Below are 84746 nucleotides of genomic sequence, written 5' to 3' on the forward strand. Positions count from 1 at the left end.
TTGAGGCGGTCGGTGACGATGTCGCCCATCTTTTCCGCGTAGAAACGGCGGTTATGGGTGGTGACGTAGCCACGTTCCTGGATGGTGGAGATGATCGCCGCGTAGGTGGACGGACGGCCGATGCCGCGCTTTTCCAGCTCCTTGACCAGGCTGGCTTCGGAGAAGCGCGCCGGCGGCTTGGTGAAGTGCTGGCTCGGGTCGAGCTTGAGCAGCTTCATGGCGTCGCCCTGGTTCATTTCCGGCAGGACGTCGTCCTCGCCCGGCTTGCTCTGCTGCGGCAGCACCTTGGTATAGCCGTCGAACTTGAGGATGCGGCCCTTGGCGCGCAGCTCGAAGTCACCGGCAGCGGCGCTGACGGTGGTGGACAGGTACTCGGCCGGCGGCATCTGGCAGGCCACGAACTGGCGCCAGATGAGGTCGTACAGACGCTCGGCGTCGCGCTCCATGCCCGACAGCTGGGTCGGACGCAGGTTGACGTCGGAAGGACGAATCGCTTCGTGCGCTTCCTGGGCGCCTTCCTTGCTGGAGTAGAAATTCGGCTTGGCCGGCAGGTACTTCTTGCCGAACTCGCTGTCGATGAAGCCGCGCACCATGTCGATGGCGTCGGCCGACAGGTTGGTCGAGTCGGTACGCATGTAGGTGATGTAGCCGGCCTCGTAGAGACGCTGTGCCATCATCATGGTCTTCTTCACGCCGAAGCCCAGGCGGTTGCTCGCGGCCTGCTGCAGGGTGGAGGTGATGAAGGGCGCCGAGGGCTTGCTGGAAGTCGGCTTGTCCTCGCGCTTGGCGATGCTGTAGCTGGAGGCCTTGAGTTTCTCCAGCGCGGCATTGGCCTGGGCTTCGTTCAGCGGCTTGAAGGCTTCGCCCTTCTCGCGCACCACTTCGAAGCGGACCTTGTCGTTCTTCGGGGTGGCGAGGTCGGCGTGGACTTCCCAGTACTCTTCCGGGACGAAGGCGCGGATTTCGCGCTCACGCTCGACCACCAGCTTCACCGCTACCGACTGCACGCGGCCGGCAGACAGGCCGCGGGCGATCTTTGCCCACAGCAGCGGCGAGACCATGTAGCCCACCACGCGGTCGAGGAAGCGGCGAGCCTGCTGGGCATTCACGCGGTTGATATCCAGCTCGCCGGGCTGGGAGAAGGCCTCCTGGATGGCCTTCTTGGTGATTTCGTTGAAGACCACGCGCTTGTAGCGCGAGTCGTCGCCGCCGATGGCCTCGCGCAGGTGCCAGGCAATGGCCTCCCCTTCGCGGTCCAAGTCGGTTGCGAGATAGATGGTGTCGGCGTCCTTGGCCAGGCGGCGCAGTTCCTCGATCACCTTTTCCTTGCCCGGCAGGATCTCGTACTTGGCCTTCCAGCCGTGCTCCGGATCAACGCCCATGCGGGTGAAGAGCTGGCGCTTGGCCTTCTCCTTCGGCGACAGGGCCGGCGCTTCGGCGGCAGCCTTGCGTCCTTTGGCCGCAGGCTCCTTGGCAGCGGAAGAGCCGCTGGTGGGCAGGTCGCGGATGTGGCCGATGCTCGACTTCACCACGTACTGGTTGCCCAGGTACTTGTTGATGGTCTTGGCCTTGGCCGGTGATTCCACGATGACCAGCGATTTACCCATGGATCGGAAGATTCCTGCGTCGAAAAGATGAATTTATAAGGAGGGAGGAGCTAGGAGCGGCACCGCTATATATAGTGGCGGTCGCGCCAAGGTCAAGCTTGGGTTTCGCCGGACGGGCCAGTCAGAAGCCCCAGCGGATCCTCTTCGGCGCTCACCAGGGCGAAGCGCGGGACCTTCTCGCCATTCACGTCCACCGCCTCGGTGAACATGCTCAGCGGGCGCACCCAGAGGCCGAATTCGCCGTACAGCGCCTGGTAGATCACCAGCTCTTCCTCGGTTTCCGAATGCCGGGCGACGCCGAGCACACGGTACTGCTGTCCCTTGTAATGTCGATACAGTCCGGGCTGCAAGTGCATGTCGGTTCCCCTCGGCCGGCCAAAAGGCGGCGATTGTGCTCATTGCGCGGCCGCCGGGCAATCCCCGCCCGACAAAAACGAAAGCCGGGGCACAAGGCCCCGGCTCTCCCATCGACGAAAGCTTAGACGCGTTCGAAGACGGTGGTGATGCCCTGGCCCAGGCCCACGCACATGGTGGACACGCCCAGGGTACCGCCGTTCTGTTTCATCACGTTCAGCAGGGTGCCGGAGATACGCGCACCGGAGCAGCCGAACGGGTGACCCAGGGCGATGGCGCCGCCGTGCAGGTTGACCTTCTCTTCCATCTTGTCGAGCAGCTTGAGGTCCTTGAGCACCGGCAGGGCCTGTGCAGCGAAGGCTTCGTTGAGCTCGAAGAAGTCGATGTCGTTGATGGTCAGGCCGGCGCGCTTGAGCGCCTTGTTGGTCGACGGAACCGGGCCGTAGCCCATGATCGCCGGATCAACGCCCGCCACTGCCATGGCGCGAACCACGGCCATCGGCTGCACGCCGAGGTCCTGGGCGCGCTGGGCGCTCATGACGATCATGCAGGAAGCGCCGTCGGTGATCTGCGAGGAAGTACCCGCCGTCACGGTGCCGCCCTTCGGGTTGAAGGCTGGCTTCAGGGCCGCCAGGCTTTCCAGGGTGGTTTCCGGACGGATGGTTTCGTCGAAGTCGAAGACCTTCAGGAAGCCATTCTCGTCGTAGCCTTCCATCGGGATGATTTCGTCTTTGAATTTGCCTTCCTGGGTCGCTTTCCAGGCCAGCTGGTGCGAACGCACGCCGAACTTGTCCTGCGCCTCGCGGGTGATGCCGTGCATCTTGCCCAGCATTTCGGCGGTCAGGCCCATCATGCCCGACGCCTTGGCGGCGTAGAGGGACATGTGCGGGTTCGGATCGACGCCGTGCATCATGCCGACGTGGCCCATGTGCTCCACGCCGCCGATGACGAAGACGTCACCGTTGCCGGTCTGGATCGCCTGCACGGCGGTGTGCAGGGCGCTCATGGACGAGCCGCACAGGCGGCTGACGGTCTGGCCGGCGCTGGTGTGCGGGATCTGGGTCATCAGCGACGCCATGCGCGCGATGTTCCAGCCCTGCTCCAGGGTCTGGTTCACGCAGCCCCAGATCACGTCCTCGACTTCTGCCGGGTCGATCTTCGGGTTGCGTGCCAGCACGCTGCTGATCAGGTGCGCGGACATGTTCTCCGCGCGGGTGTTGCGGTGCATGCCACCCTTCGAACGGCCCATCGGGGTGCGGCCGAAGTCGACAATGACGGCGTCTCTCGGATTCAGGCTCATAAATTCACTCTCGCTCTATTCGTTGCGCACTCAACCGAAGAACTTCTGGCCGTTCTTGGCCATTTCACGCAGCTTCGCGGTCGGGTGGTACAGCGCACCCAGGTCGGCGTACTTGTCGGCCAGTGCGACGAATTCGGCCACACCGATGGAGTCGATGTAACGCAGGGCACCGCCACGGAAGGGAGGGAAGCCGATGCCGTAGATCAGGCCCATGTCGGCCTCGGCAGCGGTCTCGACGATGCCGTCTTCCAGGCAGCGCACGGTTTCCAGGCACAGCGGGATCATCATGTAGTTGACGATGTCCTCGTCGGTCAGCTCGCGCTGCTCGGTGACGATGGACTTCAGCAGCTCATAAGCCTGCGGATCGGAGACTTTCTTCGGCTTGCCGCGCTTGTCGGTCTCGTAGGCGTAGAAGCCCTTGCCGTTCTTCTGGCCCAGGCGGTTGGCCTCGTACATCACGTCGACGGCGGTCTTGCCTTCCACCGCCATGCGGTCCGGGAAGCCTTCAGCCATCACGTCACGGCCGTGGTGGCCGGTGTCGATGCCGACCACGTCGGACAGGTAGGCCGGGCCCATGGGCCAGCCGAACTTCTCCATGATCTTGTCGATGCGCACGAAGTCCACACCGAAGCCCAGCAGCTTGGAGAAGCCGCCGAAATACGGGAACAGCACGCGGTTGACCAGGAAGCCGGGGCAGTCATTCACCACGATGGGGTTCTTGCCCATCTTCTTGGCGTAGGCCACGGTGGTGGCGACGGCGACGTCGCTGGACTTCTCGCCACGGATGACTTCCACCAGCGGCATCATGTGCACCGGGTTGAAGAAGTGCATGCCGACGAAGTTCTGCGGACGCTTGAGCGCCTTGGCCAGCAGGTTGATGGAGATGGTGGAGGTGTTGGATGCGAGGACCGCATCTTCCTTCACGACGCCTTCAACTTCTGCCAGAACGATCTGCTTGACCTTCGGATTCTCGACCACGGCCTCGACGACGATGTCGACGTTGCCGAAGTCGCCGTAGGACATGGTCGGGCGAATGGCGTTCAGCGCCTCGGCCATCTTGGCCGGGGTCATGCGGCCTTTTTCGACGCGCTTGCCCAGCAGCTTCGCGGCTTCGTTCAGACCCATCTGGATACCCTCTTCGCGGATATCCTTCATCAGGATCGGAGTGCCCTTGGAAGCGGACTGGTAGGCGATGCCGCCACCCATGATGCCGGCGCCCAGTACGGCGGCCAGTTTCACGTCCTTGGCGATTTCGTCGTACTGCTTGGCCTTCTTCTTCAGGTCCTGGTCGTTGAGGAACAGGCCGATCAGGCTCTGCGCAACCGAGGTCTTGGCCAGTTTCACGAAGCCCTGGGCTTCGATTTCCAGCGCCTTGTCACGACCGAAGTTGGCGGCTTTCTGGATCGACTTGATGGCTTCGACCGGTGCCGGGTAGTTCGGGCCAGCCTGGCCGGCTACGAAGCCCTTGGCAGTTTCGAAGGCCATCATCTGCTCGATGGCGTTCAGCTTGAGCTTTTCCAGCTTCGGCTGACGACGGGCCTTGTGGTCCAGCTCGCCGGCGATGGCGCGCTTGACCAGGTCGATAGCGGCGTCCTGGAGTTTTTCCGGTGCCACGACGGCATCGACGGCGCCGACTTTCAGCGCGTCTTCAGCCTTGTTTTCCTTGCCCGAGGCAATCCACTCGACGGCGTTGTCGCAGCCGATCAGGCGCGGCAGGCGAACGGTGCCGCCGAAGCCCGGGTAGATGCCCAGCTTCACTTCCGGCAGGCCGACCTTGGCGGTGGCGCTCATGACACGGAAGTCGGCAGCCAGGCACATTTCCAGACCGCCGCCCAGGGCGATGCCGTTGATCGCGGCCACGGTCGGAACGTTCAGGTCTTCGAAGTCGCTGAAGATCTTGTTGGCTTCGAGGTTGCCCGCCAGCAGCTCTTCATCGGGCAGCTTGAAGTTGTCGACGAACTCGGTGATGTCGGCGCCGACGATAAATACGCCTTTGCCGCTGGTCACGATCACGCCCTTGACGGACGCATCGGCCTTGATGGTATCGACTGCTTGGCGCAGTTCATTCAGGGTGAGTCGGTTGAACTTGTTGACGGACTCGCCCTTGAGGTCGAAATTCAGCTCGACGATGCCGCTCTCAAGAGCCTTAACCGTGATGGCTTTACCTTGGTAAATCATCAACTGATCTCCACGCTAGGGAAGCTTGAAATCACACGTCGGACACCGTGTATCGGGACCGTTCGGCAGCGCCGAGGATAGTCCCAAAGCTGGCGGCACACCCGCCGACGCGATAGCCGGGGCGTTATGATTGGATCCTTCGCGCGTGGCAAACGATCGATTCATACGCCCGTTTGATTTGGGTGCGCCCACCTTCTAGCAAAAGCCAATGCTTGTCAATCGGCGAGACGTAACAGTCGCAATGCGGCCGGGGCGTCTGGGGCGGAGCATTCAGCGCAGCCCTGATGCCCTATTCATCATGCCTATCGTGACACTTGCCACCTGGCACCGACGTCCCGGCAGCCACTGTTCAAACCCCATGGCCCGCGCTAGAGTCGGGCGCAATGGCGATCTGCCTTCTGCCAACGCCGGCGGACGCCTGGAACCTGGATACAAAACAACAAGAAGCCCATGGCTCCAAGGAGTTGGAACGATGCCCAGCCGTCCGCTTGTGCGTCTGCTGTCTGCGCTCGCGCTCACCACCCTGCCCCTCTTCGCTGCCGCCGACGCCGCCAGCGACCTGCTCAACGTCCACCAGACGCGCCTCGCCGCCCAGCGCAGCCTCGGCGATTTCTTCATGTTCAACGCGATGGAAGGCGACCAGAAGTACGCCAAGATGGTCGAGGCCTCGTCGCAGAACGCAAGCGACGCCCTGGGCAAGCTCGGGGAAATGCCCGGCAACGAATCGAAGAAGCTCAAGGCCGAATTGCAGGACGAGTGGAAGGCCTACGCCGGCCAGCTGAAGGCCCTCACCGGCGCGCTGGACAAGAGGGGCTATACCGACCTGCAACCGGTAGCCGATCTCGCCGCACAGAACCGCGAGCTGCTGGAGACCGCCGAGCAGCTCTATACGAAGATTCAGGAGGAAAGCGGCAGCAAGGTACCGCCACTGACCCAGCAGACCCGCGAGCAGAGCCTGCTGATGCAGGACATCGCGGTGGACTATGCCTCGCGCAACGCCTCGGTGGGCGCCAGCTTCTTCGGTGGCGGCGAAGAACGCCCGCTGGACGACCTGGCCAACCGTTTCGCGATCAACCTGGTGAAGCTGCAACAGGCGCCGCAAACCACGCCGGAGATCGGCCAGGAGTTGCGCGGCGTGGCGATCAAGTGGCGTTACATCGAGAAGTCGTTGCAGAACTACAACCAGAACAGCGTGCCCTTCCTGATCAACAAGTACTCCGACCGCATCATCGAGGACCTGGAGAAAGTCTCCGGCCTCTACGCGGCGCAGCAGAGCTGATCGCTTCAGGCATGCTGTTTAAGGAAGGTGGCGACCCGTTCGAGGTCGCTGCTGTCGCCCCGCTCACCCCAGTACAACGCCAGGAACTGGGGCGTCGCCTCGACCATGTAGACGTCCCTGGGCAGGCTGGCCAGTGCCTGCGCCAGTTCGGCCGGGGCGCTCGCCTCGCGCCAGCGGTCCAGCCAGACGCCGGGCGCGCTCTGCCAGTAGCACCAGACATCGCGATTCCTGCCGCGGGCGCGGTGGTATTGCGCGCACTGCCGCGGCGGCTGTCGCTCCAGCCAGTGCGGCCACTCCTGCTGCGCCATCTGCATCGCCAGGCCCAGGCGCCGCGCCTGCAGGCGCAGGTCCATCTGCCCGCGCTGGCCGCGCGAGGGGATCAGCCAGGTCAGCGGGCTGAGCACCAGTGCGATGAGAAGAATTACCATCCAGGTGGTCATATCGGTTATACCGGTCAACAGGTCAAGCACGGCCATTAGGGCCATACTGATTAATAACGAGTCCCCCGGAGGAGACGTTCATGCCCTACCAACACATTCTGGTCGCCGTCGACCTAACCGAGGAATGCGATCCGGTGATGAAACGGGCGGTCGCGCTGGCCAAGGCCAACGATGCCCGGCTCTCGGCGGTGCATGTGGTCGAACCCATGGCGATGGCCTTCGGCGGCGACGTGCCGATGGACCTGTCGATGCTGCAACAACAGCAGTTCGACCAGGCCAAGGAGCGCCTGCACCAGTTCACCCTGACCTACGCCGAAATCACCAGCTCCCAGTGCCACCTGGTCTACGGCCAACCCCGCCAGGAAATCCACCGACTCGCCGACGAGCAGGACTGCGACCTGATCGTCGTCGGCAGCCATGGCCGCCACGGCCTCGCCCTGCTGCTGGGCTCGACCGCCAACGATGTGCTGCACGGCGCGCCCTGCGACGTTCTTGCCGTGCGCCTGCAGAAAACCAGCTGAGACAGCTTCAGCAAACGGCGGGCCCTGCGGGGCCCGCTTCGTTTCAGGCGCCGAGCATGTCCCCGCTCATCAACAGCGGCCGCACCTTCTGCAACTGCGCCTCCAGCGAATAGCTCATGCTCGACGCCATGGAGAAGAAGCTGAGGAAGGCCTTCAGGTTCGAGTCGCCCTCGCAGGTCTCGTGAATCCGCTGCCAGAACGCCTGGTTCACCAGCTGCAACTGCTGGAATTGTTTCACCAGCCCCTTCAGCTCCCAGTCCGCATGCCGTCCCTCGCGGAAATTGAAATACTGCCGCATCAGGTACAGCGACACCGCGCGCAGGATGAATTCCTGGTTGCTGGCGAACGGCAGGTGCTGCTGCGCCATGGGCTTGAGCTTGCCCAGCAGCGGGCAGGCGCTGGTGGCCATGATCACCCCCAGCAGTGCGCGCAGGCCCTCTTCCAGGCCGACCTGCTTGGTGTACTCGCGCTCCGGCGTGCGGACTTGCACCGCCACCTTCTTGAACGCCGGCAACCCACGGAAATCCTCGATCACCCGGTGCAGATCCACCGCCGCCGGGCAATGGCTGTGCTGCGCCGGGTTCAGCGGGCAGTTGCTGCAGCGGTTGTTCTCAAGACGCGTCCAGCGCGGGGTCTTGGCAGCTATCTGCGGGTCGTACTGACGCTCCAGCTCGATGCGGTATCTGAACTCGTGCTCATCATCCAGGGTGATGCGGTACTCAATTGCCATTCGGCCATCCCTTAGAACCTATTCAAAATCTGCTGCGCGTCGGCATCACGGCGTTAAAAAAGGCTCGGAAGCTGCTTGCAGCTAACGCACTTTAGTGTGGCCCTGAAAGGGCGAGCGGAGCGAGTCATGCTCATTTACAGCACGTAAACTCCGCTTCCTCGCCTGTTTTTGCCTTGTTCTGCTCTAGCTCGCAAGATTCTGAACAGGCTCTGACAGTCTTTGATCAGCGATACGCACGGGCACACCGCTGGACCGAACGGATCACTCTTCCAGTTCGGCCCAACGCTCGATCAGCCGGTCCAGTTCTTCCTGCAGGGTACCCAGGCGCGCCAGGGCGGCCTGGGCTTCGTCCTGCGGTCGCTGGTAGAAGTCCGGCGACGCGGTTTCTGCCTGCAACGCGGCCAGCTCGCCTTCCAGGGCGTCGATCTGCCCGGGGATGGCCTCCAGTTCGCGTTGCAGCTTGTAGCTCAGTTTTTTCTTCGGCGCGGCGTCTGCCGGTGCGCTCACCGGCGCCGGCTGCTCGACCACGGGGGCGGCGGCAGGCTTGTCGCCCTTCTCCTCCCCCACGCCCAGCAACTTCGGCGAGCCGCCCTGGCGCAGCCAGTCCTGGTAGCCACCGACGAATTCGCGCACGCGCCCTTCACCCTCGAACACCAGGGTGCTGGTCACCACGTTGTCGAGGAAGGCCCGGTCGTGGCTGACCATCAGCACGGTGCCATCGAAGGTCAGCAGTACCTCTTCCAGCAGTTCCAGGGTTTCCACGTCCAGGTCGTTGGTCGGCTCGTCCAGCACCAGCAGGTTGGCCGGCTTGCTGAACAGTTTGGCCAGCAACAGGCGTGCCCGCTCGCCGCCGGAGAGCGCCTTCACCGGGGTACGGGCGCGCTGGGGGGAGAACAGGAAGTCGCCCAGGTAGCTGAGCACGTGGCGGTTCTGGCCGTTGATGGTGATGAACTCGCGACCTTCGGCGATGTTGTCGATGACGGTCTTTTCCGGCTCCAGCTGGTGACGCAGCTGGTCGAAATAAGCCACTTCCAGGCGGGTGCCTTCCTTGACGCTGCCCGACGTCGGCTGCAGGTCGCCCAGCAGCAGCTTGAGCAGCGTGGTCTTGCCGGTACCGTTGGCGCCCAGCAGGCCGATACGATCGCCGCGCTGCAGCACCAGGGAAAAGTCACGGATCAAGGCAGGGCCGCCCGGGTGGGCGAAGCCGGCGTTCTCGACGACGATCACCTGCTTGCCAGACTTTTCCGCCGTCTCCAGCTGGAAGCTGGCCTTGCCCTGGCGCTCGCGGCGCTCGGCGCGCTCGTTGCGCATGGCCTTGAGCGCGCGCACTCGGCCTTCGTTACGGGTGCGGCGCGCCTTGATGCCCTGGCGGATCCACACTTCTTCCTGGGCCAGGCGCTTGTCGAACAGCGCGTTGGCCGCCTCTTCCGCCGCCAGTTCCTGCTCTTTATGCACGAGGAAACTGGCGTAGTCGCCATTCCAGTCGATCAGGTGGCCGCGGTCCAGTTCGAGAATGCGGGTGGCCACGGCCTGCAGGAAGGCGCGGTCGTGGGTGATGAACAGCACGGCACCGGGGAAGTCCGCCAGGGCGTTTTCCAGCCAGGCGATGGCGCCGATGTCCAGGTGGTTGGTCGGCTCGTCCAGCAGCAGCAGGTCGGGCTCGGCGACCAGCGCCTGGGCCAGCAGCACGCGGCGGCGCCAGCCACCGGAGAGCTCGGCGAGGGTCTTGTCGGCCGGCAGTTGCAGGCGGCTCAGCGTGGTGTCCACCAGCTGGCCGAGGCGCCAGCCGTCGCGGGCTTCCAGCTCCTGCTGGACGCGGGCGAGCTTGGCCAGGTCCTCCTCGGTCTCGATGTGCATGCTCAGGTGGTGGTAGCGGGCCAGCAGCTCGCCCACTTCGGCCAGGCCTTCGGCGACCACGTCATAGACGGTGCGTTCGTCGGCGCGCGGCAGTTCCTGCGGCAGCTCGCCGATCTTCAGCGCCGGGGCGCGCCAGATGTCGCCGTCGTCGGGCTTCTGCTCGCCCTTGACCAGCTTGAGCATGCTCGACTTGCCGGTGCCGTTGCGGCCAATGACGCACACCCGCTCACCCCGGGCGATCTGCCAGGACACCTTATCCAGCAGCGGAGTGGTGCCAAAGGCAAGGGACACGTCGGTGAACTTGAGCAGGGTCATTGGGTATCTCCACAAACAGGGCGCGCAGTTTAAGGGAAAGCGCGCAAAAGTCAGAGGGTCGCACACAATCTCGCGCAGCGAGACAGGCGTCCGCCTTTGCGCCCTGCGTCCGTGGCGGCGCTTTCACCGCCTGCGCGCAACAGGCTAAGCTAGGTGGCAGCGGGCGCGCGCCATCCAGCGCCCACCGATCATCTTCCCGGAAGAGCCATGCGCGGTCGCCTTTTTTCCCTGTTTTCCTGCCTGATCCTCAGCCTGTCCGCTTCGACAGTTAACGCAGCGTCCCTGCCCCAGCAGCGCCAGATGTACGACGAGGCGCAGAAGGCCTTGGCGCGCGGCGACAGCGGCCCCTATTTCGCTTATCAATCGGCCCTGGCCGATTATCCGCTGCAGCCCTACCTCGCCTACGACGAACTGACCAACCGCCTGAAAAGCGCCAGCAACGCCGAGATCGAGCGCTTCATCGAGCAGCACGGCGACCTGCCGCAGATCAACTGGCTGAAACTGCGCTGGATGCGCCAGCTGGCCGATCGCGGCGACTGGAACACCTTCGTGCGCTATTACGACCCGAAGATGAACTTCACCGAGCTGGACTGCCTCTACGGCCAGTACCAGCTCGGCCACGGCAACAAGGCCGATGGCTACGCCACCGCCGAGAGGCTCTGGCTGGTGGGCAAGCCGCAGCCTGATGCCTGCGACACCACCTTCGCCCTGTGGCAGGCCGACGGCCAGCTCACCGAGGAGAAGGTCTGGAAGCGCCTGAAGCTGGCCGCCGAAAAGGGCAACTACAGCCTTGCCACGGTGCTTTCCAAGCGCCTGCCGACCCTGGGCAGCCAGGGCGCGCTGATGGTCAACGTCGCACAGAACCCGTCGCAACTGAGCCAGACCACGCGCTTCAGTGCCCGGGACCACGCCACCGCCGACGTCGTCGGCCTGGGCCTGCGTCGCCTCGCCAAGCAGGACCCGGAAAAGGCCATCAGCCTGCTGGACTACTACAGCTCGGTGCTGCCCTTCTCCAGCGACGAGCAGGTGTCCATTGCCCGCGAGATCGGCCTGAGCCTGGCGCGCCGCTACGACCCGCGCGCCCTGCCGATGATGGTCAAGTACGACCCGCAGCTGCGCGACGACACCGTCACCGAATGGCGTCTGCGCCTGCTGCTGCGCCTGGGCCGCTGGCAGGAGGCCTACGACCTGACCCGCGCCCTGCCGCCGTCGCTGGCCGAGACCAACCGCTGGAAGTACTGGCAGGCGCGCTCCCTGCAACTGGCGCAGCCGCAGAACAAGCAGGCCGTCAGCCTGTACCAGCCGGTGGCCGGCGAGCGCGACTTCTACGGCTTCCTCGCCGCCGACCGGATCAACGCCCCCTACCAGTTGAACAACCGGCCGGTAGCGCCGGATGCGGGCACGATGCAGCGCGTGCGCAACGCACCGAGTACCCGCCGCGCCCTGGAGTTCTACGCCCGCGGCGAAATCATCAACGCCCGCCGCGAGTGGTACCACGCCGCCCGCCACCTGAGCCACGACGAGCTGCTGGCCCAGGCGAAGATCGCCTACGACATGCAGTGGTACTTCCCGGCGATCCGCGCGATCAGCCAGGCGAAGTACTGGGACGATCTCGACATCCGCTTCCCCATGGCCTACCGCAACACCCTGGTGCGCGAGGCACGCAACCGCGGCCTGCATTCGAGCTGGGTATTCGCCATCACCCGCCAGGAAAGCGCCTTCATGTCCGATGCGCGTTCCGGCGTCGGCGCCACCGGCCTGATGCAACTGATGCCCGGCACCGCCAAGGAAACCTCGAAGAAATTCGGCATCCCCCTGGCTTCGCCGCAGCAACTGATCGTGCCGGACGTGAACATCCAGCTGGGCGCTGCGTACCTGAGCCAGGTGCACGGCCAGTTCAACGGCAACCGCGTGCTTGCCACCGCCGCTTACAACGCCGGCCCCGGCCGCGTGCGCCAGTGGCTGAAGGACGCGCGCCACCTGGCGTTCGACGTCTGGGTCGAGACCATTCCGTTCGACGAGACCCGCGCCTACGTGCAGAACGTGCTGTCCTACGCGGTGATCTACGGGCAGAAGCTCAACGCACCGCAGCCCATCGTCGACTGGCACGAACGCTTCTTCGACGAACTCTGACCATCCCCGCCCGGCACCTGCCGGGCGGTTTTCATCCCCTAAAGGAAAAGGAAATTCCCATGCGCCAGCCCCTTCTCTCCCTCACCGTCCTGGCTGCCGGCCTGCTCAGCGCAGGCCATGCCCTCGCCGCCTGCGAGAAGCCGCGCAATGCCTTCGACAGCGTGTACTGCCTGAGCACCGAATACGCCCAGGTGGACCGCGAGCTGAACAATGAATTCGGCACCCTGCGCAAGATGCTCAACGACGGCCAGAAGGCCGCGCTGAAGAAGAGCCAGATCGCCTGGATCAAGGACCGCGACGCCCAGTGCAGCTACGAGCGCGACGGCGGCTACTTCGTCAACCTGCAATGCGCGGTGGACAAGACCAACGAACGCCTGGCCGTGCTGCGTGAGCGTGAGCGCGAGTGCCAGAGCACCGGTTGCGTCGACGCCAAGCTGTAACGCCCTGGAGCTACCTGTGGGCGCGAGGGGGACGCCATCGTTATTGCTCGCGAACGCTGTTCGCCTGACGCATTGGCCTCAGGCGGGTTCGCGAGCAAGCTCGCTCCTACAGGGAATCCCCAGCGCGGCGCAGCGCCCGGCTGCGCCCTACTCCAGGACTTCCACGTCCATGCCCACGCGCAGCGCGCCGCCGTTCAGGGCAATCAGGTTCTGCCCGAACAGGGCCTCGCCATTGACGTTGCGGTAGTCCAGCAGGGTCGCCAGCGGTTCACGGGCGGCATCGCGCTCGCCGGTGTGCGGGTCGATGGTAGTGAGGATGCAGCGCGAGCACGGCTTGGCCACCTTGAAGGTAACCTCGCCGATGCGGATGCGCTTCCAGCCGTCTTCAGCGAAGGGCTCGGCGCCCGTCACCACCAGGTTCGGGCGGAAGCGCAGCATCTCCAGCGGACGGCCAACCCGAGCCGAGAGGTCGTCCAGCGATCCCTGGCCGATCAGCAGCAGCGGGAAACCATCGGCGAAGTGCACCTGCTCGCCAGGTTCGGCGTACGCGGTATCCACCTGCCGGGCGCGCTGCTCGGGCATCTGCACCAGGCGCACGTCGCGGCCGAGGAAGGTGCTCAGCCACTGGGCAGCCGCCTCGCCGGCGTCCGGCACCTGCAGCGTGTCGCGCCAGATCAGCACGCCGCGCAGGTTGTCGTCACGGCCGGGCACGTTCACCAGCAGGTCCTCCATGCCGGGCGCACGCAGACGCAGGGCGGCGAAATCGTCCTGCCAGCGCGCCTCGATGCGGCCCATCTGCGGCAGCAGGCGCTGCGTGAGGAAGCGGCCGTTGGACGCCTCCACCACCAGCCAGCGTCGATCCCCTTCCAGGCCCAGCGCGTCCAGGCGGACGGACTCCAGCGGCTCGTAAGCGGTGGATTTGACCGGGTAGCGGTAGAGCGCGCTCAGGCTGTACATGGGAAGCTTCCTTTCATGCAGGCGAAAGCGACCTTATACGGCGTGGGACGGGCGACTAGCAATGGGCATTGCGGTGGCGAGCATGGGGCGCCCAGACAGACGCCTGCCACTGACGGAGCAGGAAGAAGGGACTTCGCGGAGAAGCTCCGCTCCTACGGTGATACTCCAGCGCTCGGGCCGCCCTCACCCTAACCCTCTCCCAGAGGGAGAGGGGACCGTTTGGTGCAAGTGCAACCACAGCGTCAGCCGGCACAATCTTCTCCCTCTCCTTCTGGAAGAGGGCTGGGGTGAGGGGGAAGCGTCGGCACAAACCTGCCGGAAAGAAGCCCATTGCCCCTATAAGAGCGGGCGGCTGTTCCCTGTAGGAGCGAGCTTGCTCGCGAACCGCTTGATGCCTGTGGGTCCCGCGGAATGCGTTCGCGAGTAAGCTCGCTCCTACGAAGAGCCGGGTTGGATCAGGCCGGGACTTTCTGCAACCGCCGACGCACCACTTCCACCAGTTGGTCCGGCTGGAACTTGGAGAGGAAGTCGTCGCAACCGACCTTCTTCACCATGGCATCGTTGAAGCTGCCCGACAGCGAGGTGTGCAGCACCACGTAGAGTTCGCGCAGGCGCGGGTCGTTGCGGATCTCGGTGGTCAGCCGGTAGCCGTCCATTTCCGGCATCTCAGCGTCGGTGAAGACCATCAGCAACTTCTCGTCCATGTCATTGCCTTCGTCCGCCCAGCGCTTGAGCTGGTTGAGCGCACGCAGGCCATCGGTGGCCACGTGCAGGCGCAGGCCGAGCTGGGTCAGGGTGTCGCGCAGCTGGGAGATGGCGACGCTGGAGTCGTCCACCACCAGCACTTCGCGGCCACGGGTCTGGCTGAGCAGCGCGTCGTCCAGGCGGTCGCTGGAAACGCGGGTGTTCATCGGCACGATCTCGGCCAGCACCTTCTCCACGTCGATGATCTCCACCAGGCGGTCGTCCACCTTGGTGATGGCCGTCAGGTAGTGCTGACGGCCGGCGCCACCGGGCGGCGGCTGGATCGACTCCCAGTTGAGGTTGAGGATGCGCTCCACCCCACCCACGAGGAAGGCCTGCACCGAGCGGTTGTACTCGGTGACGATGATGGTGCTGTTGGCATCGGGGGTCAGCGCGCGCATGCCGATGGCGCGCGACAGGTCGATGACCGGCAGCGTCTGGCCGCGCAGGTTGATCACCCCGCAGATCATCGGGTGGCGCTGCGGGATCAGGGTCAGGCGCGGCAGCTGCAGCACTTCCTGCACCTTGAACACGTTGATCGCGAATTGCTGCCGCCCGGCCAGGCGGAAGACCAGGATTTCCAGGCGGTTCTCGCCTACCAGTTGGGTGCGTTGATCGACAGTGTCGAGAATACCGGCCATGCCTGCTCCAGATTCGGAATGAGTCGTGCGGGAACGCTATCGGCTGAATCCTGAGGAACAAGATACTGGCCGTGCGCCATCATGCACGACTTGCCCGGTCCGGGCCAGACCGATCAGCCCTCCGGCAGGCCGAGCCGCCCAGTGGACGAGAGCAACGGCGAATCCGCCGGCAGGTGCATGGAGAGGGCCGCCGGGCGCACTTCGAAGCGCAGCTTGTTGCCTTCCAGCGGTTCGCCGTCGAGGTTCACGTCCAGCCCCTCGCGGGCCTCCACCTCGACCCAGGGCAGGCGCGCGCGAATGAACACGTCCTGGGTGCCGAGCCCGCCGCCGAGCAACGCGCCGAGGGTGCCGACCATGTCCTGGGGCGTGGGCAGGATGCTCACATCGAGCAACCCATCATCCGCCGTGGCCTGCGGACAGAGCACGTGGCCGCCACCCGCCTGCCGGCCATTGCCGATGCCCAGGGCGAGGAATTCACCTTCCCAGCTGAAATCCGGCCCGGTGAAGCGCCCCTGCGCCGCATGCACCTCGGAAAACCGCGTCAGCCCGGTAAGCAGGTACGCCGCGCCGCCGAGCAGCTTCTTCAGCTCTTCCGGGGTATTGGCCGTGACCTTCGAGCCGAAGCCGCCGGTGGCCATGTTGAGGAACATCTGCCCGTCCACTTCGCCCAGGTCGATGGGCCGCGCCGGCAGTTCCAGCAGCGCCAGCGCGGCGGCCGGCTCCAGCGGCACGCCGGCGGCGCGGGCGAAGTCGTTGGCGGTGCCCAGCGGCAGGATCGCCAGGCTGGCCGCGCCACCGGCCTGGGCCAGGGCCTCGGCCACGTCCCGCACGGTGCCGTCGCCGCCACCGGCAATCAGCGTGGTGTAGCCCGCCGCCAGGCCCTCTTCCACCAGCCGCCGGGCGTCGCCGCCCTCCCAGGTCACCCTGACATCCAGCGTCTGCCCTGCTTCACGCGCGGCCTGCACGGCGGCACGCACCTCGTCGTTGGCGGCTTGCTTGCCATGCAGGATCAGCAGGGCCTTGGGTGGGGTCATGGTGGGTTTCCTCCCGGTGAGTCCGTTGGTTATGACTCAGACTAGCGCGAGGAAATTTCCTCCATGTTGATTTGCCCCTCAGGCCGGGTAGCCGGTGATCTCGCGGATGCTCTGGTACAGCGGCTTGAGCTGGCGGTACATGCGTTGGTAGACCTCGCTGTACAACCGCTCGTAGGTGCGCTGCGCCTCGGGGCGTGGGTGGAAGACGTCGCCCACGCGGGTCATGGCGGCGATGGCGGTGCTGAAGTCGGGGTAGAACCCCAACCCCACCGCGCAATCGATGGCCGCGCCCAGGCCGGACGCCTCGTAGACATGCGGGCGCTCCGCCGGCAGGCCGAAGATGTCGGCGGTGAGCTGCATCGCCGCGTCGCTCTGGGAACCGCCGCCAGCCACGCGCAGGCGCTGGATGCGCGTGCCGGAGCGCTTCTCGATGCGCTCCTTGCCCTGGCGCAGCGCATAGGCCAGGCCTTCGAGGATGGCGCGGTAGAGGTGCGCGCGGGTGTGCACGTCGCCGAAACCGATGATCGAGCCTTTCGCCTCCAGCCCCGGTTCGCGGATGCCGGGCGTCCAGTAGGGCTGCAGCATCAGGCCCATGGAGCCGGCGGGCACGCTGTTGACCAGCTCGTCGAACAGCTTCTCCGGCTCGATGCCCAACTCCTGGGCGCGCTGCATCTCGCGCAGGCCGAACTCGCGCTTGAACCAGCTGACCATCCAGAAGCCGCGGTAGATCATGACTTCGGTGTTGAAGTGATCGGGAATCGCCGCCGGGTACGGCGGGATCAGCGGGATGGTCTCCAGGTAGCGCGAGCGGGTGGTGTTGATGGTCGCGGTGGTGCCATAGGACAGGCACGCCACGCTCGGGTCGATGGCACCGGCGCCGAGCACTTCGCAGGCCTTGTCCGCGCCCGCGGCGATCAGCGGCAGTCCTTCGGGAATGCCGGTCAGGCGGCTGGCCTGGGCGGTGATCTCGCCCAGCGTCTCGCCGGGCTTGAACAGCGCCGGCAGTTGATCGTGGCGGACCTCCAGCGCCTGCCACTTCCAATCGCGCGGTGCGGCCCAGCGCAACTTCTTGTAGTCGAACGGCAGGTAGGCGACGCTGCAGGCCACCGAGTCCACGTAGCGCCCGCACAGGCGCTGGGTGAGGAAGCCGGAGAGCAGCAGCACCTTGTGGGTGCGCTGGTGGATGTCCGGCTGCTGCTGGGCCACCCAGTTCACCTCGGCCTGGGTACGGAAGTAGTCCACAGCGCCCTGCGCGCCCACCAGCTTGAACAGCCAGCCCCAGGGCCCCTTGATCGACTCGCCCAGTTCGGCGCGGCGCTGGTCCAGCCAGATGATGGCCGGGCGCAAGGCCTGGCCGGCTTCGTCGACGTGGATCACGGTGCCTCGCTGGGTGGTCAGCGACACGCCCCGGATACGGCTGCGATCGATATCGACGCTGGCCCACAGGCGCTGGCAGGCCTCGCCCAGTTGCGCCCAGTAATAGTCCGGGTGCTGCTCGGCCCAGCCGGGCTGCGACGAAAAATAGGCTTCCAGCTCGACCTTGCCCTTGCCCACCAGGTTGCCCTGGAGATCGAAGAGCAGCGCGCGCACGCTCTGGGTGCCGTTGTCGATGGCCAGCAGGTAATTGTTGTTATCCATTCTGCTTTCTCGCTTCTAGAAGCTCAGGGCTTGCCGCTCCGCGCTTCCCGCTCAGGCGGGCAGGCTGTAGCAGCGGCGCCACAAGGCCAGGTAGTCCTGTTCTTCGCGTTTCCAGCGCGCGTCGTCCCAGCCCAGGCGTGGCTGGCACAGCGCGCGAATCCGCGGCAATTCATGGGCGCCGCCGTCGGCCAGCAGCAGGCCGATGCGGGTGCGGCGCAACAGCAGGTCGTCCAGGTGCAGCACCAGTTCACCCTCCGCGGCCCAGGCCAGTTCGGCCCAGAGCGAATCGGTGTGGCCGATGCACTCGCAGCCCACGGTCCGCAGCACCCGCGCCAACTCCGGCAGCGCGCGGCCATGGCGACCGCGCAGACGGGCCTGCTGGCAGGGCGTGAGCCCGGGAAGGTCGACGTGGTCGACGGGCGCGAAGACCGCCGCATCGGCTGCGTCCGGCGACCGCTCCAGCATCGGCGCGCAGGCGGCGAGCACTTCCAGCGCCAGCAGGCGGAAGGTGGTGAGCTTGCCGCCGGCCAGGGTCACGCAGCCGGGCTCGACCCACAGCGCATGCTCGCGCTTCTCGTCCGACGGCTTGAGCGAGGGCGCGCCGTCGCTGACCACCGGACGCACGCCGGCCCAGGTGGAGCGCACGTCCGCCGCGCTGATTTGCGCGCTGGGAAACTGCTGCGCGCAGGCGGCCAGCAGGTAATCCACTTCATCGCGGCTGATGGCGGCGTCGTCGTCCAGCGTGTCACGGTGATCGAGGTCGGTGGTGCCGACCACGGTCGCGCCTTCCCACGGGAAGACGAACACCGGGCGCTTGTCCTGCCCGTGCATGAAGCTGAAGGCGTGGGCGACCGGCAGGCGCCACGCCGGAATCAACAGGTGGCTGCCGCGCAGCGGGCGGATGTGCTCGCTGCCGTGCTTGTGCCGCAAGGCATCGGCCCAGGCGCCGGTGGCCAGGGCCACGGCACGGGCGCGGAAGGCGAAACGCGCGCCGCTCTCGCCGTCCTCGGCCACCAGCCCCTGCACACGGCCGTCGCGGCGATCCAGTTCGATCACCTTCAGGCCGTTCAGCGCTTCGCCGCCCTCGGCCCGCGCCTCGCTCAATACGCGCATCACCAGGCGCGCATCGTCGGTCACGGCATCCTCGAAACGGGTGCCGCCCAGCAGGCGATCTTCCCTCAAGCCCGGCGCCAGGTAGCGCAGCGCTTCCAGGCGATAGAACCTGTGGTTGCGCCGCCCCGCCAACGCGTCGTACAGCGACAGCAGCGTGCCGAACACGCGCGGGCCGGGGAAGCCGCCCCGGTAGTGCGGCATGATGAAGCTCAGCGGATCGACCAGCCCCGGCGCCTCGCCGAGCAGGCGCTGGCGCTCGCGCACCGAGTCGCGGGTCAGGCCGAACTGGCCCTTGGCGATGTAGCGCAGGCCGCCGTGGACCATCTTCGAGGAACGGCTGGACGTGCCCCAGGCGAAGTCGCGCTGCTCCACCAGCAGGCAGCGCCAGCCACGCCGCGCGGCCTCGCGCAGGATGCCGGCGCCGGTGATGCCGCCGCCCACCACGATCAGGTCCCAGTCGCGCGCCGCCAGCTCCGGCAACGCCTCGGCGCGCCATGCCGCATTCCAGGCCATGGATTCAGTCCTGCAGCAGGGTGCCGGGGTTCAACCGGCCGGACGGGTCGAAATGCCCGGCCAGCGCCTTGATCGCGGCCATGCCCAGCGGGCCTTTCTCCACCGGCAGGTAGGGCGCGTGGTCCTTGCCAACGCCGTGCTGGTGACTGATGGTGCCGCGGTTGCTGGCGATGGTCTGGCTGGCGGCATGCTTGAGCTTGCGCCAGCGCTCGTATGTCTGGGCATAACTGGCGGCCGGGCGGAACACGTAGGTGGTGTAGATGCTCGAGCCTTCGCCATAGACATGGGACAGGTGGGTGAACACGTGCACGCGCTCGCCCTCGGCGGCCAGGCCGTCGCGCAGGCTGGCTTCGATGCGGTTGAGCAGGTTGTCGACGTTGGACCAGTCGGTGGCGGTTTCCAGGGTGTCGACGACGTAGCCGTTCTCCCACAGCGCCTCGCGCAGGTAGGGGAAGCGGAAGCGGTTCTGCGCCCACTTCTTGCCCAGCAGCGTGCCGGTGAACACGCCGCCAAAGCCTTTGAGAATGCGCCGCGCGGCGCGCAGCGAGGTCGCGTTCTGCGCACGGTCGCCGGTGACGCCGAAGGTCAGCATGCACTTGCCCTCGGCGGCACCGCGCAGCTTCAGGTAGCGCTCCAGCCAGGCGATCTGCCCGGGATGGCCGGCCAGCGCCAGCTGGGTGGTGGTTTCCACGGCGTTGGACAGGCGCAGCATGGACAGCGGCACACGCGCCTGCACCAGGGTGCGGATGCCTTCCAGCGCCTGCTCCCAGGACGGCAGGAACACCGCGTAGAAACGTTCGTCCTCGGCGATGCGCGTCACCCGCACCTTCACTGACGAGAGAATGCCGAAGCGGCCTTCAGAGCCCATCACCACTTCGCGCAGATCGGGGCCGGCAGAAGAGGCCGGGAAGGTCGGGATCTCCAGGCTGCCGGCGAAGGTTTCCAGGGTGCCGCCGGCGAACAGCTGCTCGATGCGCCCGTAGCGCAGCGACTGCTGGCCGCTGGAGCGACTGGCGACCCAGCCGCCGAGGGTGGACAGCTCCCACGATTGCGGGAAGTGGCCGAGGGTGTAGCCACGGGCGCGCAGTTGGCTTTCCACCTGGGGGCCGTTGGCGCCGGGGCCGAAGGTGGCGATCAGGCTCTGCTCGTCCAGCGCCAGCAAGCGGTTCATGTGCTCCAGGGATACGGTGAGCACCGCCTTGTCCGACTCCGGCGGATTGATGTGCCCGGCCACCGAGGTGCCGCCGCCGTAGGGAATCACCAGGCAATCCCAGAGTTCGGCGAACTTCAGCAGCTCGCGAATCTGCTCGGCGGTCTGCGGGTAGGCCACGCCATCGGGGAACACGCCGAACTCGCCTTCGCGCATCGCCAGCCAGTCTGGCAGGCTCTGGCCGCGTGCGTGCAGCAGGCGGTCGCGGGCGTCGCGCACCACCAGCGGATGCTCGGGCAGGCGCGACGCCGGCACCTTGGCCAGCACCTGCTCCAGCGTGGCGTCCGGCAGGGTCCGGCCAGGGCCGACCAGCTCGGCGAGAAAACCGCGTCCGTTGTCGGGCAGTTCCACTACCGTCGTTTCTTCTCCCCAGCCGTTCCAGCGTCGCATGCCCGCTCCTTTTTATCAGGGTCTGTCTTGGCTATTTCGGTGCCGCTTGATGGCTGCCTATACTAGCCAGCCGCCCTGCCCTGTCACTGTCGAATCAAGACAGGCGCAGTTGCCGATCGAGACACCAGAACAAGAACTCACGCCATGCATTCCCTCGGCTATACCTCCGTCCCCGCCCTGCTGAAATACCTGCGCCACGCCGAGTCCCTCGGCATGGACCTGGACGCCGCCCTCCAGGCGGCGGGCCTGGAACGCTCGCAGCTGAGCGATAACAGCCAGCGCCTGCCCAGCGAAGCCCACGAGCGCCTGCTTGAGCACCTGAGCACGCACTCCGGCGATGCGCTGTTCGGCCTGCATGCGGCGCGCTTCGTGCAGCCGGGTTCCTGGAGCGTGCTGGGCTACATCACCATGAACTGCGCCAACCTGGGCGAAGCCATGGGCCGGATCATTCCCTACGAGAAGCTGGTCGGCGACATGGGCGTGAGCCGCCTGGAGCCGGGCGAGGACCACATCAAGCTGATCTGGAACTGCCGCCACGAGGCCGCGCCGATCCGCCGGCACATGGTGGAGAACGTGCTGGCGTCCTGGCTGCTGTACGCCCGCTGGATCGCCGATACCCAGGGCTCGCCGCAGGAGGTCTGGTTCGAACATGCGCAGCCCGACGGCACCGACATCGCCGAGTACGAGCACCTGTTCGGCTGCCCGGTGCGCTTCGAACAACCCTTCAGCGCCCTGCTGGTGCCGCTGCACCTGTTGAGCTACCCGCTGCGCCAGGCCGACGCCAACCTGCTGCGCACCCTGGAAGAACACGCCCTGGCGCTGATGGCCGAACTGGACGACGACGAGCCGCTGCCGCTGCGGGTGAAGAACGCCCTGCGCCTGCTGCTCAAGGACGGCCTGCCGCGCAAGGAACGCGTCGCCGAGCGCTTCGAGATGACCGTGCGCACCTTGCAGCGTCACCTGCAGCAGGCCGGGACCAGCTACCAGCAGATCCTCGACGAACTGCGCCAGGAACTGGCTGAACATTATCTGGTGCACAGCGACCTGCCGATCCAGGACATCGCCCAGTACCTGGGCTTCACCGAGTCGCGCTCGTTCCACCGCAGCTTCAAGGGCTGGACCGACCAGACACCCGGCGAGTACCGCCAGCAGCACAAGAAAACGCCGGTCTGAGACCGGCGTTTTTAGCATCCAGCAAAATCTAGAAAAATCCGAAAACCCTAGAAAACAAAGGCATTACGGCCTACCATTGGTCTCATAACGTCTAGCAAAGACTAGCTGAATCCACCGCCAAAGTGTGGGTCAAGGTGTGGGTTTACCGAAGAGGCAAGGGTATGGGTAAGCTGACGAGCAAGACTGTCGAGTCATTGGCAAGAGCCTCAGTCGCGGGAAAGACCAATGACGGTGATGGGCTCTACTTCCAGGTAGCCAAAGGCGGCTCCTCAAGCTGGATCTTCCGATACAAGCTGAATGGGAAAAGTCGCGAGATGGGGCTTGGCCCCTTCCCCACAGTTTCCCTCAGCCAAGCGCGACTGCTTGCAGGGGAGCAGCGAAAAAATCTCGTCAGTGGTGCCGACCCTCTCGCTAAACGCGATGCCGAAAAGGAGGCGAAACGCGAAGCCGAGCGTGCATCTGCTGCGCAACGCACCACATTCGAAGAGCTTGCAGCCGAGCATCTGAAAGCTCACGGAGAAAACTGGTCGGAGAAATGGCGCACGGGTTGGCTTCGTAAGCTTGAGCTCCATGCCTTCCCTGTCTTAGGCAAGCTCTCCGCGGATGCCGTACAGACCGAGCACGTACTGAAGGTCCTGCGCCCCATCTGGGCATCTAAAACCCGTACTGCAGATGAGATACGCGGCCAGATCGAGCAAATCCTCGATGCCGCGAAAGCGCACGGACTACGTCAGGGAGATAACCCCGCTCGCTGGCGCGGGCACCTTGAAAATCTCCTCAGCAAAGCTGAAAAGAAAAAGGCACGACAGCGGCAGCACTTTCCCGCCATGCACTGGCGTGATCTGCCGGAACTGATAGCCAAGCTCCAGCAGGACTCCAGCCGAGATGCATTAGCTGCTCGCCTGTTGATTATCACGGGCGCAAGATCGCACATGGTGCGACTCGCCCAGTGGAGCGAGTTCGATCTCGAAGAGGGAATATGGACGCTTCCTGCCGAACGCATGAAGATGAAAAAAGCCTTTCTCGTTCCCCTACCTGCGCCGGCCATAGAACTGCTTCAGACGGTGAAGCATACTGACTCGCCGTTCCTCTTCCCCGGGCACGGTAAAAGCGGGGTCATGCACACTAACGCGATCCGCAACCTGCTCCATCGGTTAGGACATGCTGACATCACACGTCACGGATTCCGCTCAACCTTCCGAGATTGGGCAAGTGAATGCACACACTACCCACGAGAAGTTTGCGAGTTTGCTTTAGCACACGATGAGCGAGACCAAACCGAAGCGGCCTACTCGCGCTCGGATTTTCTGGAGAGACGCCGGGCATTGATGAGCGACTGGGCGGCATATTGCATTGCCACAAACGCAACGAGCGACAGTTACTAGGCCTAACGCGCACCAACCACATTAAGTCCATTAATTACAGAGCCCCAACGAGCAGGCCAAAGGGGGGCCTCTCTCACCACCAGTCGGTACTGCAATCCCTTATCGAGCTAAGTAAGCTCGCCGCCCATGACGGCCTTTCATTGCGGCGACGCCTAACAGCTTGGCGCCAGTGCTCCGCCTGCACGCCAGAAGCACCGATGACCGGGCAGACTACATCCGCCACAATCCCAAACTGTTTTCGCGACCTGAATCAACCCGTTCGGACACCAAATGACTCTCTACTGCGATCTACACAGGTAGGACCCGCCCTCGGTGCATACTGTACGTTCCTGGCAACCATGAAGACTGGGCTGGGGATGCAGCGTCTAAGGTCGTGGATAGCCGTCTGTCCTTCCACTGGTAACGCAAATGCCCACGCCAGCAACTCAAAGTTGATAGGCTTTCGTGACCCTAATATTGGAGTTACGCCGTTGGCGAACTGGACCTTATCTGTGAACGGCAAACTCGCTGGCCCGATGGATACCGAAAAGGCGAAGTTGATTGCCAGGGAATCACCAGGCTCCTGGTGCTGGCGGTCTGGCATGTCTGACTGGGAGTTGGTCCACCTTGTGCCTGAAATCCGCCCGGCGAAACGTGACGGTACCCCGCTACCCGCCCCGGCAGCTGAGATGATCTCGGCGAAGCCGTTGTCGTTTCCGGCCGGAGTGGCGCTTGTCCCTACCTATTCCCCTCCTGCATCCGCCCCTGAGCCAACGCCGCCCCCTTCAGTTGCATCCAGCACCGTGGTTCAGGAGTTACCTGGCGGAGGCATGTCCCAAGGCTATGGATCGAATAAGCGTACCGATGGGATCGACTATAAGGTGCACGGAAGCGACCTGCAGTTTGTAGAGGTGGAGCTGGACGAGGGCGAGAGTGCAGTCGCGGAGGCCGGGGCCTTGATGTTCAAGTCTCCCAGCGTCGAGATGACAACGATTTTTGGGGATGGCAGCGATTCGGACAGCGGATTCGTGGGCAAGCTTTTCAGCGCCGGGAAGAGGCTCATCACTGGTGAGGGAATGTTCACCACAGTCTTCACTCAGAAGCGGCCCGGCAAGGGCGTCGTTGCCTTCGCTGCGCCCTTCCCCGGCACAATCCTCGCTCTGGATCTTAAAGCCTTCGGCGGGCGCCTTATCTGCCAGAAGGACAGCTTCCTGGCCGGCTCCAAGGGCGTCTCTATCGGCTTGCACTTCCAGAAGAAGATCCTCACAGGCTTGTTCGGCGGCGAAGGGTTCTGTCTGCAGAAGTTGGAAGGGGATGGTGTGGTGTTCGTCCACATGGGCGGAACCTTACGCAAGATCGAGCTCGCTCCTGGGGAGCAGTTGGACATCGACACGGGCTGTCTTGCTGCTATGACTGCCAGCGTCGACTTTGACATTCGGCCTGCAGGTGGGATCAAAAGCATGCTTTTTGGCGGCGAGGGTATGTTCCTCGGCACTCTTCGCGGGCCGGGAACTGTTTGGATACAGTCACTCCCCTTTAGCCGGCTCGCGAGTCGGTTCCTGGCTGCAGCCCCCAATGGTGGCGGACAGCGCCAAGGTTAAGGCTTCGATGCGGGGAGATTCGCTAGCATCCCAACTCCCGAATATGCCGAGGGCCGGATCTCCCGGCCCTCTTTTCGAAGTTGTCAGCGAAATCAGGATGTTAGCCTTCTGTGCCCCGTGAATCTCATGTCTGACGATGAAGAAATCCTCCGCGGTACCCAAGTACCGCCAATCCCAACTCGACGACAATCGGACCCTTGCCGAGCAAGCCGCGTCATCTAGAGCCAAGCCTGCACGCGAGCCAGCCGCGAGGCCCACTGCCGGACGGGATTCGAAGGTAGTACCGATTCGGCACGCGCCGGCCAAACGGCCTGCCAGCTTCTGGGGAGAAGTACCAGGCTTGAATTCGGAGACGCTGATCGTATTGTTTTGTTGCCTAGGTGCCGGTCTCGTATTTGGGGTCTCGCTCGGCGCCTGGCTGTTTGTCACCGGGGTTACTCTCTGGTGATGCAGAGTTGACCTTTCTCTGATCGCGTAACTCCCGCATTGCGGTTACTGCTACGTCGAAGGCCTGCAGAGCCTGCTTGATGATCTCGGCAACCTGCTCCTCCTGTACCTCACTCAGTTTGCTTTGGTCGGCGCCGTCGCCGATCCAGGCAATGATCTTCTGCTGGCGCTGATCACGGACGGCTTGATCCGGGATCTTCTGTTCGAGGAACGTCAGCCAGTCCAGTTCTCGCTTCTCGTCTCCGTTGCACCGACCACACGCCAAGACGTGGTTGTGCACGCCGTTCTTGCCTCCCAAGGCCGCAGAGATGATGTGGTCGACCTGCCCGTCACGAGCTTCCTTGCTCACCTCGACATCGCAGTAGGCGCAGCGGTTGCTGAAGTGCTTCCAAAGCATCGCAAGTTCATCGGCTGTGGGGTATGGATCGATGATGGCCATCAAGGAGCGACGGATCTGGTTCCTCGCAATCGAGGGGCTGTGTTTGGCCATGGTTTACCCTGCTGCATCACTTACTGGAAATACGCCGAGCAGCACCTGAGCACACCGTGTAGCCGGAGCGCTCAGGACTTTCCGGTCTTAGACGTACTGCTTACTGCCCTTCCGGTCCAGTGGACGTCCCTTGAAGACGTGGGGGCCATCCATAGTCAGATCCAACTGCCCCCCCTTCCAACTGAGCCAGGGAGTGGCTTCACTCCCAGAGCGGGAGGTTGCTCCGCTTGGGCTGATGGTGATCTCGTCCCCGTCAACGACCACAGTACCCAGCACGTAGGTGTAAACCAGGCTGCTGAAGAACCCACCCTTCTTGAATTCGAAGGCACACTCCACGACCTGGTCGCCGTACTCCATTCTCATACGTGGTTTCAGAGAGGAGATGGAAACAGCTCCGTTGTCGACGGCCGAGTAGACGCTGCAAACCAGCGCCACCTTCCCGCCCATGAGCTTGGAGATGGCTGGGTTGATTTCGACTGTCTCGATCCCCGGAGCCGATGCACTCGCGCTTACAACGTCGCCGGTGTGCAGCACATAGGGGTCAGAAGCGAAAGCCCCGCTCTTGTCGGGGGCCTGGATGATGGACATGCGCCCGTCTGGACGAAGGATGCCAATGCGTAGATCTAGGTCGTCGTTGTCGCGGCCGTCACCGTTGTCGATCCAGGTTGCGGAGACCTTGATTGCTTTCGGCGCAGACGGGCCTTTCTCAAGAGACACCTTGTGCGTCGCACCAGGCTTCTCAAGGGTGATTACGGTCTTCGTCAGTTTGACGGGAGAGGCCGGCGGCTGGGCCGCGGCCGGAGGAGGAGCATCATCTACTTCAACTCCGTACATACCGCATAGCCCGGCGAGGCCAGAAGCGAATCCCTGCCAAACCGAGCGCGCTTTCGCCTGTCCGCCCCGCACATAGAGCTCAAGCACGATGATGCCGGTTTCCTGATCGAAAGCACCTGGGATAAGGTCCAGTACCTGATCTCCAGCGATCACGCGTGCCCGTAGATCACGGACTGCTGCAAAGCCGCCCACGGGCCCGTCTTGTGTCAGGGTGATTGCGATCTTAGTGACACCGGTTGGCAGACAGTTCAGGTCGAAGCTGATCGCATGCTTCACCTGCCCAGAATCCCTTGCAGGTTCGATGAACGATGCAGCAGAGGATGGGTGCACCGGTGCATTGAAGAAGACCATCCCTTCGTCGTTCTGGACTTTTCCAGCTTCAGTCACAAGGAAAGCTGTGAGATTCACATCAAGGCCGTCCCCGTCCTTGTGGGTGACCTCTACCTTACCCTGGGTATGAGTGAGTGCAGTGTTTTCGCCGGGTTTGAGTTGTTGCGTCATGTCTTGCCATTTCCTTGGGTTTATACAGAGGCGTCCTGCGCCTGTTCTGGAAAGATTCGGATGCCGATGGAATCTGAATCTCGTGGCTGAAGTGTAACGGCCGATTCGGCGAATTTACGTCTGTTGGGGCCAGGGATTCCAGACCAGGTGTTTCGGCCGGGTGATGCGCTACCGCCCGTTATCATTCCCGGCTTCAATCATGAACCCACCGAATTTCCTGGAAATTCAGATCAGGCTCGAAGTCCACGGAGAACGGTCCATGAAGCACCACCAAGCTGTGTTCCACATGCAAGGGAACGACGTCGGCCACCTCAGCGCCACGGGCTTGGATTGGTTGAGTGAAGTTGGCCGAGTTCATGGCACCACCCACGTACACAGCCACGTCTTCCCTCAGCTTGGGAGCATGATGTCTGCATGGCGCGGCGAAGACCTGGTGGCCTATTTCATCCGGGTCGGGGAATCTGCAGGACGTGTTGATCTTCACTGCGTGCAGATCGCTGGTGATATGGCCCACGGGATGGACCTACAGCTTCACCAATCCCCTGACGATGCTCTGTCCTCGGGCCTGGCGTGGATGCTGGAGATCAGCGATACCCTGCCCTGCCTCGCTCTTGATGGGATGGAAAATGAAGCCGGAGACCTCGTCAGGTTATGCTGGGATCGTGAGGGAAGGCTGGTCGGCTACTTCGCTACGCTCCAGGACCCTCTTGGCTGGACTTACCTTACCCAACGGGTCATTCAGCAAGCCATTGATGTTCCAGCCGCTGCCGCATAGGTTCTGGCACGTGCATCCAGGAGCTATGGTCGAAGCCTCACCACCTTTCAGGTCACACCTATGAGCGCTGCAGCACATGCACTGGACCACCGCAAAAGCCGTATCAGCCAAATCGCCGCCAAGATTGTGGAATCGCGAGTTGCCCGTGGAGAGATTAATCCGGGCTGTCACGCGGCGATGGATGCCGCCTGCCACGAGGCGGTGCTCGACGCGAAACAGCTGTATGACGCCGCGGTTGAGTTCGTGAGCTGATCAGAGGAAGCCCGCGGACTACCGATGGCTTCCATCCCGAATCGCTGGCGTTGGCGGTTTAATTGCAGTTCCGCGGCGGGACAGAGTCGAAGTCTTTGAGCTTCGCCCATCCGAAGATCTTGCCTGCCGCCTGATCAGGTTCAGGCAAATCGTAATCTGGCGTCGTAACCAGCTGGATGTACCCGTTCGCCTCTGCCCCAACCGTGAACGAACTGAAGGTCTTCAGTAAGGAATTAGTGCCTTCGCCATCTGGCTGGCTGAGGATGACGATCTGCTGTTTGAACTGCAGGTTGCCGTCAGGCCCGACGGTGTTCTTGGGGTACACGCACTGACCGATATTGCTTGCGGCAAAAGCCATGCTCGATCCGAGAGTAGACAGTGCCAGGGCCAGAATCAGCTTCTTCATTGATCGTTCCTTGATGATGAATGTTGGTGCCTCCAAGGTTATCATTCAGGTGGCACATTGGGGTTGAGTTGCCATCATCGGAACGGATCAGTGGTGCCCTGGAACATCGGCTCAGCTTCAATAATCTCGGCTGTCCATTTTCCCACTCTCGGTCTGCTCATGATGGATTTTGATGACCACGACATTCCTGACGCAGCCTTCACAGAGGACGAATTGGAGGCAGGCGTTCAGCATCTCGTCCGCGGCGCAAAGATGCCCTCTGCGTCATGGGCTTCATCTGAGCCGACATCTTTCCAGGTACCCAACATGTCCTGGCACAGGTATCACGGAGCAGCCAGAGATGACCGGTACCGCACCTACAGACTGGGCATCACTGAGAAATGTGACTTCGACGAAGACCTCTTTCTCACAGAGTTTGACCTCAGCCTCCGCTTGGGCGGCTTTGGGGAGATCCGGTACCTGGTTGAGCTTTTTTACACCAAGTCCGGTATTTCCCCTGATTTTGGGTGGAGCTTCCTCACTGAGGTGTTGACCCTGACACCAGAGCAGCGGAAGCAATTGCAGCTCAATCTGAAAGTGCAGCTGGATCTGCACTACGAACGTCGTCAGATGATCGAGCAGGTGGAGTGGGAGTCGAGAGTCTCCGTCCTCCGAGAGGCGCGAGCCCTTCTCGCTGAGCAGATACACCTCGATGAAACCTAACTTCTCAATGCTAACTTAGGATTGCTGGGCCTGATGCACGACTCCCATTTCGATGACCTTCTTCTCCAGGTGGAGCACTACAGCCGCTACCCGAACCTGTTGCCGTGGGTTGGAAGCGGGTACCGCGCGTCCCCACTGAAACTGCTGATCCTTGGGGAGAGCCATTACCTTCTGGAGGAAGTGACCTATCACCATGACCCAGAGGCCTGGTACGCGGGGTCTATCTGCCGGCGGATAACTCTGTCGCGTGGATGCTAACCCGTGGGGTCGTTGCGAAAGGCTTGGAGACCAACTGGAAGGGCAAATCCAAGACCATCTTCCGCCGCCTTTCGGTTTCCCTCGCCGAAGCCGGGTTCTCGAACGGTGCTGCTCCCTTCTCCAGATTGGCCTACATGAACTACTTCCAGAGGCCCGCTGAGGTAACCGGTAAGTCGATCCGCGTTTCGGACCTGCACCGAATGGTGAGCGCACAGGTACTGGAGGAAGTTGCTCAGGTCTTTCAGCCTCACGCAATTTTGTTCTGCACCAAGCTTGCCTGGAATGCTGCCGCTTCGCAGGAACTCATCACGTCACTCAGGGTTGCTGGCCGGGTCGTTGACCACACTCCCCACCCTGCCTCGCCATGGTGGTACAGGACTGCCCGTAAGCTCCAGGGACGCAGCGGGCATGATGTTTTCCTCGAGATACTTCGGGAAGCATCCCAACAAGGGGGATAGGGCCGGCATGAGCACTACCTGCCCAGTGGTGAGGCGCGGGATTATCCCCGCGCAGCGATACCCCAGACCTGCATAACATCGGATGCCCGCTCCCTGAGAAGCTCTGCCGCCCCCGCACATGCGTCCTCAAGCGTCATTGGGCCAGAGGTGATGGAGAAGGCCGCGGCGATACCAACCTCTCGCAGTCGCTGGTAACCCTTCCCGAGTGTCCCGGCGATCGCCACAGTGGGCACGCCGGCGGCAGATGCCACGGCGGCCACACCGGCCGGCGTTTTCCCATGCAGCGTCTGCTCGTCGAGCTTGCCCTCCCCCGTGATCACCAAGTCTGCTCCTTGAACGGCCTGACTTAACCCGGAAAGGTCCGCAACCAGCTGCACGCCTGGGAGGAACTCTGCGCTCAGGAACGCTCGTGCCGCGAACCCGATGCCACCTGCAGCGCCAGCGCCCGGAAAATCACGTACGTCCTTCCCGAGTAATTCAGCAGTCAGATCGGCATAGGCACCCAATGCCTTGTCCAGCAGTAGGACCTGGTCTGGAGAGGCACCTTTCTGGGGGCCGAAGACGTGGGATGCACCCTTGGGGCCTGTCAGGGGGTTGTCGACATCGCAGGCAACATCAAAGCGGATTTTGTGTAGCCTTTTGTCCATCGGGCTCAGATCGATCTGCCCCAACGATTGCAGCGCCAGGCCACCCTCCTCGATCTCCTCTCCGGAGGCGCTCAGGAATCTGGCACCAAGCGCTCGCAGCATTCCGGTACCGCCATCGTTGGTTGCGCTACCGCCGAAGCCCATGATGATTCGCTGCGCCCCTGCGTCCAGGGCCTGCAGAACCAGCTGGCCGGTGCCGTAGGTTGAGGCACTAGTTGCATCTCGCTGGGCCGCGGGCACCAGATGAAGACCGCTCGCCGCGGCCATCTCAATCACTGCGGTCTTGGTTTCCTGCAGCCAGCCCCAAGTAGCACTGACTTCGGCCCCGAGCGGACCACGGACCGTGTTGGTCCGGCGTTCTCCGCCAGTAGCTGCCAGTACCGCGTCGACCGTGCCCTCACCGCCATCGGCCATTGGAACGCAGACGATTTCTGCATCAGGGATGGCGTCACGGACGCCGGCGGCGATGGCTTCGGCAACCAGTTCCGCCGACAGGCTCTCTTTGAAGGAATCAGGCGCGATCACGACTTTCATGCGGGTCTCCTTGGGCTACATGCCCTTTCTTGTTGGGGAGATTCTTCCGCTGAAAGTCGAAGTCGAGTATGTGGGAAGTACGAAAATGGAGAGGTGCTTTTGTGCGTTTGCACAAAGGAGTTGGAATACCCTACACCTTGGCCAGGGTCATGCTGAGGTACAGTTCTGCCGCTCCTTTCGGGGAGGAAAGATCGATGCCGGTGATCTCCGAGACGCGCTGCAGTCGGTACCGGAGCGTGTTCCGGTGGATATTTAGGGCATCCGCACAGGCCTGGACGTCGCCGCCGTGGTCGAACCACGCTTGCAGGGTTTTGCTCAGCTGGTTGTTGGATTCATCGTTCTGCAGAGCCTCGTATGGCTTGGCCAGCTCTCTGAACCCGGCTTCTGAACGGAATCTCCATGCCGCGACCGGAATTCTGTGAGCGGTCAACTGAAGCCACCGATCGCCAGGCAGCTTCTCCTGGGCGTAGGCAGCGAGATCGGAGAGCTGCAGCACCTCCTTGTGAAGGTGTCGTGCCTCGATCGTGGGATTTCCAACCATGATCCTGGCGGTCTTTCTGCCGGCGGTGTCCAGCTGCTCCAATAGGGCGGGCTGAACCGGGCGCGGAGTGCACCACACAAGGCTGGTCTCGTGCAGGCTGACGCACCAGGTGTCATGCCCCTGCCTGTTGAGCCATTGCTTCGTCTGCTCAAGCTCATCCGGTGCACTCAAATCGAAAATTACGGCGGTGCGGGCGAGGTCCGGTTTCAAACCCAGCCGATGTGCCTCCGCCAGTACCCGCAGGGATGGGCGGCCTTTGAGAAGGAGGCTGGCAAGCACACCCTCCCTCCTCTCCTGAATCCAGATCCGGTGCTTCTGATCGCTCCGCTGTGCGACCAGCATCTCTGCGGTCATCTTGACCAGCTCGGCATGGACCCTGACGTCATCAGGCGCTCCAGAAACGCCGATGACGCCAATTACCTGGTCATCCAGGCAGAGAGGTAGGTTCACCCCTTCCTGCACGCCCCTGAGCGAGCTAGCAGCTGCACTGTCGATCTCAACGGCCCGGCTATTTGCCAACACCAGCTGCGCGCCCTCATGGCGCGTGTAGAGCCGCTCAGCCTCCCCCGTGCCGATGATCAGGCCTTGGCTGTCCATCACGTTCACGTTGCATCTCAGGACGCTCATCGCCCGGTCAGCTATTTCCTGTGCAAGTTGATGGTCAAGATCGAACATGGGGTTAGCCCACTGGAGTTTCGGGCCAGTGTACCGAGGGTGAGGGTTGTCACCACCCCCTAGAGCGATTTTCACCAGCCCCCGGATGATCGAGCGCTCACGAAATTCCGGTCCCGGCAGGTGACGGCCGCAATGGCCGATGACGATTCTCTTCTCCTCTGCCACCCATTCGAGATGGATGCGCAAAGTCGTAACCCAAGAGCCTGTCCAGCCGTTCTTCAGGTGCTTAACCGCTCCGTCGGAAGCACCAGAGGCACTGTAGAGGAGGCCACTAGCTGCTAGGGCCTGAAAGCAGCCCGGGACTCCGGGCTGCAGCAGGTGGATCAGTTCGTATCGATTTCGTACGAGCGGCTCACGAAGATCGAGGCGAACAGGGTTTTGCCTTCACTGAACTTGTATTCCTCCTCGAACTTGCCGTCGTCGACGAGCTTCTGAGCGATTGCGCATTCGCTATCGCTGTGCCCTTTCGCCTTGGCACCGAAGTCGCTCTGCCAGGTGGACAGACCAACCTCTTGGCAGAATGCATCGAACTTGGCTTTGGCTGCCTTGGCCTGGAATGCGCCGAAGGCATCCTTCAGCGGGCTGAAGCCCTTGTAGGTCACCGAGTAGTTCTCCGCCTTGGCTTTCCGCGCAAACCCGCTGGCTGCGTCGGCGAGGACGGAGAGGCCTGTGGAGTTGCTATACGCAGACACAACGAAGCTGCTCAGTGCGTTCTTCAGCAGGTCCTGTACGTCGTCAAGCTCGGGGAGCGAGGCAAAATCAGCCTGGCGGACGATCTGGCCAACCTCGCTGCCGTCGTTCCGATGGGTCACCACGAACTTCATGGAGCCCTCACCGTCGTCTGAGCGTTTGATGGTGAAGTCGAGATCGACCTTGGTGCCGAAGTCCCCGGTTGCCCCCACGATGAACGCCCCGGTAACCGGGCTGCGCACGGCCATGTTGGTGCCCCAGGAATAGGGCAGCTTCACCTCGCTGCTCGCACTGTCAGCTGCTTCCCATTCGTTGTCAGCGGTCAGGTCACCAACCAGAACAACTTCGGCGCCTTTACGCGAGATGAAGGGGTTGGCCATCTCCATTCCCAGCAATTGGACGTGGATCTCGCCGTCTTTGCTGTCGCCGGAGTGGCTTATCTTCAGCTCGTCAGCCTTCATGTAGATGCCGCCGGCGTTGCGGCCGGCAGTGGAGGTAACCTGGTATTTGGCCCATCCCAGCATGCCTTCATCGCTTGAACGGCCGCTTGCCGACTCGAAGAGCCCGCGCAGGCCTTGCAGGAACTGCTCAGCTCCGTTGGTTTGGGCGGCAGCAAGACGAATTTCGGGGTTCTTGACGGTCAGGTTGCCGGAGAAGACCGAGTACGAGACATCCCCCTCAGAGAGCACATCCTGGAGGAAGTACCGCTCCTTGAAGCTGTCGTAGTAGCTCAGCGCAGACTTCTTGCCCGAGCTGGAGATCATTGCGGTCACGCCGCCGACCACCACCACCGCCGCTGCGATGGAAGCGATCAGGATGTGCTTCTTGTTCATCGATTTAGTCATGGTGATGCCTTATTGAATCTGGGCGGAAGCGTTCTTCCAGGCCTGGATGAAGGACTGCGATGATTCCGGGGTCCAACTGAAATCAATACCGGAATCGGCACCGAATTCACGGGCCAGAACCGCGCCGAAGGAAACCTTGTCCGCGCAGTGGTCCTGCTTGCACGCCTCGGGAGCAAACGGCAGGTTGCCACGGAAGGTTGGGATGGCGCGGCCGTCGTCGAATGGCAGGAAGGGCGTGACGTTCGCAACCGGCACCACGTACCACTCCTTCTCGAACTCCTGATTCGAGATCAGGCGGCCTTTGGCAGGGAAATCGATGTCGTAGAAGTCGCCGGACTTGCCAGTGACGTGGACCATCATCAGGTCGGTACGCTTGGAGGAGTTCGGGTCCTGTAGCGCCAGCGGCGAGCCAAAGCTAACTTGGATGCCTGCCATTTTCGCGAGGGCTTCGGTTTCCCGGCCTTCGTAGTCCTTCATGCCTGCCTTGAGCTGCTCGTAGCGGGCCAGAACTCGGGTATGGAGTTCGGCCATTTGTTCCTGGCGGCGACGCTCTTCACGCAGGCGTTGCTGTTCGCGCTGCATGGCCCAGTTGGAGCCTTCCTTGACGTCGAAGTAGAACTGACCGCGATTCTCCCCGAGGCGACTGCGAACAATCTTGCCCTTGTCATCACCCCAGCCGGATGCCGGGTACAGATCGCTGAGGGTCTTCGCCACGTAGAAGTTCTGCACCTCCACGGTCGAGGGCGAGGTCGCCTTGATCAGTTGGAAGACCTCTGTCGCCGCTTTTTTGTACTCCACGGCATCAAGGGCAAACGACTCATCAGGGGTCGTCACAACGTAGTAAGGCTCGCTATTGAACGGCCCGAGGACGCGGTAACTGCCACGTTGGAATGCCAGATAGACCTTCATCTGCCGGTCAGGGACTTCGCCGACCAAAAACAGCGCCTGATCGGCGTTCACACTCAGGAATGAGAGTGCTTTGCCTTTCACGGCCTCTTCCAGTCCCTTGTTGAACATCAGACCGCTTGGATGGACGAAGATCTTCTGCCACGAATCGCCACGGTAACTTCCTGGGATCTTCCATGTCAGCTTGTCGAAGGAGCCCTGAGCGAATCCCGAGGCAGGGCAAGGCATGGCCGGGGCCGAGCCGAACGCCAGGCCAACTTCACCCTCTACTGCATTCTTGCTCATCACCCATTTGCAGCCGGCGTCGTCTGCGACCTCGACCAATTGGGGATGACCAACCACGATCGCACGACCAAAGTCGGAAGTCGGAGATGCAGATACTGCTGTGGGGGCGGCAGGTGCCGGGGCAGGTGCGGCCGGAGTTTCTGCCTTGGTTTCAGCGACTGCAGGCTGGCTGGGCATACGTGCTTCGGCCTTGGTTGCCGGAGCAGGCGAAGGTTGCGCCGGCGCGGAGGTAACAGCCGGCAGTGCTGCCGGTTGTGCCGGCGTTTGAACAGTTTCTGCGGCAACGGTGGGAGCTGGGGCTGTTTCGGGTGCCGGTGACGGAGTTGGCGCAGCCACCGGAGTAGCAGGTGCTGAACTCGGCGCCTGGACGGGAGACGGTGCTGGATCTGTATGACCAACGGCGAGAGTCACAAGACCCAGGTTGGATGCAGTACCCGAGCCGCTGGCATACAGATTGCCGCTGGCATCAACAGCTTTCCAGGTCACCTTTGCCGTCGGGCAGTCTTTGCCGAGTACGAACGGCAGCTTGGAGACCAAGCCGGCCAACAGCTCCTTGTTATCCCAGGCAGGACGACTGATGGTCATTTCCAGATCGGGCTTGCACCAGTTGCTTGCGTCTCCCGGTACTTCAACTTTGATGTTGTCTTTCTTCGAGTAGGCCAGCTCGTGGGCAAGTGCTTGTTGCGACGCGAGGCCGCCGCAAGCACTGATCACTGCCAGCGCGATTGCGCGCTTTTTCATGGTTGTCCTTAGATCAGTTCCCAGGTGCCGTTCGCTTGTTTGCAGAAGGTGTTCTGCTGCTCGGACTGGCCCTTATCCGATTTGAGGCTCACGGTCACCGGGCGGCACGAGGTCTCGACCGCGACTTGCTCGGTCGGTAGGGACTGGATGGAGTCCAGATCGAACGCCTTGGTTTCCTTGTTCGCGGAGACGTTCATTTCGTCCAGGTTCACGGCGGGGGAACTGGCCTTCGCCACAACCTGAGACTTTGGTTGGACGTAGTCTTTGTGAACGTAACCAACGGTCACGCCTTTACGGCCAACCAGAATCCAGTCGCCGGTGGAGCCGACGGCGGTGAATTCGGTATTGGTGGGAAGACCACCGACCTTGTCGGCTTTCTGATTGGGTGCGGCGCGGACATTCAGGCTAGCCGTGCTGACGTACTGTTCGTTGATCAGCTTCATGCTGGGCACGGCCTGGATCTTCGGTGCGCGCTTCACCTCAACGGGCTTGGTCTGGGTGAACTCCTTGCCGGGAGTGATCTGTGCGGTGGCACCGGAGTGGTCGGAGGCCCAGGTTACCGGCTGAGCTGAAGCGGTGACAGGCTGGCTCAATACTTCCTGGGTACGCAAAGCGAGTGCTTGCTGATCCCTTTCATCCAGCATGTTGCCGATGCGGTTGCCGATGTACCCGCCGATGCCGGCAGCGATCAGCGTCGCAGCAATTTTGCCATTGCCTTTGCCCATGGTTGCGCCGACGGCTGCACCAGCCAGGCCGCCAATGATGGTGCCGGCCTGCTCCTTGTTGATGCCCATTTCGGCACAGCCTGTAGCTGAGGCTGCGATGGCTACTGCCAGAATCGATGCGACGAACTTCTTACGCACGATGGATCACTCCCGTGTGGTGGTATTACTCTGCTTTCAGCAGAGGTTTGGTCAGGTTGTAGAGAATGGCCTCAGCTGACATCGCCCAATGGAAGATGCCGGCCATGATCGTTGGGCCTTTCTCGATACTTCTGAATGCCGTCCGGTACCCGTCCGACTTGATGATTGCGTTCCCCGAGAACAGGGGAACCGCGATGATGAGGAGGACAGCTGTGGCTCGAACCATGCGGCGGCGCCCTTGCACCAGCCCGCCGCGTTCAGCTGCGGAAATCACCAGCCCTACGATGTTGAGCGCACCCATGAACAGCCCGCTTATCAGCGACCAGGGAACGAACCACATGTGCTTCAGGACGGTGATGCCTTGCTCACCCTGGATATCGGTGTGGGCGACATCAAAGGCCATGTTGGCGGCGATGCCCGGCAGATATCTGTCGAACTGAGCTCGGCTGGCGAGAACGTCCATATCCTTCACGTAGAGAGGGCCTAGCGCTTCCTTCGCCATGTAGCGGACTTCTGGGGTATTGGAGATTCTTTCTCTGGATCGCAGGCCGGGTTTGATCGATAGGGCAAGATCACGGACGGTTGGTTTGTATCCCAACGCGTCATTGGGCTTGGGCCATGCGATGGGTTTCCACTCGTAGCCAGGAACGCGGGTAGCTCGGAACGCCTCCAGCTTTGCGTACTCCCTGATTACGTCTTCTGTGACTGGGACCACCTCTTCCTGGAGGCGCTCGTACAGCGAATCCGCATTCCTGCGCGTGTAACCGCGGAACACCACCGCCGCGAAGCCTTGGAAGTTGCGATCAATCTGCTCCACATAGGAGCCCTGCAAACTCATCAGGACGCCGATATTGGCGAGGAATGCTTTGCCTTCACCCGCATTTCTGTATGTGCTGTAGGGGACGCCGGGGATTTGCAGAGAGTCGTAGAGCAGGCCCTTTTTCGTGACGTAGGCGTACAGGCTGTATACCCGAAGGGTCGACGGGAATTTCTCAGCAATCAGGTCGGGAGCTTCGCCCTGAACCACCCATGTGATCGGGCCTACAAGCAAGGTGCTTGCGACGATTGACCAGGCAATGTACTGCGTGCCGCCCCACCGGCGGTGCGCCCAAATGCATACCCGCCAGCCGAACAGACAAACGCTCACCGCGGCCAGGATCTGGCTGTAAATCTCTAGGGATTGGAGCTGCTTGAGGGGGACATCGGCGCCGGCCAGATTCAGGAGTTCGGCGTTGAAAATGAGGCCGCAGATCAGACAGATCGCGTTGAGAACAACGAGAGCAACGAGAAGCATCCAACGGGTCCTTGTCAGAAATCGGAACCAGCAGCCAAAAAACCTTCGATCCAGGAGGAGGCCACTATCTTGCTAGTGGCATTTTGCCTGCTTGTTCGAAAGCTTGCTACCAATAATTGACGCCAGAAAATCTGCGACCTCCCGACATTCTCCAAGCCTAACGATGGGGTTCTGATCTTCAAGTGAAGACACACCCACGATTTCCCGGTGTGCTTTCACTGGCTTTTTTGAGCGTTCGAAAGGGGGCTTTCGCGCACTTTGCTGGAGCACCCCCCTTGGCATTTACGAAAGCGCGGTTAGGGGCTGCGAGCGCTCCCCTTCAGTTTGGTGCGCCACTTGCGACCGGCCGCGCTAATATCTCGGCCAGCACCTGGTGCGCGTTCGTTCAATCAAGGAAGCCTTAGATGCAGCAGATCACCCAAGGACAACGAATGCCGTTGTCGAACCTCATCCAGGGTCATGCCCTGTCGGTGTCGGTACAGCTCCAAATCGGGTCCCCAAACTCCGTGGACGTTTCGTGCTTCGGCCTGGATTCCCGTGGGCATCTGAGCGACGACCGCTACATGACCTTTTACAACCAGCCGACGTCACCCTGCTCCAGCGTACGGCAGACCGCCCCGGGCGAGTTTGCGCTGCAACTCAGCACACTCCCCTCCTCCATTGATCGCCTGGTGTTCACCGCCGCCATTGATGGCCCGGGGTCGATGCGCGAGATCCAATCCAGCTCCTTCTCGATCAAGGATGCCTCTGGACAGATAGTTGCGACGTGTTCTTTCAGCGGCAGTACCTTTGCCGGCGAGAAGGCGATCATGCTGGCGGACATCTACCGTAAGGACGGACAGTGGCGGCTTGCATCGAATCTGCAGGGGTTCAACGAAGGCCTTGCCGCCCTCGTCAAGCACTTCGGCGGAGAGGTGAGTGACCCTGCGCCTGCGCCCGCTCCAGCCCCCTCGATGGTTCAGGCGACCATCTCACTGGAAAAGAAAATCGAGGCGGCCGCACCACAGCTGATCAGCTTGGCGAAGAAGGCGACGATCTCGCTTGAAAAAGCCAATCTCACGAATGTGAAGGCTCGCGTTGCTCTGGTGCTGGACGCCTCCGGCTCCATGAACGGCCAGTATTCCAAGGGGCGTGTGCAGGAGGTCGTCAACCGGCTAGTGCCTCTGGCAGTACATTTCGATGACGACGGTTCGATCGACTGCTGGGCATTCGGGGCCAAGCCGCAGCGCCTATCCAACATCACCCTCAGCAACTTCCACAACTTCATCAACACGGACAACTACGGTTGGCGTGACTGGGACGTCGGTTCGCGCGTGAACGATGAGCCCAAGGTGATGGAGGCCGTAATCGATTTCTACACCAGGTCCGGCGATCGCTCTCCTGTGTACGTGCTCTTCATCAGTGATGGCGGGGTGCACGAGAACCGCAAGATCACCAAGCTAATGACCGATGCAGCCAAGCTGCCTCTGCACTGGAATTTCGTAGGTCTGGGCGGACGCGGCTACGGCATCCTTGAAAAGCTGGATGACATGGGAGGCAGAGTCGTTGACAACTGCAGCTTCTTCGCCCTGGATGATCTGCACGAGATCACCGAGGAGAAGCTCTACGACAAGCTGATGGAAGAGTTCCCGAGCTGGCTCAAGGAAGCCAAATCCAAGGGCATCATCAGCTGATCAGCAAACCCCGATGGCGATCCTTTTCGCCATCGGGCCACCGGCACTATCCTCAGATCCCGTATCGCTGCTTCCCACCTGAAGTGATGCAGTAACGGCCGCCGCGGGGGCCATAGCAGACATTCCCGCCGGCACACGAGCATCCACCACCCATACCGCTTCGATACCCATTCCCCTCCGACTCAGCCCTGCGCCATTCCCGGGCGCGTTCGCGAACTGCTTGCTTACCGACAGCCTCTGCACGCTGTAGCTGATCAGCGAACTGCTGCGCGTATGGCTCGGCCACGATCTTCTGCAGGTCGCTAAGTCTGGCCTTTGATGTACGCACCAGCTGTGGGGTCTGTTCTCGCATCTGGCTTTGGCTCCGGATGGCGGACTCTGCGGCTAGGCGCAGGTAAATATCAGTTGGGGCGGTTTCGATCACCACCCGCAGAGCCTGTGTCCGGAAGTCGAAGGGCGGGGGGACATCGATGACCTTAAGGATGCTATCCCCGACCGTCTGCGCCTCCTGGAGAGCGGGGCCAAGGGCCTCAAGATCCGAAATTGACTTCCGTACCTTTTCGTCGGACGTTTCCATGCCTTCGCTGACGATATTCAGGTAGCTGGCAGACGCCTGCTGGTAATCGTCTACACGTTTCTCAACCATGGCCTTTAGGGTCCACACCGAGTTGATGAATCCCTGAGTGGTTCTTCCGTCGATGTATGCCACGTATGTATGCCCATCGCGCCCGGTAGATACAAGCGACCAAGGCTGATATCCCGGATTCTGGTATTGCAGAGGCAAATTCAACAGTTCAGAGCCAGGAGAATTCCGCGCCACTTGTCTCCTCACGTACGTCTCGCAGAGCTTCACCAGTCCCGAGGCCTGACTGCACTTGTAGTTCTGGTCGTCTGCAGAGCACTGCAGCCTTGGAGTGCTGGGTGAACAGAAGGACCGGTATTCTTGCCTGCTCTGGCAGCCTGACGTGAGGGAGATTACAACGAACAGACCCACGATTCCGGCCCACATGCCGGCACTATTACGCTTCAAAACTAATCCCCAACTGAAAACCTGAGTGGCCATCCGCGCTTCTAGTGAGCACCTTTGGACCGTAGATAATTGGCCACGCTGACACTCCCTATTGCCTGGGCGGCGCGCAGCGGCGTATCGCCGTCCTTGTTCGTCACCTGCAGGCTGGCCCCTTTCTCTACCAGTATTTGCACCACATCCAGGTGCCCGTTGTAAGCGGCCATGATCAACGCAGTGTCGCCTCCTGGCTCGGTACGAACGTCGATCCGGACCTTCTTCGCCAAGAGAGACTTAACGCATGCACCTGCCCCTTTCTGAGCAGCCAGGCTCAAGGGGGTAAACCCGAACTTGATCGAACGAGGATCTGCGCTCGCGCCAGCGGCCAGCAGCACGTCCAGAACATCGCACTGGCCCGCGGCCGCTGCAGCGTCGATCGCCGGACTTCCAGGAATGCCAAGGGCCGGCACCCCTTTGTCCTTCATGTTCACATCAAACCCGGATGCGATGTACTGGCGAACGGTTTCCAGATCGCCGGCACCGGCCGCCTTCTTGAACGCCTCAACCGTCCTAGAACCTTCATCTGCGATAGCGGCCTTCTGCGGCACCTCCTGGGGGCTTTCGCTTGCGGTAGGGGCTGGGTCACCTCCACATCGCTCCAGACCCTCCTGAGTGAGCTGTAGGAGCTTCTGCGGTTCATAGAGTGTCTTGCCATCGATCCAGCCGCGGCTCGCTGATGCAGCTCGGGCAGACCCATTAAGCGCAATGGTCCCTGTGTTGGTGGTGACCGTTACCAGCTTCACCTGCTGAGGCCCTGAACCAATCACCTCACAGGTGGGTTGTTCTGTGGCCCTGGCAGAGCCGACTGCGAGGCAAAATACCGAGGCTGCAACCGGCATGACGAGTTTAGATTTCCGCATCAGCACACTCCTCAACCAAGTGCCGCCATGTCTAGGGGTTCGATCTCAGTGAAGCGGGAGGAGCGATCCAGTTTTACCACTGCGCCGAACGATGTCAGAGCAGCCCCCGGATCGACAATTGCCAGCCTGGTATGGTCTATGGTTTCCCACTGATCACGGGATACCAGTGCCGAGATTACGTACTGATCCTCGACCCGGCCGGTCGCTGCGCTGGTTCGCTGGATGTAGCCGGACACGAGGCAGTTTTGAATGCCAGGAAGCAGGGCGAAGACCTCTCCCACTACGCGGAAAATGGTCCCGTAGCAGAGCGTCACGAAGTCCCGGCGCGTTTGGGCTTCGGATCTGTTTTTGAACGTCAGTTTGCCGTTGCCCTTTGCCTCAGCTGTCCTGCAGGGCACGTCGCCTTCGTCGGGGAGGTCCACGTCCACCGCAATGCCGGTGACGTCGTGAGAGAACTGGTACTCGACCAGGGTCTCTTTCGGCCAGGCAATTCCAGAGAGCACATAGTCGAGAGCACGCTCCATGTGGGCGCTGAACCCTTTTGCTGCCAGGCGGATTGCCTTCTCGATCTCCGCTCGGGCTTGTTCGTGAGCGTCACGGGCAGACTTCCATTCAGCGAGATCCTGCTGATACTGGGCCTCGCGCTCTTGGGCTTCCCGTTCCATCTTGGGGCCGCGCAGCATCATCTTGTCGAGGAGGCCCGGAGAGTCTGCAACAGGTCGCCTCGGTTCATCTTGAGCAAAGGGAGGCGGCAGCGCTGGCAGCGATCCCGGATGAGGGGTATCCATGTGGACGCCCAGACACTCTTCAAGCGCCTGGTTCACTTTGGTTGCGGCCGTCTCCAAAAGATCCTGGATGTCCTCGGCCTTTTCTTGCTTCACCCGCTTTACGATCGCGTCAGGGAGGGCGTTGTCGTCGAGGTCGGTGATGATCAGCGATCCATCATCATCGACCTTTACCTTGATGGGCCCGTCATAGCCAGGTGCTTCTGGAGTGGGTTGAGCTGTGGAGCGTCTGCTTGGACGGTCGAGGCGCTCCCGATAGGAAAGGCCTGTACCGGGCAGACCAGCGTTTAGGTAAGTGCCTCGCTTGCCCATCGTGAGACTCAGGCCGCGTGGCCCGACTGACGTGCTGATGCCAGATCCACTGATGTTCAAGCGAACGCCAGGGACGATCGTGATCCGTTTGCTGAATCGGAATCCCATGTTTCCCTCCGAGACTCTCTGGGAGTTGGGGCCTGACCAGGTGCAGGCCTATGTCCATGTGTCGTCTATGCACGGCCAGCGAGGTAGTCGTCAATGTGGCTGAAGCGGCGATTGCGACACATCCAAGCGGTGAAGAATGTGAACAGTGCGCCGGCGGCAATTGCCCAACCTCGGCGTCGACGGCGATCAGCCTTGGTGTTTCCACCGAGCAGCAGCAGCGCTATCAGGAAGATGAAAAGGGTGAACAGCGCAATCTTCGCGTAGAGCGCGAGAATGAAGTACGGGGAAAAACCGTTGCTTCGGTAGGTCTGGATCAGAATCTGCAGTGACATGAGCGCAAACACGGCCAACGCGGACCACCCTGCAACTGCCTCCGATAGCTCCAGCCATCTGGCGAGGAAGTAGGTTCCAAGCGCCAGCACAGGGGTCAAAGTGGTCCAAAGGGCGTCGGTGTAGTCGGTGTAAATGTCTAAGTTCTCCCGCGAGTGAAGCCAAATGCACACCAGCAAGAGAGCGACCATTGCGACCAGCCCAATCTTGAATGGCCTCATGTCCTGACTCGGATGTGTAGTGCCCTGATCGGCCGGATCGTTAGTGAGAGCCGTTGACACCTGGGCTCCAAGATTGGGAGCACTGGGCGTGCCGCGGTTGATGTCGAATTCTTCTGCTGTGGCCGGGGAGTTGGCCTTTGGAGTCGGCTGCGCAGCTGTAGGCCTGGGCGATGAGGGTTTTACCACTTGCGCGGGTACTGGTTCAGCTCCCCAATGGGTAAGCGTTCGAAGTTGCTCGGTCATGGCCACCGAGACACAGGTCGTCGTGGTGCAGGCATTGCGCTGCTTCAACCACGACTTTTGGGACCGACGGACTTCCGCCTTTTGCTCTTCCGGCAGCCGGTCGACTGCTTTGACATACGCGGAGTTTACGTCTTCATCGGCTCGTCGCAGCGCGGGTGATGAGCAGATGGTCGATTCTGCGAAGTTCTGTGCCTTGGCACAGTCGAAGCTGGTTGCTTCGGCGGTGGAGATGCTTGTTGCGATCCAAGCGGAAAGGACAGCAATACCCTTCATCATGCGGCGCATGTTGGACTTCCATGAATACGTGGTCGTGTCGTCGGAACGGTTCATTCCCTTGCTGCAGATGTGAAAAAGCCCCAGCCGGAGCCGGGGCTTTTCAACGTGCAGGCCTTAGCCGATGCTCACGCCGTGAGCTTCTGCCAGAGGCTTCAGGCCGCCGGCGAAGCCTTGGCCGATCGCCTTGAACTTGAATTCGTCGTTGTGACGGTACAGTTCGCCGAAGATCATCGCAGTTTCGGTGGAGGCGTCTTCGGACAAGTCGTAGCGCGCGATTTCTTTGCCGTCAGCCTTGTTCAGAACGCGGATGTAGGCGTTCGAAACCTGGCCGAAGGACTGCTTGCGGGCGTCGGCATCGTGGATGGTGACGGCGAAGACCAGCTTCTTCACGTCAGCGGCCAGACCGGTGAGCTTGACGTTGACCTGCTCGTCATCGCCGTCGCCCTGGCCGGAACGGTTGTCGCCCAGGTGCTCGATGGAACCGTCAGCGCTCTTCTTGTTGTTGTAGAAGATGAAGCTGGCGTCGTTCAGCACTTTGCCGCTCTCGCCGGTGACGAATACGGACGCATCGAGGTCGAACTCGGTGCCGTCAGTTACGCGCGGGTCCCAGCCCAGGCCGACGATAACTTCGCTCAGGCCCGGTGCTTCCTTGGAGAGGCTGACGTTGCTGCCTTTGGTCAAAGACACTGCCATGGTGAAATTCCTTGTTCAGAAGTGGTGTGGATTAGAAGTTCATGCCGTAGCCGTTGGCTACAGCGCGCAGACCGCCGGCATAGCCCTGGCCAACAGCGCGGAACTTCCACTCGCCGTTGTTGCGGTACAGCTCAGCGAAGATCATCGCAGTTTCGGTGGAAGCGTCTTCGGCCAGATCGTAGCGAACGATCTCGGAGCCGTTGGCTTCGTTGACGATGCGGATGAACGAATTGCTGACCTGGCCGAAGTTCTGCTTGCGACCTTCGGCGTCGTGGATGGTGACGGTGAAGGCGATCTTGTCGACGTCAGCCGGAACACGGCTCAGGTCGACTTTCAGCACTTCGTCGTCACCATCGCCGGCACCGGTACGGTTGTCACCGGTGTGCTCCACGGAGCCGTCAGCACTTTTCAGTTGGTTGTAGAAAATGAAGTCGGCTTCGCTACGGATCTTGCCGGTCGCGCCCAGCAGGAATGCGCTTGCGTCCAGGTCGAATTCTGCGCCATCAGTCGCGCGCGGGTCCCAGCCCAGGCCAACCAGAATCTTGGTGAGGCCGGGGGCTTCCTTGGACAGGGAAAGGTTGCCGCCTTTTTGGAGAGACAGTGCCATGCGTAAAGCTCCTTTTGGTTGCTACTGATTACGGGTTTTCTGCCGGCGTTCCTTCCTTTTCGGGGAAGAGAACGCTTGCCACGATACCGACTGCCAGAACCGCCAGCACGATGATCAGGCTGGTATTCGGCGAGATGCTGATGCCGTGGTGGAACAGGTGGTCGGTCGCGTTCAGGCCGAGTTTTGCGGCGATGAAGAACAGCAGCACGACCACCGCTTTCTCGAGGTGCACCAAGTAGCGCTTAAGTGCCTCGAGGACGAAATACAGGGTACGCAGGCCGAGGATGGCGAACAGCATGGCCGAATAAACGATCAGAGGTTCCCGGCTGACTGCGATGACGGCCGGAACAGAGTCGAAGGCGAACAGTACATCGGACACCTCAACAACGACCAGGCAGAGGAACAGCGGAGTGGCGAAGATGCCGCCCTTGGCCGCCAACGACATGCCCTTGTTTTCGGTCTTCTGGATTTCTACTTCAAGCTTTTTACGGCTCACGAAGAAGTTGTGCCCGTACAGCTTCGGCCAGACTGGGAACAGCTTCTTGGCGAAGCGATACGCCAGGTGCTGGGAATAGTCCTCCTCCTCGTCATCATCGTCGCCGCCTTTCAGCATCATCACGGCAGTCCAGGCGACGATGAGCGCGAAGATGATTTCGACCCAGGGGCCGAATGCGAGCAGGCCGGTACCGATGGCCACGAAGACGCCGCGGAAGACGATGGCACCGATAATGCCCCAGTAGAGCACGCGGTGACGCAGCCCATCCGGGACCTTAAACCAAGCGAAGATGGCCATAAACACAAACAAGTTGTCGACAGAAAGCACCTTCTCCAAGGCATAACCGGTGACGAACAAGCTGGCTACTTCTGCACCGTGCTGGACGTACAGAAAACCGGCGAACGCCAGGGAGATAGCCACCCAGAACACCGACCAGATCGAGGCGCGGGCCAGAGTGATCGGCTTGTCATCGCGGTGGGTGACCATGTCCAGCAGCAGGGCGGCGAGCGCCAGGCCGACGAATACCGCCATGGTCAGCGGAGGGAAGCCAATGTGAGTCGATTCCACGTTTCTGTACCTTAGAGTTCGAAATCGGCCGGGTTCAGACCCAGCTCCAGGCAGATCAGGCGGCAGGCTGCCTTTTCTTTTTCATCGAAGTTGCCATCGGATGCGCCGATGGCGCAGCAGACGCGAACCAGCAGGCGTGCTTCGCCGTCCTTGCCTTTGATCTTGCTGATGGCTTTCAGGGCTTCGGCCTGGCCGATCTGGAAGTCGAACTCGAACTTCGAGCAGGCATCGGAGAAGACTTTGATGACGTCGGTCAGGTTGAAGACCTTGAGTTCCGGAGAGGTATTGATGAAGCCAGTCATCTTCATCTTCTCTTCGGACTTGATCTCGCCATCGGCTGCGGAGATCAATGCGCAACCGTTGGCCACAGCCTCCATGAAGGTCCGATTTTTGAACTTACTGACCTCGGTGGTCAGCGTTTCGCGGGCTTTAGCCGCGTTGGTTTTCAGCCATTCGAGCATTCGGTTTTTCCCCTCAAATGGCGGGGCTATGGGCCCCGCCGTAATGTTTATTACTTGGAGCCGGCGGTCCAGCGCATACCCCAGCCGTAGGCGATGTCCATGTCCTTGTGCCCACGGTGGAAGTCGACACGGCGGGTGACCTTAACGGCGCCGCCCACGTTTTCAAGCATGGCAATGGCGCACATACCTTGGCGGCCGCCTTCTTCGTTCAAGCGCACTTCGATCTCGGGTTGGCCGGGGATGAAGATCGTCACAACACCGTCGGTGGCCTTCCAGTTCGGAGCGCCCTCGTAGATGTATGCGAAGACCAGGACGCGTTTTATTTCACCCCATTGCCGGCCGTTGATGTGAAGCCACTCACCACCTGCTACGGAGCCGGTGCGGTCGTCGCCCATGAGCTGGATGTAAGGTTCGTGATTCAGGTCGCCGAAGGCTTCACCTAGAGCCTGCACGACGCCCTTGTAGCCGTCCTGCAGTTCGAACAGGCAGCCGACGTCGAGGTCAACTGACTTGTTCTTGCCGAAGATGCCACCGAGCACGCCGCCGTTATTCCCCTGATTCCAGTTCAGGTTCACCTTGATTTCACCGAAGCCTGCAGCAGGCTTTTCCAGGCTGATGCTGGACCGACTCTTATCGAGAGTGACCTTGCTCAGGCTGATGGTGGACTTCGGTGGTACCGGAGCCGGCGCGGGGGGAGGAGTAGGCACAGACGCGGGTGCTGCAGCCGGAGTCGGGACAGGAGCAGGTGCGGCAATGTCGACGCCGAAATGCTTGGCCAGAGGTTCCAGTCCACCAGCGAAGCCCTGCCCGACACAACGGAGCTTCCAGGCACCTTGGCGCAGGTAGAACTCGCCGAGGATCAGTGCGGTTTCGTTCATTCCGCGAGTCGGGATTTGAGCTTCGATCCCGCCAGTTACCGCAAGAGCTAGCGTGCTTACGCGGTCAAACGACGCCTTGTTTTCGTAGATCGTTGCAGTGAGCGCGACCTTCTCAACGGCCGGGTCAATACGGCTGAGGTCGAGGGTGAAGGACGCGTTTCCTGCAGAGTTACCGCTCTGCTGCACTGCGCCGCCGAGAATATTCGGCTGGCCGTAGAAGCACATATCCCCGTCGCCACGCACCTTGCCGGTGGCAGTGAGAGCGAATGCAGAAATGTCGATATCAGCGCCCGGAATCGGGGTGTAGTTGATGTCGACGCGCACTTGGCCGGTGGCTACCGGCGCATTACCGCCAGGAACCAGAGTGGTCATGCACGCACCGCCTGAACGGCCAGGTTCACGAGATCATCGACGGTGCGACCACTGGTGGTCTGACCGATAGCCTTGAAGGTCCAGCCGTTGGCGCCCTTGCTCAGGCTGGCCATTACGATGCCCGTGTGGTTGCCTTTCTCGGACAGGTTGAAGCGTACGATTTCTTTGTTGTTCGCCTCGTTCAGAATGCGGCAATACGCATTCTCGACCTTCGAGAAGTTCTGGCCGGTGAAGGAGTTCACCGTGAACACTAGGTGCTGAGCTTGAGAAGGAAGGCGCTGCAGGTCGACGTAGATGGTTTCGTCGTCGCCGTCGCCTTCGCCAGTACGGTTGTCACCGGAGTGCTTGATCGAGCCATCCTGCGATTGCAGTTGGCGGAACCAGACGAGATCGAGCGGCTCATAGTTGCCGTCCAGGATGATGCAGGAGGCATCGAGATCGATCTCGTTATTGCCGCCACCGACCAGTTTGGCCAGGAATCCCTTGGCTTTTTCGGGGTCCCAGCCCAGGCCCATGCTGATTTTGCTCAGACCAGTACCAGCCTCTTTCTCCAGAGAGATGCTCTGATTTTTGCTCAGGGTGAGTGCCATGATTACGCTCCTTGTTGATCTTCATTGTTCGGTTGGGATTGGGAGGCAACAGCGCCCTCCTTTCTCCCGACTTGCTTGAAAGGTGCGCGGCTTCGCCGCCAGGTAGGGTGGAAATGCCGCCAGTGAGGATCTTGGGCAGCAGCAAGCAATTCGTGATCTCCGCGGGTATCGCCCCATGCGCGAAGGCGATACTCCGTCAGCGGGCCATATACCGCTTCCAGTCGGCGGACCTTGTTCTCACACCGGCAGTTGTCCCCGAGGACTCTTCCGGTAAGCAGGCCGTCTTGAACTTCCAACTCGGTGCCAATCAGCTTGATCCCCAGCCGACTTGCGAACGGTCGGAGGACCAGTGCCGGCGAGGCAGAGCAGAGAGTCACTTCTGCACCAGAGGCCAGTTCTTCGGCGACAGATCGTAACCCTGAAGGGCGCATGAGCCGCGGCCAAATGAGGTGGCAGAATTCCTCTGCTTTCTGGCCTACCCATTTGGCTTCTACTCCTGTCAGGAATGTGCTGATCAGGCGTGCCTTGAGCTCGTCCCGGGTCATTCCTTTTGCGATGTATCTCAGGCTGGGAATCACCAGCTTGAAGATCCGCCGCAGGAACTCTCCACGTCCGAAAGCGAAGCGCAGGAACGGCACGAAACTGTCGTGCCGCGTCAGGGTGCCGTCGAAGTCGAATACCGACAGCACCTTCGCTCCCGTGGGGCCTGCCTCAAGCATCTCTAGGCTCACCCGTTCACCTCCGCCAGTCGGAAGCCAGGCTCGCCCACGCTGATCTCCGCAGGCTTCACCCCGAGGCACTTGGCACGCTCCAGGATGTTGCTCGCCCACTTGAAGTGAGTCGCTGGCTCGCACATTGCGTTGTTGTGCTTGAAGACCGCAGGTGCACCCTGGTTGACGATGAGTTTCGCCGTATTCAGATCCTCGATGCTGACGCGCAGTGCATCCTGGATCATCGAGATTTGGGTCGGATGGATAGCGGTTTTACCGACGAGGCCGTGGGAGATATCCAGTTCCAGCTCTTCCTGCAGCAGCTCAGGCGTAGCCAGTTGCTCAAAGACCGGGGCAGTCAGGGCAAAACCCTGAGCTCCCATGACGCCTGTGAGCATCGGAATGACGTAGCTCATCGGGGTGTCATAGAGCGTCTTGCTGGGGTTGCGTCTCAGGCCCAGGCAGCCCATCAGGTCGTTGCCACCGATACGCAACGCAATGATGCGTTCATTGAGTGTTGCCTTCAGCGCCTCTCCCAGTTCCACCATTGCACCGGGGTTATAGGCATCAGGAGTTTCAAGGGTTGGCATCAGCAGCAGATCAGGATTGCTGACGGCCTTCTCCCAAGCTCCGAGGCTTTTCAGCGTCAGTTTCGGGACCACAAAGCCATCAACATTCTTCATCAGCGGCCAGTCGTTCAGGACTGCAGCCATTCCCGAGTCCCGGGGGCGGACGAAGAGCAGTGGTCCGCACTCCGGGCGGCCTCCATGAGCATCGATCTGCATCAGCAGCTTTTGCAGGTTGGCCAGAGCACTCGCGACATCGATTTCGGCAACAGCGTCCTCAAGGCACACAACGAGAGAGCGCAGCTCAGGCAGCTTCGTGCCAAAGACGATCTCGAGGATGTCATCTCGGGTCGCTGGCATGTACAGGGTCGCCCCCAGGGCGAACGGCGAAATCACTTTCATCAGTTCGCACTCCGGATGATGGTCACTGCACGATAAGGTCCAAGCTCTTCGCCGACTTCTTCCACGGAGACGCCCGCCCGCTCGGTCAGGTGCATCAGAAGCTGAACGTCACTATCGGAGCGATCGCGCACGAGCACATGGTCAGGCACACGCCGAAGAACGGCGCGGGTCGCCTCGGCGATACCTGGCTTCACGCGGTTCATGTTGGTGATGCCGAATCGACTTGCCAGGCCATCCACAACCGCCACAGCAGCCTCTTGGAGGCGTAGGCTTTCGTCTGCAGACCATGGCGTTGCAGGCTCAACGGCGATCAGAGCACGACGCTGGTCCTCAATCTGCTCGATGAACTCGCGGGTGACGTCGTGCTCGTGTAGATGGTCGTAAACGACACAGCCGTGTAACCCCCCTTCCGCAGGCCAGATGGACCGCGAAACCAGGCCGGAAACAGTCGCCCCCAGAATCCCTGAAGGGATTACCCAGTCTTCGGCGGACGCTGCCAGCCAAGCACGACCGCACGGGTCGGCAAGTACAACGAGGCGCGGGTCTTCAGGGAAGCGTTCATCGTTGCCCAGCGTACGTTTGAGCTCTCCAGAAATGGCTCCCTTACCTGTCCAACCGTCGACGAAGACGATGTTCTCGGCGCCGTGACGGGTGATGATTGATTCCAGAGCGACTGTATCGATGCCGCGGTCTCGGATGATGCTGACGCCATAGTGGTGGGCATCTCGGCCCATCTCCACCAGCGACCGGCGCAGAAGAACCCCCAGAGGCAGTCCAGCTCGAACGAAGGAGACTAGCGCGATGCTCGGCCCGGAGCATGCAGCATTGAGCGCCAGCGCTAAAGCTTGGACGTCGGTGGCCATTCGTTTGCCGTTCTGGACCAGGGCACGAGCGTATAGGTTCTTATGAACCTCAGTCGGCGCGTGCTCCATGCTGATCATCTCGGAATAGTGTTTCCGATTGCTCTGGATCAGCCGCTCCTTCTCCTGGACATCGGTGACTTCCATTTGCATGGGCTGCAGCAGGAAGTGCACGTCGTCCGGTGCGTAGCTGCCGCTACCGACCGTAGCCAGAGAGGTGATGGACTCACTCATGGATCAGCCCCTCCACCGCTTTGGCCAACTGGCTGCGTGCTGGGGTTGCCCACATGTGGCAGAGGTCCATGAAGCCGAGATCTGTGATGCTGTCGCCAAAGCCCAGCACAGGGCGCTCACCGTTAAGCTCGATATCGCGGCGAAGCAGCTCTTGAACCGCCAGGCGCTTTGCAAGCCCATTGGGCAAGAAGGCCAGGTTGTTGCCGTTGCCATGAATGTGCATGCCATTCAGCAAGCCGCGTGCTTGAACAGCCGCGAGCACCTGAGTGAGAACCTCGTCGGTGCCCTCGTTGTATTTGGTCACGACGTAATGGCGGAGACCCTCCTCTTCTACCACCCAGCCGCGAAGTGAGAATCCAAGCTCTTCACCGATCTGCAGGGTGGCTTCGCTCAGCGCTGGAAGACGATCCTGGAATGTCCAAAGCGATTCAGCCATCTGACCGTGCCAGTCGTGGTCCACAGAACCGTCCGGCTTCAGAATCACACCGCCATGAGAGCAGACGGCTCCCTGACTGAAAGGCAGCTTCACGCGGCTGTACGCCTCGACGCTGCGGGCGGTAACCGGCACTACGTCTGCAGTCGCCAGCAGCCAGTTGATGAAGGACTCTTGCACCGGGTTCATGTAGCCATTTGGCTGTCCATGCACATCTAGTGTTGCGGGTTTACGCGGCATACCTTCAGGCATTTTGCGAGCGGTCTGGAACAGGGTGTCGTCGAGGTCGACGAGCACCATCGGGCGATTACTGCTCATCAACAATCACCTCCGCCCCCAGAGCATCGATGAGCTCGGCGGGGAGCGCCTGCGCCGGCGTTTCGGAGCACAACAGAACCCGGTCGTACTGCCCAGGCTTTACGTTGTAGATAAAATTCGGAATGCCGAGGCCGTAGTTGTCCGAGAAGTACAGCGCGTGCTCGATCGAATGCCCGATGGCAATGGGGGAGCGCGTTGTGGAGCTGAAACGGACATCCGCACCTGCACGCTCCAGGCGCTCGGCCAGGAGGAAGGGCCGCCAGACGAATTCACTGGTGCCGATCACGATGACTTTCTCGCCCGGCTTTACCTGCAGGTCAGGCGCGAGGGTGTCATCTACATGCTGTACACCCAGGCGGCCCCAGTCATTACGGGGAGAAATCGGCCATTCACCGATAGAGACAGCCCCGACATCGGGCATTTCAGGTAACGGCGCCGCCGGGTCTTCGTGGAACTTGTACGAGCCTTGCAGCAGCGAGACGGATGACGCCGAATCACCGATTGATTTGGTCACAGCTCCTGCGGACCAGTCGGTGAGGACACAGGTCACCACACGCTCGATCTTACTCAGGCCAGCATCCACTAGCGCTCTGTGCAGATTCACGAAGGTTTTCCCGGTGGAGGCCTCATCGTCAACCAGTATCAGGGAACGGGCCTGGAGCATCATTTCCCGAAGTGCGGGGTCCACCGGCATGTGGATCAGGTGAGCGCTGGCGTGGCTGTGTTCCTCTTCGAAGCGAGTAAACAGCTCGGTGCCTAGCGGATGGCGGGTGCTCACCAGGTACATGGTGTCCGGGCGAGTTGCGCTAAAGGCGCGGTGAACACCTGCGCCGAGACCTACCGCGGTTTCGGCCATTCCAATAACCAACACCGGGCCCGGGAGATCTGTCGGGATTTCTGCAGCCAGGCTTTCAAAACTGGCTGCCATGACGGACGGTCGAACAGGAATATGCCGGCCCAGGACTTTGGACACGAACAGGAAGGCGCGCTTGGGGTTGCGACGTTCCGCAAAGCCAAACAGAGCATCCGGAGGCAGGACTGCATCGTCGACTTTGACTTCGAGCTCCCCACGCTTCAGTTGAGCGCGGATGGAGACGGGTACTGCTTGGCTTTCCATATCTGCTTCCTTGGTTGGCGCGAGGGGGGTGACCCTAACGCCTGCTCCCTGTGTTTCAAGTCAAAACCGGTCTATGGATTTCTCGCCTCAATTCGCCATAGGGATTGCTGTGCATCACGGGAGATCTGGGACGTAGTGAAGGCCTGGCCAGTAGGGGGATTTCTGAGCGCTTGCACTTGGCAGGCATCCAGGAACGCGAGGGACAGACCGGCCTTCACCGCAAAGTTCATGTTCTGCGCGTCGGGTACGGTTGAGGTCACCATTCCCACTACTGCGCCTGATGTATCGAAAAGCGGACTGCCGCTCGAACCGGGCTGAATCGGGGCGGTGAACTGCAAAAGGCTGGCGTCATTGTGAAGACCGAATAGGGCGGATACGCCACCTTGGGTGACGTGCACTCCACCGCCAGCCAGGCCGGCCATGGGGAATCCCATCGCAACGACCTGTTCTCCCAAGTCGCAGCCCATGCCGTCACGGAAGGTCACCTGCTTGAACGCCGGCGCACCGTGAACCCGCAGTAATGCCAAGTCGTTCCTGCGGTCGACAACAACCGGTTCAGCACGGTGTCGACCGTCAAAGGATGCAATGTGGATTTCCTGCATGTCCTCGATGACATGTGCGCAAGTGAGGATGTGCGTTGGGGAGACGGCAAACCCCGTTCCAGTTGCGCTGCTAGAGCGGCTGCAGTCAGGAGAGCTGGAGCGACGATGTGGATGTGCATCGTCGATATTCAGGCCAATTCGGCGTCCAAGGGCGGCCAAGCCGTACGCAGAGCCCTCCGCTAGGGCCCGGAATTTCCACTGCTGATTGCGGCAATAGAATTCGCCGATGACGATCGCTGCTTCGCCGTTGTCAGAAAGATCGAGGCTGTACTCAATCTGACCGTCGACTTGCAGTCGGAGGCTTCGCAGTTCGCGAACGGGACCAATGGCCGAAAAGGCGTAGACAACGACCAGAACACGGTCGGCTCCAGCTGGCAAAGCAGACAGATTCAGCTTGCAGCCAACCTTCTCTTGGCTGCCATTCCACTCCATCCAGCTCTGATCAACCTGGAAGAGCGCCGCATCTCCTTTCGGCTGACGCTTGTCATCAACCGGAAGAAGAGCAACTGCAGCATATTCCCCGAAGGCCGTGGTATTCGCACACTCCAGCGTCCAGGAGCACTGCGGTGCTCCTATCGCGGTGTTTGCGCCTGGCGCCAGCACCATCATCCCTGCATCGCTCCCTGAATCGTGATCCTTACAAAGCAAGGCAAAATAGTATCAAACTTAAGGTTTGATTAAATATCAGGCTTTGTCGGTATCGCAATCGTGATGGCCTTCACTCTGACATTCGGTCGCCACTCACTCTCTGGCGCCGGCAGACCCAGGCGTGTTGTAGCGAAGATGCCAGGAAGGTTGATGCCGGTATGTTGGGTGTAGCCAATACCACCGGAATAGCGGGGATTGATTTCCAGAAGGTGGGGGATGCCATTGGAGTCATCCTTAGTCTGGACGTTGACCAATCCGTCGCACTTGAAATGGCGGGCTGCACGAAGCGCCAGCTCTACTGCGGCGGTGTCTCTCTCAAAGGTCTGATGAAGGCCTTGCTTGCGGCGTCCCACATATGCGATCGGCTCGCCACCTTTGCACACCATGTCGATCGAACATTCGCTTCCTGCGAAGTAAGGCATGACCAAGAGCGGTGCCCGCTCAGAAGAAGCGCAATAGGCTTGCAGGTAGGTCTCGAAATTGATTTCCCTGCTGTCCGGGTTGGCAAAGCAACGGAACGGGTCCGCTCCCTCTTTGAACCGCCAGAAGCCTTGTCCGTAAATGCCCACCGCGGGCTTAACGCACACCTCTCCATGTGCACTGAGCTCTCTGTACGCGTCCGCCAACTGCTGGGAGTTGGTGGCAGTGATGGCGGGCACGCAGGCCAGATGTGCCAATTCGGCTTCGGCGGTGAAGTTGGTCTTGTTGTCTACCAGATGGAAGGTATCCATCGACAATCCGCCAGTGACCAGATCCAGACCCGCATCAACGAAACGCTGCCGTTGAGCCTCAAAGACGCTGCCTACCCGGCCAGCAAGGATCACCTTGATACCGTTGGTGACTGCGGTATCCAGTACCCAGCCGATGCGCTCTTGGTTGTCCGTCGGCTCGGTGAAGCTGACATCAGCGTTGGCGGTTATCTCCGGCCTGTCCTGGCGATGGGAAGCGCAGATCTTGATATGTGCTGGAAGGGCTTTCCGTGCACCAAGGATTATGTCGCGCTGGCTGGACTGCCCTTCAAGAAACCAGATCAAAATAAAGCCCTCAGGAGCCTAGGCATCGAGTGCCACAAGTGGATGGATGATGAAGGGGGAGATAACAGCCGAGACATACCGACCAACCAGCGCCAAGAATTCTACTGGAGCTTTTGCTCAATTTTCGCCGATTGATGAAGCACTTTGCCACCAAATATGCCAAAGCCGTATCACACTGCCCAGATCGGGCATCAGAAATTGCTCGATCATGGAAAAAATACTCTGGCCCCAGTCGCATCTGTCCTCGAGCAGCGGGGTCGAACCTTCGTTGGCCTGCTATGCGATGGGTGATTGGATACGAGCTTCATCGCATCCGCAATGATGCTTTCTATAGCAGTCTTAGTGGCCAAGCTGGCTTTCGCGCTTACTCGCGTCAAGCCAGAGAGGATAGGGCCTCAATCATCTCCGGCAGCGCCTCTGTCATGACTACAATTACGGCAGATCTCGACTTCGCATCCAATTTCAGACTGAATCGCAGCTTTCGCCATCAGATTCAGGCTCGTTTTATAGAAGAGCGAATCCCGATGCGCTTTTGGCAGAAATTTAAAAGTGCATTAAATCCTGAACTGAAGAACTCTATAAGCTCGACTAGGCGCGCACCTCTACATCTGGCATGACCCAGCGCTATTTGAAAGCATCACTCCGAGCATGCTGCTCTTCTTTTGTCCACTTTGAAAACCAAGGGGAGCTCTTCTACGAAACCATGCACTTCTCGCTGAGAGTAATAGCTAGCTCGTTGTCGGCGACCTTCCAGCAGTCGAGGGATTCGTGGACCGGACTCAGGAATACGGTGGTCTTAAGTCGAGTTTCCAGAGAGCCGCCACGTCGACCTTGAATCGCTTTGCTGCAGCTAAGGCGGCCTAGCCCCTTGGGGCAATGGATGTGTAACGACAAAACAAACCGTTTGCGCACTGCCCCTTAGCCACTCAAGCGCTCCACGCGCGAACAACAGCTGAGTCTCGGTCTTCCCTAGCCCAAAAATCTCCGATTCGAACTCCGCTCTCTGGCTCTGGCTCTGGCTCTGGCTCTGGCTCTGGCTCTGGCTCTGGCTCTGGCTCTGGCTCTGGCTCTGGCTCTGGCTCTGGCTCTGGCTCTGGCCTCAGATGTTCGCGTGCGCCCTCCCGACTGCCCGGTGGCCTAGATGCGCGATCACGAACTGTACCGGATACACCCAATTAAGCTGTCGCATCGCTCCGCCGACACGGAGACCATAACTGCTGGTGCACGCATCGCTAACCGCAAGGCCAGGAGTCTGCGAGCCGTGTAGTTAATCAGGACCCGAGCCCCGGCGCTGGACGATGCAAGTGACGCCAGAGCAAGCGCACAGCCCCCTGCGCAATCACTCCGTTCAGCAGCTCCTAATCGGGTCTATGCATGGTAACTTTGGCGGCGCCGAGAAGTAATAGCCATTTGCCTGTCTCAGGAGTATCGGTCTGCTTGCCGCTGGAGAATACCCAAGGAACGGGGACGCTTGCTCGTATCCAGGCTCATGGCCACTCACGAGGCTCCATCCCTAGAGTGGAATGGTCCAGGAATTTATCAGGATCGATATACACGCGTTGGTACGAGCCTCGACAGTTGCATCGCACTACCGGACTGGCCACCGCGATGTGGGTCGTCCATCCAGGAATGCATAGGGGTCTTCATGACAAACATCCGTCATGGTTCTACAGCGGCTTTCGCCGCCCTGCTGTTGTCGGGTTGCACCAGCATCACCCAGAACAATATCTCCAGTTGGTACCAACTGCGCGAAAGTGATCCGCCCACCTACGCCGTGGGGATAGCAGGCTTCGATGGAAAACTCGAAGACCCACATGGCCAGCGTCTGACGCTTCGATTCCGAGATGCGGCAACCAAGACCCATGCGGTAGAAATCACGATCAGGAACGGCTTCAAGAACGATGGAACCTTTGTTCTGCCGCTGACGCCTCGTGGCTACGAGCTGTACCAGTTCGAACTGCAGTATTTCAGCCATGAGGTCCAGGTTGAGTCCGGTGAATACCGGAGCTCGTGCACATACTCGGGGGAGGAAGAAGGCAAGCGCTCGAAGAGTTACACAGCCACCAACACTTCGACCTGCAGCTCGGGACCAGTGACCTATACCGAGGAGCGATTCGCCACCTACATCTCACCCAAGTTCTCGGCACCCTTCAAGCTCAGCCCGAACAGGACCTCATACATCGGCAACTTCCTGGTTCAGTGCGATTTCCAGATTGCTTACAGCCGGAACTCCGCACAGTCATGCTGGCTGAACTACGGCATGGGTGATACGGCCCCTGTGAGGCAAGCGATGACAAAGGGCAACTATCCCCCGCTCGCTATCGTCCCCTTGGAAGTGGGGGCTATTGAAAGTCAGATCCACTCAGCCTATTGAGTGCCAGCAAACTGGATTAACCACTCTCGAAATCAGGAACCAAACGATGCCCCCGGGGCTAGCCACACTCAGCACACTCTCCGGATCGCCCCGCACTTCTTCAATGAACGTTGTTGGACTCGACAAATCACCTTCCCGGAAGACCTAGAAGCAAGGTTGGTCGTCTAACGAGCAAATGCAGTGATCACCTAGGACATCCGCATGGTGTTCCAGCACTCGCAGCGCCGAGACATCGTCCCGATCTACGAAGAGTACGCGTATTTGGTAGGTGCGACGGATTGGCAGGAGGCACTGGCCACCTTCATATCGGAGCTTCTGGCGGCGTACGATCGATATGGCAAGCACCATCTGCCAGTGATGAAATACCTGGAGGCCCAGCTGGGGTGTGGGGCCAATGAAGGAGCTAACGCTGAGCGGAGTCAAAGCTGTGTATAGAGAGGCGATTGACCCTGCGGCCCCAAATGCAGAGTGGGCCAGCTGGTGGGCGGCTGTGGCCACAGAAGCTCACACCGTAGTGTCGGCGCCGACGGAAAAGGCAGCAGGAGAGATCATCGCCTGGTGGCACAGGGAGTGGAGTGTAGTCGAAGCCCCCCCCCTAGCGCCTGCGCTCTGCGGCCCGAAAACTCAAGACCTAACCTCCGCACCTAACTTCTCCTCCCACCGTGGGTTTTACGAGCCACGGCGCCTGGTCGCCTAAGGCCTGGATAGCACTACGCCACCCCTCTCGGATATCCTCCGGCCACGCAAACCTGAACGAGCAAGGACGACCGCATGCGCAAGCTGTTCCAGATCTGGCTATTCCTGACCATCTGCTCCATGACGGTCTACACCCCTTTCTACCTATTCGGGAACAACGCCCTCGACGCGGTAGAAGAGGTCACACCCGAAGATTTGATCCCATTCACCGGGTACAGAGGCCAGGACGATGAGCGCGTAGCAAATGCCCTGCGAGCCACCGGGATCGACACCTCCATGGAGTTGGAGGACGCACTGGAAGACAACAAGCTGCTCTCCAATGTGGAAATCCGCTACGCCACAGACCCTCAGTTGGTCCGTACCTCTATGGCTACCGGGCTGTCTATTGTTGAGGCAGTCGCAGACGCCGGAGATGGCCTGCAACTGCGAATTGTCTTCACTGTGATCCCGAAACGCTTCCTAAAGTCCTGGACAATGGTGAACGGGGTGCTGGGCATGCAGATCAGTGACGGCAAACACTCCTACGAGATGCTTGAAGACCTGAACGATCAAGTCCACCTCTACGCACTTTTTGAGAAGTCTGGTCGAGCAGGTACCGAATCTGTCCAAAGGATGAAAGGCCGATTCAAGGTATTATTGGCAGCCACAGAAGAGAGAGCGCGCGCGCGGCAGAGCGATCAGGCCGGCATCTCTCAAGCGGCCATTCCAAATCCGCTGGCAAATAGCGCGGCCACGGGGAGCGAGAACAGCACTAGCCCGCAGCAGCCAAGCCGCAATACGGCTGCCATCTCGACCGAGGACTACCTGAGAGGCTACAACGACCAACTCAATAAGGCCGATTCTGGAGCGCCGGCCAAAGCTCAGGCGTTCCAGTCGTCCCAACAGCCAAGCTCCGTCCTGTCTGCTGATGACCAAGCCGTTGGCGATGGCCACACTGCCGGCCCGACTAGCCGGCCAGGCCAGCTCACGCGGGCAGGAAATTACAGCATCGAAAAGATCGTGATCTTCCAGTTCGATGGCAAGCCCGCTTACTGCGCAGATGAAGGTATCGACGGACCGAACTGTCATGGAGACGCTTCGTCCTGGATCGGGGCGGGCACCCATGAGGACTACATGGACCCGGGCAGCTCCATTTGCATCGCCGGGGAGCCGGGGTGTCATTTGCCCCAGCACTTCCCGGCAGACATCCGGGGTTGAAATGAGAGGGGCTCATGTAGAGCCCCCGCTTCAGACTCGGTGCGCAAAGGTTGCCCTATCATTGGTTCAAATGTTTCCGGAGAGTGGGATTGAAGACAGGCCCCTTCGCCATGGCATTCGCACTGGTCAAACCTTTCCTCGTCGTCTGGCGCACGATCGAGGTCGGCAAGTCGCTGCTGGTCTACGACGGTGCGATTGTCCTGGTCGAAGACAAGGAGGCTTGTGAAGCGCTCAATCCGCCAGCCGAGGATGGCTGCCGCGTGAAAGGTCGCCTTGAGGCAAACATTAATCATACCTGGCGGCTGCAACCCATCCGGGTCGATGTTTATCCGCATGACCTCCGCCCCCTTCACCTATCGAGCAGACGACTACCGCATTTCTCGCATCAAGCCGGCCGTAATCGCGCTTCTCGTAGTGATATTGGCCCTCGCCCTATTGGGCCCGTTCGTAAACTGGCGAGATAGCTAGCATGAGCACGCTACCAGGCTTGAACCCGGGAAAGGCTCTGATGGCCGATCTCCGGGCCTTTCAGATGGTAAAGAATGTCGGTTGCCTCAAGGACGGGGCACATGCCGCATCTGTGCTAATGGAGGCTCATTTCGACCAGATCCTGAAACAGGTCAAAGCCGGCGACTGGGGTGCGCTCAACAATCTCTGTACCCTCTGCAGCAACTCGACTGAGGTCAACCTGCTGCGCCGCTATTTCATCTTGTTTCTGCCGGTGACTTTCAAGGCCGACGGAAAATACATGCGGGACAAGGCGCCCTATGACGAAGTTCGGGTGCGCAGGCTACTGGTCAGCCCTGCCATCTACAAGCGCCTCGAGGCAACAAAGCTGGTCATCACCCTAGACACCTTGGAAAAGATCCAGGTGGCCATAGAGCCGGTGGCAGCGAACTGGCGGCGCTACCTGCTCGACTATCTGAAATGGCCCCGGACAGACGCCCCAGTAGGCCTAGGCGCTCTGTTCGATGTGGAATGGGTTACCGCCGGCATGCTCGCGCACCATGGCTACCACGTGGGCCAATATGGCGAGCCCCGGCACACTCGGCTTCGGATACTTGAACAACTCCTGAAGTCGGACTTGCACAACACTCCCTTCTCTGAAGCCTATCTTCGGGAATGGGGTGGTCCCGGAGGCCTTGTGCGGCTACTCAAAATAGCGAACACCATCGCCGCACTGTGTCGCAACGCCAGGCGCAAGCCGGGGAATTTCCAGGCTGCAATTCAGGAGTGGGAATCGGACTTGGAGTACCTCCACGACACTCACTTCGTTCAGTTCCTAAAGACGCCATTAGGGACATGGCCCACAATCTAACGACGGGAGAAACCCGCCCCAGTATCGATCTTTGAGTAACGCTCTCTTCAGCCTTGGCGAGAAGCGCGCAGCTAAAAATGAAAATGCTGCCCGGAGGCGGCTGTCAAGTTAGGAGTGCATGTTTACTTCTTCCCGGCCAGTCGACTGCCCCTACTACCTTAAATCCGGCGTTACCTCTCTACATCTGCATCAAACAGAGATTTCACTCAAAAAAATATCAGTCCTACATCACTGCAATGACATACCACCAGGAGACTTCCCGACCATGTCATTGCATTGCCCTCGCTGCCGCTCGCTTAGGATCGCATCTGCAAATCCCGCCATGAAGTTCGGCATCATTTCCGGGACTTTCTGTGGCGCGGCTCGTGGCGCCGCAGCTGCGCTAGCAGCTAGTCGAGTCAGCTTAGCCAGCCCTCATGTCAGCCCGCTAAGCATCTCTCTCGGATCATTATCCGGCGCCATCCTCGGAGCTCTGGCCGGCGCCATCAGTGGCTGCACATTCGGCGCCCAAGTCGGTGAGCAGCTTGATCGCTATGCGCTAGCCAACAACATCTGCCTGACCTGCGGTATTCGCTTCAACCTGCCGATCTGATCGGATCTCACCTTTCCTCCCCCCCTTAAATACCCGCCGGTGCTGCGCATGACGCAGCGCTGTATGCCGGCTATTGCCCAAAAGGAAAATCATCATGGCTCATCTCGTAGAAAGCATGGCGTATGTCGGCGCGGCTCCCTGGCACGGCCTGGGTAGCCGACTGTCTCAGCGGCAGCCGCTGGAAGTTTGGCAGCGTGAAGCTGGAATGGACTGGCAGATCCAGGAAAGCCCCGTTCACTTCAAATCAGACGCCGCTGGCCACCTCGGCAGCATCCACTCCTTCCCTGAGCAGAAGGTGCTCTATCGCTCCGACACCAAAGCGCCACTCTCGGTCGTCTCTCAACGCTACCAAGTCGTGCAGCCGCGAGAGGTATTGGAGTTCTATCGCGACCTCACTCAAGTCTCCGGCTACGAGTTGGAAACCGCGGGCGTGCTCAAGGGTGGTCGCAAGTTCTGGGCACTCGCTCGCACCGGACAGAATACCTCGCTGAAGGGCAACGACCTGGTTAACGGTTACTTACTGTTGGCTACGTCCTGCGACGGGACTCTGGCTACCACTGCAACTCCGACAACCGTGCGGGTCGTATGCAACAACACTCTCACCATCGCGGTGAACGGTGCGCCGCACGCTATCAAGGTTCCGCATAGCACTCGCTTTGACGCCCAAGCGGTGAAGAAGCAGTTGGGCATCGCGGTCTCGCAATGGGATGAGTTCATGTACCGCATGCGCATCCTGGCTGATCGCAAAGTGCGGTCGAACGAGGCACTGAACTACTTCATGGGAGTGATGTGCGACACGTCACTTAGCAGCGTCATGCCAGAAAAGCTGGTCAACGAGCGCGCCATGCGCAAAGTGCAGAGCTTGTATGAAGGCCGCGGACGTGGCTCGCAGCTGGAGGCAGCGAACGGCACTGCGTGGGGACTGCTAAATGCAGTTACTGAGTACGTCGACCACGAGCGTCGAGCTCGCAGCAATGAGTACCGCATGGACTCGGCTTGGTTTGGTCAGGGTGCGGTGATCAAGCAAAAGGCGCTGGATATGGCATTGAGCCTGGCAGCCTAAGAAGTCACGATCCTTCGAGGTCCATTCATGGGCCTCGATGGCTGTAGTGGCGAACCATCTACTTTCTGCGCTACAGCAGCTAAGAGCCTTTCTTTGAGTCACTCTTCTTCAGTTCAGTCGCCGTAGCACGGAGTAGTTGGACGGGATCCTCTCCTGCCTGAACTCCTACGACTCGAGCAAAGAGCTCAAGCGACGACATGCCCAATGCATCTGCAATTTGCTCGAAGGTTGTCAGTGTCGCTTCCTGCTTACCTGACTCCAAACGGCTGATATGTGCCTGATGCCCTAGATCAACCTGAGCGAGAAACCGCTCGCTCCTCAATTCCTTTAGGCAAGTGGCAAAAGCGGCCTTCAGCTCCATCGCGGATTTCTTCGTTCAAAGACAAAGATAATCCATGAAGGAGCCTCCAGTGGTATGATCACATAGTCATGTTATATGATATAAATTCTCATCCAAGCAAAGACATTACTGCTTAGCCATCCAGAGTAGGGCTAGCCCCTAAGCCTCGACCACTTAAAAAGCGAGGGGAGAAAAGAAGCTAGGTCGAATAGCTGTCCACTACAGATGCCTCCAGCAAGGAAAATTCAGAGAGGGAAACCCATGAAAATCGCAGTACTCGTAGCCATGCTTTTGGCTACTGCAGCAACGGTCACTCAGGCGGCTAACAACGTCATGCCCTGCTCAAATCCGTGGAACCTGAAAAACTCGCCATTTGCCGGTCTATTCACTGCCGCCGAGGGGCCGGCCAGCACGTGCTTACCGCTCGATGCTCCTAAAGTCGCTCGCCTCGTCATGCCCAATGGTGAGGTGCGGTTCGTATCTGGCTTCAAGCCGGTCACCTGTGGTGATGATGGAATCTGCGCCCTGGGCAAGGATTTCTATGGCAATGCGCCCAAAGGAAACTATGTCGTCGCGGCAGGTTGGTACATGGGCGTCGACACAGCCGGTAACCCGGTTTCCTATGCCAATGGCACAGGCCCTGGCTTCAACGGGAAACGTCAGACTGCCAACTCTCTAGGCAAGCGACAGCCTGGTGAAAAATTCCATGCCGTCTGCCCTATCAACGACAGCGACTACTGCACCGTCGATACCGTCTTGGGGCTTGTCACGGTGAAACTGGCCAGCCTGCCCATCATTGGCATTCCGGCCGTCAACGAAGCGGATGTGGCAGCCAAAGGAGGGAACTGCGACTCCCTGCCCATGTGCTACGACAAGAACGGCAATCAGATCGGCGTAAATGCCGACATGCTCCCGAAAAAATAACCCCCTTAATCCCCCAATGCCCTGTGGAAGCCATCTTCCGCAGCGGGCCGGCTCACCCTAAGGAAATGTCATGAGCACCAGTTTTGATAACGCCCAATCCAACGGCGCTGACGCAGTCGGCAATCAATGGCACTACGAGCAGAACGGCGAACGCAAAGGCGGCTTCGATCAACAGCAGATCATCGATTTGATCCGCAGTGGAACGCTGACCTACGGCTCGATGGTTTGGAAGAAAGGCATGACCGCATGGGCCAAGATTGAGCAAACAGAGCTTCGCCAGCACCTGGATGAGTTCGGACCGCCACCCCTCACCGGATCCGGCGTGAACAACAAAATTGTTTGGCTGATCGCGTTCGCCCCGATCATTGGCTACCTGCTGGAGTCTTTCGTCGCCGGCCTGTTCGGTGCGGATGAAGCGCAGTGGGAGCGAGCCATGTCGGAGAACCGCTACTGGTACGTCACCCTGGCATTGAACATTGGCTTATCCGTGCTCGACTCCAAGCGCCTCAAGCAAGCCGGTCATGATGTCAGCCGCTTCAAAGGCTGGGTATTTGTGGTGCCGGTTTACCTGTATCAGCGCTCCAAACTGCTGAACCAAAACCTCGCCTACTTCATCACCTGGATCGTCTGTTTCTTCATCAGCATTGGTGCTCACCAGGGCTAAGCGCCCCAACGCACCAGCAGCAAATCCCTTGCATGCCCGGCCGGTGAAGACCTGCTGGGCTTTTTTATGCCCGGAGGCTTCTATGGCCCACGCCTATCTCACCCCCAGCTCGGACCTACCTCGCCCTGCCCTACGCTTGGTAAGCACGAAGGATCTGTCTCGCGATGACTGGCTTGCTGTCCGCAAGCGCGGCATTGGCAGCTCCGATGCAGCCGCTGCTGTCGGCCTTAACCCCTACAAGTCACAGCTGGAGTTATGGCTGGAGAAAACCGGCCGCGATTCAGGATTACCTAAGAGCGATGTGAACGATGAGGAAAGCCCCACCTACTGGGGCAACATCCTGGAATCGATCGTCGCGCGGCATTACACCCAGCGCACAGGCAATCGAGTACGCCGTATCAATGCCGTGCTGCAGCATCCTGACGCGAAGCTCGATTGGATGCTCGCAAACATCGATCGTGAAGTCACCGGCGCTGAGGATGTGCAGATACTCGAGTGCAAAACCGCCGGCATCAACGGTGCTCGTCTCTGGAAGGAAGGCGTACCGGTCTACGTACAACTGCAGGTGATGCACCAGTTAGCGGTCACCGGGAAGCAGGCTGCCGATGTGGCTGTGCTACTCGGTGGTCAGCACTTGGAGATCCACCGCATCGAACGTGATGACGAACTCATCCATTGGCTCATTGAGTTGGAGAAGGAGTTTTGGGGCTACGTTCTTCGTGACACTCCACCGCCTGCAGATGGGTCTGAATCGGCGGAGCGTTCCTTGCGTTGTCTGTACCCCCTGGACCAGGGACGCACACTGGATTTTTCTGAAGACGTCATCCTGTCATCGGCGTTCGATGAATTGAAATCTGTGCGCGCCACTCTCGACCGTCAGGGCAAGCGCGAGGCGGAGCTGAAGCAGCAGTTGCAGCAAGCCATGGGAGATGCCAGTCGAGCAGTGTTCGCCAGCGGCGTGGTGTCCTGGCGCAAAGCCAAGGACAGCGTAGTGCTCGATGTCGCCCAAGCCCTTAAAGAGAAGCCCTACCTCCTCGCACGCTACCCCGCTACCAAGACCGGCAGCCGTCGGTTCTTGATTCTCTGAATGCGTTTCCCCCATTGGCCACCCCAGTGCGATTGCACATCGGGGTGGCCTTTTTTATTCATCCACTGGAGAACCACCAATGCTCAAAGGCCTGGCTATTACCCCGCCAGTGATCGGGCGGATTTCCATCGGCAAGGTCGTGGAGAAGAACGGCAAGCGCCTACCGGAGAAAGACGACCAATTCACCATCACCACACAGGTTCAGTTGCGGGATCACTGGCTGCTACACCCTATCGACGAAGAGCTACGCAAAGCGCAAGGCGGCAAGATTCGTAGCATCCCAATCCGCCTGCTGTTCAATGCTCCTGATTTGAATTTTCGCGCTGAGTACTGCCTGTTCGATCGCCAAACCGGACGGCCGATTTGCATGGGCAATGGCGAAACCTGCAAGCGCCGTGGCGATAAAGGAATCGAGTCACTCCCCTGCCCTTCGCCTGACGGCTGCCCACTCGCCAAGGGCGGCGCCTGTAAGCCCTATGGCCGGCTCAATGTTGCCATTGGAGATGAGGACTCACTAGGCAGCTTTGTGTTTCGTACGACGGGCTTCAACAGCATTCGTACCTTGGCGGCTCGACTGCAGTACCTCCAGGCAATCTCCGGCAATCGTTTGGCCTGTCTTCCGCTGGAGCTACGTATTCGTGGAAAGTCGACACGACAAAGTCACGGGCTGCCGATCTTCTACGTGGACATCACTGTGCGTAACGGCATGTCGATGGAAGAAGCGCTTCACCATGCTCGTGAAGTCGATGAGGCACGACAGGCTGCAGGCTTTGATCAGAGCTCCCTGGACGCAGCAGCGCATTTGGGGTTAGCCAATGGAGCCTTCGAGGACAACGAAGATGCGTGTGAAGTCATAGTCCAGGAGCTCCTTCCAGAAGCCCCAACCGCTGCAGGCATATCCCCAACCACAGCGGGCACACCTGGCAGCTTAACCACACGCCCCACGCTCTCGGCGCTCCTGCGTGATAGGGCCCAAGCACGCAATCAGTAATTCACCAATGGACGACGACAGGCATCGAGATCAGCTCGAGGCCGACCTATACCCACAGGAGTAAGAACCATGCTTAGCCTCACACGCAGCGTCGGCAAAACCATCCGCATTGGCGATGACATTGAGGTCGTCATTCTTCGCATCAGAGGCAACCAGGTGCGAGTCGGAATCTCCGCGCCGCCCCACATCACGGTGCATCGCGATGAAGTCTATCGCCGCATCCAAACTAACCCGGCACCGCCCTGCTGCTAGGCAGTCTCGCAGGAGATCTTCCATGGGTTTGATGCGTTTTTTAGGCCTGTTGTTTGTGTTGATCAGCATCTTCGCCGGTAGTGCAGCCGTAGTGGCGCTGGTGATCATCGCGGTGCGTTTTTGGCCACTGATGCTGGTCATCGTGCTGACCCTTGTCCTCTTTCAATTTAGGCCCAAGGCAGTTCACAAATCTAAGAGATAAAGCGTCATAAGCAGGAGCCCGTCGGGCTCCTGCTGCGTTTTATTTTTTGATCGACAGACAGCTTCCGGCCGATTCTGTTGAAAAAGTCGGCCTCTGGGAGAACAGCTTTTTAGCAGTTCAAAAAATGCTCAATTTTGGTGTTGCTACGTAAAAACCAAGATAGCCCGTCTTCTGAGCGAGTTAGATTTCAATGTCGACCACGCCCTTTCGTGAGCAAACGTCGCGGAGAGGTCTTTTCAACAGAATTGAACGAGCCCCTTGAAACACAGGACACCGTTTCCCCCTTACCATAAGGGATAGGCAAACGACTGTGTTTATGACTACCAGCAAAGACAAAACCATCGAAGTGCTCGGCCAGGAGCGGCGTCGCCGCTGGAGCGTCGAGGAGAAACTGGCCATGGTGCGCGAGAGTTTCGAGCCCGGGCAAAGCGTCTCGGTGGTGGCCCGGCGTAACGGGATCAACCCCAACCAATTGTTCCACTGGCGCAAGCTTTACCAGGACGGCAGCCTCTCGGCGGTCAGTGCGGGTGAAGCGGTGGTGCCGGCCTCCGAGTTGGCCGATGCCCTCAAGCAGATCCGCGAACTGCAACGGATGCTGGGCAAGAAAACCATGGAGGCCGAGATCCTCAAGGAAGCAGTGGAGATCGCCCGCTCGCGAAAATGGATTGCGCACTCACCCTTGTTGCCGGGGGACGACCAGTGAAGGCGGTCAGTGAGAGTCTCGGTGTGGCGCGCTCGCAATTGACGGCTCGATTCAAGCATCCCACTCCCGTGCTGCAGCCACATCGTCGCCGGACGCTCAACGATGCGGCCCTGGTCGAACAGATCAAGCAGGCCGTCGGCGCGTTGCCCAGCTATGGCTACCGGCGGGTCTGGGGCCTGTTGCGGCGGCAGCATGAGCAGCAGGCCCAGCCACCGGTCAACGTGAAGCGGGTGTATCGCGTCATGCGAGACCACGATCTGCTGCTGGAGCGCCGACGCAAACAGCCGGGAGTGGCACGGCGTCATGAAGGTCGTGTCGCCGTGGATACGAGCAACACCCGCTGGTGTTCGGATGGCTTCGAGTTCCGCTGCGAGGACGGCGAAAAACTACGCGTGACCTTCGCTCTGGACTGCTGCGACCGCGAAGCCATCAGTTGGGTGGCCAGCGCAAACGGCTACAGTGGCGACGATGTTCGCGACGTAATGCTGGAAGCCGTAGAGCAACGCTTCGGAAGTGAGCTGCCGGCGTCGCCGGTGCAATGGCTGAGCGATAACGGCTCGGCCTATACCGCCGAACAGACCCGCGCCTTTGCCCGGCAGATCGGCCTGCTGCCGCTGACCACCCCGGTGTGCAGCCCGCAGAGCAACGGTATGGCGGAGAGTTTCGTGAAGACCATGAAGCGCGATTACATCCGCCACATGCCCAAGCCCGATCGAGCGACGGCCCTGCGCAACCTGACCATCGCCTTCGAGCATTACAACGAGGAACATCCGCACAGCGCACTGAACTACCGCTCACCTCGGGAGTTCAGGCGCTTGGCTGAGGCATCAACTTAACGGGGTGCCGGTGTCCGGTTTGATAGGGGCAAGTCCAAGAATCGGCTGTTAGCTGCCTCTGTGGAGCGGCAGTTACGGACCCAAAGCACGTAATCGCTTTGCATATTTGCATGCCCGGAGATGGCTGAGCTGAGTCATTTCTCACCGACAGTCCGAGCGTCCACCCAATCCGATTGGCGACGAACCTCGATATCGACGATGTGGCGAGGCGTTCGCCCCAGCCGGGGATCGCCGTTGGCAACGGCGAGGATGACTTCATCTTCGTCGCCAGCCCACAGGCCGACTAGGTAGTGCAGGAAGAAATCCGCATAGGAGCAGCTAGCGTCCCGCACCTGTAACGCCGAGACCGAAGTTTTGCTTGTGTGCAACTGGGTCAAGTTCCTAACGAGCCGGGCCGGGGCAACCCAAAGCGTCGGGCGCGACCAGGCCGGCGTCGCGAACAGGTAATAGGCGTGCTCAGACTGTTTGAGCATGTCCTCGCATTGCCGCAGGTTGACACCTATCGTAGAACCGAAGCTCTTCCCCGACCCAGTGCCGCTTCGCTTTTTCACCTGTACAAGGGTGGTCCGCTGGATCACCGTTTTGCCCTCGTCCACAATACGGGTTAGGAACAGCACATCGGCCCCCAGTGGAGCCCCGGCGGGCGTGTTGGTCCCTTCCTCCCGCTTCCCGGGCTGACGCACTTTCACCGACAGGCTCGGATACGTACACTGGTTCGTGACCTCGAGCTGGCGCAGCCGACGGCTCGCGTTGCGTACTGCCTCCTGCGTCAGGGCCAGTAAGCGCGCAGTATGGGCCTCCTCGTCCTCTCCCCAGGTCTCCGAATACTCGTCGCAAAACTCTTCCTCGATCTGGCTGAGCGCCTTATGAATGAGGCGCTCCACGGACGGGTTGCCCAACCAGGTTTGGGCACCGACGCTGGGTAGCACTGTGGTATTCTCGCTCTGACCTACTGGCCCCTCCAGGTCCAGTGCCCCCCGCACGGACCGTACCACCCCCTTGGCCCTCAGCTGCTTCTGCCTTGGGCCAGCGCTAGCGAGCCGGCTCGCAAAAGCCAGGTGATTTTCATCATCCATCAATCGCAGAAGCACCGGCTCGACTTCGGCGAACGCCGTCTGCTCGAGCCAAAAGCAGGCGAAATCGAGGAGTCCCTGGGCCAGCTCTGGCTCCTCCCTCACTTGGTCGAAAATATCCTGCCGCCAGGCCTCCCGGGCGGCGGGCCCCAGTTGGCTCCACAGCGACTCTCGACCCCACGTCCCGGAAGGCAATTCCCTTAGGCGTGCGACAACGCTTTGCTGGCGGGACTGCGCTGGCTCCCCGAGCTCATGCCAGGCCGCGGCAAGCGCGAGGTCTGAAGGCATGGTGTGCGTCGACAGCGCAGCAAGCGTCGAATAGGCTTTGGCAACGCATTCCTTGAGATAATCTTTCTGCTCTGTCTTCGAATTGTTGCGCCAGCGCAGAAACAGACTGCGCACATCGTCCGCCTCGATCGCGTGGCAATGTTGGATCAGCCGAGGAAAGACCGCCGGATCGGCTCGATCGAGAACCTGCTCGCAGGCCCAGCGGGACTTCTGCACCGTTGGAGAGTTCGCAAAAAGCGAGAAGACAACATTAGGCACTTTGCAGCATTGAGAGCCAGGGATCCCGCCCACATTGGCCTCCAAATAGTCGAGTACGAATTGCTTATGCTGCTCGACCAACTGCTCGAAGGCCCAATTACTCTGGTCGCTCCGTGGTTCCACTAATTCAAGGCAATGGATGTAATCGTCCTCCGACGTACTTGCCAACAGCGCCGCCATGATCTCCCGATCATCCAAAAAACGAGATCGGTCATGTGAATGGGCAGCCAGCAGCCAACTCACCCATTTCGCACGCGGCGCGATCTCCGCCACGATGGTGTCGCGCAAGGCCGGGGAGTCGCCTTGAAGCACGTCCTTCCTGAAAGCCTCTTGGGCAGATAGGTAGGCATTCCGGTCTAGGATGGACGATGAATCCTTGATCCCGATAGATCCGTACCCAAGAATTGAGAGGGTCAGTGCTATCGGCCCGTTCATTGCCGCACTCTGGAGTTCGAACTCAAAGCGCTGACGATCGGGGAAGGAATTCAATAGCCAATTGGACGCATCGCTGATCTTCTCGGTAGACAGGTGGGCGTAGTCCAGCCGAAGCATGCCTTCGCGGACGTCAAAGTAACGTCCTAGGTGTTCGATCAGCGGTGGAGCCCAGTCGGCCAGCAGGATGCTGGCAACCGCCAGTTCGTTGTCGAAGTTAATCTTCACACTCAAGGCGCTCTCCTTTTCCCCGCGGCGAACGCCGCCTGTCCAATGCCGGTATCCGGCTCCGGCGAAGTGCGGCGCGCTTCACCACCGACCACAATCGCTGCAAAGCAGAAAGTGAACTGAATCTGATGAGTTTTCGCTTCTGGCCGATCCCTGTCCTTCGCGTCCGCCGGCTTTGGGTCGGTAGCTGCCCCTCACTAGAGGCAGCAATCCACAGCCAATAGTTGCCATGCTGCGGGGTATCTGAGGCACTCCTCCCAGCCCAAAGACGCGACAGGAGGGGAGCATTAGCTCCCAACCTAATCCCAGAACTCTGTGGGCGGAAAGTCATCGATTGAGTCCTCAATGAAGCCCTCCTCCTCATTAGCTTCCAGGCGCATTGAGATTGATGAGGAAACCAGCCGCCAACGTTGCTCTCGGAACTTCACCTCAAAGTCCAAGGTTGCGCTGAACCATTGGAACTGCTGTGCATAGCGGAATTGCTCGATGCGGGTTAGCTCGGCTTCGCCACGGGCAATCAGTATTCCTTTCTCGGCGTCATACCGGCTCTCCACGAACAGGTTGTCCATGTGAAATCTGATACCCGAAGCCTTTGGTGCCAGGCAGTCCAAGAGGGCTCGCTGAGTAACCTGCTCGGCCAACTCCTCGCGTATGTCTGTGAGAAAAAACACGTCAGCGAACCTCTCAACGCCAAAGGCGACGCGGAGCAGGCGTGCGTCATCGGGGTATCGCAACCCAACATTCTGGAGATCGTGGTAACAGGAAAACCCTGCATTGAGAGACAGACGCTCTCGTGCCTCTGAAAGCTGCCGACCGTACTGCTGAGCAATGGTTTTAGAAAGAGACTTAAAAACGTTCAGTGCGGAAAAAGTGAACATGACATTCCTCGTGCCATGGACGCGACGACCGATTGCCTGTTCACCGGACTGTCCATGATGGGATTGCCATGGTTCTTCGGGGGAGGTTAAGCGATGGGCTCTTGCTTCGCGTAACAGGCGCCAGGCGACCATCACCGCCTTGAAGCAGAAGATATCCAAGCGATTGAGCGAAGACAAGACCCCAACGATTTACGCCTGAACGCCGCCCTGTCAATAACCCACGAAAAAGCTCTGCTCGGTCGCGGCACGAGGCTATCGCCGGGAAAACGTTAAATGCTCCCAATTCGTGAAGTCCAAGACTGGGGAGGCAAAGCGGTTGAATGCTCCGCTTGTCTGCTGCTAAACCCGCCTGGCTCGCAGCTCTGCTCATACTGCTCTAACTCGAGCACTGCGTCCCGAGTGCTGATCTCCGGCGACGTGGCTACAACAATGCATCATCGGATGCGCAGTTCCGCTAAGCCTGACCGCTCGCTGCAGGCAGCGCCCGTTCTACTGGTACAGCCAGATCCATTCAAGATCGATTAAGCCAGCCTATTAACAGACTTTCCTTGCACCTGAGTGCGCCCTGCATACAGATCCTTGGTGCAAGTGCGAGTCATTGGAACATTACTGGCGAACGCGCAGCATCAAATTGACATCAGCCCTTTGAATCGCCCTAAACTGCGCAATCTTGAGCCTGCCAGACCGGTACTAACCGGCCCATGAATAAGGAGATTCTGGTGTTAGAAAATACCCGCCGTAGTTTTGCCTTGAGCACAATCACCATAGCTGCCCTTAGTCTTTCTGGCTGCTTCGACGAAGAGGTCGATGCTCGCCAAACCCAGGATATCCAGGGTCTGATCTACAAGGTGCATGCAGACGATCCCTTTACTGGCCGCGTCCTGAACTACCCGATGAATTTTCTCGGTGTCATCAGCCTCGGCTCCTGCGCTATGGATATCAAGAAAGGCCTGCCTGACGGGGAAGTGATCTGCTCTGACAACAACGGCAAGGTTCTGGCCACTGGCGAGTTTTCCGCCGGCAAACGCAACGGTAAGGACGAGAAGTTCGATCCTGCGTCCGGCAAGAAGACATTCTCTGGCAACTGGGCGAACGGCCTACAGGACGGCCTTCAAGAGCAGTTCAGTCCCAAGACCGGAGGGAAGATTCTCGAAGCTCACTACACTGCAGGTAAGCTGGATGGCCGTGAACGTGCCTGGGATGACTCAGGTAAAACGCTGATCGCTGATCTGGAGTGGACGGCAGGCAAGCGGACTGGCTTCGACAACCGTGGCACGCAGATGCGTACGTACCTAAACGACCAACTGCACGGCACTCAGAAAACGCTCAGTATTGCCGATGGCCACTTCTACATCGAAAGCGAGCAGCATTACTCCAACGGTGTCCAGGATGGCGTTCAGAAAAAGTTCACGCCGAAGGGCGAAGTCACCGAGTTGAGCGTGTTCGAAAACGGCAAAATTCGCTCTCGTACCATCGACAAGTACAGCTACAGCACTGGCAAGCGTGAACATCACGTGAACCTGCTTGCACTGAGCGACGATGTAAATCAGTACATGGACAGCGACATGAGTAAGGACGGGGAGGAACAGTACTGGGATGACAACGGCAACGTCATCCGAGAGTTGCAGTGGGACAAAGGCCGTCTGATTAAAGCTACCGCGACTGTCTGGGCTGCGGGCAATAAGGATAGTGAATACCAGGGAGTCACTATCGAAAACTACGGCCCCACCGGTGTAGTCAAAGATGGTCACGAGCGACTGTTCGACAATAAAGGCGAGCTCAAGGCGATCATCGTCTGGAAGGCCGGCGTTGTGAAACAGTTGCTGTTGACTCTGCCGCCGGAGTTGAGTGCCAAGTACCCCGGCAAGGTGGCTCTGATTCCGGACAGAAATCAATGGCCATGGCCTGTTCGTGACGAGCGCGATTTCGAAGAAGCCAGCACCTACTTTGGCGACCGTTTCGTAGCACGATTCGAGCAGTTGGTAGACATGCCAGCACCTGGTCAGGTCGCGAACGCAAAATCCGACTATGGCCTGGAAGTGAACACCGACGAGCTAAACACCGTTGCATCGGCAGAAGCCTCCAATAGTGACGTCGATGCCTGCGTGCAGAAGAAGTCCGATGCAGTACACGCCGAAAACACCGAGGCGTTGGTGACTCACGACATGCTCGAAGAGTTCACGCAGGAGTGCCAGGTGCACTGACTCGAAGCCACCTGAGGAGCCCATCCTAGAAAGGATGGGCGCCCACTTAGTATCTCGCCTGAGCGTAGGTCGGGGATGTCTATCTTACCGGGGGTAGTCCATCCACCTAAAGTCAGTGTCCACTCAGCCCGGGACAGACCAGACCACTTTCAGGCCAGGCGGCGACCAGCACTCTACCGGATAGAATGGTGTTCCTCGTTTCAAATTGGGCAGCGAGCGATGTCAGAGCGGACATACACGAAAGAGCAACTGCAGGTCATTGAGCACCCAGGTGCCCACTCAGTTGTGGCGGCAGTAGCCGGCTCGGGAAAAACCGAGACACTGATCGGCCGCGTCCGACATCTCCTGCGAGACTTCAGCCCAGCCCATATCGCCGTAGTCATGTTCAATAGAGACGCCGCCCTATCGTTCCGGCGGCGATTCGAGCAGGCAGTCCAAGGTACTGCGCCAGAAATCAGAACGTTCAACTCGATGGGCAACAAGATCGTCAATCGACTTGTCCAGAGTGGGCTGCTCCCAGAGGCCAGGATAGAGCCCAAGGACCATCTACGGACGAAGATTGCCAAGGACGCTTTTACACGGGTTTTTAAAGCCATCAACGGCAGCAATGTCACCCCAGACAAGGAGCTGATAGATGGATTCATCTCCTTTTTGTTGCTGGTCAAATCGAGCACGCACAACCCCGAAGACGTGTTCGAAGCACACCAGTACAGTTCAATGGCCAAAGGGTACGTCGAGGCATTTCGTATCTATGAAGAACACCGAGCGCAGCTGAGAGTCAGGTTCTTTGAAGACCAGCTGTACGACCCCGTCAAGCTGATGCTGAGCCAGCCAACGACACAGCGATACGTCCAAAACCGGGTTGATCACCTCATCGTCGATGAAGCCCAGGACATGAACGGTATCCAAATCGCCTTGCTGAAAATCCTCGCCGGCGACAGGGCCAAGGTTATGCTCGTCGGGGACGAAGACCAGGCCATTTACGATTGGCGCGGTGCGGAGCCCGACTACCTCATCCGCGGCTTTGAGCAAGACTTCCCGGATGCCACCCGTTACACCCTGCCGCACACGTTCCGCTTTGGCCATATGCTTTCGATCGCTGCCAGCCAGGTGATCACACGCAATACCAATCGCAACCCAAAGATCAGCATCTCAGCCGAGGGTACTCCACGCACACGCATCCATTGCCTGCCACTGGCACTTGGGCTGACCGACCTTGGAGAGCACGTAGCGGAGCTGCTCACCACTGGGGTGAAGCTACAGGACATTGCCGTGCTGGTCAGGACCTACGATCTGAGCGTCACCTTGGAGTTAGATCTGCACCAACGAGGCATCCCTTATCACGTCTATGGCCGACCACCGCTGATGCGCATTCCGGAGATCAGCGCACTGCTCGGTGTTCTCCAACTGGCTAGCGGCCGGTGGAAAAGCATGGAAGCCGACCAGCTCCGATATGTCATCAAGAGCTTGCTGCACCGCCCCACCCTCTATCTGGACAAAGCTGCGGTAAACCGTGTTGTAGAGATCGTAGTGCGCCAGCCAGAACGCCTTGTTGAGGCCATCCGATCGACCATCACTCCGCAAACCAAAGACTTTCAAGCCAACCAGATCCGTGACCGTGCGGACTTACTCGAGATCCTGGCGACTGCCACCGATCCGCAGGAGAAGGTGCTTACCGTCCTGGACCGGTATCTGTTGGCAACGGAATTCGAACGAAATATCGAAAAGCAGTCTCCCACTGCAGATCAAGCAGCAGCGGTCATGGCCAACATCCAGGCATTCCGGCTTATCGCCAGCCGACATGAAGGTAGCATCGATGCGTTTCTGGATAGCATTGACCCGCTTATCGACTCATCGACGATGGAGCCTCCCACAACACCTCACGTGTGGATCAGTTCCATTCACCGAGCAAAAGGGGCGCAATGGTCGAGGGTATTCGTACCCGGTGTCGTGAGAGGTGTCATCCCCAGAGACAACCTAAGCGCCGACGAAATCGAGGCAGAGCGCCGGCTGTTCTACGTAGCCATCACCCGCGCTGTCGATGAGGTTTTCATTGCTCACCCCAACGACCTAGAGTTTCAGCGCAGCCTGGAGCGCCCGGATATCAATGAAACGCATCCGGAGGCGAGCTCCGTATCTCGCTTTCTCTGGGAAATGGATATTGCCTTGGCTCGGCATGCAGGAGCCGCTGTCGAAGAAGAACGCTTCGCAGCCCTTGGAGAGGTGGCGCGCCCCGAGATCGCCAATACTTATTTCGCGACCTTTCTCTTCTCGAAAGACTGGCGCTATGCAAAGCGCCCGCAACCCTCTTCCCCCGCGTCCAATGGAACAAGCCAAGATATCTTCGGCGCGGCAAAAGGAACGCGGGTTGTTCACGCCATCTTCGGGAGGGGAACCATCGACAAATGGATCGACGATCGCGTACTACGAGTCGTTTTTGACGATGGGGATACTCGTCTGCTGGTGGCCAGCATGGCGCCGATGGAGATAGCGCCGGCATAAAGTCGGCACTCTAGTTCAGTAAGGGCTTCACTTTGCCCTGTCCCAAGTTTCGTAGACACGCAATGACCGCACAGACCAGATTAGGCCATCCTCGCACGACTGCAATGGGTCGGTAGCCGCCTCTCACCTGAGGCAGCAATCGGCCCGAAGCAGACCTTGTATACAGCGCAGACACGTGCTCTGTGTGTAGGTGTCTGTGTCATGGAGCACCAGAGTACCCGGCCCGGTCTAGTCGATTCGTTGCACAGACGCCCCCGCCGGCGTAAGGAGGCCGGGGTTACTCCTGGTCTGTGCACTTGGAACTTGTGTTTGTCGAGCCAGCAAACGATTAACCATCTAGAGGAAGGCCCCGACCTTATTGCCCCACTCAAAGCACAATGATCCATATCAACAAATCGGCAATTAATTACTACAACAGTCTGTTGCAGACATCGCAATAAAAATGCCTTGTCGTTTCCAAGAATCACTTCTAGTTTCTTTTCGCCGCTGAATGAAGCGACCACCTCCGATTCGACTTGCAAAAAGGAATTAGCAAAACATGAAGCTTGTACTTAATTTCGATGGTTCAGCCCTTACCGCAAACAATCTCCAGCAGGCAATTACAGCTGCGGGATCCAACACAACCATCAATATCGACACGGCTCAGGCCGTCAACATAACCACGCTCCTCCAGGTCATCGGCATCGCGGGAAATACCAAGCACCTGAGCGCCACATTCAATGGTTCTCAGTTGACCTCAAATAATCTGCAACAAGCAGTAAATGCGTCCGGCAGCAACACCAACATCGCCGTCAATACTGCACAGGCGGTAAACATCAACACTCTGCTTTCCATAATATCGTCCGCGGGCACCACCAAACATTTCAGCGCCGATTTCAATGGTGCCCAACTCACCGCAAATAATTTGCAGCAGGCGGTAGCCACCGCGCAATCAGGCACAAGTATCGGTGTGAACACGGCTCAAGCGGCGAATATTACCGCCCTTCTCGAGGCGATAAATGCTGCGGGCAGCAGCAAGGCATTTAGTGCAAATTTCAACGGAGCCCAGCTCACTGGCACAAACTTGCAGCAAGCTCTTACCGCCGCCGGCACAAATACTTCGATTGGCGTAAATACCGCCCAAGCGATCAACATCACAACTTTGCTACAGTTACTTAGCATCGCTGGCTATACCAAGAAATTCAGCGCCGATTTCAATGGCGCTCAACTGACTTCGAACAACCTTCAGCAAGCCGTCAGCGCGGCAGGAACCAACTCGAGCATCAGCGTCAACACCGCCCAGGCGGCGAACATCACGGCCCTCCTTCAGGCCATACAGAATGCGGGCAACAATAAGAACTTCAGCGCAGACTTCAATGGCGCGCAATTGACAGCAGATAATCTGCAGCAAGCGCTGACTGCAGCGGGGACTATGACCAAGATCAGTATTAACACTGCTCAAGCAGTAAACATCAACACCATGCTTCAACTTCTCTCTATTGCCGGAGCTGGCAAACTCTTCAGCGCCACATTCAACGGCGCGCAATTAACGGCAAACAACCTTCAACAAACCGTCAGCAATGCTGGGGCGAACACGACGATCATTGTCGCAAGCGCTCAAAGTACCCCCATCGCTACTCTGCTGGATGTCATCGGCACTGCGGGGTAATGCCCCTTCGCAGGTACTCACTGAGTACCTGCGCCCGCCATCAATTCATTCGAGTGCGGATTTCAACCAATCTGCCATCGACAAAGCGCAGGTATTGATATGCCCCATTGCTGGGGCCATAAACCCAATTCTCAATTGTTGCAGCGCCTTTTGCTACGTAACCATTAGCGTCGACAGCAGGACCCACAACCTGACGCTGCGCTGGCTGACCACACTTCCTAATCACATCAACTATCAATTCGCCTTCGCTTATCAAATTACTTCCACAACGCATTGTGGCTGCTTGAGTAGATGTTGCAGCAAAAGCAAGCAAGCCAAACAACAAACCAATGCAAGATTCCCTAAACCTCATAACGTACTCCTTGAGACATAATCCGCCAGAAAATCGGCCCGTCTTAAGACTACCACACCCTTGCACCCGAGCGTCATTACACACGTCAACATTGGCACACGTCTCGATAATGGCTGTTGACGAGTATAAGAAGGGAGCCATTGGTCGTTAAAGGCTCCGTCAAATTACTTGAGGTGAGTTGATCCAGACCGCGGAGCACTTCCCCGGAAACCGGCGTTCTGCTCGCTCCATTCGTCGTGCTCATTACCTGGTTCATTTATCGCAGCACCTATTGAGCGGTAGTCCGCTATGGGTCTATATCGACCCTCATCAGTTGCGGCGATCGACCAGTATCGGAAAGCCAAAAGGCGTCCCCATCTCCCTATTTCCAGTAACCGTCCTTCTTGCCGTCTGGATAAAGCCCACTTAAGATGCGATAAATTCGCATCTGCAAGCCGTTATCACGCAAGGATTCGCGTTGACATCTCCGCCCGCTCCCAGCGTCCATCACGCCGACATTCACTCGCTGTATCTCGATCACCACGCCTGGTTACTCGGCTGGCTGCGCAAACGCCTGCGCCACGCAGACAATGCAGCCGACCTGGCCCACGACACTTTTGTCCACCTGCTCGGCAAGCCAACGCAACTGCTGGAAGTCAGGCAGCCACGTGCTTGGCTGAGCGTCGTCGCCCGCGGTTTGCTGATCGACAGGGTGCGCCGTCAGCGCGTCGAGAAGGCCTATCTGGAAGCCATTGCCCATCTCCCCGAAGCGGAGATGCCCTCCCCGGAGTCGCAGTTGATCCTGCTGGAGACCCTCGCGCGAATCGATGCGGTACTGGATGGCCTGGCGCCGAAGGTACGTAACGCGTTTCTGCTGTCACGGCTCGAGGGCCTGGGCTACAAAGAAATAGCCGAGCGCCTGAACGTGAGTCTGAGCTCAGTGGAGAAGTACATGGCCACCGCCATTCGCCACTGCTTTCTGGCACAGCAATGAGCACCAGGGAACTGCCGGACGCAGTACTCGACCAGGCCATCGGCTGGCTGGTGCGTCTGCAATCGGGCTATGCGGACGAGCAAACGCAGACGGCCTGCCTGCTCTGGCGGCAGGCAGATCCGATTCACGAAACCGCCTGGCAAGCCTTGCAGTCCAGCGAGTCGGCCTTCGGACGCATGGCCGAACTACCCGGCGGTGTCGCACTGGACATCCTGCAACGCCTGCAGGGCAAGCGTCACGGCCGCCGCCAGGCACTCAAGGTGCTGGGCTTTGGCGTGGCAATCGGCAGCCTCAGTGGCTGGGGACTGCGTGAGCGCCCGCTAGCAACCTGGGGGGCGGACTACGTCACCGGTGTTGGTGAGCATCAGCAGTTCCTCCTGAGCGACGGCACTCGTCTGCAGCTCAATACCTCCAGCGCGGTGGACGTGCGCTTCACCGCACAGCGCCGGACGATCACATTGCTGCGCGGCGAGATCTTCATCGACTCGGGCAAGGACAGCGAGGTACCGGCGGGTTATCGCAGCCTATGGGTGGAGAGCCGCCATGCTCGACTGCAGGCCATCGGCACCGCCTTTGCAGTGCGCGATGAAGCCGAAGGAACGCGTTTGCGGGTCGAGGACGGGATCGTCGCTATCCATCGCGCAGACGCACAGCCGATCCGGGTGTTGGCGGGCGAGGAATACCTGATCCTAGGTTCAGGCACTCGACAGGTCGAAAACAGCGCCATGAATGCCAGTGCCTGGACACGCGGCCAGCTTGTGGCGAAGCGCATGCGCATGGCCGACCTGATCGAGGAGCTAGGGCGCTATCGCCAGGGATGGCTCAGCTGCGACCCGTCCATTGCTGCGCTGGAAGTCTCCGGCGTATTCCAGCTCGACAACATTGATGACGTCCTCGACGCCCTGGCCGATTCGATGCCGCTGCGCGTCCAGCGCTTCACGTCGTTGTGGATTCGTATCGTCGCTCGCTGAGCTCAATGCAAAAAATTCTCGATAACGATTACGGTTTTTTTCCGAGCCCTTCGGCAGACAGGAAAACACACTGCCATTGCCCAGGAGCTCGTTATCCATGCCATCCCTTTCCTCGCCGTCGCGAGCGTTGCGTCGCACCACCCTCGCCCTCACCCTTCGCGGCATTCTCCTCAGCAGCACCGCCGTCGTGTCACTGGCCAGCGTCGGCGTGCACGCTGATCAAAACGGGACTCATCGCTACGACCTACACGCCGGCGCGCTGGAGGATTCTCTGAACGGGTTTGCCCAGGCTGCCGGGATCACGCTGCCTTTCGATCCATCACTGACCCAGGGCAAGCAGGCGCCAGCGCTGCATGGAGAATTCGACGTACAGAGTGGCCTGGATCAGCTGCTGAGCGGCAGTGGGCTGGCAGCTCGAAGGAGCGCCGGCGGCAATTGGCTGATCCAGCCCATTCCCGCCGCCGAAGGTGCCCTGGAAATGGATCCTCTGACTATCTCGGGGTTGTCCCCGGGGTCGGTGACCGAAGGCACCGGCTCCTACACCACCGGCAGCTCCAGCACCGCGACGAAGCTGAACCTCTCGCTGCGGGAAACGCCTCAGTCGGTCAGCGTCGTCACGCGCCAGCAAATGGACGACCAAAATATGCAGTCTTTGGAAGACGTGGCCAGGGCTGCCACCGGCATCAGCACAGCCAAGGACTTTGGCACCGAGCGCTCGCGATATTTTTCTCGTGGATTCCAGGTAAACGACCTGCAATACGACGGCGTTCCAACGAGCATTTCCGAGAGTTACTCGATGGATGTGACCTCGGTGAACAACATGGCAATCTACGACCGTGTAGAGTTCGTTCGCGGCGCAAACGGTCTGATGCAGGGGGCGGGCAACCCCTCGGCAGCCATCAACCTGGTGCGTAAGCGCCCAACGGACACCTACAAGTTCAAAGCCGAAATCGGCGCTGGCTCTTGGGACAACTACTACAGCCAGATCGACGTGGGCGGGCCGTTGAACGAACAGGGAACACTGCGCGCCAGAGCAGTGCTGCTGTACAACGCCGGCAACAGTTTTGTAGATCGCGCTGACAAAGAGAACCAGCTCTTTTACGCCATTGGTGAAGCCGACTTGAGCGAAGCCACTACCGTAAGTCTGGGTACCGTGCTGCAAAAGGATTATCACGGTGGCTATGACTGGGGCGGTCTTCCCACGCAACTCAATGGCAGCTTCTATCCACTGTCGCGCTCCAGCTCCTTTGCGCCGAGCTGGGCCCACCTGAACAAAATAAATCGCACCGTATTCGCAGACATCAAGCATGCCTTCAACGATGACTGGAAACTGACGGTCAACACCAACCTGACCTGGTCGAACGCAGATTTTCTCGGGCTCTACGGCAACAACATTGGTAATGACCAGTTCCGCCTGTTCACCAACGACACCAAATACGACGATGAGCAAATCAGCCTGGATGCGGCGCTGAACGGCGCGTTTTACCTGCTTGGCCAACGCCACGAACTGGTGTTCGGCGCTAACGCACGCAAGGATCGCTTCATCAACGAATCGCGCTACAACAACAACCCAAGCGTGGTCGACATCCTTGATTTCGCCCCGTCGCAAGTGGCCTCGCCCACTTATGGCTACGAGCGCATCCAGTACCGTAACGTGCGCAAGGACAAGGGAGTGTATGCCGCCACCCGGTTGAACCCCACCGACGACCTGCATGTGATCCTTGGCAGCCGCTTCAGCTGGGTCGACTACGCCTCTGCCGACTATGAGGACCGCTTCAAGGAAGACGGAAAAGTCATTCCCTACGCCGGTGTGGTCTATGACCTGACTGACAGCGCCTCGGTTTACGCCAGCTACACCGAGATCTATCAGGTTCAAAACAACTACGACATTGACAACAAGCTGCTCGACCCGATCACTGGCAGTAACTACGAAATAGGCCTTAAGAACGAGTTCTACAACGGGCTGCTCAATACCTCGCTGGCGATTTTCCAGGTCGACCAGAGCCATATGCCCCAGGCGGTTACTGGCGCAGCACGTATTTGCGGGCCGGGGCGTACCTCAACCTGCTATGAGGAAGGCGGCAAGGTACGCAATCGCGGTTTCGAGGCTGAGGTGTCTGGCGAGATTCTCAAGGGTTGGAATGCGGTAGTGGGCTACACCTACAGCCACCCCGAGTATGTGGCCGGAGCCCGCAAGGGCACTGATTACGCAACTGAAACCGCCCCCCAGCGGTTGTTCAAACTGGCGAGCAGTTACCGTCTGCCTGGAGAGTTGAGCGACTGGCGCGTGGGCGGCGACCTCTACCATCAGAGCAAGGTCTACCTGGGCAACGTGGAGCAAGGCGCTTATAGCCTGGTCGGCCTGAACGCCAACTACCAGATCAACCGCAATCTGAGTGCGCAACTGAATCTCGACAACGTATTCGACAAGAAATACTACGCCTCGATCTATAACTCGAACCTGGGCAATTACTACGGCGAGCCGCGCAACTTCTCCTTCACTCTGCGATACGAGAACTGAGGTGTTCAAGCCTCGCCGCAGCCCAGCGGGTTGCGGCGAGATTGCAATATTCGCTTCAAACCTCGGGCCGTTTGCTTTGTAACCGTTCGCGGACGTTTATGACCTTCCGCTCTAGGTTGAGGCCCTTAGCCTCGGTCAGCAATCGGCCAGAAGCGGAAGTCAGTTCTGCAGGCCTGTCGACCCTGCACCTAGGATTGCCGCAACTCTTCCAGGAGCGCAAAAGACGGGCTCTTCCGAGAACCGTCCATTTTTCCCTGAGGTGTCCAAGGCGATCGTTTGATAGCCACCGTCTTCATAGGCCTCCATCACACCTAGCAACCTCAGATCGGCACCCTGCAAAGCCTCGAGATAGCGGCAGGGCGAAGTAGTCGGTTGAATTGGCCAACTCACCAGCAGTCGTTCATCCTTAAGCGTCAGCGCGGAATCCGGCATCGGAAGAAATTCCAAGGCGAGAAACAAGGGCTGCCATTGAGGTTCGACATCGTCCTCAATCACGGGCTTTTCGACAGACAGATTCAATAACACCTGAGCCAAATGCTCTTGGCTCTTCGCCTCGGCTAAAACGTACAATAAGCATTCCACTTAATTTCTCTCCTCAGAGAATCACCTGCCCGCTCGCCCAGCCAATTCGCACATCCGAGGATGTTTGCTGATAGACATCTTCCACCAAGGACTGCAGTGAAGGCGGGAGTTTCTTGGAGAAAAAGCGAGACATGAACTCGACAAATACGGGGTCTTGGTAAGTTTTGTCCGGATGGGCAGCCTCCCCTCTAAATAGCACCTCCAGACAACCTCTCAGAAAGTCCGCTTCCTTCACGCCGTCATATTGGTTGCAGATTTCTTCGTAGATTCCTTCGACATACGGTATCAGTCCGACGCCTATGTACCCACTAGACGGTTTTCCTTGAGCCAGTGCCGAGAATATGCTGGTGTGAATCGCCCCTAGTTTCGTAGACACCTCCAAGCCTCATAATGAGGCCCATCAGGAGGTGCCATGAGCAACCAGCGTTACCCCGAAGAATTCAAAATCGAAGCGGTCAG

The 84746-nt window shown here is 60.0% G+C and carries 75 protein-coding genes (1 of these 75 only partly in view); 30 read left to right on the forward strand and 45 right to left on the reverse strand.

Features of this window, described 5'->3' with window-relative positions; all coding sequences use genetic code 11:
* From topA to fadB, 4 genes are all read right to left on the reverse strand, one after another.
* Window positions 1-1607: the 5' portion of a type I DNA topoisomerase gene (gene topA, locus ACNFIA_RS27790; protein WP_416790218.1), read on the reverse strand. 1000 nt of this gene lie to the left of the window's left edge; the window shows 1607 of its 2607 coding nt (coding positions 1-1607); it begins with the start codon at window positions 1605-1607; its stop codon lies off the left edge, out of view.
* A 92-nt stretch (window positions 1608-1699) separates the two neighbouring features.
* Window positions 1700-1963 (reverse strand): DUF1653 domain-containing protein, encoded by a 264-nt coding sequence (locus tag ACNFIA_RS27795; RefSeq protein WP_416790221.1) that lies wholly within the window; start codon window positions 1961-1963, stop codon window positions 1700-1702.
* 122 nt (window positions 1964-2085) lie between these two features.
* Window positions 2086-3261 carry an acetyl-CoA C-acyltransferase FadA gene (fadA, locus tag ACNFIA_RS27800; protein WP_259756166.1) on the reverse strand — a complete coding sequence of 392 codons (1176 nt, stop codon included), beginning with the start codon at window positions 3259-3261 and terminating at the stop codon, window positions 2086-2088.
* 30 nt (window positions 3262-3291) lie between these two features.
* Window positions 3292-5439, reverse strand: a complete 2148-nt coding sequence (fadB, locus tag ACNFIA_RS27805; protein ID WP_259756168.1) for a fatty acid oxidation complex subunit alpha FadB — start codon at window positions 5437-5439, stop codon at window positions 3292-3294.
* 472 nt (window positions 5440-5911) lie between these two features.
* On the opposite strand from fadB, the gene ACNFIA_RS27810 reads away from it, so the two are divergent.
* Complete coding sequence (locus ACNFIA_RS27810) at window positions 5912-6718, forward strand: hypothetical protein (protein ID WP_416790224.1); 807 nt, start codon at window positions 5912-5914, stop codon at window positions 6716-6718.
* Between the two features lie 5 nt (window positions 6719-6723).
* Here ACNFIA_RS27810 and ACNFIA_RS27815 read toward each other — a convergent pair whose 3' ends face one another.
* Window positions 6724-7158 (reverse strand): hypothetical protein, encoded by a 435-nt coding sequence (locus ACNFIA_RS27815; protein ID WP_259756171.1) that lies wholly within the window; start codon window positions 7156-7158, stop codon window positions 6724-6726.
* Window positions 7159-7238: 80 nt separating this feature from the next.
* Between ACNFIA_RS27815 and ACNFIA_RS27820 the strand changes: the two genes are divergently transcribed.
* Window positions 7239-7679, forward strand: coding sequence for a universal stress protein (locus ACNFIA_RS27820; RefSeq protein WP_024766849.1), 441 nt, complete (start codon window positions 7239-7241; stop codon window positions 7677-7679).
* A 43-nt stretch (window positions 7680-7722) separates the two neighbouring features.
* Here ACNFIA_RS27820 and ACNFIA_RS27825 read toward each other — a convergent pair whose 3' ends face one another.
* Together ACNFIA_RS27825 and ACNFIA_RS27830 are read right to left on the reverse strand one after the other, a co-directional pair.
* Window positions 7723-8409, reverse strand: coding sequence for a DUF6901 family protein (locus tag ACNFIA_RS27825; protein WP_416790225.1), 687 nt, complete (start codon window positions 8407-8409; stop codon window positions 7723-7725).
* A gap of 261 nt (window positions 8410-8670) precedes the next feature.
* On the reverse strand, window positions 8671-10581 hold the full coding sequence (locus ACNFIA_RS27830; protein ID WP_416790227.1) for an ATP-binding cassette domain-containing protein: 1911 nt from the start codon (window positions 10579-10581) through the stop codon (window positions 8671-8673).
* 207 nt (window positions 10582-10788) lie between these two features.
* On the opposite strand from ACNFIA_RS27830, the gene ACNFIA_RS27835 reads away from it, so the two are divergent.
* Both ACNFIA_RS27835 and ACNFIA_RS27840 read left to right on the forward strand, forming a co-directional pair.
* On the forward strand, window positions 10789-12714 hold the full coding sequence (locus ACNFIA_RS27835; RefSeq protein WP_416790229.1) for a transglycosylase SLT domain-containing protein: 1926 nt from the start codon (window positions 10789-10791) through the stop codon (window positions 12712-12714).
* A gap of 59 nt (window positions 12715-12773) precedes the next feature.
* The gene (locus ACNFIA_RS27840) at window positions 12774-13154 is read left to right on the forward strand and encodes a lysozyme inhibitor LprI family protein (protein WP_416790231.1); all 381 of its coding nucleotides are present in this window, start codon (window positions 12774-12776) and stop codon (window positions 13152-13154) included.
* 147 nt (window positions 13155-13301) lie between these two features.
* Here the strand turns inward: ACNFIA_RS27840 and ACNFIA_RS27845 are convergent, their stop codons facing one another.
* From ACNFIA_RS27845 to ACNFIA_RS27870, 6 genes are all read right to left on the reverse strand, one after another.
* Complete coding sequence (locus tag ACNFIA_RS27845; RefSeq protein ID WP_416790232.1) at window positions 13302-14111, reverse strand: MOSC domain-containing protein; 810 nt, start codon at window positions 14109-14111, stop codon at window positions 13302-13304.
* A gap of 455 nt (window positions 14112-14566) precedes the next feature.
* On the reverse strand, window positions 14567-15496 hold the full coding sequence (locus ACNFIA_RS27850) for a chemotaxis protein CheV (RefSeq protein ID WP_259756182.1): 930 nt from the start codon (window positions 15494-15496) through the stop codon (window positions 14567-14569).
* 113 nt (window positions 15497-15609) lie between these two features.
* Window positions 15610-16530, reverse strand: coding sequence for a lipid kinase YegS (gene yegS, locus ACNFIA_RS27855; RefSeq protein WP_416790234.1), 921 nt, complete (start codon window positions 16528-16530; stop codon window positions 15610-15612).
* Between the two features lie 78 nt (window positions 16531-16608).
* Window positions 16609-18168: an FGGY-family carbohydrate kinase gene (locus ACNFIA_RS27860; RefSeq protein ID WP_416790235.1), complete on the reverse strand. Its 1560-nt coding sequence runs from the start codon at window positions 18166-18168 to the stop codon at window positions 16609-16611.
* Window positions 18169-18219: 51 nt separating this feature from the next.
* A complete protein-coding gene (locus ACNFIA_RS27865) occupies window positions 18220-19794 on the reverse strand; it encodes a glycerol-3-phosphate dehydrogenase/oxidase (RefSeq protein WP_416790237.1) in 1575 nt (524 codons plus the stop codon).
* A 4-nt stretch (window positions 19795-19798) separates the two neighbouring features.
* Window positions 19799-21394 carry an FAD-binding oxidoreductase gene (locus ACNFIA_RS27870; protein ID WP_416790238.1) on the reverse strand — a complete coding sequence of 532 codons (1596 nt, stop codon included), beginning with the start codon at window positions 21392-21394 and terminating at the stop codon, window positions 19799-19801.
* A gap of 144 nt (window positions 21395-21538) precedes the next feature.
* Here ACNFIA_RS27870 and ACNFIA_RS27875 point away from each other — a divergent pair, with 144 nt between their 5' ends.
* The 3 genes from ACNFIA_RS27875 (at window position 21539) to ACNFIA_RS27885 (ending at window position 25532) form a co-directional block, all read left to right on the forward strand.
* The gene (locus ACNFIA_RS27875) at window positions 21539-22567 is read left to right on the forward strand and encodes an AraC family transcriptional regulator (RefSeq protein ID WP_416790239.1); all 1029 of its coding nucleotides are present in this window, start codon (window positions 21539-21541) and stop codon (window positions 22565-22567) included.
* 161 nt (window positions 22568-22728) lie between these two features.
* Window positions 22729-23952: a tyrosine-type recombinase/integrase gene (locus ACNFIA_RS27880; protein ID WP_416790240.1), complete on the forward strand. Its 1224-nt coding sequence runs from the start codon at window positions 22729-22731 to the stop codon at window positions 23950-23952.
* A gap of 470 nt (window positions 23953-24422) precedes the next feature.
* The gene (locus tag ACNFIA_RS27885; RefSeq protein WP_416790242.1) at window positions 24423-25532 is read left to right on the forward strand and encodes an AIM24 family protein; all 1110 of its coding nucleotides are present in this window, start codon (window positions 24423-24425) and stop codon (window positions 25530-25532) included.
* 376 nt (window positions 25533-25908) lie between these two features.
* Here the strand turns inward: ACNFIA_RS27885 and ACNFIA_RS27890 are convergent, their stop codons facing one another.
* On the reverse strand, window positions 25909-26469 hold the full coding sequence (locus tag ACNFIA_RS27890; RefSeq protein ID WP_416790243.1) for an HNH endonuclease: 561 nt from the start codon (window positions 26467-26469) through the stop codon (window positions 25909-25911).
* Window positions 26470-26556: 87 nt separating this feature from the next.
* Window positions 26557-27804, reverse strand: a complete 1248-nt coding sequence (locus ACNFIA_RS27895; protein WP_065084876.1) for a TerD family protein — start codon at window positions 27802-27804, stop codon at window positions 26557-26559.
* 259 nt (window positions 27805-28063) lie between these two features.
* On the opposite strand from ACNFIA_RS27895, the gene ACNFIA_RS27900 reads away from it, so the two are divergent.
* On the forward strand, window positions 28064-28579 hold the full coding sequence (locus ACNFIA_RS27900) for a hypothetical protein (RefSeq protein ID WP_065084875.1): 516 nt from the start codon (window positions 28064-28066) through the stop codon (window positions 28577-28579).
* 60 nt (window positions 28580-28639) lie between these two features.
* Window positions 28640-28831, forward strand: coding sequence for a hypothetical protein (locus ACNFIA_RS27905; RefSeq protein WP_065084874.1), 192 nt, complete (start codon window positions 28640-28642; stop codon window positions 28829-28831).
* Window positions 28832-28889: 58 nt separating this feature from the next.
* Here ACNFIA_RS27905 and ACNFIA_RS27910 read toward each other — a convergent pair whose 3' ends face one another.
* On the reverse strand, window positions 28890-29237 hold the full coding sequence (locus tag ACNFIA_RS27910) for a hypothetical protein (protein ID WP_065084873.1): 348 nt from the start codon (window positions 29235-29237) through the stop codon (window positions 28890-28892).
* Window positions 29238-29330: 93 nt separating this feature from the next.
* On the opposite strand from ACNFIA_RS27910, the gene ACNFIA_RS27915 reads away from it, so the two are divergent.
* On the forward strand, window positions 29331-29939 hold the full coding sequence (locus tag ACNFIA_RS27915) for a hypothetical protein (protein ID WP_416790246.1): 609 nt from the start codon (window positions 29331-29333) through the stop codon (window positions 29937-29939).
* Window positions 29940-30696: 757 nt separating this feature from the next.
* Here the strand turns inward: ACNFIA_RS27915 and ACNFIA_RS27920 are convergent.
* The 6 genes from ACNFIA_RS27920 to ACNFIA_RS27945 form a co-directional block, all read right to left on the reverse strand.
* Window positions 30697-31836 carry a glycerate kinase gene (locus ACNFIA_RS27920; protein WP_416790247.1) on the reverse strand — a complete coding sequence of 380 codons (1140 nt, stop codon included), beginning with the start codon at window positions 31834-31836 and terminating at the stop codon, window positions 30697-30699.
* A gap of 130 nt (window positions 31837-31966) precedes the next feature.
* Window positions 31967-33052 (reverse strand): sugar diacid recognition domain-containing protein, encoded by a 1086-nt coding sequence (locus tag ACNFIA_RS27925; RefSeq protein WP_416790249.1) that lies wholly within the window; start codon window positions 33050-33052, stop codon window positions 31967-31969.
* Between the two features lie 323 nt (window positions 33053-33375).
* Complete coding sequence (locus ACNFIA_RS27930) at window positions 33376-34587, reverse strand: hypothetical protein (RefSeq protein ID WP_416790250.1); 1212 nt, start codon at window positions 34585-34587, stop codon at window positions 33376-33378.
* Window positions 34588-34596: 9 nt separating this feature from the next.
* Window positions 34597-36519 carry a hypothetical protein gene (locus tag ACNFIA_RS27935; protein WP_416790251.1) on the reverse strand — a complete coding sequence of 641 codons (1923 nt, stop codon included), beginning with the start codon at window positions 36517-36519 and terminating at the stop codon, window positions 34597-34599.
* Between the two features lie 8 nt (window positions 36520-36527).
* Complete coding sequence (locus ACNFIA_RS27940; protein WP_065084865.1) at window positions 36528-37382, reverse strand: SH3 domain-containing protein; 855 nt, start codon at window positions 37380-37382, stop codon at window positions 36528-36530.
* A 25-nt stretch (window positions 37383-37407) separates the two neighbouring features.
* Window positions 37408-38676, reverse strand: a complete 1269-nt coding sequence (locus ACNFIA_RS27945) for a hypothetical protein (RefSeq protein ID WP_416790252.1) — start codon at window positions 38674-38676, stop codon at window positions 37408-37410.
* 404 nt (window positions 38677-39080) lie between these two features.
* Between ACNFIA_RS27945 and ACNFIA_RS27950 the strand changes: the two genes are divergently transcribed.
* Complete coding sequence (locus ACNFIA_RS27950; protein ID WP_416790254.1) at window positions 39081-40349, forward strand: VWA domain-containing protein; 1269 nt, start codon at window positions 39081-39083, stop codon at window positions 40347-40349.
* Between the two features lie 52 nt (window positions 40350-40401).
* Here ACNFIA_RS27950 and ACNFIA_RS27955 read toward each other — a convergent pair whose 3' ends face one another.
* The 17 genes from ACNFIA_RS27955 to ACNFIA_RS28035 all read right to left on the reverse strand — a co-directional run bounded on the left by ACNFIA_RS27955 (window position 40402) and on the right by ACNFIA_RS28035 (window position 56138).
* Complete coding sequence (locus tag ACNFIA_RS27955; RefSeq protein WP_416790257.1) at window positions 40402-41058, reverse strand: hypothetical protein; 657 nt, start codon at window positions 41056-41058, stop codon at window positions 40402-40404.
* A gap of 362 nt (window positions 41059-41420) precedes the next feature.
* Window positions 41421-42275: an ankyrin repeat domain-containing protein gene (locus tag ACNFIA_RS27960; RefSeq protein ID WP_416790258.1), complete on the reverse strand. Its 855-nt coding sequence runs from the start codon at window positions 42273-42275 to the stop codon at window positions 41421-41423.
* 11 nt (window positions 42276-42286) lie between these two features.
* Window positions 42287-43480 (reverse strand): DUF4236 domain-containing protein, encoded by a 1194-nt coding sequence (locus ACNFIA_RS27965; protein ID WP_083196099.1) that lies wholly within the window; start codon window positions 43478-43480, stop codon window positions 42287-42289.
* Window positions 43481-43545: 65 nt separating this feature from the next.
* Window positions 43546-44604, reverse strand: coding sequence for a lysozyme inhibitor LprI family protein (locus ACNFIA_RS27970; protein ID WP_416790261.1), 1059 nt, complete (start codon window positions 44602-44604; stop codon window positions 43546-43548).
* 60 nt (window positions 44605-44664) lie between these two features.
* Complete coding sequence (locus ACNFIA_RS27975; RefSeq protein ID WP_065084858.1) at window positions 44665-45243, reverse strand: TerD family protein; 579 nt, start codon at window positions 45241-45243, stop codon at window positions 44665-44667.
* 31 nt (window positions 45244-45274) lie between these two features.
* Entirely contained in the window at window positions 45275-45850 is a 576-nt protein-coding gene (locus tag ACNFIA_RS27980) for a TerD family protein (protein ID WP_065084857.1), read from the reverse strand.
* 28 nt (window positions 45851-45878) lie between these two features.
* A complete protein-coding gene (locus ACNFIA_RS27985) occupies window positions 45879-46913 on the reverse strand; it encodes a TerC/Alx family metal homeostasis membrane protein (RefSeq protein ID WP_416790263.1) in 1035 nt (344 codons plus the stop codon).
* An 11-nt stretch (window positions 46914-46924) separates the two neighbouring features.
* Window positions 46925-47374, reverse strand: a complete 450-nt coding sequence (locus ACNFIA_RS27990) for a tellurite resistance TerB family protein (protein WP_065084855.1) — start codon at window positions 47372-47374, stop codon at window positions 46925-46927.
* Between the two features lie 50 nt (window positions 47375-47424).
* Complete coding sequence (locus ACNFIA_RS27995) at window positions 47425-48624, reverse strand: TerD family protein (RefSeq protein WP_416790264.1); 1200 nt, start codon at window positions 48622-48624, stop codon at window positions 47425-47427.
* Window positions 48621-49214, reverse strand: a complete 594-nt coding sequence (locus ACNFIA_RS28000) for a TerD family protein (protein ID WP_065084853.1) — start codon at window positions 49212-49214, stop codon at window positions 48621-48623. Before ACNFIA_RS28000 ends, ACNFIA_RS27995 begins: the two co-directional genes overlap by 4 nt.
* Before the next feature lie 2 nt (window positions 49215-49216).
* Window positions 49217-49945: an HAD family hydrolase gene (locus ACNFIA_RS28005; protein ID WP_416790266.1), complete on the reverse strand. Its 729-nt coding sequence runs from the start codon at window positions 49943-49945 to the stop codon at window positions 49217-49219.
* Window positions 49942-50892: an HpcH/HpaI aldolase/citrate lyase family protein gene (locus ACNFIA_RS28010; protein WP_416790267.1), complete on the reverse strand. Its 951-nt coding sequence runs from the start codon at window positions 50890-50892 to the stop codon at window positions 49942-49944. Before ACNFIA_RS28010 ends, ACNFIA_RS28005 begins: the two co-directional genes overlap by 4 nt.
* Window positions 50892-51986, reverse strand: coding sequence for a cysteine protease StiP family protein (locus ACNFIA_RS28015; RefSeq protein WP_416790269.1), 1095 nt, complete (start codon window positions 51984-51986; stop codon window positions 50892-50894). The genes ACNFIA_RS28010 and ACNFIA_RS28015 overlap by 1 nt, the downstream gene beginning before the upstream one ends.
* Window positions 51979-52737, reverse strand: coding sequence for a trehalose phosphatase (locus tag ACNFIA_RS28020; RefSeq protein WP_416790270.1), 759 nt, complete (start codon window positions 52735-52737; stop codon window positions 51979-51981). Before ACNFIA_RS28020 ends, ACNFIA_RS28015 begins: the two co-directional genes overlap by 8 nt.
* Window positions 52727-53854, reverse strand: coding sequence for a phosphoribosyltransferase domain-containing protein (locus ACNFIA_RS28025; RefSeq protein ID WP_416790271.1), 1128 nt, complete (start codon window positions 53852-53854; stop codon window positions 52727-52729). The genes ACNFIA_RS28020 and ACNFIA_RS28025 overlap by 11 nt, the downstream gene beginning before the upstream one ends.
* A 71-nt stretch (window positions 53855-53925) precedes the next feature.
* On the reverse strand, window positions 53926-55065 hold the full coding sequence (locus ACNFIA_RS28030; RefSeq protein ID WP_416790273.1) for a trypsin-like peptidase domain-containing protein: 1140 nt from the start codon (window positions 55063-55065) through the stop codon (window positions 53926-53928).
* Between the two features lie 68 nt (window positions 55066-55133).
* The gene (locus ACNFIA_RS28035; protein ID WP_416790274.1) at window positions 55134-56138 is read right to left on the reverse strand and encodes an ATP-grasp domain-containing protein; all 1005 of its coding nucleotides are present in this window, start codon (window positions 56136-56138) and stop codon (window positions 55134-55136) included.
* 1645 nt (window positions 56139-57783) lie between these two features.
* On the opposite strand from ACNFIA_RS28035, the gene ACNFIA_RS28040 reads away from it, so the two are divergent.
* From ACNFIA_RS28040 to ACNFIA_RS28065, 6 genes are all read left to right on the forward strand, one after another.
* The gene (locus tag ACNFIA_RS28040; protein WP_416790276.1) at window positions 57784-58512 is read left to right on the forward strand and encodes a hypothetical protein; all 729 of its coding nucleotides are present in this window, start codon (window positions 57784-57786) and stop codon (window positions 58510-58512) included.
* Between the two features lie 771 nt (window positions 58513-59283).
* The gene (locus tag ACNFIA_RS28045; RefSeq protein WP_416790278.1) at window positions 59284-60405 is read left to right on the forward strand and encodes a hypothetical protein; all 1122 of its coding nucleotides are present in this window, start codon (window positions 59284-59286) and stop codon (window positions 60403-60405) included.
* Window positions 60406-60515: 110 nt separating this feature from the next.
* The gene (locus ACNFIA_RS28050; RefSeq protein ID WP_416790280.1) at window positions 60516-60869 is read left to right on the forward strand and encodes a hypothetical protein; all 354 of its coding nucleotides are present in this window, start codon (window positions 60516-60518) and stop codon (window positions 60867-60869) included.
* 44 nt (window positions 60870-60913) lie between these two features.
* The gene (locus ACNFIA_RS28055) at window positions 60914-61723 is read left to right on the forward strand and encodes a hypothetical protein (protein ID WP_065327446.1); all 810 of its coding nucleotides are present in this window, start codon (window positions 60914-60916) and stop codon (window positions 61721-61723) included.
* A gap of 322 nt (window positions 61724-62045) precedes the next feature.
* Entirely contained in the window at window positions 62046-62315 is a 270-nt protein-coding gene (locus ACNFIA_RS28060; RefSeq protein ID WP_416790281.1) for a hypothetical protein, read from the forward strand.
* Window positions 62316-62409: 94 nt separating this feature from the next.
* The gene (locus ACNFIA_RS28065) at window positions 62410-63378 is read left to right on the forward strand and encodes a DUF932 domain-containing protein (RefSeq protein WP_416790282.1); all 969 of its coding nucleotides are present in this window, start codon (window positions 62410-62412) and stop codon (window positions 63376-63378) included.
* A gap of 79 nt (window positions 63379-63457) precedes the next feature.
* On the opposite strand, the gene ACNFIA_RS28070 is transcribed toward ACNFIA_RS28065, so the two are convergent.
* Window positions 63458-63739: a helix-turn-helix domain-containing protein gene (locus ACNFIA_RS28070; RefSeq protein WP_416790284.1), complete on the reverse strand. Its 282-nt coding sequence runs from the start codon at window positions 63737-63739 to the stop codon at window positions 63458-63460.
* A 240-nt stretch (window positions 63740-63979) separates the two neighbouring features.
* On the opposite strand from ACNFIA_RS28070, the gene ACNFIA_RS28075 reads away from it, so the two are divergent.
* From ACNFIA_RS28075 to ACNFIA_RS28105, 7 genes are all read left to right on the forward strand, one after another.
* Entirely contained in the window at window positions 63980-64642 is a 663-nt protein-coding gene (locus ACNFIA_RS28075) for a hypothetical protein (protein ID WP_416790286.1), read from the forward strand.
* A gap of 70 nt (window positions 64643-64712) precedes the next feature.
* Window positions 64713-65306 carry a DUF4339 domain-containing protein gene (locus ACNFIA_RS28080; RefSeq protein ID WP_416790288.1) on the forward strand — a complete coding sequence of 198 codons (594 nt, stop codon included), beginning with the start codon at window positions 64713-64715 and terminating at the stop codon, window positions 65304-65306.
* 82 nt (window positions 65307-65388) lie between these two features.
* Window positions 65389-66393 (forward strand): YqaJ viral recombinase family protein, encoded by a 1005-nt coding sequence (locus ACNFIA_RS28085; RefSeq protein ID WP_416790290.1) that lies wholly within the window; start codon window positions 65389-65391, stop codon window positions 66391-66393.
* Between the two features lie 79 nt (window positions 66394-66472).
* The gene (locus tag ACNFIA_RS28090; protein WP_416790291.1) at window positions 66473-67384 is read left to right on the forward strand and encodes a hydrolase or metal-binding protein; all 912 of its coding nucleotides are present in this window, start codon (window positions 66473-66475) and stop codon (window positions 67382-67384) included.
* Between the two features lie 69 nt (window positions 67385-67453).
* On the forward strand, window positions 67454-67636 hold the full coding sequence (csrA, locus tag ACNFIA_RS28095) for a carbon storage regulator CsrA (RefSeq protein ID WP_416790292.1): 183 nt from the start codon (window positions 67454-67456) through the stop codon (window positions 67634-67636).
* A gap of 22 nt (window positions 67637-67658) precedes the next feature.
* Window positions 67659-67838 (forward strand): hypothetical protein, encoded by a 180-nt coding sequence (locus ACNFIA_RS28100; protein WP_416790294.1) that lies wholly within the window; start codon window positions 67659-67661, stop codon window positions 67836-67838.
* 316 nt (window positions 67839-68154) lie between these two features.
* Window positions 68155-69377 (forward strand): IS3 family transposase gene (locus ACNFIA_RS28105; protein ID WP_416790296.1). Its coding sequence is split into 2 segments (ribosomal slippage): window positions 68155-68500 and window positions 68500-69377, totalling 1224 coding nucleotides; the frame shifts between segments, so codons are not numbered across the junction.
* 134 nt (window positions 69378-69511) lie between these two features.
* Here the strand turns inward: ACNFIA_RS28105 and ACNFIA_RS28110 are convergent.
* Together ACNFIA_RS28110 and ACNFIA_RS28115 are read right to left on the reverse strand one after the other, a co-directional pair.
* The gene (locus ACNFIA_RS28110) at window positions 69512-71662 is read right to left on the reverse strand and encodes a hypothetical protein (RefSeq protein ID WP_416790298.1); all 2151 of its coding nucleotides are present in this window, start codon (window positions 71660-71662) and stop codon (window positions 69512-69514) included.
* Window positions 71663-71955: 293 nt separating this feature from the next.
* Window positions 71956-72534 (reverse strand): hypothetical protein, encoded by a 579-nt coding sequence (locus tag ACNFIA_RS28115; RefSeq protein WP_416790301.1) that lies wholly within the window; start codon window positions 72532-72534, stop codon window positions 71956-71958.
* 701 nt (window positions 72535-73235) lie between these two features.
* Here ACNFIA_RS28115 and ACNFIA_RS28120 point away from each other — a divergent pair.
* The 3 genes from ACNFIA_RS28120 to ACNFIA_RS28130 all read left to right on the forward strand — a co-directional run bounded on the left by ACNFIA_RS28120 (window position 73236) and on the right by ACNFIA_RS28130 (window position 78888).
* Window positions 73236-74738 (forward strand): hypothetical protein, encoded by a 1503-nt coding sequence (locus tag ACNFIA_RS28120; RefSeq protein WP_416790302.1) that lies wholly within the window; start codon window positions 73236-73238, stop codon window positions 74736-74738.
* A 219-nt stretch (window positions 74739-74957) separates the two neighbouring features.
* Window positions 74958-77240, forward strand: coding sequence for an ATP-dependent helicase (locus ACNFIA_RS28125; RefSeq protein WP_416790305.1), 2283 nt, complete (start codon window positions 74958-74960; stop codon window positions 77238-77240).
* Window positions 77241-77778: 538 nt separating this feature from the next.
* Window positions 77779-78888 (forward strand): hypothetical protein, encoded by a 1110-nt coding sequence (locus ACNFIA_RS28130; protein ID WP_416790306.1) that lies wholly within the window; start codon window positions 77779-77781, stop codon window positions 78886-78888.
* 40 nt (window positions 78889-78928) lie between these two features.
* Here ACNFIA_RS28130 and ACNFIA_RS28135 read toward each other — a convergent pair whose 3' ends face one another.
* A complete protein-coding gene (locus tag ACNFIA_RS28135) occupies window positions 78929-79240 on the reverse strand; it encodes a DUF2845 domain-containing protein (RefSeq protein WP_081596642.1) in 312 nt (103 codons plus the stop codon).
* Window positions 79241-79697: 457 nt separating this feature from the next.
* Between ACNFIA_RS28135 and ACNFIA_RS28140 the strand changes: the two genes are divergently transcribed.
* The 3 genes from ACNFIA_RS28140 (at window position 79698) to ACNFIA_RS28150 (ending at window position 83705) form a co-directional block, all read left to right on the forward strand.
* The gene (locus ACNFIA_RS28140) at window positions 79698-80213 is read left to right on the forward strand and encodes a sigma-70 family RNA polymerase sigma factor (protein WP_416790307.1); all 516 of its coding nucleotides are present in this window, start codon (window positions 79698-79700) and stop codon (window positions 80211-80213) included.
* Window positions 80210-81184, forward strand: a complete 975-nt coding sequence (locus tag ACNFIA_RS28145; protein ID WP_416790310.1) for a FecR domain-containing protein — start codon at window positions 80210-80212, stop codon at window positions 81182-81184. The genes ACNFIA_RS28140 and ACNFIA_RS28145 overlap by 4 nt, the downstream gene beginning before the upstream one ends.
* A gap of 97 nt (window positions 81185-81281) precedes the next feature.
* Window positions 81282-83705, forward strand: coding sequence for a TonB-dependent siderophore receptor (locus tag ACNFIA_RS28150; protein ID WP_416790311.1), 2424 nt, complete (start codon window positions 81282-81284; stop codon window positions 83703-83705).
* 159 nt (window positions 83706-83864) lie between these two features.
* Here the strand turns inward: ACNFIA_RS28150 and ACNFIA_RS28155 are convergent, their stop codons facing one another.
* Window positions 83865-84275, reverse strand: a complete 411-nt coding sequence (locus ACNFIA_RS28155) for a hypothetical protein (RefSeq protein WP_416790312.1) — start codon at window positions 84273-84275, stop codon at window positions 83865-83867.
* A gap of 25 nt (window positions 84276-84300) precedes the next feature.
* Window positions 84301-84663: a hypothetical protein gene (locus ACNFIA_RS28160; protein ID WP_416790314.1), complete on the reverse strand. Its 363-nt coding sequence runs from the start codon at window positions 84661-84663 to the stop codon at window positions 84301-84303.
* Between the last annotated feature and the right edge of the window lie 83 nt (window positions 84664-84746).

It is taken from the genome of Pseudomonas sp. NY15437, assembly GCF_048068435.1.
GTDB lineage: Bacteria > Pseudomonadota > Gammaproteobacteria > Pseudomonadales > Pseudomonadaceae > Pseudomonas > Pseudomonas nitroreducens_B.

Bases quoted from the DNA above. Each gene is read 5' to 3' on its own strand.
- ACNFIA_RS27925 (WP_416790249.1), bottom strand. From the start codon at position 33,052: ATGTTCGATCTTGACCATCAACTTGCACAGGAAATAGCTGACCGGGCG.
- ACNFIA_RS27845 (WP_416790232.1), bottom strand. From the start codon at position 14,111: ATGTACAGCCTGAGCGCGCTCTACCGCTACCCGGTCAAATCCACCGCT.
- ACNFIA_RS28050 (WP_416790280.1), top strand. From the start codon at position 60,516: ATGGCATTCGCACTGGTCAAACCTTTCCTCGTCGTCTGGCGCACGATC.
- ACNFIA_RS27930 (WP_416790250.1), bottom strand. From the start codon at position 34,587: ATGACTAAATCGATGAACAAGAAGCACATCCTGATCGCTTCCATCGCA.
- ACNFIA_RS28145 (WP_416790310.1), top strand. From the start codon at position 80,210: ATGAGCACCAGGGAACTGCCGGACGCAGTACTCGACCAGGCCATCGGC.
- ACNFIA_RS27965 (WP_083196099.1), bottom strand. From the start codon at position 43,480: ATGGGATTCCGATTCAGCAAACGGATCACGATCGTCCCTGGCGTTCGC.
- ACNFIA_RS28075 (WP_416790286.1), top strand. From the start codon at position 63,980: ATGAAAATCGCAGTACTCGTAGCCATGCTTTTGGCTACTGCAGCAACG.
- ACNFIA_RS28135 (WP_081596642.1), bottom strand. From the start codon at position 79,240: ATGAGGTTTAGGGAATCTTGCATTGGTTTGTTGTTTGGCTTGCTTGCT.
- ACNFIA_RS27815 (WP_259756171.1), bottom strand. From the start codon at position 7,158: ATGACCACCTGGATGGTAATTCTTCTCATCGCACTGGTGCTCAGCCCG.
- ACNFIA_RS27945 (WP_416790252.1), bottom strand. From the start codon at position 38,676: ATGCTTCTCGTTGCTCTCGTTGTTCTCAACGCGATCTGTCTGATCTGC.
- ACNFIA_RS28085 (WP_416790290.1), top strand. From the start codon at position 65,389: ATGGCCCACGCCTATCTCACCCCCAGCTCGGACCTACCTCGCCCTGCC.
- ACNFIA_RS27970 (WP_416790261.1), bottom strand. From the start codon at position 44,604: ATGAACCGTTCCGACGACACGACCACGTATTCATGGAAGTCCAACATG.
- ACNFIA_RS28060 (WP_416790281.1), top strand. From the start codon at position 62,046: ATGAAGTTCGGCATCATTTCCGGGACTTTCTGTGGCGCGGCTCGTGGC.
- ACNFIA_RS27795 (WP_416790221.1), bottom strand. From the start codon at position 1,963: ATGCACTTGCAGCCCGGACTGTATCGACATTACAAGGGACAGCAGTAC.
- ACNFIA_RS27980 (WP_065084857.1), bottom strand. From the start codon at position 45,850: ATGGCACTGTCTCTCCAAAAAGGCGGCAACCTTTCCCTGTCCAAGGAA.
- ACNFIA_RS28020 (WP_416790270.1), bottom strand. From the start codon at position 52,737: ATGAGCAGTAATCGCCCGATGGTGCTCGTCGACCTCGACGACACCCTG.
- ACNFIA_RS27830 (WP_416790227.1), bottom strand. From the start codon at position 10,581: ATGACCCTGCTCAAGTTCACCGACGTGTCCCTTGCCTTTGGCACCACT.
- ACNFIA_RS27950 (WP_416790254.1), top strand. From the start codon at position 39,081: ATGCAGCAGATCACCCAAGGACAACGAATGCCGTTGTCGAACCTCATC.
- ACNFIA_RS27920 (WP_416790247.1), bottom strand. From the start codon at position 31,836: ATGAAAGTCGTGATCGCGCCTGATTCCTTCAAAGAGAGCCTGTCGGCG.
- yegS (WP_416790234.1), bottom strand. From the start codon at position 16,530: ATGACCCCACCCAAGGCCCTGCTGATCCTGCATGGCAAGCAAGCCGCC.
- ACNFIA_RS27870 (WP_416790238.1), bottom strand. From the start codon at position 21,394: ATGCGACGCTGGAACGGCTGGGGAGAAGAAACGACGGTAGTGGAACTG.
- ACNFIA_RS28100 (WP_416790294.1), top strand. From the start codon at position 67,659: ATGGGTTTGATGCGTTTTTTAGGCCTGTTGTTTGTGTTGATCAGCATC.
- ACNFIA_RS27880 (WP_416790240.1), top strand. From the start codon at position 22,729: ATGGGTAAGCTGACGAGCAAGACTGTCGAGTCATTGGCAAGAGCCTCA.
- ACNFIA_RS27895 (WP_065084876.1), bottom strand. From the start codon at position 27,804: ATGACGCAACAACTCAAACCCGGCGAAAACACTGCACTCACTCATACC.
- ACNFIA_RS28115 (WP_416790301.1), bottom strand. From the start codon at position 72,534: ATGTTCACTTTTTCCGCACTGAACGTTTTTAAGTCTCTTTCTAAAACC.
- ACNFIA_RS27875 (WP_416790239.1), top strand. From the start codon at position 21,539: ATGCATTCCCTCGGCTATACCTCCGTCCCCGCCCTGCTGAAATACCTG.
- ACNFIA_RS28070 (WP_416790284.1), bottom strand. From the start codon at position 63,739: ATGGAGCTGAAGGCCGCTTTTGCCACTTGCCTAAAGGAATTGAGGAGC.
- ACNFIA_RS28130 (WP_416790306.1), top strand. From the start codon at position 77,779: ATGAAGCTTGTACTTAATTTCGATGGTTCAGCCCTTACCGCAAACAAT.
- ACNFIA_RS28150 (WP_416790311.1), top strand. From the start codon at position 81,282: ATGCCATCCCTTTCCTCGCCGTCGCGAGCGTTGCGTCGCACCACCCTC.
- ACNFIA_RS27820 (WP_024766849.1), top strand. From the start codon at position 7,239: ATGCCCTACCAACACATTCTGGTCGCCGTCGACCTAACCGAGGAATGC.
- ACNFIA_RS27935 (WP_416790251.1), bottom strand. From the start codon at position 36,519: ATGAAAAAGCGCGCAATCGCGCTGGCAGTGATCAGTGCTTGCGGCGGC.
- ACNFIA_RS27810 (WP_416790224.1), top strand. From the start codon at position 5,912: ATGCCCAGCCGTCCGCTTGTGCGTCTGCTGTCTGCGCTCGCGCTCACC.
- ACNFIA_RS27850 (WP_259756182.1), bottom strand. From the start codon at position 15,496: ATGGCCGGTATTCTCGACACTGTCGATCAACGCACCCAACTGGTAGGC.
- ACNFIA_RS27865 (WP_416790237.1), bottom strand. From the start codon at position 19,794: ATGGCCTGGAATGCGGCATGGCGCGCCGAGGCGTTGCCGGAGCTGGCG.
- ACNFIA_RS28125 (WP_416790305.1), top strand. From the start codon at position 74,958: ATGTCAGAGCGGACATACACGAAAGAGCAACTGCAGGTCATTGAGCAC.
- ACNFIA_RS27860 (WP_416790235.1), bottom strand. From the start codon at position 18,168: ATGGATAACAACAATTACCTGCTGGCCATCGACAACGGCACCCAGAGC.
- ACNFIA_RS27840 (WP_416790231.1), top strand. From the start codon at position 12,774: ATGCGCCAGCCCCTTCTCTCCCTCACCGTCCTGGCTGCCGGCCTGCTC.
- ACNFIA_RS27960 (WP_416790258.1), bottom strand. From the start codon at position 42,275: ATGCGGAAATCTAAACTCGTCATGCCGGTTGCAGCCTCGGTATTTTGC.
- ACNFIA_RS28000 (WP_065084853.1), bottom strand. From the start codon at position 49,214: ATGGCACTCACCCTGAGCAAAAATCAGAGCATCTCTCTGGAGAAAGAG.
- fadA (WP_259756166.1), bottom strand. From the start codon at position 3,261: ATGAGCCTGAATCCGAGAGACGCCGTCATTGTCGACTTCGGCCGCACC.
- ACNFIA_RS27995 (WP_416790264.1), bottom strand. From the start codon at position 48,624: ATGACCACTCTGGTTCCTGGCGGTAATGCGCCGGTAGCCACCGGCCAA.
- ACNFIA_RS28120 (WP_416790302.1), top strand. From the start codon at position 73,236: ATGAATAAGGAGATTCTGGTGTTAGAAAATACCCGCCGTAGTTTTGCC.
- ACNFIA_RS28010 (WP_416790267.1), bottom strand. From the start codon at position 50,892: ATGAAAGTGATTTCGCCGTTCGCCCTGGGGGCGACCCTGTACATGCCA.
- ACNFIA_RS27900 (WP_065084875.1), top strand. From the start codon at position 28,064: ATGAAGCACCACCAAGCTGTGTTCCACATGCAAGGGAACGACGTCGGC.
- csrA (WP_416790292.1), top strand. From the start codon at position 67,454: ATGCTTAGCCTCACACGCAGCGTCGGCAAAACCATCCGCATTGGCGAT.
- ACNFIA_RS28015 (WP_416790269.1), bottom strand. From the start codon at position 51,986: ATGAGTGAGTCCATCACCTCTCTGGCTACGGTCGGTAGCGGCAGCTAC.
- ACNFIA_RS27825 (WP_416790225.1), bottom strand. From the start codon at position 8,409: ATGGCAATTGAGTACCGCATCACCCTGGATGATGAGCACGAGTTCAGA.
- ACNFIA_RS28055 (WP_065327446.1), top strand. From the start codon at position 60,914: ATGGCCGATCTCCGGGCCTTTCAGATGGTAAAGAATGTCGGTTGCCTC.
- ACNFIA_RS28065 (WP_416790282.1), top strand. From the start codon at position 62,410: ATGGCTCATCTCGTAGAAAGCATGGCGTATGTCGGCGCGGCTCCCTGG.
- ACNFIA_RS28080 (WP_416790288.1), top strand. From the start codon at position 64,713: ATGAGCACCAGTTTTGATAACGCCCAATCCAACGGCGCTGACGCAGTC.
- ACNFIA_RS27975 (WP_065084858.1), bottom strand. From the start codon at position 45,243: ATGGCAGTGTCTTTGACCAAAGGCAGCAACGTCAGCCTCTCCAAGGAA.
- ACNFIA_RS28030 (WP_416790273.1), bottom strand. From the start codon at position 55,065: ATGATGGTGCTGGCGCCAGGCGCAAACACCGCGATAGGAGCACCGCAG.
- fadB (WP_259756168.1), bottom strand. From the start codon at position 5,439: ATGATTTACCAAGGTAAAGCCATCACGGTTAAGGCTCTTGAGAGCGGC.
- ACNFIA_RS28045 (WP_416790278.1), top strand. From the start codon at position 59,284: ATGCGCAAGCTGTTCCAGATCTGGCTATTCCTGACCATCTGCTCCATG.
- ACNFIA_RS28025 (WP_416790271.1), bottom strand. From the start codon at position 53,854: ATGGAAAGCCAAGCAGTACCCGTCTCCATCCGCGCTCAACTGAAGCGT.
- ACNFIA_RS27990 (WP_065084855.1), bottom strand. From the start codon at position 47,374: ATGCTCGAATGGCTGAAAACCAACGCGGCTAAAGCCCGCGAAACGCTG.
- ACNFIA_RS28090 (WP_416790291.1), top strand. From the start codon at position 66,473: ATGCTCAAAGGCCTGGCTATTACCCCGCCAGTGATCGGGCGGATTTCC.
- ACNFIA_RS28040 (WP_416790276.1), top strand. From the start codon at position 57,784: ATGACAAACATCCGTCATGGTTCTACAGCGGCTTTCGCCGCCCTGCTG.
- ACNFIA_RS27910 (WP_065084873.1), bottom strand. From the start codon at position 29,237: ATGAAGAAGCTGATTCTGGCCCTGGCACTGTCTACTCTCGGATCGAGC.
- ACNFIA_RS27890 (WP_416790243.1), bottom strand. From the start codon at position 26,469: ATGGCCAAACACAGCCCCTCGATTGCGAGGAACCAGATCCGTCGCTCC.
- ACNFIA_RS27835 (WP_416790229.1), top strand. From the start codon at position 10,789: ATGCGCGGTCGCCTTTTTTCCCTGTTTTCCTGCCTGATCCTCAGCCTG.
- ACNFIA_RS27905 (WP_065084874.1), top strand. From the start codon at position 28,640: ATGAGCGCTGCAGCACATGCACTGGACCACCGCAAAAGCCGTATCAGC.